Origin of the sequence: Gottfriedia sp. NPDC058432, from assembly GCF_042721555.1 — a bacterium.
Classification (GTDB): Bacteria; Bacillota; Bacilli; order Bacillales; family Bacillaceae_G; genus Gottfriedia.
In genome coordinates this window covers 57,672-173,014 of record NZ_JBHXLC010000009.1, presented here as the reverse complement: position 1 = coordinate 173,014, position 115,343 = coordinate 57,672, and the positions used below count along the sequence as shown (strand labels likewise).

At 32.3% G+C, this 115,343-nt stretch carries 111 protein-coding genes, 1 pseudogene and 1 other annotated feature (1 of these 113 only partly in view); of the genes and pseudogenes, 19 read left to right on the top strand and 93 right to left on the bottom strand.

All coding sequences use genetic code 11. The features are described 5' to 3' along the window. The 3 genes from ilvB to ilvE form a co-directional block, all read right to left on the bottom strand. A protein-coding gene (gene ilvB, locus ACFWM3_RS11620) for an acetolactate synthase large subunit (protein WP_056477353.1) crosses the window boundary here: on the bottom strand, positions 1 to 1,638 show its 5' portion. 66 nt of this gene lie to the left of the window's left edge; the window shows 1,638 of its 1,704 coding nt (coding positions 1–1,638); it begins with the start codon at positions 1,636 to 1,638; its stop codon lies off the left edge, out of view. Positions 1,639 to 1,721: 83 nt separating this feature from the next. Next, positions 1,722 to 1,958: a binding site (T-box leader), on the bottom strand. Continuing rightward, entirely contained in the window at positions 1,957 to 3,624 is a 1,668-nt protein-coding gene (gene ilvD / locus ACFWM3_RS11615) for a dihydroxy-acid dehydratase (RefSeq protein ID WP_056477128.1), read from the bottom strand. (Overlaps the previous feature by 2 nt.) A gap of 6 nt (positions 3,625 to 3,630) precedes the next feature. Further along, complete coding sequence (gene ilvE / locus ACFWM3_RS11610) at positions 3,631 to 4,521, bottom strand: branched-chain-amino-acid transaminase (protein ID WP_056477125.1); 891 nt, start codon at positions 4,519 to 4,521, stop codon at positions 3,631 to 3,633. 262 nt (positions 4,522 to 4,783) lie between these two features. Between ilvE and ACFWM3_RS11605 the strand changes: the two genes are divergently transcribed. Next, the gene (locus ACFWM3_RS11605; protein WP_056477121.1) at positions 4,784 to 4,972 is read left to right on the top strand and encodes a hypothetical protein; all 189 of its coding nucleotides are present in this window, start codon (positions 4,784 to 4,786) and stop codon (positions 4,970 to 4,972) included. A 399-nt stretch (positions 4,973 to 5,371) separates the two neighbouring features. Here ACFWM3_RS11605 and ACFWM3_RS11600 read toward each other — a convergent pair whose 3' ends face one another. Together ACFWM3_RS11600 and ACFWM3_RS11595 are read right to left on the bottom strand one after the other, a co-directional pair. Further along, on the bottom strand, positions 5,372 to 6,898 hold the full coding sequence (locus ACFWM3_RS11600) for an ABC transporter permease/substrate-binding protein (protein ID WP_390311435.1): 1,527 nt from the start codon (positions 6,896 to 6,898) through the stop codon (positions 5,372 to 5,374). A 1-nt stretch (position 6,899) separates the two neighbouring features. Further along, a complete protein-coding gene (locus ACFWM3_RS11595) occupies positions 6,900 to 7,652 on the bottom strand; it encodes an ABC transporter ATP-binding protein (protein ID WP_390311434.1) in 753 nt (250 codons plus the stop codon). Positions 7,653 to 7,863: 211 nt separating this feature from the next. Here ACFWM3_RS11595 and brnQ point away from each other — a divergent pair, with 211 nt between their 5' ends. Continuing rightward, positions 7,864 to 9,198, top strand: coding sequence for a branched-chain amino acid transport system II carrier protein (brnQ, locus tag ACFWM3_RS11590; protein WP_390311433.1), 1,335 nt, complete (start codon positions 7,864 to 7,866; stop codon positions 9,196 to 9,198). Between the two features lie 67 nt (positions 9,199 to 9,265). Here the strand turns inward: brnQ and ACFWM3_RS11585 are convergent, their stop codons facing one another. Beyond that, positions 9,266 to 10,438: a lactate 2-monooxygenase gene (locus ACFWM3_RS11585; protein WP_390311432.1), complete on the bottom strand. Its 1,173-nt coding sequence runs from the start codon at positions 10,436 to 10,438 to the stop codon at positions 9,266 to 9,268. A gap of 364 nt (positions 10,439 to 10,802) precedes the next feature. Between ACFWM3_RS11585 and ACFWM3_RS11580 the strand changes: the two genes are divergently transcribed. Beyond that, the gene (locus ACFWM3_RS11580) at positions 10,803 to 11,279 is read left to right on the top strand and encodes a nucleoside deaminase (protein ID WP_390311431.1); all 477 of its coding nucleotides are present in this window, start codon (positions 10,803 to 10,805) and stop codon (positions 11,277 to 11,279) included. Positions 11,280 to 11,335: 56 nt separating this feature from the next. Here the strand turns inward: ACFWM3_RS11580 and ACFWM3_RS11575 are convergent, their stop codons facing one another. From ACFWM3_RS11575 to ACFWM3_RS11560, 4 genes are all read right to left on the bottom strand, one after another. Next, complete coding sequence (locus ACFWM3_RS11575) at positions 11,336 to 11,794, bottom strand: YkvA family protein (RefSeq protein ID WP_335415174.1); 459 nt, start codon at positions 11,792 to 11,794, stop codon at positions 11,336 to 11,338. 137 nt (positions 11,795 to 11,931) lie between these two features. Next, positions 11,932 to 13,554: an ABC-F family ATP-binding cassette domain-containing protein gene (locus ACFWM3_RS11570; protein ID WP_056477099.1), complete on the bottom strand. Its 1,623-nt coding sequence runs from the start codon at positions 13,552 to 13,554 to the stop codon at positions 11,932 to 11,934. Between the two features lie 124 nt (positions 13,555 to 13,678). After that, entirely contained in the window at positions 13,679 to 14,317 is a 639-nt protein-coding gene (locus ACFWM3_RS11565) for an SdpI family protein (RefSeq protein WP_390311430.1), read from the bottom strand. After that, positions 14,314 to 14,592: an autorepressor SdpR family transcription factor gene (locus ACFWM3_RS11560; RefSeq protein WP_056477093.1), complete on the bottom strand. Its 279-nt coding sequence runs from the start codon at positions 14,590 to 14,592 to the stop codon at positions 14,314 to 14,316. Before ACFWM3_RS11560 ends, ACFWM3_RS11565 begins: the two co-directional genes overlap by 4 nt. A gap of 173 nt (positions 14,593 to 14,765) precedes the next feature. Here ACFWM3_RS11560 and ACFWM3_RS11555 point away from each other — a divergent pair, with 173 nt between their 5' ends. After that, positions 14,766 to 15,950 carry an alanyl-tRNA editing protein gene (locus ACFWM3_RS11555; protein WP_390311429.1) on the top strand — a complete coding sequence of 395 codons (1,185 nt, stop codon included), beginning with the start codon at positions 14,766 to 14,768 and terminating at the stop codon, positions 15,948 to 15,950. A 96-nt stretch (positions 15,951 to 16,046) separates the two neighbouring features. On the opposite strand, the gene ACFWM3_RS11550 is transcribed toward ACFWM3_RS11555, so the two are convergent. The 3 genes from ACFWM3_RS11550 to ACFWM3_RS11540 form a co-directional block, all read right to left on the bottom strand. Beyond that, a complete protein-coding gene (locus ACFWM3_RS11550; RefSeq protein WP_390311428.1) occupies positions 16,047 to 16,541 on the bottom strand; it encodes a GNAT family N-acetyltransferase in 495 nt (164 codons plus the stop codon). A 166-nt stretch (positions 16,542 to 16,707) separates the two neighbouring features. After that, the gene (locus ACFWM3_RS11545) at positions 16,708 to 16,980 is read right to left on the bottom strand and encodes a GNAT family N-acetyltransferase (protein ID WP_390311427.1); all 273 of its coding nucleotides are present in this window, start codon (positions 16,978 to 16,980) and stop codon (positions 16,708 to 16,710) included. 1 nt (position 16,981) lies between these two features. Further along, on the bottom strand, positions 16,982 to 17,227 hold the full coding sequence (locus tag ACFWM3_RS11540) for a (4Fe-4S)-binding protein (RefSeq protein WP_390311426.1): 246 nt from the start codon (positions 17,225 to 17,227) through the stop codon (positions 16,982 to 16,984). A 127-nt stretch (positions 17,228 to 17,354) separates the two neighbouring features. Between ACFWM3_RS11540 and ACFWM3_RS11535 the strand changes: the two genes are divergently transcribed. Next, positions 17,355 to 17,531 (top strand): DUF3977 family protein, encoded by a 177-nt coding sequence (locus tag ACFWM3_RS11535; RefSeq protein ID WP_390311456.1) that lies wholly within the window; start codon positions 17,355 to 17,357, stop codon positions 17,529 to 17,531. 872 nt (positions 17,532 to 18,403) lie between these two features. Continuing rightward, positions 18,404 to 19,588, top strand: a complete 1,185-nt coding sequence (locus tag ACFWM3_RS11530) for a COG4705 family protein (RefSeq protein WP_390311424.1) — start codon at positions 18,404 to 18,406, stop codon at positions 19,586 to 19,588. Positions 19,589 to 19,745: 157 nt separating this feature from the next. Here the strand turns inward: ACFWM3_RS11530 and ACFWM3_RS11525 are convergent, their stop codons facing one another. After that, positions 19,746 to 20,060, bottom strand: a complete 315-nt coding sequence (locus tag ACFWM3_RS11525; RefSeq protein WP_390311423.1) for a hypothetical protein — start codon at positions 20,058 to 20,060, stop codon at positions 19,746 to 19,748. Positions 20,061 to 20,490: 430 nt separating this feature from the next. Between ACFWM3_RS11525 and ACFWM3_RS11520 the strand changes: the two genes are divergently transcribed. Further along, complete coding sequence (locus ACFWM3_RS11520) at positions 20,491 to 21,144, top strand: TetR/AcrR family transcriptional regulator (RefSeq protein WP_390311422.1); 654 nt, start codon at positions 20,491 to 20,493, stop codon at positions 21,142 to 21,144. A gap of 97 nt (positions 21,145 to 21,241) precedes the next feature. Here ACFWM3_RS11520 and ACFWM3_RS11515 read toward each other — a convergent pair whose 3' ends face one another. The 8 genes from ACFWM3_RS11515 to ACFWM3_RS11480 form a co-directional block, all read right to left on the bottom strand. After that, on the bottom strand, positions 21,242 to 21,988 hold the full coding sequence (locus ACFWM3_RS11515) for an SDR family NAD(P)-dependent oxidoreductase (protein WP_390311455.1): 747 nt from the start codon (positions 21,986 to 21,988) through the stop codon (positions 21,242 to 21,244). A 319-nt stretch (positions 21,989 to 22,307) separates the two neighbouring features. Then, positions 22,308 to 23,147 carry an SPFH domain-containing protein gene (locus ACFWM3_RS11510; RefSeq protein ID WP_390311421.1) on the bottom strand — a complete coding sequence of 280 codons (840 nt, stop codon included), beginning with the start codon at positions 23,145 to 23,147 and terminating at the stop codon, positions 22,308 to 22,310. A 650-nt stretch (positions 23,148 to 23,797) separates the two neighbouring features. Beyond that, positions 23,798 to 24,091 (bottom strand): antibiotic biosynthesis monooxygenase family protein, encoded by a 294-nt coding sequence (locus ACFWM3_RS11505; protein ID WP_390311420.1) that lies wholly within the window; start codon positions 24,089 to 24,091, stop codon positions 23,798 to 23,800. Between the two features lie 141 nt (positions 24,092 to 24,232). Next, on the bottom strand, positions 24,233 to 24,466 hold the full coding sequence (locus ACFWM3_RS11500; RefSeq protein ID WP_390311454.1) for a GNAT family N-acetyltransferase: 234 nt from the start codon (positions 24,464 to 24,466) through the stop codon (positions 24,233 to 24,235). Positions 24,467 to 24,478: 12 nt separating this feature from the next. After that, positions 24,479 to 24,655, bottom strand: coding sequence for a hypothetical protein (locus ACFWM3_RS11495; RefSeq protein WP_390311419.1), 177 nt, complete (start codon positions 24,653 to 24,655; stop codon positions 24,479 to 24,481). Between the two features lie 563 nt (positions 24,656 to 25,218). Continuing rightward, positions 25,219 to 27,177 (bottom strand): fructose-1,6-bisphosphatase, encoded by a 1,959-nt coding sequence (locus tag ACFWM3_RS11490; RefSeq protein WP_390311418.1) that lies wholly within the window; start codon positions 27,175 to 27,177, stop codon positions 25,219 to 25,221. A 209-nt stretch (positions 27,178 to 27,386) separates the two neighbouring features. Beyond that, on the bottom strand, positions 27,387 to 27,665 hold the full coding sequence (locus ACFWM3_RS11485; RefSeq protein ID WP_390311417.1) for a hypothetical protein: 279 nt from the start codon (positions 27,663 to 27,665) through the stop codon (positions 27,387 to 27,389). A 120-nt stretch (positions 27,666 to 27,785) separates the two neighbouring features. Continuing rightward, on the bottom strand, positions 27,786 to 28,172 hold the full coding sequence (locus tag ACFWM3_RS11480; RefSeq protein ID WP_056477049.1) for a hypothetical protein: 387 nt from the start codon (positions 28,170 to 28,172) through the stop codon (positions 27,786 to 27,788). 276 nt (positions 28,173 to 28,448) lie between these two features. On the opposite strand from ACFWM3_RS11480, the gene ACFWM3_RS11475 reads away from it, so the two are divergent. Both ACFWM3_RS11475 and ACFWM3_RS11470 read left to right on the top strand, forming a co-directional pair. Continuing rightward, positions 28,449 to 29,672: an MFS transporter gene (locus ACFWM3_RS11475; protein ID WP_390311416.1), complete on the top strand. Its 1,224-nt coding sequence runs from the start codon at positions 28,449 to 28,451 to the stop codon at positions 29,670 to 29,672. Positions 29,673 to 29,806: 134 nt separating this feature from the next. Further along, positions 29,807 to 30,301 (top strand): hypothetical protein, encoded by a 495-nt coding sequence (locus ACFWM3_RS11470; protein WP_390311415.1) that lies wholly within the window; start codon positions 29,807 to 29,809, stop codon positions 30,299 to 30,301. 457 nt (positions 30,302 to 30,758) lie between these two features. Here the strand turns inward: ACFWM3_RS11470 and ACFWM3_RS11465 are convergent, their stop codons facing one another. The 16 genes from ACFWM3_RS11465 to ACFWM3_RS11390 all read right to left on the bottom strand — a co-directional run bounded on the left by ACFWM3_RS11465 (position 30,759) and on the right by ACFWM3_RS11390 (position 48,090). Then, on the bottom strand, positions 30,759 to 31,058 hold the full coding sequence (locus ACFWM3_RS11465) for an SMI1/KNR4 family protein (RefSeq protein ID WP_390311414.1): 300 nt from the start codon (positions 31,056 to 31,058) through the stop codon (positions 30,759 to 30,761). A 230-nt stretch (positions 31,059 to 31,288) separates the two neighbouring features. Continuing rightward, positions 31,289 to 31,549, bottom strand: a complete 261-nt coding sequence (locus ACFWM3_RS11460) for a DUF1294 domain-containing protein (protein ID WP_390311413.1) — start codon at positions 31,547 to 31,549, stop codon at positions 31,289 to 31,291. 22 nt (positions 31,550 to 31,571) lie between these two features. Next, on the bottom strand, positions 31,572 to 32,048 hold the full coding sequence (gene ybaK, locus ACFWM3_RS11455; RefSeq protein WP_390311412.1) for a Cys-tRNA(Pro) deacylase: 477 nt from the start codon (positions 32,046 to 32,048) through the stop codon (positions 31,572 to 31,574). Positions 32,049 to 32,084: 36 nt separating this feature from the next. After that, a complete protein-coding gene (rarD, locus tag ACFWM3_RS11450; protein ID WP_390311411.1) occupies positions 32,085 to 33,020 on the bottom strand; it encodes an EamA family transporter RarD in 936 nt (311 codons plus the stop codon). A 25-nt stretch (positions 33,021 to 33,045) separates the two neighbouring features. Further along, positions 33,046 to 34,485 (bottom strand): MDR family MFS transporter, encoded by a 1,440-nt coding sequence (locus ACFWM3_RS11445; protein ID WP_390311410.1) that lies wholly within the window; start codon positions 34,483 to 34,485, stop codon positions 33,046 to 33,048. 116 nt (positions 34,486 to 34,601) lie between these two features. Continuing rightward, positions 34,602 to 35,120: a peptide-methionine (S)-S-oxide reductase MsrA gene (gene msrA / locus ACFWM3_RS11440; RefSeq protein WP_390311453.1), complete on the bottom strand. Its 519-nt coding sequence runs from the start codon at positions 35,118 to 35,120 to the stop codon at positions 34,602 to 34,604. 243 nt (positions 35,121 to 35,363) lie between these two features. Continuing rightward, the gene (locus ACFWM3_RS11435) at positions 35,364 to 37,076 is read right to left on the bottom strand and encodes an FTR1 family iron permease (RefSeq protein ID WP_390311409.1); all 1,713 of its coding nucleotides are present in this window, start codon (positions 37,074 to 37,076) and stop codon (positions 35,364 to 35,366) included. Positions 37,077 to 37,085: 9 nt separating this feature from the next. Next, positions 37,086 to 38,336 carry an iron uptake transporter deferrochelatase/peroxidase subunit gene (gene efeB / locus ACFWM3_RS11430; RefSeq protein ID WP_390311407.1) on the bottom strand — a complete coding sequence of 417 codons (1,251 nt, stop codon included), beginning with the start codon at positions 38,334 to 38,336 and terminating at the stop codon, positions 37,086 to 37,088. Position 38,337: 1 nt separating this feature from the next. After that, the gene (gene efeO, locus ACFWM3_RS11425) at positions 38,338 to 39,186 is read right to left on the bottom strand and encodes an iron uptake system protein EfeO (protein ID WP_056477020.1); all 849 of its coding nucleotides are present in this window, start codon (positions 39,184 to 39,186) and stop codon (positions 38,338 to 38,340) included. Positions 39,187 to 39,475: 289 nt separating this feature from the next. Next, positions 39,476 to 40,783: a D-arabinono-1,4-lactone oxidase gene (locus tag ACFWM3_RS11420; protein ID WP_390311406.1), complete on the bottom strand. Its 1,308-nt coding sequence runs from the start codon at positions 40,781 to 40,783 to the stop codon at positions 39,476 to 39,478. Beyond that, on the bottom strand, positions 40,771 to 41,946 hold the full coding sequence (locus ACFWM3_RS11415; protein ID WP_390311405.1) for an amino acid deaminase/aldolase: 1,176 nt from the start codon (positions 41,944 to 41,946) through the stop codon (positions 40,771 to 40,773). The genes ACFWM3_RS11420 and ACFWM3_RS11415 overlap by 13 nt, the downstream gene beginning before the upstream one ends. Positions 41,947 to 42,042: 96 nt before the next feature. After that, the gene (locus ACFWM3_RS11410) at positions 42,043 to 44,316 is read right to left on the bottom strand and encodes an AAA domain-containing protein (protein WP_390311404.1); all 2,274 of its coding nucleotides are present in this window, start codon (positions 44,314 to 44,316) and stop codon (positions 42,043 to 42,045) included. Between the two features lie 383 nt (positions 44,317 to 44,699). Continuing rightward, positions 44,700 to 45,092: a hypothetical protein gene (locus ACFWM3_RS11405; RefSeq protein ID WP_390311403.1), complete on the bottom strand. Its 393-nt coding sequence runs from the start codon at positions 45,090 to 45,092 to the stop codon at positions 44,700 to 44,702. 156 nt (positions 45,093 to 45,248) lie between these two features. After that, a complete protein-coding gene (locus ACFWM3_RS11400; RefSeq protein ID WP_390311402.1) occupies positions 45,249 to 45,989 on the bottom strand; it encodes an esterase family protein in 741 nt (246 codons plus the stop codon). 17 nt (positions 45,990 to 46,006) lie between these two features. After that, positions 46,007 to 47,194, bottom strand: a complete 1,188-nt coding sequence (locus ACFWM3_RS11395) for an ATP-grasp domain-containing protein (RefSeq protein WP_390311401.1) — start codon at positions 47,192 to 47,194, stop codon at positions 46,007 to 46,009. Positions 47,195 to 47,259: 65 nt separating this feature from the next. Beyond that, complete coding sequence (locus tag ACFWM3_RS11390) at positions 47,260 to 48,090, bottom strand: alpha/beta hydrolase (RefSeq protein ID WP_390311400.1); 831 nt, start codon at positions 48,088 to 48,090, stop codon at positions 47,260 to 47,262. Positions 48,091 to 48,549: 459 nt separating this feature from the next. On the opposite strand from ACFWM3_RS11390, the gene ACFWM3_RS11385 reads away from it, so the two are divergent. Beyond that, positions 48,550 to 49,062: a GNAT family N-acetyltransferase gene (locus ACFWM3_RS11385; protein ID WP_390311399.1), complete on the top strand. Its 513-nt coding sequence runs from the start codon at positions 48,550 to 48,552 to the stop codon at positions 49,060 to 49,062. 76 nt (positions 49,063 to 49,138) lie between these two features. Here ACFWM3_RS11385 and ACFWM3_RS11380 read toward each other — a convergent pair whose 3' ends face one another. From ACFWM3_RS11380 to ACFWM3_RS11370, 3 genes are all read right to left on the bottom strand, one after another. Then, on the bottom strand, positions 49,139 to 49,606 hold the full coding sequence (locus tag ACFWM3_RS11380) for a hypothetical protein (protein WP_390311398.1): 468 nt from the start codon (positions 49,604 to 49,606) through the stop codon (positions 49,139 to 49,141). Positions 49,607 to 49,668: 62 nt separating this feature from the next. Continuing rightward, complete coding sequence (locus ACFWM3_RS11375) at positions 49,669 to 50,184, bottom strand: hypothetical protein (RefSeq protein ID WP_390311397.1); 516 nt, start codon at positions 50,182 to 50,184, stop codon at positions 49,669 to 49,671. Continuing rightward, positions 50,159 to 50,725 (bottom strand): RNA polymerase sigma factor, encoded by a 567-nt coding sequence (locus ACFWM3_RS11370; RefSeq protein WP_056476986.1) that lies wholly within the window; start codon positions 50,723 to 50,725, stop codon positions 50,159 to 50,161. Before ACFWM3_RS11370 ends, ACFWM3_RS11375 begins: the two co-directional genes overlap by 26 nt. 219 nt (positions 50,726 to 50,944) lie before the next feature. Between ACFWM3_RS11370 and ACFWM3_RS11365 the strand changes: the two genes are divergently transcribed. Next, on the top strand, positions 50,945 to 51,919 hold the full coding sequence (locus tag ACFWM3_RS11365; protein WP_390311396.1) for an NAD(P)H-quinone oxidoreductase: 975 nt from the start codon (positions 50,945 to 50,947) through the stop codon (positions 51,917 to 51,919). Between the two features lie 26 nt (positions 51,920 to 51,945). Then, on the top strand, positions 51,946 to 52,650 hold the full coding sequence (locus ACFWM3_RS11360; RefSeq protein WP_390311395.1) for a DUF554 domain-containing protein: 705 nt from the start codon (positions 51,946 to 51,948) through the stop codon (positions 52,648 to 52,650). A gap of 42 nt (positions 52,651 to 52,692) precedes the next feature. Here ACFWM3_RS11360 and ACFWM3_RS11355 read toward each other — a convergent pair whose 3' ends face one another. From ACFWM3_RS11355 to rsgA, 16 genes are all read right to left on the bottom strand, one after another. After that, positions 52,693 to 53,391 (bottom strand): YoaK family protein, encoded by a 699-nt coding sequence (locus ACFWM3_RS11355; protein ID WP_056476976.1) that lies wholly within the window; start codon positions 53,389 to 53,391, stop codon positions 52,693 to 52,695. Between the two features lie 352 nt (positions 53,392 to 53,743). Continuing rightward, positions 53,744 to 54,055, bottom strand: a complete 312-nt coding sequence (locus ACFWM3_RS11350) for a hypothetical protein (RefSeq protein WP_056476975.1) — start codon at positions 54,053 to 54,055, stop codon at positions 53,744 to 53,746. Positions 54,056 to 54,388: 333 nt separating this feature from the next. Next, the gene (locus tag ACFWM3_RS11345) at positions 54,389 to 55,408 is read right to left on the bottom strand and encodes an ABC transporter permease subunit (RefSeq protein WP_390311394.1); all 1,020 of its coding nucleotides are present in this window, start codon (positions 55,406 to 55,408) and stop codon (positions 54,389 to 54,391) included. Next, on the bottom strand, positions 55,405 to 56,283 hold the full coding sequence (locus ACFWM3_RS11340; RefSeq protein WP_390311393.1) for an ABC transporter permease subunit: 879 nt from the start codon (positions 56,281 to 56,283) through the stop codon (positions 55,405 to 55,407). Before ACFWM3_RS11340 ends, ACFWM3_RS11345 begins: the two co-directional genes overlap by 4 nt. Positions 56,284 to 56,308: 25 nt before the next feature. Further along, a complete protein-coding gene (locus ACFWM3_RS11335; protein ID WP_390311392.1) occupies positions 56,309 to 56,638 on the bottom strand; it encodes a hypothetical protein in 330 nt (109 codons plus the stop codon). Between the two features lie 390 nt (positions 56,639 to 57,028). Beyond that, positions 57,029 to 58,201 carry a spore germination protein GerXC gene (gene gerXC / locus ACFWM3_RS11330; protein ID WP_390311391.1) on the bottom strand — a complete coding sequence of 391 codons (1,173 nt, stop codon included), beginning with the start codon at positions 58,199 to 58,201 and terminating at the stop codon, positions 57,029 to 57,031. Further along, the gene (gene gerXA, locus ACFWM3_RS11325; RefSeq protein WP_390311390.1) at positions 58,198 to 59,697 is read right to left on the bottom strand and encodes a spore germination protein GerXA; all 1,500 of its coding nucleotides are present in this window, start codon (positions 59,695 to 59,697) and stop codon (positions 58,198 to 58,200) included. The genes gerXC and gerXA overlap by 4 nt, the downstream gene beginning before the upstream one ends. Next, a complete protein-coding gene (gene gerXB, locus ACFWM3_RS11320) occupies positions 59,687 to 60,784 on the bottom strand; it encodes a spore germination protein GerXB (RefSeq protein ID WP_390311389.1) in 1,098 nt (365 codons plus the stop codon). Before gerXB ends, gerXA begins: the two co-directional genes overlap by 11 nt. A 252-nt stretch (positions 60,785 to 61,036) precedes the next feature. After that, on the bottom strand, positions 61,037 to 61,540 hold the full coding sequence (locus ACFWM3_RS11315; RefSeq protein WP_056476961.1) for a GNAT family N-acetyltransferase: 504 nt from the start codon (positions 61,538 to 61,540) through the stop codon (positions 61,037 to 61,039). 307 nt (positions 61,541 to 61,847) lie between these two features. Then, positions 61,848 to 63,272, bottom strand: coding sequence for an aldehyde dehydrogenase family protein (locus ACFWM3_RS11310; RefSeq protein WP_390311388.1), 1,425 nt, complete (start codon positions 63,270 to 63,272; stop codon positions 61,848 to 61,850). 1 nt (position 63,273) lies between these two features. Continuing rightward, positions 63,274 to 64,638, bottom strand: a complete 1,365-nt coding sequence (gene gabT / locus ACFWM3_RS11305) for a 4-aminobutyrate--2-oxoglutarate transaminase (RefSeq protein ID WP_390311387.1) — start codon at positions 64,636 to 64,638, stop codon at positions 63,274 to 63,276. A gap of 170 nt (positions 64,639 to 64,808) precedes the next feature. Then, complete coding sequence (locus ACFWM3_RS11300) at positions 64,809 to 68,006, bottom strand: DEAD/DEAH box helicase (RefSeq protein ID WP_390311386.1); 3,198 nt, start codon at positions 68,004 to 68,006, stop codon at positions 64,809 to 64,811. A 136-nt stretch (positions 68,007 to 68,142) separates the two neighbouring features. Next, on the bottom strand, positions 68,143 to 68,781 hold the full coding sequence (locus ACFWM3_RS11295; protein WP_390311385.1) for a response regulator transcription factor: 639 nt from the start codon (positions 68,779 to 68,781) through the stop codon (positions 68,143 to 68,145). 11 nt (positions 68,782 to 68,792) lie between these two features. Continuing rightward, the gene (locus ACFWM3_RS11290) at positions 68,793 to 69,809 is read right to left on the bottom strand and encodes a sensor histidine kinase (protein ID WP_056476945.1); all 1,017 of its coding nucleotides are present in this window, start codon (positions 69,807 to 69,809) and stop codon (positions 68,793 to 68,795) included. Then, positions 69,806 to 70,543, bottom strand: a complete 738-nt coding sequence (gene liaF / locus ACFWM3_RS11285) for a cell wall-active antibiotics response protein LiaF (RefSeq protein ID WP_056476944.1) — start codon at positions 70,541 to 70,543, stop codon at positions 69,806 to 69,808. The genes ACFWM3_RS11290 and liaF overlap by 4 nt, the downstream gene beginning before the upstream one ends. 1,004 nt (positions 70,544 to 71,547) lie before the next feature. Then, positions 71,548 to 72,594, bottom strand: coding sequence for a ribosome small subunit-dependent GTPase A (gene rsgA, locus ACFWM3_RS11280; RefSeq protein WP_056476941.1), 1,047 nt, complete (start codon positions 72,592 to 72,594; stop codon positions 71,548 to 71,550). A gap of 685 nt (positions 72,595 to 73,279) precedes the next feature. Here rsgA and ACFWM3_RS11275 point away from each other — a divergent pair. Beyond that, positions 73,280 to 74,674 carry a peptide MFS transporter gene (locus tag ACFWM3_RS11275; RefSeq protein WP_390311384.1) on the top strand — a complete coding sequence of 465 codons (1,395 nt, stop codon included), beginning with the start codon at positions 73,280 to 73,282 and terminating at the stop codon, positions 74,672 to 74,674. 51 nt (positions 74,675 to 74,725) lie between these two features. Here the strand turns inward: ACFWM3_RS11275 and ACFWM3_RS11270 are convergent, their stop codons facing one another. From ACFWM3_RS11270 to ACFWM3_RS11170, 21 genes are all read right to left on the bottom strand, one after another. After that, on the bottom strand, positions 74,726 to 75,175 hold the full coding sequence (locus ACFWM3_RS11270; RefSeq protein WP_056476939.1) for a dCTP deaminase domain-containing protein: 450 nt from the start codon (positions 75,173 to 75,175) through the stop codon (positions 74,726 to 74,728). Between the two features lie 123 nt (positions 75,176 to 75,298). Continuing rightward, complete coding sequence (locus tag ACFWM3_RS11265) at positions 75,299 to 76,123, bottom strand: GNAT family N-acetyltransferase (protein ID WP_390311383.1); 825 nt, start codon at positions 76,121 to 76,123, stop codon at positions 75,299 to 75,301. Between the two features lie 98 nt (positions 76,124 to 76,221). Further along, the gene (locus tag ACFWM3_RS11260; protein ID WP_390311382.1) at positions 76,222 to 77,286 is read right to left on the bottom strand and encodes an undecaprenyldiphospho-muramoylpentapeptide beta-N-acetylglucosaminyltransferase; all 1,065 of its coding nucleotides are present in this window, start codon (positions 77,284 to 77,286) and stop codon (positions 76,222 to 76,224) included. Between the two features lie 365 nt (positions 77,287 to 77,651). Further along, on the bottom strand, positions 77,652 to 78,602 hold the full coding sequence (locus ACFWM3_RS11255) for a hypothetical protein (protein WP_390311381.1): 951 nt from the start codon (positions 78,600 to 78,602) through the stop codon (positions 77,652 to 77,654). 141 nt (positions 78,603 to 78,743) lie between these two features. Then, positions 78,744 to 79,148, bottom strand: coding sequence for a MaoC/PaaZ C-terminal domain-containing protein (locus tag ACFWM3_RS11250; RefSeq protein ID WP_056476930.1), 405 nt, complete (start codon positions 79,146 to 79,148; stop codon positions 78,744 to 78,746). Continuing rightward, on the bottom strand, positions 79,145 to 79,594 hold the full coding sequence (locus ACFWM3_RS11245; protein WP_390311380.1) for a MaoC family dehydratase N-terminal domain-containing protein: 450 nt from the start codon (positions 79,592 to 79,594) through the stop codon (positions 79,145 to 79,147). The genes ACFWM3_RS11250 and ACFWM3_RS11245 overlap by 4 nt, the downstream gene beginning before the upstream one ends. A gap of 20 nt (positions 79,595 to 79,614) precedes the next feature. Beyond that, positions 79,615 to 80,373: a 3-oxoacyl-ACP reductase FabG gene (fabG, locus tag ACFWM3_RS11240; RefSeq protein ID WP_390311379.1), complete on the bottom strand. Its 759-nt coding sequence runs from the start codon at positions 80,371 to 80,373 to the stop codon at positions 79,615 to 79,617. 19 nt (positions 80,374 to 80,392) lie between these two features. Then, complete coding sequence (locus ACFWM3_RS11235) at positions 80,393 to 81,571, bottom strand: acyl-CoA dehydrogenase family protein (protein WP_390311378.1); 1,179 nt, start codon at positions 81,569 to 81,571, stop codon at positions 80,393 to 80,395. Between the two features lie 51 nt (positions 81,572 to 81,622). Continuing rightward, a complete protein-coding gene (locus ACFWM3_RS11230; RefSeq protein ID WP_390311377.1) occupies positions 81,623 to 82,603 on the bottom strand; it encodes a quinone oxidoreductase family protein in 981 nt (326 codons plus the stop codon). Positions 82,604 to 82,624: 21 nt separating this feature from the next. Beyond that, positions 82,625 to 83,404, bottom strand: coding sequence for an enoyl-CoA hydratase/isomerase family protein (locus tag ACFWM3_RS11225; protein WP_390311376.1), 780 nt, complete (start codon positions 83,402 to 83,404; stop codon positions 82,625 to 82,627). A gap of 24 nt (positions 83,405 to 83,428) precedes the next feature. Then, complete coding sequence (locus tag ACFWM3_RS11220; RefSeq protein WP_056476915.1) at positions 83,429 to 84,496, bottom strand: phosphotransferase family protein; 1,068 nt, start codon at positions 84,494 to 84,496, stop codon at positions 83,429 to 83,431. Between the two features lie 31 nt (positions 84,497 to 84,527). Beyond that, positions 84,528 to 84,929, bottom strand: a complete 402-nt coding sequence (locus ACFWM3_RS11215) for an acyl-CoA thioesterase (RefSeq protein ID WP_056476912.1) — start codon at positions 84,927 to 84,929, stop codon at positions 84,528 to 84,530. Positions 84,930 to 85,003: 74 nt separating this feature from the next. Further along, positions 85,004 to 85,573, bottom strand: a complete 570-nt coding sequence (locus ACFWM3_RS11210; RefSeq protein WP_056476909.1) for a TetR/AcrR family transcriptional regulator — start codon at positions 85,571 to 85,573, stop codon at positions 85,004 to 85,006. Positions 85,574 to 85,778: 205 nt separating this feature from the next. Next, positions 85,779 to 87,401 carry a long-chain-fatty-acid--CoA ligase gene (locus tag ACFWM3_RS11205; RefSeq protein WP_390311375.1) on the bottom strand — a complete coding sequence of 541 codons (1,623 nt, stop codon included), beginning with the start codon at positions 87,399 to 87,401 and terminating at the stop codon, positions 85,779 to 85,781. A 60-nt stretch (positions 87,402 to 87,461) separates the two neighbouring features. Further along, positions 87,462 to 88,214, bottom strand: coding sequence for an SDR family NAD(P)-dependent oxidoreductase (locus ACFWM3_RS11200; protein ID WP_390311374.1), 753 nt, complete (start codon positions 88,212 to 88,214; stop codon positions 87,462 to 87,464). A 34-nt stretch (positions 88,215 to 88,248) separates the two neighbouring features. After that, the gene (locus tag ACFWM3_RS11195; RefSeq protein ID WP_390311373.1) at positions 88,249 to 89,487 is read right to left on the bottom strand and encodes an acyl-CoA dehydrogenase family protein; all 1,239 of its coding nucleotides are present in this window, start codon (positions 89,485 to 89,487) and stop codon (positions 88,249 to 88,251) included. A 65-nt stretch (positions 89,488 to 89,552) separates the two neighbouring features. Further along, entirely contained in the window at positions 89,553 to 90,302 is a 750-nt protein-coding gene (locus ACFWM3_RS11190; protein ID WP_390311372.1) for a 2-phosphosulfolactate phosphatase, read from the bottom strand. A gap of 36 nt (positions 90,303 to 90,338) precedes the next feature. Then, complete coding sequence (locus ACFWM3_RS11185; RefSeq protein WP_056476900.1) at positions 90,339 to 91,112, bottom strand: SDR family oxidoreductase; 774 nt, start codon at positions 91,110 to 91,112, stop codon at positions 90,339 to 90,341. 578 nt (positions 91,113 to 91,690) lie between these two features. Continuing rightward, positions 91,691 to 92,956: a S1C family serine protease gene (locus tag ACFWM3_RS11180; protein ID WP_390311371.1), complete on the bottom strand. Its 1,266-nt coding sequence runs from the start codon at positions 92,954 to 92,956 to the stop codon at positions 91,691 to 91,693. 263 nt (positions 92,957 to 93,219) lie between these two features. Then, positions 93,220 to 93,543, bottom strand: coding sequence for a helix-turn-helix domain-containing protein (locus tag ACFWM3_RS11175; RefSeq protein ID WP_056476894.1), 324 nt, complete (start codon positions 93,541 to 93,543; stop codon positions 93,220 to 93,222). Positions 93,544 to 93,721: 178 nt separating this feature from the next. Beyond that, positions 93,722 to 94,207, bottom strand: a complete 486-nt coding sequence (locus ACFWM3_RS11170) for an Lrp/AsnC family transcriptional regulator (protein ID WP_056476891.1) — start codon at positions 94,205 to 94,207, stop codon at positions 93,722 to 93,724. Between the two features lie 229 nt (positions 94,208 to 94,436). On the opposite strand from ACFWM3_RS11170, the gene ACFWM3_RS11165 reads away from it, so the two are divergent. After that, positions 94,437 to 95,360, top strand: coding sequence for a DMT family transporter (locus tag ACFWM3_RS11165; RefSeq protein WP_390311370.1), 924 nt, complete (start codon positions 94,437 to 94,439; stop codon positions 95,358 to 95,360). Positions 95,361 to 95,568: 208 nt separating this feature from the next. Here ACFWM3_RS11165 and ACFWM3_RS11160 read toward each other — a convergent pair whose 3' ends face one another. The 5 genes from ACFWM3_RS11160 to ACFWM3_RS11140 form a co-directional block, all read right to left on the bottom strand. Beyond that, positions 95,569 to 96,345: an AraC family transcriptional regulator gene (locus tag ACFWM3_RS11160; RefSeq protein ID WP_056476884.1), complete on the bottom strand. Its 777-nt coding sequence runs from the start codon at positions 96,343 to 96,345 to the stop codon at positions 95,569 to 95,571. A gap of 25 nt (positions 96,346 to 96,370) precedes the next feature. Beyond that, entirely contained in the window at positions 96,371 to 96,946 is a 576-nt protein-coding gene (locus ACFWM3_RS11155; protein WP_390311369.1) for a LysE family translocator, read from the bottom strand. A gap of 385 nt (positions 96,947 to 97,331) precedes the next feature. Continuing rightward, positions 97,332 to 98,720, bottom strand: a complete 1,389-nt coding sequence (locus tag ACFWM3_RS11150) for an amino acid permease (RefSeq protein ID WP_056476878.1) — start codon at positions 98,718 to 98,720, stop codon at positions 97,332 to 97,334. A 137-nt stretch (positions 98,721 to 98,857) separates the two neighbouring features. Continuing rightward, positions 98,858 to 100,186, bottom strand: coding sequence for a 4-aminobutyrate--2-oxoglutarate transaminase (gene gabT, locus ACFWM3_RS11145; protein WP_390311368.1), 1,329 nt, complete (start codon positions 100,184 to 100,186; stop codon positions 98,858 to 98,860). Between the two features lie 220 nt (positions 100,187 to 100,406). Next, positions 100,407 to 101,828: an aldehyde dehydrogenase family protein gene (locus tag ACFWM3_RS11140; protein ID WP_390311367.1), complete on the bottom strand. Its 1,422-nt coding sequence runs from the start codon at positions 101,826 to 101,828 to the stop codon at positions 100,407 to 100,409. Between the two features lie 466 nt (positions 101,829 to 102,294). Here ACFWM3_RS11140 and ACFWM3_RS11135 point away from each other — a divergent pair, with 466 nt between their 5' ends. Then, positions 102,295 to 103,308 carry a LacI family DNA-binding transcriptional regulator gene (locus tag ACFWM3_RS11135; protein ID WP_172795451.1) on the top strand — a complete coding sequence of 338 codons (1,014 nt, stop codon included), beginning with the start codon at positions 102,295 to 102,297 and terminating at the stop codon, positions 103,306 to 103,308. Positions 103,309 to 103,449: 141 nt separating this feature from the next. Here the strand turns inward: ACFWM3_RS11135 and ACFWM3_RS11130 are convergent. Further along, positions 103,450 to 103,776 (bottom strand): annotated as a pseudogene (locus tag ACFWM3_RS11130) (globin domain-containing protein); the annotation flags it as partial. A 175-nt stretch (positions 103,777 to 103,951) separates the two neighbouring features. On the opposite strand from ACFWM3_RS11130, the gene ACFWM3_RS11125 reads away from it, so the two are divergent. After that, positions 103,952 to 104,515, top strand: coding sequence for a beta-class carbonic anhydrase (locus ACFWM3_RS11125; protein ID WP_390311366.1), 564 nt, complete (start codon positions 103,952 to 103,954; stop codon positions 104,513 to 104,515). 241 nt (positions 104,516 to 104,756) lie between these two features. Here ACFWM3_RS11125 and ACFWM3_RS11120 read toward each other — a convergent pair whose 3' ends face one another. Next, positions 104,757 to 105,041, bottom strand: a complete 285-nt coding sequence (locus ACFWM3_RS11120) for a hypothetical protein (protein ID WP_390311365.1) — start codon at positions 105,039 to 105,041, stop codon at positions 104,757 to 104,759. 234 nt (positions 105,042 to 105,275) lie between these two features. Here ACFWM3_RS11120 and ACFWM3_RS11115 point away from each other — a divergent pair, with 234 nt between their 5' ends. Further along, on the top strand, positions 105,276 to 106,604 hold the full coding sequence (locus tag ACFWM3_RS11115; protein ID WP_390311364.1) for a glycosyl hydrolase family 18 protein: 1,329 nt from the start codon (positions 105,276 to 105,278) through the stop codon (positions 106,602 to 106,604). Positions 106,605 to 106,797: 193 nt separating this feature from the next. On the opposite strand, the gene ACFWM3_RS11110 is transcribed toward ACFWM3_RS11115, so the two are convergent. The 4 genes from ACFWM3_RS11110 to ACFWM3_RS11095 form a co-directional block, all read right to left on the bottom strand. Then, positions 106,798 to 106,962 carry a hypothetical protein gene (locus ACFWM3_RS11110; RefSeq protein ID WP_390311363.1) on the bottom strand — a complete coding sequence of 55 codons (165 nt, stop codon included), beginning with the start codon at positions 106,960 to 106,962 and terminating at the stop codon, positions 106,798 to 106,800. A 365-nt stretch (positions 106,963 to 107,327) separates the two neighbouring features. Next, the gene (locus ACFWM3_RS11105; protein ID WP_390311362.1) at positions 107,328 to 107,906 is read right to left on the bottom strand and encodes a dihydrofolate reductase family protein; all 579 of its coding nucleotides are present in this window, start codon (positions 107,904 to 107,906) and stop codon (positions 107,328 to 107,330) included. Positions 107,907 to 108,220: 314 nt separating this feature from the next. Continuing rightward, positions 108,221 to 108,874: a pyridoxine/pyridoxamine 5'-phosphate oxidase gene (locus ACFWM3_RS11100; RefSeq protein WP_390311361.1), complete on the bottom strand. Its 654-nt coding sequence runs from the start codon at positions 108,872 to 108,874 to the stop codon at positions 108,221 to 108,223. A 273-nt stretch (positions 108,875 to 109,147) separates the two neighbouring features. Further along, positions 109,148 to 109,594, bottom strand: a complete 447-nt coding sequence (locus tag ACFWM3_RS11095; protein ID WP_390311360.1) for a hypothetical protein — start codon at positions 109,592 to 109,594, stop codon at positions 109,148 to 109,150. Between the two features lie 1,020 nt (positions 109,595 to 110,614). Between ACFWM3_RS11095 and ACFWM3_RS11090 the strand changes: the two genes are divergently transcribed. Continuing rightward, a complete protein-coding gene (locus ACFWM3_RS11090; protein ID WP_082459653.1) occupies positions 110,615 to 110,779 on the top strand; it encodes a DUF3934 domain-containing protein in 165 nt (54 codons plus the stop codon). A 177-nt stretch (positions 110,780 to 110,956) separates the two neighbouring features. Here ACFWM3_RS11090 and ACFWM3_RS11085 read toward each other — a convergent pair whose 3' ends face one another. The 3 genes from ACFWM3_RS11085 to ACFWM3_RS11075 all read right to left on the bottom strand — a co-directional run bounded on the left by ACFWM3_RS11085 (position 110,957) and on the right by ACFWM3_RS11075 (position 111,901). Continuing rightward, complete coding sequence (locus ACFWM3_RS11085; RefSeq protein WP_056476843.1) at positions 110,957 to 111,157, bottom strand: cold-shock protein; 201 nt, start codon at positions 111,155 to 111,157, stop codon at positions 110,957 to 110,959. A 170-nt stretch (positions 111,158 to 111,327) separates the two neighbouring features. Continuing rightward, entirely contained in the window at positions 111,328 to 111,504 is a 177-nt protein-coding gene (locus ACFWM3_RS11080; RefSeq protein WP_156339757.1) for a hypothetical protein, read from the bottom strand. A gap of 256 nt (positions 111,505 to 111,760) precedes the next feature. Next, positions 111,761 to 111,901, bottom strand: coding sequence for a DUF3953 domain-containing protein (locus ACFWM3_RS11075; RefSeq protein WP_390311452.1), 141 nt, complete (start codon positions 111,899 to 111,901; stop codon positions 111,761 to 111,763). Positions 111,902 to 113,015: 1,114 nt separating this feature from the next. Between ACFWM3_RS11075 and ACFWM3_RS11070 the strand changes: the two genes are divergently transcribed. Beyond that, entirely contained in the window at positions 113,016 to 114,530 is a 1,515-nt protein-coding gene (locus tag ACFWM3_RS11070) for an MDR family MFS transporter (protein ID WP_390311359.1), read from the top strand. 274 nt (positions 114,531 to 114,804) lie between these two features. Here the strand turns inward: ACFWM3_RS11070 and ACFWM3_RS11065 are convergent, their stop codons facing one another. Further along, positions 114,805 to 115,059 (bottom strand): SemiSWEET transporter, encoded by a 255-nt coding sequence (locus ACFWM3_RS11065; RefSeq protein ID WP_335407519.1) that lies wholly within the window; start codon positions 115,057 to 115,059, stop codon positions 114,805 to 114,807. Positions 115,060 to 115,343: the final 284 nt, after the last annotated feature.

Below are 115,343 nucleotides of genomic sequence, written 5' to 3'. Positions count from 1 at the left end.
TTGATGAACTCGACAATCAATTAAAACTGGCCCATCAAACTCAATTGCTTCTCTTAATTGACTTTCAACTAAATTTGGATCTGAAATTGTTATCCCTTTAATCCCATAAGCTTCAGCAAGTTTCGTAAAACTAGGTTGGCAGTCTAATAGAGAACTAGAGAAGCGTTCATTATAAAATGCTGATTGCCACTGTCTTACCATTCCTAGGGCTGCGTTATTTAAAATTAAAATTTTTACTTGCAAATTATGTTCCTTGATCATGCTCAATTCTTGCAATGTCATTTGGAATCCGGCATCCCCAACGACGGCTACAACTAATTCATCAGGCTTAGCAAATTGTGCTCCTATTGCAGCTGGTAATCCAAATCCCATCGTCCCGAGTCCACCTGAAGTAATCCATTTATGGGGTTCTTCAAAAGGATAATACTGAGCTGCCCACATTTGATGTTGACCAACATCCGTCGAAATCGTCGCTTTCCCATTTGTAATCGAATGGAGTAAAGTTAAGACAGTTTGTGGTTTAATGACTTCTCTACTCGCTTCGTACTGTAGTGGAAAGGCTTCTTTACGACTTTTAAGTAGCTCTAACCATTCACTGTGATTTTGTTTATCTACTTTTTGTTTTAATAGAACTTTCAGAACTTCCTTAGCACATCCAACGATTGGAATATTTGTAGGAATAACTTTGTTAATTTCGGCAGGATCTATATCGATATGTGCTACAATCGCATTTTTAGCAAAGTGTGCTAAATTACCCGTTAACCTATCATCAAATCGTGCTCCGATGTTAATTAGTAAATCACTTTCATACATTGCCATATTTGCTGTATAAGTTCCGTGCATCCCCCCCATTCCAAGGAATAATTCCTCATTTGCTGGAAATCCACCTAGCCCTAAAAGCGTATTGACAACTGGGATATTGAACTTTTTTATAAATTCAGTAAACTCATCAGCTGCTTTTGCATGTAATATACCTGCTCCAGCTAATACGACTGGTTTTTTAGCTTTTTCAATTGCTCCTATTAACTTTGTTATTTGAATATAATTTGGTTCATATGTCGGTTGATAGCCTGGTAATTTAACCTCTATCTCGTCTTTTTTCACTCCTTTTTCAACCATCATATTTTTTGGTAGATCGATAACGACTGGACCTGGACGGCCTGTTGAAGCAATATGGAATGCTTCTTTTACGATTTGTGGAACATCTTCAACATTACGCACTTGATAGTTATGTTTTGTAACTGGCATTGTAATTCCAATAACATCTGCTTCTTGAAAGGCATCCGTTCCGATTACATTTGTAGCAACCTGACCAGTAAAAACAACTAGTGGTAATGAATCCATCATCGCATCTGCTAAACCAGTTACTACGTTTGTTGCCCCTGGACCACTTGTTGCGATAACAACCCCTGGACGACCAGTTACTCGTGCATAACCTTCTGCAGCGTGGATGGCCCCTTGTTCATGTCTTGCTAGAATGTGAGGAATATCAGCATCATAAAGTGCATCATATAATGGTAATACTGCCCCTCCAGGGTAACCAAAAATCATTTCAACATTTTCATTTTTCAAAGCATCAATTAGTAAATTTGCACCTGACAATTCTTTTGACAGAGTTCTCATCGAATGATGACTCATTTCTACTTTCCCCTCCATTTTCGGATAAAATTTACCCATTTATTCGCAATAAAAAAGCCATAACTCCACACTTCAGCAGATGCTGAAGGGGCGAAAGACTTTTCGCGGTACCACCCTTCTTCTTAGGTTAATAACCTAACTTTGGGATTTTGGCTAACCAAAATCTGGTTATAACGTGACCAACGTTCAAGCTTACCTTACAAAATAATTCAGCTTGACACTCAAGAGTGAGTTTCATTAATCAAGGTCATCGGTTCACACCAGCCACCGACTCTCTGAAGATCCTTTTCATAACTACTTTTCTCTTTCAATGCTTTTTCATATTTTTAAAATTCCGCCTGTATTAGCAGAAGTAACTAACTTTGCATATCTTGCTAAATAACCCGTTTTAACTTTTGGTTCATGTAATTTATAAGATGTTTTACGAGATTCCAACGTTTCGTTTGAAATTGATAAAGTAATACTTCTTGATAAAAGATCGATGATGATTTCATCGCCATCTTCAATATATGCAATTGGTCCACCTTCAGCCGCTTCTGGAGAAATATGTCCAATTGCAATTCCTCTAGTAGCACCTGAAAAACGGCCATCTGTAATTAACGCAACTTTTGTTCCTAAACCTCTTCCAACAATTGATGAAGTTGGTGCAAGCATTTCTGGCATTCCAGGTCCACCTTTTGGACCCTCATATCGAATGACAACTACATGACCCTCTTTGACGAGACCTTTGTCAATCGCTTCAACCGCTTCATCGTGTGAGTCAAAACAAATTGCTTCACCAATAAATGTTTGAATTGAAGGGTCAACGCCACCTACTTTAATAACTCCTCCATCTGGGGCTAGATTCCCATGTAAGATCGATAATCCGCCAGTTTGTGAATAAGGATTTTCTTTTTTACGAATCACTTCACTATTGGAGATTGTGGCTTCTTGCACATTCTCGAATAAAGTTTTTCCAGTAATTGTAATGCGGTCACTATTAATTGCCCCGGGAATGGTAGTCAGTTCTTTAATAATGGCTGGAACACCACCTGCTAAATGAACATCATGCATTGAATAGTGAGAAGCGGGACTAATTTTTGATAAATAAGGTACTCTTCTAGCTACGTCATTTATATCCTTTAAGTCGTAATCCACTCCTGCTTCATTTGCGATGGCCATTAAGTGTAAAACAGTATTTGTTGATCCACCCATTGCCATATCCAGTGCAAATGCATCATCAATTGCCTCTTTTGTAATAATATCTCTTGGTTTTATATCATTTTCAATGCAATCCATTAGATGGAAAGCTGCATCACGGATTAATTGATGTCTGTCTTTACTAGTTGCAAGTATTGTCCCGTTATATGGTAGTGCTACACCAAGCATTTCCATAATGCAATTCATTGAATTTGCTGTGAACATTCCAGAACATGATCCACATGTTGGACATGCTGACTTTTCAATATCGAGTAATTCTTCTACACTCATTTTTCCTGATTTAAAAGCACCTACACCTTCAAATACTGAAGCAAGAGATAGAGCCTTTCCATCTTTAGATAGTCCACCTGCCATTGGTCCACCTGATACAAACACTGCCGGTACATTTGTACGAACAGCTGCCATTAGCATTCCAGGTGTGATTTTATCGCAGTTTGGCATATAAAATACTCCATCAAACCAATGTGCATTAATTACAGTTTCGGCTGCATCGGCAATGATTTCCCTACTTGGTAAAGAATACCTCATTCCGATATGTCCCATTGCGATTCCATCATCGACACCAATCGTATTAAACTCAAATGGTACTCCACCAGCATCTCGAATCGCTTGTTTTACAACATCAGCCATTTCCCTTAAATGAATATGACCTGGAACAATATCAATATATGAATTACAAATCGCTATAAATGGTTTATTAAAATCTTCCTCTTTAACACCTGCCGCTAATAATAAGCTACGATGCGGCGCACGGTCGATACCTTTTTTTATCATGTCACTTCGCACAATTTATCACCCTTGTTTTACGTAAATTTTTTCTCCATCTTCTACTACTAATTGACGAAATGCGTTTAATAATCTTTGTGTATTTGGTCCTGGTTTTCCATCACCAATCACTCGTCCATCTACCTTAGATACGCCAATTACTTCAGCTGCTGTTCCTGTTAAGAAAACCTCATCGGCGATATAAACATCATGCCTTGTGAACAATTTTTCCTCAACTTCGTAACCTAATGTGTCACCTAATTCCATAATTGCATTTCGAGTAATTCCTTCTAATGCACCTGCTGAACTCGGTGGAGTAATTAACTTATTCCCTTTTACTAAGAAGACATTATCTCCTGAACCTTCAGCTACAAAGCCTTGATCATTTAGCATGAGTGCTTCTTGAACACCAGCTAGCTTCGCTTCAATTTTTACTAATATGTTATTTAAATAATTTAAAGATTTAATTTGTGGATTTAATACATCACTTCGATTTCTTCTCGTTGCTACAGTTACAATTTCCATACCATTTTCGTATAGTTCTTGTGGAAAAAGTGCTAGTTGTTCAGCAATGACAACTACATTTGCTCTTGGACAAGAAGTTGGATCTAATCCAAGATTTCCTTCACCTCTTGAGACGACGAGTCGAATATAACCACTATGTAAATTATTTCGATTTACTGTATCAACTACAATTTGTGTTAACTCTTCTAATGAATAAGGAATTGTTAATAAAATTGATTTTGCTGATTCATATAATCGAATGAGATGTTCTTTTAAGCGAAATACATTGCCATCATATACGCGAATCCCTTCGAATACTCCATCTCCATATAGATATCCATGATCATATACAGAAACTTTTGCATCTTGTTTTTGAACGAATTCACCATTTAAAAAAATCTGTTGCTCTGTCACGGTTAATCCTCCTCAAGAGTTAAAATATTTGTACTTACTTTATTCCAATCTACTAAATAAATCAACAAGTTTTTAGAAAATTTAAAATTCACAATTTATTCAAATGTCGTACAAATATTGGTAAATCAACAATGAAAACCTTTACATTTTTTTAAAATATTTTTTCGACAAAATTCTACCCTTGAAAAATGTTTTTAAAAGGATTATCATATGGTTACTTTAAACAGAATTTTCTGTAAATTAAAATCGGAGGCGAGTAAAAATGGCTACTTTACAAATTAATGGGACTGTTAACGAAATCAATGAAGTGTTGAAAGTAATGAGTAATCATTTTGACATTCAGATTAAAGACGAAAAATCCGATCAGGAGTATTCAGTAGATTTCTCTTATGAAGAATGGGAAAATGATTCTTTCGTAAGTGAGATGTTAACTGGAGCCTATAATGATTAAAAACTAAAATTCTTATCGTATGATAATAAAGACGAGGGTAGCCTATTTTTTAGGCAACCCTCTTTTTTATTTGTTAGTCTGGACTGCAAATAAATCATTGGATACTGCAAATAAACGGCGGACTGCAAATAAAATTAGCGAATCTGCAATTAAATCTAGTAAAAGTGCAATTAAGCCACAATATTACCCATACCAGTTAAGGTATTTCACCACAAAAACTGTTCAAAGGTTAATACTCTCAAAAAGAAAACTAGTGAATTACCACTAATTCTGACTAAATCGAATAAAAAGTCACTATGAATCTGTTAATTATTAACTGTGAATGCATAGAACTTTACGATGTTTGCAATAAAAAAGGACTGCTTAGATCAGTTTCCCTGACCAAACAGTCCAATTCGTTTATTTTAGCAATCCCTCATCCTTCAAAAACTCACTAGCAACACTTTCGGCAGATTTTCCACCAACATTTACTTTATAATTCATTTCTCGCATTTCATCATCCGTTATTTTATTTTCTAATTTGTTTAAAATATTTTTAACTTCAGGATACTTTTTAAGTGTCTCTTTTCTTAGAAGTGGTGCACATTGATATGGTGGGAATAAATGTTTATCATCGACTAACACTTTCATGTTATAACTTTTGAGCTCGCTATCAGTTGAATATGCATCAATTATTGAGAGATCCCCCGATTGAATTGCGTCATACCTCAATTTTGGCTCCATCGTTTTTAAATCTTGAAATTTCAAACCATATAATTTTTGCAATCCTAAATATCCGTCATCACGATCAGTAAATTCTAAAGTGAAACCTGCTTTTAACTGGTTTGCTACTTTAGTTGCATCTGAAATCGTTTCGATTCCAAATTGTTTTGAAATGTGATCTGGAACAGCTAATGCATAAGTGTCATTAAATTTCATAGGTTCCAAATAGCTCAAATTATATTTTTTTGCTAAACCGTCAGCAGCTTGTTTATATACAGCTTTTGCATCATTACTAACAGCCTTTTCTTTCAAAAAAGTAGAAACGACTGTACCTGTATATTCTGGATAAATATCAATATCACCTTTTTTTAATGCATTAAACACAAATGTCGTTTTACCAAAATTAGGCTTAACTTCAACATTTAGATTTGTTTCATCCTCAATCAATAATTTATACATATTCATTATTATTTCTGGTTCAGCACCTAGTTTTCCAGCAATGACAAGATCTGTTTTATTCCAAGATTTAATTGTTAAGGGAGAAAATAATAATGCTAATAAAATAAAACTAGCCGTTATGATCCTTAATGAAAAACTCTTAAAACTCTTCTTCTCTATTAATCTTAAAATTAAATCAAATATAACTGCTAAAAGCGCTGATGGTATTGCCCCTATTATGATTAAATTCATATCGTTTCGGTCAATGCCTAATAAAATTAAACTACCTAATCCACCAGCTCCTATTAAAGCAGCGATTGTTGCAGTTCCAACAATTATGACCATCGCAGTTCGGATTCCCGCCATCATAACTGGTAATGCTAATGGTAATTCAACCTTAAAAAGCCTTTGTCTACCGTTCATTCCTAAACCGGTTGCTGCCTCTAATAGGATCGGATCAATCTCCTTAATTCCGGTATATGTATTTCGCAAGATCGGCAATAATGCATATACACTTAACGCAATTACCGCTGGAATCTTTCCAATACCGACTAATGGTATTAAAATCCCTAACAGCGCCAATGAAGGTATGGTTTGAATAACTGCTGTTGTTCCAATTACAAACTCAGGGAGTACTTTCTTCTTCGTTAAGTAAATTCCAATCGGGACAGCTAGAATTATTGCAATAATAAGTGCAAATACTGAAATTTGAATATGCTCTAACAAAGCAGTTAATAATTGTTCTTTTCTATTTGCAAGAGTCGTCGTAAATGAAGTTAGAATCATCTTATATTCTCTCCTTTACAACAGCCTTACCTCGATAATGATCTATAAATTGTTCAACAAAAGGATTAACAGGATTATTTAAAATTTCGTCTTTCGTACCTACTTGAACTAGTTCACCATTGTGCATAATCCCGATCCGGTCTCCTAAATAAAATGCCTCGTCTAAATCATGAGTGACGAAAAGGATCGTTTTATTAATTTTTGTTTTTAATTGCTTAAGATCCTTTTGTAATTGTAATCTTGTAATCGGATCTAATGCACTGAATGGTTCGTCCATTAGTAATAAGTCCGGATCCCCTGCTAAAGCTCTCGCTACACCTACCCGCTGTTGTTGACCCCCAGATAACTCTGAAATCGGTCTTTTACTAAATTCCAAAGGATTTAATTTTACTAATTCTAATAATTCTTTAGTGCGCTCTTTTATTTGTGCTTTGTTCCATTTTTTTAATTCTGGTACGATTGAAATATTTTCTTCAACATTCAAATGGGGAAATAATGCAATTTGTTGAAGTACATATCCAAACTCCCTCCTCAGCTTATGTTCATCATACTCTTTAATGTTTTTATCATGATAAAAAATTTCACCATCAGTCGGTTTAATTAATCTATTTATTAATTTAATTGTTGTTGTTTTTCCACAGCCACTTGGGCCAATTAAAACAAAACATTCACCTGTTTGAATTGAAAAAGATAAATCCTGAACTGCACTTTTTCCATTTGAAAACTTAAAAGATATATCTTGAAATTGGATCATTCTAGTCCTCCCTTAAAAAAGCCTATAAGTATATATAGTTAGAGGACAAGTTTTCTTATGCTTTAAGTAATTAAAATTAGGACAAAAGAAAATTTTTTTCATCATTTGTGAAAATCGTAAGAATATTAATAGATTTTGTAGTAAATAGAGCTAATTTTTGGTAGAATGAGAAAATCATTTTTAAATTACAACGATGATTGAGGGGAATTATTTGAATACTTTAACAAAAAAAGAAATTATGTTTATTGGATTTATGTTATTTTCTATGTTATTTGGAGCTGGTAATTTAATTTTTCCAGCATACATTGGACAAGCAGCTGGAGAGAATGTATGGCAAGCAATAATTGGATTTATTATTTCAGATGCAGGTATTGCGATTTTAGCATTTATAGCAATAGCTAAATCCGGTAATTTTGATACGCTTGTAAAGAGAGTACATCCTATTTTTGCGCTTCTCTTCCCGATGGCAATCTACTTGTCGATCGGACCTGGGCTTGCAATTCCACGAGCTAGTAGTCTGGCATATGAAATGGGAGTTAAACCATTTTTGCCTGCAGGTTTAGCTGTTTCTCCAATAGGACTATTAGTTTATACGATTGTGTTTTTTAGTATCGTTTATTGGTTTGCTAAATCACCTTCAAAATTAGTTGACAGATTCGGTAAAATTTTAACTCCAGCTTTACTAATCTTAATTTTAATTGTTTTTATGAAAGCAATGTTTACAGACTTATCTAGTTTTAAGGATGCATCCTTAACTTATAAATCTAATCCTGTCTCACAAGGAATTTTAGATGGCTATCAAACAATGGATGGGATTTGTGCATTAATCTACGGGATTGTTTTCATCAATATTTTTCAAAGATTAAATGTTACAAATCAAAAATTACAAATTAAATATTTAATGATTTTCGGTTTAATTTGTGCATTATTATTATCGTTAACTTATTTTATAATTGGCTACTTAGGTGCTTCAGCAACGATTACTGGACAAATTGACAATGGAGCAATCGTCTTAACGACTGTAATGAATCAATTATTTGGTAATGGTGGAACGATTGTTTTAGGACTTATTTTTACACTTGCATGTTTAAGTGTTTGTATTGGTTTGATCACATCATGTTCTCAGTATTTTAATAGTATTTTCCCTAAACTATCTTATAAAAAATGGGCAATCTTATTATGTTTTATAAGTGGATTCGTAGCAAATTTAGGACTTACTCAAATATTAAAAGTTTCCGTTCCAATATTAGGTCTTTTATATCCAATGGCAATTTCACTCATTGTTCTAGCACTTTTACACGATCAATTACCATTTAAAGGTAGACCTGTTTATTTATTAACAATTTTGTTTGTTGGAATTTATAGCCTAATTGAGATTATCAATTCATCATTTTTAAATAATGGACTTAATGAATTATTATCGATTGTTCCAATGCAAAGTAAAGGATTCGGTTGGGTAATACCCGCTTTACTTGGTTTTGTAATTGGGTGTATGATGGAGAAGTTTTTCGTTAAAGAATATACCGAAGTAAAAAACGCAGCATAATTTAATTTTCAAAAATTAAGAGCGGCTCATTAGTCTAAGCACTTACTGAGGTCGCTCTTTTTAATTTTTAAAAATGTTTACTAAAGTTTTCTTTTACTAACAAAGATGGCTTTAATTCACTAATACTTTTTTGTCCGGATAAAGCCATCGTTAAATCAAAATCAGCTAAAATATTTTTCATTACTTGAATTACTCCATTTTTACCACCAAGAGTTAGTCCATACATATACGGTCGACCAATTAATACTGCATCAGCACCGATTGCTAATGCTTTATATAGATCCGATCCCCTTCTAATGCCACTATCCATTAAAATTGGTAATTCACCTTTTAATTCACTACAAATGCTCTCTAATGCATCTAAAGTACTAATTGTTCCATCAACTTGTCTACCACCATGATTTGAAACGATGATGCCATCCATTCCATATTCAAGTGCAAGCATCGCATCGTCCTTATGTAAAATGCCCTTTAATAAAATTGGTAATTTAGTTTGATTTCGCAAAAATGCTAAATCTTCCCACGTTAATGCAGGATTGCCAAAAAGTCTTGTCCATAATAGAATTGCTGACTGTGGATCTTCTTTTGGTGAATTATTTAATCTTGAGCAAAACACTGGATCCTCTAAATAGTTCCCGATACCTTGTCCTTGTAAGAATGGCAAATATGCATTTTCAATATCTTTTTCTCTCCAGCCCATTATCGAAGTATCAAGTGTAATAACAATTGCTTCATAGCCATTTGCTTCAGCACGTTTAATCATACTTGCTGCTATTTCCATATCACTACTACAATATAATTGATACCATTTAGGAGAATTTCCTAGAACACTTGAAACCTTTTCCAATGAGTAAGTTGATGCAGTACTAGTAATGTATGGAATATTCAATTCTGCTGCTGCTTTAGCAGTTTCAAGTTCCCCTTCTGGATGTGCAATCGACTGGACACCGATTGGTGCAAATAAAACTGGCGAATTATATGTTTTGCCAAATAATTTTATACTAATATCACGCTCAGCCACATTACGTAACATTCGCGGTACAATTTTCCATTTGTCAAAGGCTAATCGATTTTCATTCATCGAGCGCTCACTACCTGCGCCACCTGCTATATAATAAAAAGGTCCCTCTTCTAATTGATCATGTGCTAACTTTTCTAAATCCTCAAATCTAACAGGAATCTCACTTTTTTTCCCACTTCTATACACTTGCAATTGAATAGAATTCCCGAAATTCTTCATTCGAAACACATCCTTAAAAAAGTTGTAACCGTTTACATATTCTAATTCGGTTCAAATAACTCCTTTAAATTTCTGAATAAATCATTCGACATTTTTAATATTTATAAGTTTTCCTATCTCGTTAATCACTTAATTTTATATTAAAAATATTTAATTGTATAATATTACACTATTATTTTTGTTCTTAAATACTGTAAGAGAGTGTACAAATAAGTAAGATACCCTTTTTAATATTAATGGTTGATTGAAAGAATAGTAAATCGATTTGGTTAACCAATTTGATTGAATGTTTATTTATATTAATTTAAGAAACTAAATAAATGTAAATACCTTTCGCCCTTATTACTATAAAGGTGGTGTTAGTTTGAATCACTCTGATTGGATTAAATTAAGTGTAAGACTTGCTTACGAAAACTTATTAAATAAGAATGGTGGACCATTTGGGGCAGTTATTGTCCAAGATGGAAAAGTTATTGGTGCCGGAGTAAATGGTGTCACAACATTAAATGATCCAACTGCACATGCAGAGGTTCAAGCAATTCGAAACGCATGTCAAAATTTAGGTACATATATACTAAAGGATGCTGTCTTATACACTAGTTGTGAACCATGCCCGATGTGTCTAAGTGCAGCCTATTGGTCTAGAATTTCAAAAATATATTATTTTTTCACAAAAGATGATGCTGCAAAAATTGGTTTTGATGATGCACATATTTATGATGAACTTTCATTGCCATATGAAGATCGAACGATACCAAGTGAACAAATTATGATTAAAGTCAAAGATATTGAAAACCCTTTCATTGTTTGGTCAAAAGAAGAAAGTCATATACATTATTAATCAGTATAAAAAAGGTTGCTCATTAATAACTAATGGGCAACCTTTTTTAATAAATATTAATCTTTTAGCTCATGATCTTGTACTGACTCTTCAATTTCCACTATATTTGATGGGTCATCTTTTTCGTTATTATTTTCTTTCCAAATTTTATACTTTTCGATATCTTTGTTAAGTTGTTTAAATGTATACGCTAAAATCGTTGCATCATCTAAAAAGCCTAAGCCTACGATAAAATCTGGTATGGCATCGATTGGACTGACAAAATAAATTAATGCCCCAATTACAGTCAAAATTGATTTTGTGGAAATATCTCTATAACTGCCATTAATGTATGATTTAAATAGATCTATAAATAAATTTACTTTTTCCCAAGCTTCACCTAACGCACCTTTTTTATTCGGTGCGAGCTTAGCTGCTTTTTTCAATAAATTCGTTGATTTTTCTTTATTTCCTAAATAGGAAGAAGCTTTCTTTAAATACTTTTTAAAAAACTTATTTTCATTTAACTCAGACATTTTTTCTCCTCCCTTTTTTATAGTTTAACAAATATGAAAAAAAGATGAAAGTACAAAAAACCACTAATCAATTGATTAGTGGTTTCACCTTTTTCACAAATATTCACTTTCAATACGAAAGGCCTGTGTATATGGAATTACTTCTTATATAACTCTTCTACTTGCTTTTGTAAATCCTTGTTCTCTAAGAACTCATCATAAGTACACTCTTTATCAACTAAACCGTTTGGTGTCACTTCAATGACACGGTTTGCAATTGTTTGAATGAACTGATGGTCATGAGATGTAAATAATGCAGTACCTTTGAATGCAATTAAACCATTATTTAATGCTGTAATTGACTCTAAGTCTAAGTGGTTAGTAGGATCATCTAATACTAATACGTTTGCTCCACTTAACATCATTTTTGAAAGCATACAACGAACTTTTTCTCCCCCAGATAGAACAGAAGCTTTTTTCATTACTTCCTCTCCTGAGAATAGCATACGTCCTAAGAAACCACGTAGGAAGCTTTCAGACTCATCTTGTGGAGAGAACTGACGTAACCATTCGATTAAGTTCATATCACTTTTTTCAAAGAACTCTGAGTTATCTTTAGGGAAAAATGCTTGAGAAGTTGTTACACCCCATTTAAATGAACCTGTATCTGGCTCCATTTCACCCATTAAAATTTTAAATAAAGTTGAAATCGCAACGTCATTTTTACCAACAAACGCAATTTTATCGCCTTTGTTTACAGTAAAACGTACGTTATCTAGTACTTTTTCACCATCGATTGTTTTTGAAATTCCATCTACAGTTAATAAATCATTTCCAACTTCTCTCTCTGGCGTAAATCCAACGAATGGATAACGACGAGAAGATGGTCTAATATCATCAAGTGTAATTTTATCTAAAAGTTTTTTACGTGAAGTAGCTTGTTTTGCTTTTGAAGCATTTGAGCTAAATCTAGCAATAAATCCTTGTAGTTCTTTAATTTTCTCTTCTTTTTTCTTATTAGCATCAGACATTAATCTTTGAGCTAATTGACTTGATTCATACCAGAAATCATAGTTACCAACATAAAGTTGAATTTTACCAAAATCTAAATCAGCCATATGCGTACATACTTGATTTAAGAAGTGACGGTCATGTGATACAACGATAACTGTGTTTTCAAAGTTAATTAAGAAGTTTTCTAACCATTGAACAGCCTTAAGATCTAAGTTATTCGTTGGCTCATCTAGTAAAAGAATATCTGGTTGACCAAATAATGCTTGAGCAAGTAAAACTTTTACTTTCTCGCCTGCTTGTAATTCAGCCATTTTTTTATAATGTAAGTCTTCTGTAATGCCAAGACCTTTTAATAAAATCGCAGCTTCTGATTCTGCTTCCCAACCATTTAACTCTGCAAACTCACCTTCAAGTTCTGCAGCTTTCATGCCATCTTCTTCAGTGAAATCTTCTTTCATGTAGATTGCATCTTTTTCTTTCATTACTTCGAAAAGACGAGTATGACCCATAATTACAGTTTGAAGAACTTCAAACTCTTCATACTCAAACTGGTTTTGTTTTAATACTGCAAGACGCTCACCTGGTGTTACAATTACATCACCTGTAGAAGGCTCGATATCACCAGATAAAATTTTAATAAAAGTAGATTTACCCGCACCATTCGCACCAATTAAACCGTAACAGTTACCTGGTGTAAACTTTATATTAACATCATCAAATAATTTTCTGTCCGCAAAACGCAAACTAACATTAGAAACTGTAATCATTTTAATTATATTCCTCCAACTCTTTTGCTCTACTCTTTACAATACCATATTTTAAAAGGAAATTAAATTTTTTCTAAAATAAATTCAAAAACAATCTCCAAATTTTGTAAAAAAACAGCTTAATTTAGTTTTTCATTTCCTTTTTAAAGGCAATATATGAGTATATAGTTGGGAATCCAACTAATAATATAATCAATGGAATGACAATTATTCCCTTATCACTCATTGGTATAAAATAAAGCAATAAAAAACATAAACCAATGATCATAAATATTCTACCGCTAACACGATGTGTTTTTTTCCAAACATTTTCATTACTTAATGTCCAAGGTGTACGGACCCCGATAAAATAATTTGAACGAACATGAGGCATATAATTTCCAAGAAACATAAACAAAAGGCCAATAAAAAGAAAACTCATTGAGCCGATATGAACGTCATAACCTAATCCATAAAATAAAACACTCATATTAATTAAAAAGAAAATAAATAAAATCCCTGTTGCCATAAAGTATAAGCTTCTCTGGAATAACTTATAATTCTCTTTTCTTGGATCAATCTTCGGAGTAACAATTGGCAATATATAAACGAAAAGCATGATCGCATGTAGCTCGATAAACGTTTGCATTTTTGAATCGTAATTATTAACTTGTCCTGAAAAATCCCAATGAACAGGTAATTGACTTGGTAAATCATGAAAGTTAATAATCCAAAATACTAATGAACAAATAAATAGTAAAATTGCAATAATATGCTTTTTCAATCTAAGTCTCCTCTCAGGTTATTTTCTTTAAAACTATATGCCCAACTGATAATTTCTTGAAAAACCGTCATATTTAAAGAATAAATAATAAATTGCCCCTTCTTTTCATCTTGAATTAACTTGGCTGACTTTAATATTTTAAGATGTTGAGAAATACTAGGTTTTGACATATCGAATTGTTCTGAAATTTCCCCAGCAGTTAAATCTTTCTCTTTTAATAAATCTAAAATTTTCCTTCTAGTTGGATCCGATAATGCTTTAAATAGTTCATTCACCTTTCACACCCCTAAGATTTAGTATTTAGTTAATTAACTAAATACTAAAATCTATTTGTGTAATAGTCAATTATGCTAAGATTAGATATATATTATTTTAAGTTTTTATTTCGTTTCTATATAATTTAAATTAAACATCAAATTTAGGAAATTAAAAGATTAGAGGTAATATCATGGCAAATAAACTATATTTTGAACACCCCTCATTAAAAAAATGGTTTACTAAAATTACTGAAATTAAAGAAGTTGATTCATTATTTCATATCAAACTTGAAGATTCTGCTTTTTATCCTGAAGGTGGCGGGCAGCCATCTGATTTCGGTACAATTAATGGAATCGAAATCGTTGATTTAATAGAGGATGATGAAGAAGTAATCCATGTCTTAAATGCAAAACCGGAATCATTGGAAGCAACATGTGAAATAAATTGGGACCGTAGAATTGATCATATGCAACATCATAGCGGCCAACATTTACTTTCAGCAACCATTATTGAACTATTTGATATTCCTACTGTAAGTTTTCATTTAGGAAAAGAGACAGTTACGATTGACCTAGATACCCCTTCTCTTTCAGCTGAACAATTAAATCAAATTGAAAGAGCAGTATATGAAAAGATTCTTGCTAATATTGAAATTAAAACCTACTTCGTAAATAAAGAAGAATTAAATGCACTTCAACTTCGCAAATTACCAAAAGTTGAAGACAATATAAGAATTGTTGAGATTTTACATACTGATTTATCTGCTTGTTGTGGTACTCATGTAAAACAAACGGGTGAAATTGGATTTATCAAATTAATTAAAACTGAAAAAGTAAGACAAACTACTAGACTTCATTTTAAATGTGGCTATAGAGCACTTGAGGAAATTCAAAAAACTAGTAAAACATTATCAACTATTAATCAATTATTTAATACACATACTGATCAAGTTAAAAATAAAGTCGAATTGACAATTAATGAATTAAAAGAAGCGCAAAAAGAAATCGAGAAAATGAAAGAAACGATCTTTAACTCAATTTCTAATGAGTTATTATTAAATGCACCAAATGATATCATTATTAAAACATTTGAAGAAGAATCAGTTAAAGACTTACAGTTACTCGCAAAATCAATACAGACTAAAAAACCTTCTTTACTTGTATTTTCAAGTGTAAAAGAGCAAAAATTATTGCTAATTAATCAACTTAAAAATGATGTACATTGTGGGGAACTAATTAAAAATTTACTAAAACAGGTTGAAGGAAAAGGTGGCGGCGGTGCAGGGCAAGCACAAGCGACATTTGAAACTTCAAGCCGATTAAACGAAGCTGAAAATACTTTAAAACATATTTTGCTTCCTCAGGTAAATGTATAAACATTATATTTAGATGAAAAAAGAACAACGACGGACTTCTCAGGTCCACAGTTGTTCTTTTCTTGTTTTGTGCTAAATAATTAAAATCATTTAAATCTATTCTACCGAATACTTATAGAATTTTTTATCGACCTTCATTACTGGAAAATTCTCAGGTAAATCATTACCCTCTACACTTGTAAATCCATTTTTTTCATAAAATCGATGAGCGGCTAAAAATTGAGGGGTTGTTCCAAGATAAATTGCTTTTATTGACATTTCTTTCGCCCATTCAATAGCATTATTTAATAAGAGACTAGCAGTATTATATTTTGCACCTCTGTAATCCTTATCTACAAACATCTTTCTTAACGCAACCTGCTCATTCCCTATGTCTAAAAGACTGATTGTACCAATTACTTTATCGCCAGAAAGAGCCACCCAAAAGTTCCCGTTTCCATTCTGATAAAATTCTTCTATCGTAAACAAATCAGGCTGATCATCCTTGGTAATCTTTATACTGTATTCTTGTTGCTGAATAGCAAGAATTAAATCAACTACTTGAGCTTGATATTCATTTGAGTATTCTTTCACAATAGGGCTGCTGTTCATAAATTTACACCGCCTTTAATATATTTAGATCTTACTGTTTTTCAATTTAACTACTAATCTTTGAGATACGATTACCTCTTTATTCAATATTGAGATATTTTAACATGATGGATAGAAAAAAATGTAAAAAAGGACGATTGTTGACATCATTTAACAATGTGTATATTTACGCAAGCATATCTTGATATTCCTTTTTGCGTTCAAATTCAGCCTTAGCAAATGGACATAGTGGCACAATCTTTTTGTCTTGTTCTCTCATCTCTTCTACAACAGAAGCAACAAGTTTACTGGCAATATTTTGTCCTCGCAAGGATTCTTCGACAAAAGTATGATCAATGATCACTTTTGATGTTCCAGCTTGTACAAATGTAATTTCAGCGACAATTTTCCCTTCCTCATTCTCAATGAAGTGTTTTTTTTCTGCCTTTTCAATATTCATATTATTTATCATCCCTTTTATAAATATATTGTAGTGCACCACTTGGACATAAATCGATCGTTTTCATAGCTGAATCTGCTTCTCCATTATCAGCAAGAATCCATGGCTTTCTTTTTGTATCAAACACTTTCGGCAAAGTCCTTACACAATTACCTGAATGTGTACAGATCTCTTTGCTGAAATAAACTTCAATCTCTTCTCCTGAATATTTCCGATATCCTTTACTTAGTAGGTCTTCTTTATTCATTTCATAATCCCTTCTCATTTTGTATATTTTCTCCTATTTTTAAGCAAACCAATTTTAAACAAGCACACTCATTTATTATTTGACCTCTAACCTAAAAAAAACACCTCCAAAATGTCGATAATTATTTATACGACTTTGGGGGTGTTTTTTCCTTTGTCAAAGGCTTTTATTTAACCGGAACCAATACTATATAAGAATTTGCCTAGCTAAAACAGTTATTATAATTGACTCTAAAGAAGGCTTTAAACAAATAAAAAAGAAACGTAATCATTTTAAATTTATTTTTGGGTTGAGTAGTTGTTAATTCCTTATAGAACTAACGAATGAGTTACTTGCATAACACCAAACCCACTGTTTTAATTTCTAAGTTTTTTTAGCTTGGGAATATAAACTTTTACTCCACTTTTGACACTGATTTATTAATAGCTATAACGTGGAGTATAAATCTAATGATTAATTGACCTAGAAAATATAATATAAAATAGAAAATTGAAGAAATATTTCTTTCAATTAACTTATATGGACCATTTTCTGGTATAAAAATTTTCACTAAAATAATAGATAATAAAAGTACGAGTACATTTACTATGAGAACGTGATTCATTTTTAATCGAACTAATAATAACCCCATAATAAATGTTGCAAAAATTCACTTCATTTCCAATCACACTTGTCAAAGGTGGTAGTGCAACAACTGTTAATAAGATTATTTGTGAAATTAACAACGACAATCCATTGCTAGTTGGATTGATAAAATTTACATTAAAAAACAAGAATACTAGAAAAACCGCTGGAACAAATCGGCAAGCGCGTTCAAATGCTTGAAAAAGCCCATTTTATTTCAACTAAACTACCATTTACTTGATAAAAAAAGCTACCGGGGCAACTTTAAGGTTGTTCAACTAGCGCATTATGTTAGTTGAATAAGGGTTTAAATATTTGTGATTGATAATAGTTCATCATTGCCCTTCTATTTTCCTCCTATTTAAAAGTCACATCTAATTCAACTATCGCATGCGTTTGTTGCAAATATGTTGTTAAATCACGAAAAAATAAAATAGCACAAAAAAATTTAAGAAGTTTGAAAAAAATTATTCAATTTACTATTTGTTCATTTTTTTCATAACTATTGGTAACTATAAAAATAGATTTAAATCAAATGAAAGGAATTTATTTATGGAAACAACCCAAAATAAAATGAAAGCTTTACTTAACAAGGTACCAGAAGTTACAATCTATTTCTGGATTATCAAAGTTTTATGTACAACCGTTGGTGAAACATTTGCTGATTTCCTGAATTTTAACCTTGGTCTTGGATTAGGACTTACTACGATCATTATGGGTTTAGCATTTTTTATCTCATTATTTTTTCAATTCAGAGCAAAAAAATATGTTCCTAGTTATTATTGGATAACTGTTGTGTTAATAAGTGTATTCGGTACTTTGGTAACAGATAATTTGACTGACGCAATGGGAGTACCTCTTGAGACAAGTACAATTGTTTTCTCAATACTACTAGGATTAACTTTCCTTTTTTGGTATCTTAGTGAAAAAACACTTTCTATACACTCAATTTTCACAAGAAAAAGAGAAGTTTTCTATTGGTTTTCCATTCTTTTCACATTTGCTCTAGGAACTGCAGTAGGAGATTTGTATTCAGAACAACTTGGACTTGGGTATTTTAAGACCGGAGTAACAGTAATTGGTATCATACTTTGTGTATTTTTAGCATGGAAGTTTTTAAAGCTTGATGGAATGTTAGCTTTTTGGATAGTGTATATTCTTACTCGACCACTCGGCGCTTCATTAGGGGATTACTTATCTCAGCCAAAAGTAAATGGCGGGTTAGGCTTAGGTACAACAGTTACAAGTGTAATTTTTCTAACCGCAATTTTAGCTATCATCATTTTCCTAGCTGTCACAAAAATTGATATTTCCGCAAGAAGTGAAACAAAAGAAATAAATAATAGTAAGAAAAATGTTATGGCACAAACAATTTTAGTATTGTTTATTTTCTTAGCAGTAGGTATTGGCGGTTATGTAAAATTATCATCACAAACTGCTTCTACTCAAACTACATTATCTGGTCAATTAACGGATTTTGTAAATATTGAAAATCAAATTCTAACAGATGTGAACTCAAAGAACTTTACTTCAGCTTATAAAAATGCTGATAATTTGGAACATCAATGGGATTCATCAGAGGCTAAACTTAGAAAAATAGATGGAACAACATGGACAAAAATTGACGGAACAATTGACGTTGTATTAGCAACAGTTCGTTCATCAAAACCTGATGTAAGTAAATGCAAAACGGCAATAAATAATTCACTTAGTGTAATAAACGCTGCTAATAAATAAAAGACTTTAGTTTAGGAATTGCAAACTGCAGTTCCTTTTTAAATTGTCGATAATGTCCATTTTGTAAAGTTAGAAATGCATTTTCCCCAGAAAACTCTAAACAAATATTAATCTTAATGTTCTTAAATTCTAAACAAATTTATTATCGATAAAGAGGTTAATAATTCACCTGAAAAATAGAGAATAAGTAATAAGTTGGATATAGGCATATATTTATGTAAGTATTGCAATGCGTTAGTTCAATAAGAATTGTATTCAAAAATAGCCCAGGGAAGCCAAAAAACTGGTTCTGTTCAATGTTTTCGTCATTTGCAATGTCACAACATCTCTCTGCTTCAGCAAGTGATTTAATAAAACCATTTTCATTCAATGAAAAATCAAACTGATTTTTAAACTCTTTTTCTAATCCGTTACACAAATAAGAATGGAACGTATTAGTTTCATAGCCTAAGACCACATAGCCTTTTTTCAAATTAGTATCATCAACAATAAATTCTTTCCTGAATAAAAAAGTAAAGTTGACGCAATTTTGTTCCAGTTTATCATCCTAAAATTAAGAAAGCAGCATTTTATGATTGATATTAAAAAGTGATTGTATATCAAATCTTATAAGTATAGTAAGATATTGAAGAATACAATTTATGAGGTGAATTAAGCGGGCCATTACAATATTGGTAATATGTTATTCCAATTATCCCCTTTCTGATTCTAATCGATCGTACTGTTCTTTCTTTATTATTAAACAAAAAAATAGATATAATCTTATTGAACAAGAGTCGATTTTATAATAAATAAGATTAGAACTTTTAAGATTTAACAGCTATAAAAATCTGTTTTTTATAGCATTTTATTTAGTTGATTATAAAAACAAATATTATTTCATTGCAAAGGAATAGAAATTTATGACAAAACAAAAAATTGATCCACGTGTTATTAGAACTAGAAGGTTATTAAAGCAGGCCTTTATTGACCTCATGGAAGTACGAGCTTTTGATGAAATTACTGTACAGGATATTTCTGATAAAGCAACTGTGAAACGTGCTACATTTTATCTTCACTATAAAGATAAGAATGAACTTATGATTCAATATATTGATGAAACTTTAAAAGATTTACGTGAAAAAGTAAATGTCCAAATATCATTTTTAGATAACTTCGATTATTTAGACCAACAACCTCATCCAAGTTTTGTTCAATTATTTCACCAGATTGCGGAAAATTTCGCATTTTATAGAGCTTTACTTGTTACTAACCGTATTCCTTATTTAACTTCGGGACTTTTAGAAATTATTCATGAGTTTGTTTCCGAGGGGATTAACCAAATAGAACCTAGTGATCAAAACCTTTTTGCTAAAAGAGATTTAATTATCAAATATGTGGAATCTGCCTTTTTAGAAGTTATTATTTGGTGGATTGAAAATAACATGCATTATTCTGAACATGAAATGGCATTTCAATTAATGACTTTGTCTATTAAAGGGCCTTATAAAAATAATCCTCTGAAATACAGAAGTTTATCTGCTGAAAATGATGCAAATAAAAAGCCGATCAACTAATGATCGACTTTTTATTTGGATTGAAATTTATAAACAAGTCATGTTTTCTATAAATTCTTTCTAGCACAGCCGTCATTCTATCCGTAATCGCAATAAATTATAGGGCTGTCCAACCACCATCAATAACAAGTTCAGCTCCGGTCATAAAGCGTGATTCATCAGATGCAAGGAATAGTACTCCATACGCAACATCTTCAGGTTTTCCGAAATAAGGAAGTTGAGTAAACGTTTGATAATATGGTAAAGCCTCTTTAAACGATTCAGCTGTCATTGGTGTCTCAATAATACCAGGGTGAACGGAATTCACTCTAATTTTATCTTTTCCATATTCTACAGCAGCTGATTTTGATAAAGAACGTAATGCACCTTTTGCAGCAGTATATGGGCTTGATCCAGCCATACCTACTATCCCACCAATAGATGAAATATTAATCAAAGAACCACCACCGACTTTTTGCATCTCTGGAATGACATGTTTCATTCCAAGAACACAGCCATTTAAATTAATATCCATTACTTTATTCCATTCATCCATTTCCATTTGAGCCATCGTTTTTGGACTAGCTACACCAGCATTATTCACTAATACGTCTATTTTACCGTAATGATTTATTGCTTCTTGGATTACAATTTTCCATTCTTTCTCAGATGTAACATTATGCTTTAAACCGATTGCATCTCCACCATCTGCTTTAATTTCATTAATTAACTCATTTAACGCATCTTGTTTAATATCTGTTGCGATTACTTTTGCTCCTTCTTTAGCAAAAAGTTTTGCTTCTGATGCCCCCATTCCAAGAGCTGCACCAGTGATAATTGCTACTTTACCTGCTAAACGTCCCATCATAATCATCCTCTCAAAAAGATTAAATATCTATCTCATTTATTAAAAAAATAGTGTTTACAAAAACATTTAAGTTTACCTAGGATATTCATATTATACATTAAACACTAGAAAATGTGAAGTTATGTACATCGTGTCAATTAATTAAACAAGCGGATTATTTTCTACAGTAACTGCTCCTGTTTTTATAGGAGAAAAAATAAGAAGAAATGCCATTATTAAGATAATGAAATTAGTCCAATAAAAAAAACTACCTAGGTAGTCCTTCTTTTTTATATGTATATTTGAACTTAAAATAGAAACCACAATTTTTTAATTTCTATTTTTTCATTGTACTTAATATAGGTTGTGCACCTTTTTCAGAAATAATTGTTACAAGTAGACTAGTAACCATATCGGCTTTTTGACTATCTGTTGCAGTTAATAATCCTTTTTCTTCAAGCATTTTCAAGGCATCTTCCACCATACCAACAGCGCCTTCTACTATTTCTCTTTTAGCTTGAACAACAGCTTTCGCTTGTTGTCTTTGTAGCATACTACTTGCTATCTCAGGAGCATAAGCAAGATGACTTAATCGAGCTTCTTGAACTTTTACTCCGCTTTTTTGAAGTCTTTCTTGTAACTCATTTTGTAATTCTACTGCAATCTCTTCTGCATTCCCTCTTAAAGAATATTCTTCTTTATTTGTCGTGTCATAAGCATATTTCGTTGCAATATGACGAATTGCTGTCTCACTTTGAATCATTACAAATTTTTGATAATCTGCAACATCAAACAATGCTTTTTCAACATCAACTACACTATATACTACAACCGCTGCAATCTCGATTGGATTCCCATCGATGTCATTTACTTTCAATACATCGCTATTGAAGTTAACAGCCTTTAGATTAACTTTTGATTTACTTGTAAATGGAATAGTACAATAGAATCCATCCTCGTAGATTGTCCCTAAATATTTCCCCATAAATACCATAGCAACTGCTACTTTAGGTTGGTTAATTACAAATCCAGATGAAATCAAACAAACGAATAAAAATGAAGCAATCATGAAAAATGCATTACCACTAGTTAAAGAAATTATCCCTCCAAACAATAATAATCCTATTATTAATACCAACACGATGTAGCCGTTAATTCGAAATGCTTCTTTTTTCATATTTTTCTCCTCTTATAAATTTAAAAGATACTATTCTAATAAGGAATGAAATTAATCGTTTTAATTCTTGGATTCCTCTTTAGATCAATAATTTAAAAGAAATTCTAAATTTGAAAGTAAATCCAAGAATTATAAATCCAATTCCTAATGAAAACCATAGTGATTTTACTAACCAAGCAGGCAAAAATTTTAAAAAACCTCCAAGAAAAAATGTAATTATAAACCCGATACAGCCTAAAAACTCATTTGCGTATACAGTTATATCTGTAGCATTCCATAAGTTTTCTTTATTTTTTTCATTTGTGATCATTCCTTGTATGAATAGAAGACCACCTGTAATTATCAGTCCTAATCGAAGTATCCAGTTGATCCCCCTAATAATCCTCCTGATAGTTTATCTAGTCTCATGTTTAATAATAGGCTAATTATACAGCTAAGATTGACTTCTGTAACTTGGAGTATTTTTGCATATTTAATAGAATTTTAGAAAATCCATCTTCAACTAAACTGACATTTACTTTAATTTTAAAAAACACCGAAGCAGTCAATTCCTTTTCAACTATCGCATGCCTTAGCCAACCATGAATCCTCAAATTCACCACAGTGAATCGAAGTTTAGATCGTACATCCAAGTAGCTGAATAAGATTTACTAAAGTTTAACCCAATTATAATGTTCAACAGTCGGAAATGGATCATAAAAATGATGTAATTGCTTTTTCCATTCTTGATACTCGTTAGATTGTCTAAAACCAACTGTATGGTCTTCTAATGTTTCCCATTGAACTAGTAGTAAATATTTCCCCTTTACTTCTATACAACGTTGTAATTCGTGAGATATGTAGCCTTTCATTGAAGAAATTATTTGTGATGCACCACGAAATGCTTCTTCATAGTCCTCTTCCATACCTTGCTTAACTTGTAGCATAACGGCTTCCAATATCATATTTAATCCTCTTTTCATAAGTTCATCAATATTATTTTAAGAGTCCTTTTATTAATATTTACTTCAAGAAAGTGAAAAAGGAGCTGATCATAAAGCACCTCAGTGTTATTCAACTATTGCATGTTTTAGTTACATATGAACTCAAGATAATAATTTAGCCATGTAGTATTCATCAAAACTATTACTGTTTATTATTAGTGAGTTCCTTTTTGTTCCTTCAATTTCATATCCCATTTTTTTATATAAACCTACACCTGCTTCGTTTTGTTTTACAACAGTTAGTTCTAATCTTGAAATACTATGTTTAATTGCCCATTCTTCTATGTTTTGAAATAATTTAGTACCAATACCTTTACCTTTGTATTCCTCTAAGATTCAAATGGCAAGTTAGACTAAATGTTTTTTTCTTATCGCACTACTCCCAATCGCAAACGCATATCCGACTAATATTCCAGAAGAATTTTCTGCAATAAATATGGTTGAATTCGGTGATTTTTCAATAACTTCTAACTGTTTACGTTGTTTTTCGGCAGTAATATTTCTTTCTCCAGCTCCATACAGCATGAAATCAGCCTGTTTTTCAACTTCTTTAATGAGTTTTACAAAATTTTCTGCATCGTCTAGTTTGATTTCTCAATGTTCATTTATTTCCCGCCTTATGTTATGGATTCATAATGATAATTCTATAAAGGTAATCATATTCCCTTTCTTATGTAACTAAACAACCATTTTCTTCAAAAAAAAACCGAGCTGCAAGCAACTCGTGTTCTTCAACTAAAACATGTGTTTAGGATATTTTATTTTAGATCAAAACGTTATTATTTTTGGAGCATTTGAAAATAGCATTTTTCAACGAAGTAGAATCTCGTCTATCATCGATTCAAGATCATACTTAACACCATTCACAAGTTCCCTCATGGAGTTTAACAGTTAAGAGTGTCAACTTTATTTTTTAAAGTTTAAATATAATGTGTATTTTCTACTTGTACTAAAAACAAGACCATCAATAAAATGATCTTCTTACTAAATGTTTAACATTGAGATTAAAATGACTACCACATTCAGTATTTTTAGCTGCTTAACATGATTTAATAAAGTTCATGGTGCTTTTATGCTTATAAAAGTCTTTAATCGTTAGATTGTAATGAGTGATCTAAACTCCTATAGCGATTTTCCAACAGACTTTTTAAAACGGATATTTCCTGTAATAATCGCTCTCCCTCATTAGTTTCTAGAACCTTTTTTCTCTCGAGTTCTTTTCCCACCAACCTTTTGACGGATAAAACATCTGATCCTTTAAGTAGAACATCTTTTTTTGAATTAAATTTTTCATGTGCAACAAGTTGTATACCACAGGAATTATATAATAGAGTGTATCCAGCAATACCAGTTGTTGATTGATAAGCCTTGGAAAATCCTCCATCAATGACTATCAACTTTCCGTTTGCTTTAATTGGATTTTCTCCTTTTATTTCTTTAACAGGTGTATGGCCGTTTATTATATGACCAACTTTTGGATTAAGATCCATTTCTGCTAGAATTTTACTGCAGATTTCCTCTTTTTCTCGTAAATGGTAATAGGGATTCTTAATCTCTTTATGGGTTTGTTTATCTTTTATAAAATACCTTTCAAAGGTCGTCATTGCTCTTTTTCCAAATAATGATGAATATTCTCCTGTCCATAAATACCAGACCATATCTGTTGCGAGATCATCCATCTCTTCAGGATGTGCAAAAGCATGTCGTAAATAATGTTCAAAAATATCAAGTAAATCACGACCTGCATAGGTATGATTTTCAATTAACATTTTTTCCATATTTCCATTTTCATCGATTGGGATGCATCCATGTATTAATAAGTTCCCATTATACTTCAAATAAAGACTGCCTTTCTTCATGAGAAAATTCATATGTCTGGCCAACTTTTCTGAATGCTGGACAAAAAACAATAGTCTGTCCAAAACTTGCTCTTCTTCCTTTAATAATTCACTAGGATTATCTGGATTTATAGTTGCAAAGCAAGTATTTTCTAATGGATAAGTTTCCCCATTAATTGTTATTTCATTTTGGTCATAATTAATTTTCTCAAGTAAAGTCCTTTCTGACATATTAAAATACGGGCGTCGCTTTATGATTGGCATTTCAAGCTTAAATTGAATAATTGCAATCGCTTGATGGATTTTAGTGATTTGCAAAATTTCATGATCAGACTTTTTTTTATCCGAATTGCTCTTTGGTCTAAACGCTAGATTGTCCACATAGTACTTTTCTGCAAGATTTAAAAGTGGTATAAGATTTATTCCATACACATCTTCTATTATATTTAAATTGTCGTATCGAGCACAGATTCGAATAATATTAGCTAGACAAACCTTTGATCCAGCAAAGGCACCGATCCATAAGACATCATGATTTCCCCATTGAATATCAACAGAATGATAATTAATTAAAGTGTCCATAATTTTATCAGGTTCAGGTCCGCGATCATAAATATCACCCACGACATGAAGATGGTCAACTACTAACCGCTGAGTAGAATAGGCCAGACCTGTAATGAGCTTATCTGCCTGACCAAGAGAAATAATTTGCTGGACTATTTTTGAATAATATTGTTTCTTATCGATCGATTCATCTATTTTGTAAAGTAGCTCTTCTATTATATAAACAAACTCTTGAGGCAATGCTTTATGTAATTTTGAGCGTGTATATTTAGTTGAGGAATAAGAAATTAGCTTGATCATACGGTCAATGGTTTCTGTGTACCACTGTTGTAACTCTTGTTTATTTACACACTTATTTCTAATTAACTTTAATTTTTCTTCAGGATAATAAACTAACGTTGCAAATTCATTTATTTCCATATCAGATAGTTCATCTTGAAATAGGTCCCTTATTTTCTCTTTCACTCTACCCGAACCATTTCTTAACACATGTTGAAAAGCTTGATATTCACCGTGTAAGTCACTAACAAAATGCTCTGTTCCCTTTGGCAGATTGAGAGTGGCTTCAAGATTAATAATCTCAGTTACAACTTTTTCTTCACTATCATATTTATGAGCCAGTAAATCTAAGTATTTTATGTTCAACTTTTTGGTATCTCCTTTGTAATTTCTTCCTTTATTTTTCTCTTGAAGGATACTCTTAATACCTATATGATAAAAGAAAGGAACCCATAATTTGGATGCCTGTATGTTAGCAGGAATTATGTTTCTTTTTGTTGGATTAAATAAGTTATATGATATAAGATTACCAACTTAATCTTCAACTATCGCATCTCATTAGTTGCATAAGTTCTTTAATCACTAATGTAAAACCAAATTAAGTCTTTGCGAAGTTCTTCAAGAATTTTCTTTTCTCCAAGTGAGTTTGGATATACATCAGAATCTTCATACACATTATTTTCTGCTTCAGTTAAACTACTTGCAGTTTCAATGATATATGATTTTAGTTCATCACAATAGTTTACTTTATAATAAGATCCTTTTAAAAAATAGTTTAAGACATTGTTCACTTTTATTTTTTCAAATCCTAATTCAATCATTAAAGTATCGATTTTCTCTTTATTATTCTTCATTTTTTTCTCCTCAAAAAATAATCTCCAAATGGTGGGAAAAATACAATACGTTAGTTAAATCAGCCTTTAGAAATGTCCAAAATGAACTTGCGAAACTATTATTTATAAAATAATGGAAATTTAACAATAATCGCCATTTTCATCTATTCCAATTGGAAAGTAAGGCATACCATTCATTAATTCAACTAATTCATAAGGGTCTCCATCATTTGAAAGCCAGTCAATAGTAAAGACCTTAGGGTTAATATATTCATCAGAACCATTATTTTTGTAATTAACATTTAAGTCATTGCATTTTAACCAATATTTCCTAAACACTGCAATAACTCTTCCTGAACAACATATAGGGTCAAAATTCCCAATAATATAATTCTCAATTTCTACCTCTGATTTTCCTTCAATTAACATTTTTTCTCTAATAAAATCCAATTTATCTTCTTCAAATGAGACAGCTTTATCTAGTTCTTTTACATATTCATCAAATAAGTTTTTATAAGTATTATTCATTTTTATCCCCTATGTAATAATTAACTTTATGAAAATTTTAATTTATTAATTCAAATTCAACAATACCCTTCTTATTTCACTAATCTATTTCTATTTAATCCTTTTCTTGAGTCACTAACCTACCATTTAACTGATTAAGCACTTCGACACCCCAATTAATCGATACCTATAAACTACTTTTTCTATTTTTATTTCGATTTTACATAGTCTTTTTTAACTATTGATGAGATAATAGATTTTGTCGAATTATATTAGGTTAAATGGGGAGAAATTTTTATGTGGAAAAACCGAAACGTTTGGATCGTGTTGTTCGGTGAATTTGGAGCCGGTATAGGTCTTTGGTTCGGAATTATCGGAAATTTAGAATTTATGCAAAAACATATACCTTCTGATTTCTTTAAATCGTTAATTCTTTTTTTCGGTTTATTAGCAGGAGTTATTGTTGGTCCGTTGGCTGGACGATTAATTGATCAATATTCAAAGAAAAGGATTTTATTAATTAGTGGTTTAGGTCGTACGTTAAGTGTGATTCTTATGTTTTTCGCAATTCAATACGGAAGTATTATTTTCATGGTCTTATTTTTAGTTATGCTACAAATTTCTGCTGCATTTTACTTCCCAGCGCTTCAAGCTGTCATACCAATGATTGTGAAAAACGAACAGTTATTAACTTTAAACGGTATTCATATGAATATTTCTACAATATCAAGAATTGCCGGAACTTCAATTGGTGGTATTTTAGTTGTATCAACTAGTCTCACAAATGTATACGGAATGAGTATGTTAGCATATGCATTTTTATTTTTAATGACGTTCTTTTTACGAATTGAAGAACCATCGATCAAACCAATGAATGTAGAAAAAACAAATAAATCTAAAACTGACAAAGGATTTGCTGAAATATTTGCACTTATTAGAAAAAGTCCAACAATCTTAAATTTATTTATCTTGAACTTAGTCCCGGTACTATTCCTTGGTGGATTTAATTTAATGGTAATTGAAATAAGTGATATTCAACATGATCCTTCAATCAAAGGCCTTATTTATACAAGTGAAGGTATCTCATTCATGATTGGAGCATTTGTCATTAAACGATTAACAAAAAAGTATACGAATAAACAATTACTATACTTTTCAACTTTTTTAGTAGCTTTTGCTCAGCTATCACTTTTCTTTGCAGATCACCATTGGTTGACACTTATCTCATTTGCAATTTTCGGATTTTCAGTTGGTTGCTTCTTTCCTGTTTGTTCAACTGTTTTCCAAACTTCAATTGACAAATCTTATCATGGTCGACTTTTCTCATTTAGAAGTATGTATGACCGTGTAACATTTCAAATCGTACTATTAAGTACAGGATTATTTTTAGATACAATTGGTTTACAATATATGGTTTTAATATTTGGAACGGTTTCGCTCTTAATTCTTGGTAGATTATTGTATAAAGATAAAAAATCTAAAGTAGAGTTAGTGAACGAAAATCAAAACTTATCAATGTAATTAAAGAGGCTGTCTCAGAAGTCAGGTTAGCTGACACTGGGGCACCTCTTTTTTTATTAAAACTCCTATTATAATGGTAAAAAAAGGAAATTAATCATTAATGTCGTATATGTACATAGGGGAGATGATATCAAATGAAATATATACAAAAAGTTTCTGTAATTATATTAATTACAATTTTATTATGTGCGTGCCAATCAAAGTCTGATGATAAAATTTTAGAAATTCCAAATTCAAGTGAATATGTTATTTTAATGGTTCAAGGTGTTAATAAAGGAGTATCCTCTGAGAAAACATCAATGACTATAAAGGATAATAAAAAAATTGAAGCGTTTATCGAAAAAGTAAACAAAATGGAAGTAGTTCAGCCTTCAAAAGAAGAATTAATGAAGAAAAACAAAGAATTAAATAACAAGGGGAATTACTTCTTTGTATTGTCGGATAAGGAATCAATGGACAATAAAGTATATATAATGAATTTTTTTAATGATGGAAGGATAATTTTTCAAAAGCCAAATGGAAAGAAAGTAACTTCTAATGGCCAAGGGCAAGAAATGATGTATTGGTCAAAGGAAAAACATCCAGAATTACTTACTTATTTAAAAAATCAATTAAATATAAAGTTTTGATTTTCATAAAAGGTCGAAAACTTAAGTTTTAAGCCATATCAATGATATGGCTTTTTTGTTCCATTTTAACTAAAACTAAAGCAAACTTATACTTAATAGCAGTAATTAGGGGTATCTCAACACCGCTTTTCGTTTGTAGGTGATATATTCGATCTTTTTTTAAAAGAATGAATAGATTTTTATTAGATTTAGTAAGAATTCAAACTTTTTTACTAGTTTCATATTCATATCAACTATTTTAAAAATATAAGGACATAATACCCTAACTGGTAAAGGTAATTATTTTTTTTATTTGCGATTTTCGAATTTTTATTTGCAGTTCACTGTTTTTTTGCAGCTTTTCATCATTTATTTGCACAGATAGATTACTTATTTGCAAATTACACTTAACTACCCATAAAATACAGGGGTCCCATCCATATTTCAGCTTTGGAACACCCTTAGTTTTTATTAAAACTCAATATCCATATGCAGCTAAAAATTCATTCAAACTTGAATACAGTGTTACGACTTCCCATTTTCGTTCAAATTCATAAGTAGTGCATACTTCCCCTGATTCCTCGTTGATAAAAATAACATCATCCGTTTCGTCATCGAAGCCAATTATTAACCAATTTTCTGGCCATTGTATTTTTTTACTTAAGTCCTTTTTAGCCTCATTTAAATCTTCTTCTTTTATAAAATAGATTGTCATATTTTCATTTGAGACTTCATCTATATCTATTCCTTTAATTCTTGAAAACCATTCGTTTTGCATTTGTTATTCCCCATTTCCAATAAGAAAGCCTGCATCAACCAAGTGATCACAGGCTAACTTTTTTACTTTTGTGCTTTTTTTGATTCAGATAAATTTGATTTATCTTCGTAGTTTGGTTGTTTTTGACCGCCGTTATTTTTTCTTCCACCATTTCCACGTCCCATTTCTTTCGCCTCCTTAAATTGTCATAAAAATATTTTATACAATTAAGGTAAGACTATCCCACTAAATTATAGGAAGAAAAAATAGACTACAAATTGGATAAATAGGATGATCCAATAACCAAAAACAAATTTTGGATGCTTTGTTTTATGTCTAAAATAATACATTCCTAAAATTGAACCAATCGAACCTCCGATAATTGCAAATAAAAATAATATGCGTTCAGGAATTCTCCATGCTTTTCTTTTTGCACGAGACTTATCAATTCCCATAATTGCGAATGAAATAATGTTTACGATTACTAGATAAAACATAAAATACCCTACCATTTAGATCCCTCATAAGACTCGTTTATTTTGAAATTTTTGCTATTTTGCTACGAGTTGTTTGTATTAAATCTTTTGCATTCAATTGAAGTTGTATACCTATTTTTCCACCGCTAACAATAATCTCTTCTATATCATTAACAGATTCTTCAATGAAAGTAGGGTATTGCTTTTTCATTCCAATCGGTGAACAGCCACCTCGAACATACCCAGTACTTGCTAAAAGGTCTTTCACTGGTAATAATTCTACTTTCTTTTCTCCAGCAGCTTTTGCGGCTAATTTTAAATCTAATTCTTTTTCAACTGGTATGACAAATACATAAATCGCCTTGGATTGACTGATTGATACAAGTGTTTTATAAACTAATTCGGGATCTTTATTTATTTTATTTGCTACAGAAACCCCATCAATTTTCCCATCATTCGACTCATAATTTAAGGTTGTGTAGCTAACTTTTTTTGAATCTAACATTCTCATTGCATTCGTTTTACTAACAGCCATTTTTACTCCTTTCAATGCTACAAAAATAATATATTTTTAGGCAGATATTGATTGCTTCTTATTTCGATTTTTAAGTTTTTGTTCAATTGATTTCATAAACGGTGTAGTTGAGATCGCAAATACGACACATGCTAACCAAATAAATGAAAATGAGATAAAGTCTTTCTTTGAAAAACTTTCATCGTATAATAAAATCCCTATTAATAAACTAATTGTTGGTGAAATAAATTGTAAAAAACCAACATAAGTATACGGTATTAATTGTGCTGCTTTACCGAAAAATAATAAAGGAATGATTGTTACTAATCCAGCACCTACTATTAATAATTGCTCAATTGGTGCACTTTGTACAAGTCCTGCTTGGCCTTTATAAGCTAGGAAACCAAAATAAAGTAAGGCTACTGGAAAAATTAATAATGTCTCTATTGTAAGGCTTAAAAAAGAATCGATATTTAAAATCTTTTTCAATAATCCGTAAAAGGCAAATGTTAAAGATAATAATATTGCTACGATTGGTAATGTACCTGACATGATTGTTAAATATCCTACACCTATTGTTGCTAAACAAACTGAAACGATTTGCCAAATTGACAATGACTCTTTTAATACGATCACACCAAGTATAATACTAACTAATGGATTAATATAATAGCCTAAACTTGCATCAAGAATATGATTTGAATTGACTGCCCAAATATAGATTAGCCAATTGGTACTAATTAATAGTGAAATAGCAATCATTGAGACCAATACTTTTTTATTACTTACAATCTGCTTCCAAGTTATTTTAAATTGCTTTAATTTTTTTGTAAGAAGAATGAAAAGTATTAACGTTACAAAAGACCAAATAATACGATGTGTTAATATTTCAAAAGGAGAAATATCTTGAATTAGTTTCCAATAAATTGGTAAGACACCCCATACCACATACGCGAGAACACCGTACAAAATCCCTTTAAGTGTGTTGTTCATTCTCTCCCAGCTTTCTTTTTCTATATTAGTGTGCTATTTCAACGTTTTTTTCTTCAGATTGTTCAGACGGTAAAAATAAGACGAAAATAAACGTAATAATACTAAATACCGCCATAAATAAAGTGATGATTTCAAAACCAGCCGTTACAGCTTTTACTGTCGAAAGATGATTGATTTGATTTTGAGCATTTAGAACTAATTTATGACCATTCAAAACTTCGGATGCCTTAATCGTAAAAATCGTTCCTAACACAGCAACTGTAATTGTTTGCGAAAAAGTATTTAAAAAGGAATTTGCGGCAATTGCAATACCACGTTGGTTCATTCCTACAGCTGATGAAATAAGGATCATATAAATTGGAAAAGATAACCCAAAGCCAAGTCCTAAAAATGCATTAAATGGATAAATTAATAGTTTCGAATCATGGAAAAAATTCATCCCTAATGCACCTATAATACATAAGAAAGCACCTATTAGGATAATGTTTTTTGCCTTCATTTTCTTAATGAAACGACCAGATAGAAACGAACCTAATGTCCAAGCAAATGAAAGAGGAATTAACATTAAACCTGACTGTGTCGCACTTAAACCAAACACACTTTGATTATAAACAGGTAAATATACCTCAATCGATATTAGAAGTGCATGTGCGATAAACATTGCTGCATATGTTACGACTAAATGACGGATTTTGAATAAAGATAGTGGTAATAATGGTTCCTTTGCTCTTGTTTCAATATAAAGAAATAACCCAAATAAAATGATTGCAAATGCAAAAAGGAATAATAAATTTGGAGAAGTCCAGTTATGTTGCTCTCCTCCTACTACTAAAGCATATAAAGCAGATAAAGTACTTAATATAAAAAGAATGGACCCTAAATAATCAATTGAAATTGTTTTTTTACGGTCAATTTTTTGATGATAATATTTCCAAAATAGAATAATAGAAATGATTCCAAATGGAAAATTAATAAAAAAGATATAACGCCACGAAATAAAGTCTACAAAAAACCCTCCAACTAATGGACCAATTACACTTGAAACTGCCCATACCGCACTAATATACCCTTGCACTTTAGCTCTTTCTTGGTAAGGATACAGATCACTTATTACCGTCATTGTTAAGGGTAATGCAGCTCCAGCACCTAGCCCTTGAATTGTACGAAATAATATTAATTGACCCATATTTTGTGAAAAACCACATAAAACTGAACCTAAAATAAATAAAATGATGCCAAACATTAATAAGTTTTTACGACCAAATAAATCTGATAACTTTCCATAAATCGGTGTCGTTACAGTCATTGCCAACATATATGCTGCAAAAATCCAACTCATCAACTTAACACCAGATAATTCCGTAGTGATCGTAGGTGTGGCAGTAGTTATAATCGTCCCTTCAATCGCAGACAATGTAACAGCTACCAACAAACCGATTGTCACTAACTTCCGATTTGTTTCCATAGTATACCTCCATTCGAGAGCAGATTTAAGGATTGAATTTTATTAGAATAGATAAATATTCCTATGCTTCCTTAAAAATAATAGAAGCTCTAATGGAGCTTCTATTATTTCCTTGCCTACTTTTTCCAATTTGATTCAATAAATTCGTCTCTTCCAGACATCGCTCTGTCTTCTTTATAGTGTTTTGGATTTTTTTTATGATAGTCCTGGTGATATTCTTCAGCCTCATAAAAAGTAGTTGCTTGTAATATTTCGGTTACAATCGGTTTCTTAAAAATATTACTTCCAATTAATTTTTCTTTTGATTCCATTGCTTCCTTAAGCTGTGAATCATTATGAACAAAGATTGCGGCACGGTATTGTGAACCTCTATCTTGGAATTGACCATCTGGATCTGTTGGATCAATTTGCGGCCAAAATAATTCTAATAGTTTTTTGTATGAAAATAATTCATCATCAAACGTAATTTGAACCACTTCATAATGACCAGTAGTCCCCTTTTTAACCTCTTCATACGTAGGGTTTTCTAGTTCTCCACCCATATAACCTGAAACAATACCATGTATACCAGGTAAATCCTCAAACGGTGTTACCATACACCAAAAACAACCACCTGCAAAAGTAGCTTTTTGAATCATTTTAAATCCTCCTTACATTACCTAGTTTACATAATATCATTATGTGAAACCTTCATATTTCTTTAATCTTATCTTATCTCTTTTAAAAGAATTTTTAAATATTTTAGCTCATAATTTACCAATTTTTTATTATATCTATTCTGTAAATCTGATTGGATAATAAATACGCAGAAAAGACGAGAAAAAACAGACATTAATTGTCTATATTAATGACAATCATGTCTGTTTTCTTAACGTAAATTAAGCAGCAATTGATTTATTATTGTTTTTGATTCTTGTTCCAACAAACAACCAAATGACAAATAGTAATAAAATTAGTTGTGGAATGATACTTTCTAGGGAAGGATAAATCCCTAATTTAGGTATTGTTGGAAAAATAGTACTCATATGGTCAGGCAAGTAGCCAATTCCTTGTAATGCATGAATACTTTGACCAATGAATTTAAACGTTAAGTAATAAATACATAAACTTGCAATTGTAAAAAACGGTTTTAACGGAATGAATTTACTTCCTTTTAAGATAAAGATTCCAATAATAACAAGTAAAATGATTCCACCTGCAAAACCAGTAATCAATTCTTTCACTGTAATTGAAGAACTCATACCTATATAAAATACGACAGTTTCGGCACCTTCTCTAAATACAGCAAAAAATGAAAGTAAGCTTAATGAAAGTATTCCTCCGCCCGCAATAGCAGCTTTTGCTTTTTCTTTCAACTTACTACCATATTCTTGTTGACGAGATTGTTTATGCAACCATAACCCAACTGTCAACATGAAAAGAACAGCAATAAGACCAGAGATTCCTTCAATTAATTGATTGCTAATTCCAGCTGAGATTTTTGATAATAAGAACTGGAATAATAAACCGGCTACTAAACTAGCTAGAATACCAAAACCACCACCTACAAAGATCCACTTACGTGCTGATTCTTGATTACCTTTTGAAACTAATGCTAGTAAAGCAGAAATAATAATTAAAGCCTCTAAACCTTCACGAAATACAATTGTCCCTGCATCAAACATCGTATAAGATGTTTTCTTTGTAGCTAAGTTTAAATTGTTTTGAATTTCTTTTAATGTTTTCATAGTTGTAGCAGATTTAGGCTTTTCTGTTAACCTGGTTAGTGCAATGGATGTATCATTTTCAATTTTCTTATATAATTCCATTGAATTTGATTGAACCATTACTTCAACATAAGGCCAATCTTGTATAAATTCATTAAATGTAGTTTGCGCTTTTCCTGTATCATTTGATTCTACATAATTGATTGTTTGATTTAGTAGTTTAATTGCTTTCTCAATACTTACTTCTTTTGTTGAGTCACTACTTGGATTATTCAAAACATCAATTAATTTAGTAAAAGAATCATTTACTTTAGCAATTGAAGGATTTTCAGTAAACAAAGTTGACCTTGAAGTAATCATATTTGCTTCGATTGAACCATAAAATCCACTGTTTGCTTTTCTTACATCATTTTCTACTTTTGACCATTCTATTTCAAAAAGCTTATATTCAGATTGTGCTTTTGCCCAATTCGATTCATTTGATAAAGTTTTAACATTATTTAAATGAGATACTAGTTTAGTAAGATTAATTTGAGAAAGATCTTTTTTATCATTTGTATTTTCTATCCACTTTTCGGTTTCAAAAGCAACCCCGCGAATATCATCTTTTACTGTTGCAAGATCATTTTGGTCAATATCTTTAATCGCTTGGTCAACAAGCTTATTTAATTTTGACGTTTTTTTCTCATTTTTAATTAAATCTTTAATCGCTAATAAATCTGATTTTATTTTATCTTTTTCACCATTTTTAACTTCTGTTAACGAGTTACCAATATGTGAAAGTACTTGTTCTTGAATATCAGTTTCAGCAAATGTTTTATGAAACGGACTAATTATTAAACTAAAAAATAGTAAACTAGCTATTATAAGTATATTTTTTTTCATGACATTCACCTAGAGTAATCCTTCACCAATATATCTTCCATTCTTAACACCTGGGAAGCATGCAAAAACAGCACTACCATTATGCTGAATGTATTCATTCAATAAATCCATTTTTGCTAATTTATCTTGCATTGGTATAAATTGTTTTTCTAAGTCTCTTTGGAAACTAACAAATAGTAAGCCTGCATCTAATTTTCCCGTTTGGATATCTAGTCCGTCAGTATAAGAATATGATCTTCTTAAAATTTTTATTTTTCCATTTCCTCTTGCTAAAGCAACATGTGAATCTGCAGGAATTAATAATTTACCATTATCATCTGTTTTCTTTAAATCTATTTTAGAAAATTCATCTCTTTCACCAATTGGTGCACCAGTTGCTCTATGACGTCCAAATGTTTGTTCTTGATCTATTAAAGAACTACGATCCCATTCCTCAACACGTATACGAATACGTCTTGCAACTAAATAAGAACCACCAGTTAACCAAGCTGGACCATCGCCGTTTTGTACCCAAACATGAGAATTCATTTCATTTTCATCTTTTGTATTTGGATTTCCAGTACCGTCTTTGAAACCCATTAAGTTTCTAGGTGTACTACCAGAAGGATCCGCTCCAGATGAACGTTGGAAGCCGTGCTGCATCCATTTTAAGCTAACAGTTCCACGTCCAATACGAATCAAGTTTCTTATACCATGAAATGCAACTTGTTGATCGTTTGCACAAACTTGAACTACGATGTCTCCACCGTTCCATTCTTCTCTTAAGTTATCACCAGGGAAATGCGGTAAATCTTTTAACCCCGATGGTTTACTTGCTTGAATCGATAATCGTTCAAAAAATGTAGATCCAACTCCAAATGTAAATGTAAGTTTCATCGGTTGGAGACCTGTTGCCTCACCAGTATCAACCGGTGGAGATGAAGGAAATTCAGAATCTCCTAATTCTTTTCCTTCACTCATTAATGCTGATGCTTCCGTCCATTTTTTAAACAGTGTTTTGACATCTGCTTTTGAAGTAGTTTCTAGTTGAAATGACGCCAAATACATAAAATCTTGAGCAGGAGTAATAATTCCTTGTTGGTACTTTCCATAAAATGGCAGAATCTCCTTTGCATCCGCTTTTGCTGGTGAAAAGAAATTAGTTACCTTTTCAGTTGCTACTTCAATTCCAGTCGCACCGATCAGTAAGCCAGCTCCGCCAACTCCAAGAAGTTTTAGTGCATCTCTTCTAGAAACTTTATTCGTTTCTAATTTTTTCATATTATTTAACCCCTAATGTTGCCCCAACTTGAGAAATCGGTTCTGCTAATGCATCTACTTGTTGAGCCAATTTTTTTACTTCATCTTCTTTTAACTGTTTGTAATCAACGTATTGATCACCTTTTTTATAAGTATTTAAAGTTGTCATTAAATCATTGAATCTAGTTTCAATTGTTGAAGCTAAATCAGCATCTTTTGCTTTTAATTTATCAGATAATAATTGAACGATTTTATCTGACCCTTCCACGTTAGCTGCAAAATCAGCTAAATCTGTATGAGAATAACGTTCTTCTTCACCAGTAACCTTCGAAGATGATACTTCATTTAGTAATTCTACAGGACCAGTTACAAATAATACAGGATCAATTTCAGCTGTTTCTACTTTTGCTCTTAAGTAGTTAGCATCCTTCATAAGTTGTTCTGTATATTTTTCAAGACCTTTTGTTGTATTTTGAACCCAAAGAACTTGCTCAATTTTGTGGAAACCAGTCCACTCATTAGCAGGTACATCACCTTCACGTGCATCGATTTTTGGATCTAAATCACCGAATGATTCTGCTACTGGTTCAATTCTTTCGTAATATGAACGACTAATTGGATATAAACGTTTTGCTTCTGCCATGTTTCCTTCATTAATTGCATTAACAAACTTTTGTGTATTTGCTACGAACTCTTCAGTTTGAGAAACAACAAAATCTCTATAATTATTAATCTCTTTATCTAAATTTACTGTTTGTTCTACTTTTGAATCTTTTTTTACATTACTAGCTTCTTCACTTTTTTGTGCACAACCTGCCATCATTAAGCTTGTAGCAAGAGAAATTGCGATCATTGTAGTTTGCTTCTTCATGAAAATACCCCCGAAAAATCTAAATTAATATATGTAATTGATATTGATAACTTTTCTCATTACTTATCATAATACAATTGATAAATATTTTCAATTAGATTTTCATAAAAAATGACTGAAGCCTGTTCAGTCATTTAAAGCTATTTAGTAATGTACCTATTATTTAGACCAAGTTTTTAATTAATTTCACTTAATGTTCGTATTTTTTATTATTAACTCTTTTATAATAAAGATATAAATGACTAAAACTATTAATCCATTATAAAGCAAGACATATAATCAACAACTATTATTCAATCTTAAATAATTTCTCTAAATAAGCATTCACAAAAATATTATTCTTATCTAATTGACTTCGAATCGTAAGAAAGTTAGATAATGATGGATAAGAATGATTTAGTTTTTCTATATTCATTGAATGCATTTTTCCCCAATGTGGTCTACCATTATAGCTTTGAAGAATTTCTTCTATCCTATTAAAATATTCTTGATGAGGCATTCCTTTATACATATGGATTGCGATATATGCTGAATCTCGCATCGAAGCAGGACTTATTAAAAAGTTGTCAGATTTTACGAATCGACATTCGATTGGGAAATGGACGTTAAATCGTTTATTTTTAATCTCTTCTTGTATTTCTAAAGTCGCATCATTCATATATTGTGCTGGAATACTATATTCCATTTCGTTAAATTTCACATTTCGAGTTGTTGAAAATAATTCATGACTCGGTCCGACCATTCTCGAATTTGGAACACTACTACCACTTATTTTACTAATTTGAGAACTACTTTTTGGAAAGTTTCTACTAAACTCACTTAATAACCAGAATGCTTTATTTTCAATCGTTGCTACTTTCCATTTCTCAAATTTAAATGAATGTTTCTTTGTTCTAGTTTCATTCATTACCTTTACTTGAACATTCTCAGAATAGGGAAATAAGTAAAACTCAAAATGTTCATTTTCTTTTTTCAAATTTAATAGATTACTATAAACTTCATCAATCATTACTTTTTTACTTTCATAACGATACGTATTTGCAGGTTTAATTCTAATTTTAAATTTAACAACGATGCCTAGCAAACCTAACGATACGCCAAGTGCCCTATAAATATCTGTATTTTTTGTCTTTGAACAATCTAGTAGATCACCTGATGGTAATACTACTGTCATCTCTTCGATTTGTGTAGATAAAATTCCATGTTCAATACCTGTGCCATGTGTACCCGTTAAAAATGCTCCTGCAATTGATTGAACATTTATATCACCTAAATTCTCTTGTGAATAACCTGATTCGTATAATTCATTTCCTAATTGCTCAAGCTTAGTTCCAGCCCAAACTTCGGCAATTTGTTCCTCTTTATTAATTGAAATAACTCCATTTAAATTATTTAGTGAAATTAAATAGTCGTTTGTTGAAATTAGTGGCGTAAAAGAGTGACTTGAACCTACTACTCTTATTTTCTTATTTTCCGAGCTAGCTCTTTTAACGAGGCTAACTACTTCTTCAATCGATGATGGGTAAAATACTTGATTCGGAATAAATTTTACACTTCCAGACCAGTTTTTCCATAACATACTTTTCATAGGAAGCACCCCCTATCTCCTCTGTATGTTGTGAACTGGTCGATGATCTTATTTTTACTGACTACATATAAATGAGAAAAACGCTCAGCAATTTCTCCAGACTTGCTTGGTCTAAATAAAATAGCTTCTCCTATTTTTAAATCTTCATGACCTGAATAAAAAACTGGGGTTTGAACTTCACCAGCACCTTCTAGTGGCAATAAAGTACAATGTTCTGGGGAATATGGAGTTGGTAATTTTTCTTTTCCTACAGCACCTGAAGCAATAAAACCTCCACTTGTGCATGTAAAAATCTTATCCGCTGGTTTTCGAATGATTGGTAAAGCAAAGCCAATTGACGGTTGATATTGAAAACTTCTGTATTCATCAAATAATGTTGGAGCGTAAAATCCTGATCCTACTGTTACTTCCGTTACCACTTTTTCCTTTGATGTCGAGTGAAGACTTCCAGTACCTCCACCATTTACAAATTCAAGGTGGTAGCCATCTTTTTCAATGTATTTAACAATTTCTCTTCTTTTTTTCGCAATTTCACCTAATGATTTCTTCTTTAAAAACTGGATCATTTTATTTTTCAAAAACCTATTTTTTGCCTCATCTCCAACCCCTGCAATTTGTGCCTCATATCCCATAATTCCTTCCAAGCGCACATTCAAGGATTGCAATATATGTGTTAGTAACGGTACTAAATCCCTAGCTTCTTTAATTGGTGACCTTCTTACTCCAAAATGAAATCCTAAATATGAAGTACTCATGTCTACGTCGATACAAAGTGGAATAACAATCTCATTTTTTACTGCGATCTTTTCAATCAAACTGATCTGTTCAATCTGATCCACCATACAAATGATTTTTTTACCCTTTTTTATTTGTAATGCAATTTTATTTAATCCTAAGAGATCAACTGTAGGATAACCAATTAATAAATTATCAAAACCATTTTCAGCAAGAAAATCTGCTTCATGAGGGTTATAACACATTAGCCCCTCATAACAATCATTGCTCTCTAAAATATATTTTAAAACTTGTACACTACGAATTGATTTTGTAGCAATTCGTATTTTCTTACCGTTTGATTTAGTGGCAATATCATCCACATTTTGAACAAAAGCATCCCAATCTAAAAAAGCACATGGCATAGACAACTTAGAAAAAACCGATCGATCGACCATTTATTCACCTATCCCGTAGCATTTTATTTTTATTTTATGCGGAAAATTAATTAATAAGAATAAAAAAAATTACATAGAATACTTTCTATGTAACTTTTAAAAATCGATAAATCCTTTTACTATTTGACAAGTTAAAGGACAATTCAATCTTGCCGAGTTATTTGATTGGTTTAAACTTACATTTGACAAAGGAATTCCAAACCATAAAATTTCGTTATCTATCATAATAAAAGGTTGAACTTGCTCTTTTTTAATAAAACTTCTATTTTTTTGATTTTCATAGTGAAGTTCACTAATAAAGAGAATGGGTACCTCAACATCATTTATAATTTTTCGAATTTCCAAAGACATTTCAGATAAATTTGGCATCGAGACGATTATTTTTTTATTAGCATTTTTTAGATCATTTACTAATTCATTCTTCAGATCAATTGAATCATTTAAAAACAGTCTTAACCTCTTTGATATACTCTTTGAAAAAACTTTATCAAACTCCTCTTTACTCACCTTGTATTCCTTATCCATTTGATAATGTATTAACTTATTGATCGTCTTTTTTGAATTTGTTTTACTTTTTATAAATGGAATATCAGCAATATGAATAAATTTACCTCGAGCTCTAGTCAAAGCAACATTAATTAATCTTTCACTGTTTTGATCTGTTAGTAGCAAACCAGGTGAATATTGTGGTTTCGTATCTACTGAATCAAAAATAATTACGTCGCACTCTGCTCCTTGAAATCGGTGAACTGTTGCGATTTGTATTGGTAATTCTCGATATTTTGTTTTGCCGATAATCTCTTTATGAAGTGCCGTAAGTAACTTTGCCTGTGCTCTATATGGCGTAACAATTCCAATGGACATGATCCCATCTACTATACTTGAAAGAACACATTGAATTGCAATAATCGCAGACCCTAAATTATATCTAGAATTCGTATTTGAATCTTTTAAAGCATAGGTTTTTAGAAATTGTGAATTTATTAAACTATTCGCTTTCATTGGAAATGGTCTATGTTTAGCGATTTCCTGTCTTTTTTTGACAGATGGATGATCAAACACTAACGAATGATAGATTTCGTTATTCGTAAATCCAGATATGGCCGGATGCATTCTCCTTTGCTGATTCAATAAAACTAAATTAATTAATGGTTCACCTTTTTCTATTTTTTGGACTATACCAGTATGATGAAATAAATCTTCCTGTAGCCACTTTTTCACATATTCATTATGAAAACATGATGCAATTGGCGGTAATTGTTTAAAATCTCCGCAAACAACAATTCGTTTCCCTAATGTAGAAGCAAAGGCGATTTGCGGTGTATATGCCATACTAATTTCATCCACAATAACTAAATCGAACTGGCGTAAATAGATTAAAGGATCAATTGAACATTTGGATAATGTAGTTCCAATCACTTTTGCTTGATCAATCAATTCTTTTTCTTTTTCACGAATTTCACCTCGAATTTTATTTAACTTATTTTGAATTTTACTTATATCATCTAATTCTCTTTTTGAAGCTGCACCTCTTCTAGCTTTCCTTAGCATTGAATGCTTTCGTTCATCTAAATTTTCCAATTCATATTGATTAATAGTTCCATTTACCTCAACAAGCTTTGAGGAAAGGATATCTTCATGTTGTAATAACACTTCATCTTTTGTATAACCATAGCGGACAATCTCTCCACTTTTCCATTTATCTTTTTGTTCTAATTCATGAATTACATTTTTCATTAAAACATCTACTGCAGCATTAGAATGAGCAATTACTAAAACTGACTTATTTTTTTCGTAATGTTTTAAAATAATATTTGTTAAATTATAAGATTTCCCAGTACCAGGCGGTCCCCATATATATGTTGTTGCATTATAAAACGAACGATAAATCAACTCCTGCTTTGTCGAACTTTCTTTCTTCATTTTACTTAAATGTTTAGCAGTAGAATCAGCATTCATTAGTTTCATAATTCTTTTTTGTTTACTACGATAATCTTTTATTTCCTCAAGTCTTTCAATTAATTGATCTAGTAGCTCCCATGGTTCATTAAATAGTTCAGCATATGGAATCATCGAAGTAATTCTTTCATTAATTTTAATTTCAACTTGAGAGCCTTTAAACGATAATAATTCACCTTGATACTCTTGATTTTCTATTTTTATTCGAACCGGCGTTCCTTCTGGCACAAAAATTTCTGCATAAATCGTAAACAAGATCACCGTACTTTGTCCGATTTGGTACAATGGAGTACCCTTAGAAAGTGTAAAACTTCTCCCACCGTGAAATTTTAAATAATTTCGTTCTGCTTCAATTGCAGACTGCCATTCTGTAATTAACTTATTTACGTCATTTAGTGTATTTACAATCATTTATTTCACCTTATTAATTTTGAAATTGATATTTAAAGATTTCTCTATAGTCGTTTACTTTTCGTTATTGAGTTACCTTAAATTTTAAACATCATTTTAACAAACAAAACGTTCCTTATTGACCACTATAGAAAGTTAATCTTTAATAGTAATTTACTAATCATACACTAGTTCATTCAGTTTATTAAATTATTACAACCGATCTAATCAGTTAAAATTTTGTTGATTTTTTTATTGTATTTAAGTGTAATTATTCATATTTGTACCTATTAAATGTTTTTTTCTCCACAAAAATGACTCCCACCAGATGAAAAAGGAGAATGACTTCAATATGAAATCATCCCCCTCGAATAGTATGAAAATTCTTTTAATAAAATAACTCTTCAATGGCTAGCTAAACGTTTTTCAAAATCCGCCTTAAACAGCAGAATAGCATCGATATTTACTGCAAAATCATGGTCACTGATATTAAAATTAGTTATAAATTCGTCAGACCTCTCACGAACCATAATTGTCGGACGGATGTTGTCTCCAATTGCCTCCTGAGTTACACCACTTCCATAAATATACCAGTTAGTTTCAGTAGCCTTATTTGCTGCATTTTTAGATAAGTCATTTTTTATTATTTCGCATAAATTATCCATAAAATCTTCATTAAGATTCATGTTTTTTCCAAATTTTCCTTCAACAGTTAAATCAGCATCTCCATACCAAATATTCCTACTTGTTCTCTTTCCGTCATTTGAAGTATAAGTTTCATCAAACAAAATTTTCATTTTCATTACCACCTCGTTATGATGTTCAACTCTAACATGCTTTAGTGTAAGTAGCCCTAAAAAAGTATTTTGTGTTTATTGCCACATGTATTGTTACTTTTAAGATAAAATTTAAAATACCATATCATTCTACTGTATTGATATTTTTATGATTTTTTATTTAAATAATTCTTCTAAATAATACGGCATTTGGCGTCGCCACCAAACCCAGTCATGCGAAACATCTTCGCCCCACTCATCAAACCATGCTTTAATTTGTTTTTCTTCAAAGGCTTCTTTTAATGTAAAATATGAAGGCAGCCCGTCTTGTTCCCAATCACCTAGCCCGGTACAAATTATAATATCTGCTGAACGGTATCGATCAATGAACCATCCGTCATTTTGATTCCATATGTAATCACTTGGTGAATTTTCGTATACAAGAGGATCATTTCCATAATCCCCAAAAAAGAAACGCACATCGTACACGCCGCTAAGTGCAACTGTTGTTTGGAAGACATCTGGATGTCTCAAGAAAAAGTTCAACGCATGATATGCTCCCATACTACAACCCGTTGTCATCATTGGATCAAACCAACCAGTTTTATGTTTAATAAATGGAATAGCTTCTGAAATTACATAACGATCATATGCCTCATGCGCTAATGCACGGTCATGTAACGATTTTGAGTCGTGTAGCCAACTTTCGCTATCTATGGTAGACAGTGTAAAAAACTGAACTTTTCCGGATTCAATAAAGTCATGACACACATCAATCATTCCAAAATTATTGTATTCAAAATGCGTCCCCCCAGATGAAGGAAAAACTAGGATTGGCATGCCACTGTGTCCATATCTGTTCAACTGCATTTCGCGTCCTAATTCTCCGCTCCAATGGCTTAAATGTTCTATATTCATAGAAAAATCTCCTATCCTTATACGTTTACAACGCTGCAATTTTTTCGTTCATGTACAAAACTAATGATTTCATCTACTTCTTCCTGTGAATCTGCATTAATGGCATAAAATTGATTTCCTTGGAGTTCCGCAAACGCATCTGGAATACGCTTTTCAAACTTCACACGATCGCCAAATCGATCATAAATTGCATTCGTATCGTGGTTATACTCATACGCATCACGCTGTGTTATACCGACACAATACTGGTTTTTGGCATCGGACTCCTTAATTTCTCCACCTTTTACAATAGAAGCATACTGATCAAATAAATCAAAGGAGTACGCGAAATTGTACATATCGATCGTAAAGCCACCAGCTAGGCGGTTATTATATTCAAGTGCAACATAATCCCCATCTTCTAATTTAAAAAACTCAATATGGAAAAAGCGTTCCTTCATTCCAAAAGCTTTTACAATTGATTTACCATAGTATTCAAGCTTTGGATCAATTTCTTTTTGAATAATATAAGCTAAATCCAACTGACCTTTAACAAGTTCCAGAGTAGGCACATTATACGTAAAGCTTGTTTTGAAAACAATATTCCCTTTTTGATCAACTAAACCATCAAATGTACAAAGCACGCCTCCTTCGACATATGGTTCAATGAAGTACACTTGTGTTTCATCCCATACTTCTTCAAAATGTCGTACAGCCTCTTCTGAACATAATTTAAAGGTTGCAGCTGAACCAACACCATTATCCGGTTTAGCAATAACTGGCAGTCCTAATTCATCAATGGCTTTAGTTAACTCTTTTTTAGTTTTAACGACTTTTCCATCTACTACAGGCACACCTGCTTTTTTAAACAGCTTTTTCATTTCAGATTTGTATTTAACTTTTTTCAAGTCACTCGGTTTATTTCCATATACATTAAATTGTTCACGCAACTGCGCATCAAGTTCTAACCAGTATTCGTTATTAGATTCAATACGCTCAATCGGACCATGTTTATAAAATAAAAATGCAACAGCACGCTTCACTTCATCTAGATCTTCTAAATTATTCACACGATAATATTCTGTTAATGAGTTTTGTAATTTTGAACCTAATTGGTCATATGGCTCTTCGCCAATACCTAATACATTAATACCAGCGGCTTTTAAACGATGAGCAAATGCCTGAAAATTCTCTGGATAATATGGAGAGATCAAAATATAATTCATAAAATTGCTCCTTTATAAAAAGTAATAGTTATCTAATTTAAGTCAAATATCATTAAACAGTTCATTTAAGACCACTTCTCACTTAAGAAACGTAAACATTCTGGTAGGTGCTTTGCCCAAGCTTTTTCATCATGTACTTCATCCGCATAAATATTTAAATGAATGCTATCAATTGGAACAGAGCCTTTTATCAGTTGTTTATAATACTTAAGCGAGCAATCGATATATGCTTGCTTCATATTTCCATACATAAATTGCCGATCGGTATCATCGCCTTCCTGGGTACCAACTTGAATATACACTCGTTGTTCAGGATCCAACTCTTCGCCAGCAATATAACTATCAAATGCATTACTTGTAATCCAATTAGCTAAAGAAAAAATACCTAAACCACCAATTTGATTTTTATATTCAACACCCATAAAAGCCGAAATATTTCCTCCAAGTGAACTACCTATCACCGCTGTATGATATTTATCTGGTATAGTTCGATATTGCTTATCGATAAACGGCTTCACGACTGCCATGACAAACTCAGCAAACTCCACCCCTTTCCCACCTAGTTCATAATCTTCAGGAAGTGGGCTTTCAGTAATTTTCCAAGGCGTATATTCATTAATTCGGTCTTGTCCACCGTTATCGATCCCAACAACAATCATCTTCGGTAAATCGGGGTTTAATTTAATAGCCGGAATCACTTTCCATGAATACCCGCTATAAGATTCACTACTATAGAAAATATTTTGACCATCATGCATATAGACAACTGGATAATTTTTATCCTCATCTTTATCATAATTTTTCGGCAATAAAACACGCACGCGACGTTTTTCATTTTTATAAGACATATGTAATTGATGTGTTTCTAGTTTTAAATAAAAATAGGATTGATTCATTTTAACTTCCTCGCTCCTTTGAACTTACCTTTTATAAATCACACTTAGAAGAGAGCTCTTCAATAACTTTTTATACTTCTCTGTTCTAATTTCTTTATTTAATCCTAAGTCAATTAGACTTACATTCTAACTATCTGACAAACTAATTTGTTCTTCCCTCTAGTTACCAGATTGGTCTGAAAAATCAATTTGTAATTAATTCAACGAAAATAGAGTAGATTCCTTCTTGAACAATCATGTCAAATAATGAAATAGAGAATAATCGATTAATGATTATCCATTATTTCACAATATGGAAGGATCGATTACTATAGGGAACAATGTTTATAAAGTTCGCTATGAACAATTAAATTGGGATTTAAAATTATGATCAAATTGATATAAATTTAAATTTTACGATTTGTCTAAAAAGTTCTAAAATATAAAGTGATAACAAATTAAATTTGGGGGAAAGAAAAAATGATCAGAGAAGCTTCTCAAAAGGATTTAATGGACATTTTGGAGATTTATAACGATGCCATTCTTAATACAACTGCTGTTTATACATATCAAACACAAACGCTTGAAAGCAGACAAATTTGGTTTGAACAAAAGATGGATGAAGGGTTTCCTATTCTAGTCTTCGAATTTGATCAAAAAGTCGTCGGATTTGCTACATTCGGTCCTTTTAGAGCTTGGCCGGCCTATAAATATTCGATTGAGCATTCAGTTTATGTAAATAGTGAATACAGAAAGAAGGGTATTGCCACTTCATTAATGAAAGAATTAATCTCTATTGCAAAAGAAAGAGAGTATATGACGTTAATTGCTGGAATTGATGCAGGCAATGAAAAAAGTATTACCATGCATAAAAACTTCGGATTTGTCTATTCAGGCACTATTAAAAAGGCAGGTTATAAATTTAATAGATGGCTTGACTTGTCATTTTATCAATTAGAACTTGATGGACCAAAGAATCCTACAGAAGAATAAATTAGTAATCTATTAAGGGTATGTTTTGGTCAATATTTTTCAAAACATACCCTTTCTTATTTTAACGAAAAACCTTCTATTTTACCTCTAAAGCAAAAGCATAAAAAGCATCACCATGTGATAAATGCTTATCTTTTTTATCCATCCAATATACTGCATATGAGTAATAATATACCCCTTTATTCATAGGTGCTGAAAATTGATTCTTCACAACTACTATTTCACTTTCCTTATTATTATTAAATTGAGTTAAGTGGATTTCACTTGGTTTAGGATTAAAATTCATTATAATTTTAACGTTTTCGCCAGGTTTTACTTCAATCGGCTTTTTCCCCTCTAATAGTAGGACAGGTCCAGCCGTATCAACGCATTCCCCCTGTCCTTTCGATTGCCAACAATAAGTACCTAACCTAGTATCATATGTCTGATTCTCTACTTGAACCATTGTTTTTGGAGGCTTATTACCTTTCATACCATTATTTGCTGAACATCCAGTGAGAATAAGAATGAAAAAAAGTACAGTTACACTTAGCCATTTAGACATTTTGGACACTCCCTATTTTCAAATTGGAATTTTAATTTCTTTATTTATGACACCAATTTCAATCATTTTTCAGTTTTTAAAAACTTTAAGATTGTACCGTCCTCTTGTTTTACAATAATGACTTTTTGGTCCTCATTCGTTACATAAATTTTATCTCCAACCTTTAATATATTAGACGAAAAATTCACTTTCGGAATCATATGATCTTTAACAACTTCTTGGACTACACCAATTTGGTCTTTAAGTTCAAATTCCGTATTATGTATAATCCCTTCAAACCGATATTGAGCCCCGTTTACAACTAATAGTCCAATACTGGCATCTGCAGAAATACTTTTAGATTCACTTGTAATACCTATGTCTTCTTTTAGTGCGTGTTGAATAGGTGAATTTAAATAAATGGTAAATACCAGAATCAAAAGAATCCCAACTGAAACAACCGGTTTTCGAATTCGATTATGCCCCAAATTGAAATTGGCTTTATTCCATATTTGATCATATGTGACGGAAGGATTATGTTGATTTAATTTCTTCTGAAGAGTGTGTTTAATCTCAGAAATAGGATTGTTTTCCACCATTTAGTTCTCCCCCTTTCAGTTTTTGTTCTACTTTAAACAGTTCGTTTTTCGATAAACGATATCTTAATTTTGTCAGCGCGTAATTAAGCCTTGATTTACATGTACCGATTGGAATATTTAAAGATTCCGCCACTTCATCTAATTTGAGTTCTAAATAATAATGAAGAACAATTACTTCTTTACTCTTTTGCGGTAATAAGTTGATCTCATTCCATAGTTGATCTTCCATTTCATTTTTTAAAATCGATTGTTCAACGTCATTTTCAGTTAGAACATCATGATTAATTCCGAATAGTTTCTTAATTTTTTGTTTGCGTATCATATTGCGGGTGATATTTACTGTCATTCGATAAATCCAAGGTTCTATTGGCTTTGTTTGATCAAACAGATGGAATTTTTTTATGATACGAATGAACGTCTCTTGCGTAATATCATCTGCCATTACTTTTGATTTGGTTAAAAAGTAAGCAGTACGATACACCAGTGACGAGTGATTATTAAACAATTCTTCTAAACAATCTTTGTTAATGCTTTCAGGCACTAGTTCTCCTCCTTTCACCACTTACCCTATATACACTTGAAATCAGTTTATAGTTCGGAGTTTTTTTAAATTTTTTTCCTTAAAATTACTTGAAAAAGAATGTGTTTGGAAATGTGTTAAGAAAAAATACAAATTTCATCAATCCGAGTTTTTAAAATATTCTTTCGATTAGTTATATAGTATGATAAGAATTAACTTAATTAAAGGTAGGTTTTTAGAATGAAGGCAGTTCAAATTGATGAATCAAAGCATTTATTTATTGACGATTATCAAATGCCTGTTTTAGGTGAGAATGAACTTCTTGTTAGAGTTCATGCTACGGCTATTAATCGAGCTGACTTACTTCAAAAACATGGTAAGTACCCCGTCCCTAAAGGCGCATCTCCAATTTTAGGTTTAGAGATGGCCGGGATTGTTGAACAAGTTGGGGCTAATGTTACAAATTGGAAAATGGGAGATCGTGTTTGTAGCTTACTGCCTGGCGGAGGTTATGCACAGTATGTTTCCATTCCTTCTGATTTGGCAATTTATATTCCAGATCATTTTTCGTTCGAAGAGGCTGCGGCTATTCCTGAAGTGTTTTTGACAGCTTACTTAAATTTATTTGAATTAGGTAGATTAAAAGAAAATGAAACTGTTTTAATTCATGCCGGAGCTAGTGGCGTTGGGACCGCTGCAATTCAGCTTGCAAGAGAATTTGGTACGAGTTCAATCGTTACTGCTGGAAATGAAATGAAGCTTGCAGCTTGTACTGATTTAGGTGCAAATCATGTGATTAACTATAAAGATGAAGATTTTAAAACTGTAGTCGAAGAAGTTACTAATCATGTAGGTGTTGACGTCATTTTAGATTTTATTGGTGCATCCTATTTCCATCAAAACTTACAATCATTAAATAATAATGGTAGGCTCATTTTGATCGGTACAATGGGTGGAGTTAAAGTGGACGACCTGAACTTATTACCACTTTTGACAAAGAGAATTTCAATTATAGGGAGTACTTTGCGATCACAAACACTTGAGCAAAAAATCTACTTAACGAATCAATTCAAAAAATATGTATTACCGCTTTTTATGAATAAGAAAATAAAACCAATTATCGATTCAATATATAGTTGGCATGAAGTGAATAAAGCTCATTCTCGAATGGAGAACAATTTAAATATCGGAAAAATAGTCTTAAAAATAGATTAATTATATGCAAGTTAAAGGGGATAATCATGGTACTACTCGGTTCAATTGTTAATGCAGCAGCTATTATTTTTGGCTCTTTACTAGGTTTGTTTATTAAAAGAATTCCAGAACGAATGAAAAACCTAGTAACTCAGTCAATTTCTCTCGTAATTATTGTCATAGGATTTACTTTAGCTATGAAAACAAATCAAATCCTGATCGTCGTTTTCAGCTTATCATTAGGTGCAGTTGTAGGAGAATGGTTAGATATCGAAGCTAAATTAGATAAACTAGGTCTATTTATCGAAAGTAAATTTCATTCTAAAAACGAAGGTTCTATTTCCAAAGGATTTGTTACTTCGACTTTATTATTCTGTGTTGGTGCGATGGCCATTCTTGGAGCTCTAGATAGCGGTCTTCGTCATAATCATGAAATTTTATATACTAAATCAATGATGGACGGTTTTTTATCCATTATATTAACTTCAACTCTTGGAATTGGCGTATTATTCTCTGCTGTCCCAGTCTTAATCTATCAAGGATTCATTGCCATTTTTGCATCATTTGTACCGAATCTAGTTACACAACATTTATTAGATTCAATCATTGCTGAAATCTCAGGTACAGGGGGAATTTTATTAATTGCTCTTGGTTTGAATTCATTAGGTTTAGTAAAAATAAAAATCGGAAATATGTTACCTTCTATTATATTTGCACTTATTTTTGTTTGTTTGATTCAATTTTTTAAATAAACTAAAATGAGCCCCAAAAGAGGGCTCATTTTTTAATCTAAATTAATGTAGTTTCCTTCTAAAATAACCTTTGTCTTTATGGTATAGGATCAATGCGATTAATAATACACCTGCAGCAATCCAAACAGCTTGGTTCCCAATATACTTTGTAGAAAGACTTCCAAACAATGCCCCAAATGAAAAGGAAAGAATAATAACTAAAAACTCTTTAAATTTTGTTTTTGCTTCTTTGTCACGATTTACAAAAGCTGTATATGCTGCCTGTGAAGCAATTCTAATATTACCTGTTGTCATAGTTGAATTGTATGTCCATTTATCTAAATGAGTGAACGTTGAAATTTGTAATGATGAGACAAAGGAAATGCAAACTGTTACAACCAAATTAGGTACACTACTAGGTAATACACCTACAATTATTAATACGATACATTCTAATATAAGAATCGATCGTCTGTAGCTATATAAAAGTTCCTTTAAACGTGGATGTTTAACGGATTCAGCAACTAATACACCTAGAATAAAGGCTATAATAGGTAGAATATAATCCACAGAGTTTTTCCAATTTCCAAATGATAGATTTATTGCCAATAGAACAAGATTTCCCGTTTGCGCATTGGCAAATACACCATCTCTACTTATAAACGTATACCCATCTAAAAATCCACCTACTAAAGCTAACAATAATCCAAGATAGACTGAATTTGATGATAATGATGGAATTATTTTTTGTTTAGATTTCAAACTAGTTCTCCTACTACTATTACTGGGCTTATCGTAATCATCATAACACAGTTAGTATGTATATAAATGTGAACAATATCCAACAATTACAATCCAAACTAATCTGTTATCTACTTTGGTTCTTTTTGGGTTATTTGTTTGTTTTTTTAAATAAAAGCTCTGTTAATTTTGATTTTTGAACTAAAAAAAGTTGTCTAATTAGACAACCTTTAGGAACTCTTACCCAATTTTTTAAGCAGTGTTTAGTTGAATAAGAACCCAAACCCACATGCTCTTAATATTGTCAAAACCTTAGTTTTGACTTGCCTACCAGCTAGGGATCTCCTCAAAATTGAAAACCCCTTTAGTTTGTCTAATATCCGTTTATAATTGAATCCACAGTTTCTAAAATTGAAGTAATAGCTGTTTTTTTTTGTTTATTCACTACTAATAAAACATCGTATTTATTATTTAATTCATTAAGTTGTTCACTTAATGGTGTAACAAAATCTTGTGAGATTGTTTCGTTACGGTATTGTATAAACGCTTTCTCGGCTACTGAATATCTTGTCCGAACTTTATCTATTTCTTTTGTTAAATCGAATAATTCTTTATCTAGTCTTTTGATTTCCGCGTTTAATTCTTTCTTCCATCTAAGTAATGCATGTACATTCGTATTACTCAATGAGTATTCCTCCCTAATATCGAATACTACATCGTACTCCATAGAATACTTGTTTGTTCCTGATCATATCAAACAACCAGTTGAAGATATGAAGTTCGTGTTCCTTAGGTCGAAATTTTGCTTTAAAGGTGTAGCGACATTGTGGGATTAGACTCAACAACTTCGAATGTAAAAGAAGTATTTGTCAGTACCAGTCTTTTGCGAACACTATTCAACAAACCAACAAATTCGCCAATCAAAGTTAGTAATCTTCAGAGAACAATTACTAATTTTCAGCATAAAGGAATAATTCACAAATTGAAAAGGAACTTCGGTCGAAGTTCCTTTTATTTTTTACTGAAACTCTTTAATGTCCTTATTAATTACCACGGCTTCAGCAAAAGTAAAGTTCGATTTCTTTAGCTGTTTAATTTCTTTTTTGTGTGTTTTGCCAACTATTGGGACCACAACCTTTTCTTCAGTACCCTCCAACATCCTTTTCATCACATTACAAGCCAACAATGTCAGAATAAATGCGATGCTCGGTCCAAAGACAATCCATTGATCGAGCATTAACTCTTGGTAGGAAACACCAATTAACGCAGACCATTCGTTTGTGGCAGGAAAAATAACTGTCCTAACAGAGTCGATCTGAATTATATGCCTACCACCTACAAATACTCGGACTATTCCCAAATGAACAAGTAATAGCAATACACTTATCATTTGCTGAACAATCATGAGTAATGCTCTAGTACGTAGAAATGGCATTACATGTTTTCGAATAATTCGAAATTTGGTCGCACCTATGGCTCTAGACGCTGTAATGAAATCTTCCCTGTTAAAGTGAATGACTTCATTTCCTACTACATGGACGAGTGATGGCAATGCAACAATTGTCAACCAAATGACGATTGAAGCAATATAGGAAAAACCTTTTGTCGAATTACCAAATAAATTTACATCAAAGAACAACAAGACCAGTAGAATAGCTGGTATAAATCGGAATGCACGTTCAAATGTTGTGAAAAATTGTCGCATTTTTTGCAAATAGATACCATAAATAATTCCAAAACAAACACTTAAACCAACACGTAGTAAACTTACACTCAACCCAATTAATATTGTATATTTAGCACCGTCTACTACTGACCAAAATAGATTATGACCAAAACGATCGACACCAAATGGAAAATCAAAACTAGGAGGAAATGGTCGAGCCTTTGTAATATTCCCATTTCCATCATACAAAAGGACTGGTGGATCTTTTATGTGATCTTTCAATACAAGTGTATAAAGAAAGCTGAAAATAACCAAACCGACTAGAAAAAGTAATGAAAAAAGGAATGGTAGCCTTTTCCAACTCTTATTCATTGAGATTGCTCCTTTCCAGTTACTTTTATTGCGACAAGATTAAAAACCGCTTCAATAAAGAAGAATGGCAGAAATAAAACGATTAAGCAGACGAAAAATACATCAGGCGTATTTGATACAGTATATAGTAATTTAAAGTAACCATGGATATTAAATAATAATTCAACAACTAATAAATTTGAAATGAGTATCCAAAATAAAAAGTGTGAATTGGAAAATAGCGTTACAACTACATTTCGTAGAATATGCCTCAAGAGAATCCACCCATTGGATAACCCTTTTGCTTTTGCAAATTCGACATATGTCTTTTTACTTTCTTCCTCAATAGCTAAAAACGTCATTTGAAATAACATAATTCCAGGTAAAACGGACACGACAAGTATCGGTAATACATAAATGTTCTCAAAACCAGCAACGGGATCGACTATTAGGATATTCGTTTTTTTATACAACCAAATGATGAATAATTGAACTGCGAAAATAAACATTACATCTGGAATACTTTGTAAGAGAAATAAGCATTCTTTGACGACTTTTCGCATCTGTGGTGATAACAGATAAGTTCCATACGAAAACAAGATTCCTAGCGTAAATATACAGATAAAAGAAGTTGATAGAATGATAAACGAATAGACATACGGTTGTTTTAGATAGCCCCATAATGGTGCTTCTGTTGAGGATATACCCACTTGTATCGTCATTTCGTTTAAATGAAGAAAGTTATGACCAAAGATTTTAATTTGTTCTAGAACCGAATGGAATAGTTCATCTTTTGACGTATGTAAGCTAGCTGAAAATGCTACAATGATTCCAATCAAAATGATTGTAAATAGTAATTGGTAGAATTTTTTCCTTAGATAAAAGCGTATGCTCATTTGAACTTAATCTCACTCCTTTATTTCAAAATTCTTTCCAGTAATAAGCTAGTGTAAAGAGTAAAGAAACGATTGTAAAAGTAAAAGACACCAGTAATGAAAATGATTTTTGAGATACTGTAAAAGGACTTGCATTCTCACCCGTTACTTTAATACCCGTCTGTGTTTGAGTACTTAAATTAAGACTATTGGATGCATATCCGCCGCTACTCGTGAAAAATCGGATAATGATCGTTACTACCAATCCAACAAAAAACGCATAGTCAATCATTTTACCATGCATAAAATCTGAAACAATCCATGTAAGTCCAAACAGAAATCCTAGTGTAATGATTGCAAAAATAAGCTTTTTCAATTTCATCATCCTTTCAAGTTTAAAATCTAATTAACATAATTTTAAACCAAAATGGTAATTATTGTAAGAAAAATTAGAATAGATAGAGTTGTTAAATAATTAAAGGGTAAAGGATACTTCGTAAAGTGTTTGTGATTGGAAATTTATAAGCCACAAAAATGCTCGGCTTCTTATGCAACTAGTCGAGTAGTAATGCCCATGGAGGAGAAGCTGCTACCAAAGTATCACCCTTAACTGCCATTTAGCTCAACAAAAAAATCGACTTTTATGTCGATCTTCCTGTTCATCTAAAGCTGCGTTAGTCAACCATGAATCTATGATTCATGTTAGTTTAAATTTATTATTCGATTTTCAAAATGGATAAATGTAACATCAAATTAATTAGCCCAATTATTCTTCTCGTGAGTATGGCTTCTGTAAATTGGTGGACTTCCATTGGCCGCTTGTCAAAATTTGCACCTTTACCTCAACATCTAAGGATGACGACGAAAGCGGGATAACTCCGTTTTTTTCAAATTTTTTCCAGTCTTTTAAATTATTTCGATAAAGTGTTTGTGAAAGCTGATAAACATCAATTCCTTTATTAATCCCATTTTTGTATGTTTCTTCAACTTCCTTTTTAAATGTATTTTCAGCTATTTGTTTTACGGTTTTCATAGGCAAATATTTTACTACCTGAAAAATATCTCCTTCTACGCGAATCTGCATTCGAAAATGCGGTTCGTGATTTTTTATGTAGGCTACTGTTTTGATTTTTGGTTTTTTCAATACGATTTCTGTAACGGGCTCCCCATCTTTTTTTAATAGGATCGGTGCTCTGGTGAAGGTCTTGCCCGTCCATTTTAAACCTGATAAGTCTTTCTCAGACAAATACCCTTTGTAGTGCTTTGAAGCTACAAAAGCCGATCCGCTATATTTTAATAAAGGAAAATCATTTTTGTCTGATTTCCATTTTTTTGTGATCGATAAGAATGGTATTTGTGTGGTCATCGCAGGCTCATAAAAATAAGCACGAAATTTGTAAAATATCAAGGGACTAAAAAGAGAATAGTTTTTTGTCATTTCATTTGGGATATCCCTCACCGTATAAAGGGGTGAAAGATTTAAGATGGTTCCAGTTGCCAAAACATCCTCAATTGGTTCCTTTGTTCCAAATACCCACATTGTATTCCTAAACTGAAAGAAACGAGCAAAGAATTCATCAATTTGTCGAATATCTCCATGTTTTAATATATTCTCAGAGAATACGACTGTATTAATGTGTTCCCAAGAGACCCTTTGTTGAGTCGATTTATAAAAATCGAACGCTGAATGGTCTAAAATCTCCCCTGTTCCTTTTCCAATAAAAATTGGCTGTGGTGTCCGCATAGTGGTTTCTTGTTTTGCAAAAGTAGAAAAATTGATAAATTGAGGATAGAGCACGTATTGATTATTTTTAAAGTCAACTCCTAAGGCATTTATGTACCATACATGCTCAACTTCTCTTGTGTCCCAACAGCCTGTTAACAGAAAAATAGATGGAAATAATATAAGAAGTTTTTTTTGAAAAAATTTTTTCCTCATCCTTTTTCCTCATCCTTTTGTTTCGTGCTATCGTTCGTATGAATCTCTTTCGGTCTCCTGATCATATTTCTAAAACGAATTCGGATTGTTGCAGGGATTAAACTAGTTGGTACAAATGGAGAGTAGGGAGCCATAAATGGAACCCCGAAAGAGCGTAAATTCACAAGATGAATACAAATAATAAAAACAGAAAATATAAGCCCTGTTATTCCAAGTAAGCTTGATAGTAGATAGACAAAATATCGGAGAATACTTAATGTTCCCGAAAGCGACTGGTTAATCAAAGTAAATGTCGAAACCACAGAAATAGCCATCATTACGACAATACCAGGAGAAGCCAATCCTGCGCTGATGGCAGCTTGCCCAATAATTAACCCACCTACTACGGATAACGTCTGACCAACAGTAGTAGGGATTCTAAGACCTGCCTCTCTCAGTAACTCAAATAAAAAAATCATTAAAAATCCCTCTAATGTAGTAGGGAATGGAACTCCCTCTCTTGACAAAGCTAGTGTTGCCAACAATGTGTAGGGTATTTGATCCGGATGATAAGCGACTAAAGCAATCCAAAATCCTGGTAGAAAAACAGCTATAATTAAGCTGAAGATCCTTAGTACTCTTCCTAAGCTTGCAAAAGGGGCTGACGAATGCTGGTCCTCTGCATTATTAACGAAAAACACAAGAGTAACTGGTCCAATAGATGCAGTTGGAGAGCCTTCCACTAATAAAACAAAACGTCCATAAAGTAGGCAATTTACAGCATAATCAGGTCGTCCCGTATATTCTAATAACGGGAAGAGACTGAAAGGCCGGTCTGTAATAAGTTCTTCAATTTGATCAGATGAAACAATCCCATCGACTTTAATATTATTTAATTTGGATCGTACTTGTTCTAAAACATCCTGTGAAATAACATCTTTCAAAAAAAGAACTGCAACCCTGGTTTTACTTCTAGTTCCAATAACAAATTCTTCATAAGTAAGGGAGCTTGTTTTCAATCTTTTTCGTATTAATCCAATATTGGTTTGAATTTCTTCTACAAAACCGTCCCTTCCACCTCTTAGTGTCACTTCCGTACTAGGTGATTCTACAGATCTTGCTGGTATCATCGCTAGTTTCATGGAAAAAACCAGCCTAGACGCAGTGAGGAAAAAGAGAACTTCTCCTTCATAAATTTTTTGGGCGAGGTCTTCCTGTGAAAAGTCTGATTTAACGAAAGTGATAGGGAAATCAAGTTTTGACTCCAAATCCTTTCCATCACCGGAAAATCCATTTTCCAACACTTCATGAAGATGAGGCATTATTGTTTTTCTCAATTCTTTTATGTCAATGAGATTTTGACAATATATAGATAAAATAGAAAAATAACGTTTGCCACTATCGATTTGATGTTTTTGGAAGAGGACATCTTGCTCTCCTTCAAACCAGCCCCTTAAAATTTCTTCATTCCACTTGACCTTCATGTTATCTTGATCAGGTTGATTATTACGCTTCATTGGTGTTACCTCCTCCATTCTCTTTATTCACAAACATGGAGAGGATGGCTAAAAGTATAAGAATCAAGAGTATGAATACAAAAGTACCCGGTAAAAATTGTCGGGATAAAAACAAATAAAAAGACGTGTCATTAATGGACAAAATGGAAATCAGAGTCACCCACCCAAGGAAAAAAAGTTTCACTCCACTATTTACCTTCTTATTCTTAACCTGAAGAATATCTGAGGCTAAAAATGTTAGAAGAGACAAGCGGATGAAAGCTCCAACGAACCATTGATAAACTGATAAAAAGTCGACATGTTCAATATAACGACCAATTGATACCAGCCTCCATTCTTCAAAGGCTGGGTATCGTTGTTTAGCAGCCACGAATGGACCAAACTCTGTAATGGCCCCGATCGTTGGTCCAAGAGTAAGGATTACAAAAGTGATTCCAATCCAAATCAAAGTAGTAACCTTTATTTTTTCATTTAAGTGATGATGAAAAAATAGGATAAAAGCAACCTCTATAAATCCTGATATTGGATAGATCATGCCTTTTATAACAGGAGTAGTACCGTGTTCGATAAATGGTTTTAAAAATGTGTAGTCTTTATGCGGAAAATTCGCAGTCATGACAAAAAAACCTAAAAAAATAACTATTGGGAGAAGGATTCCCGCCGTTAACCCTATGGATTGAATTCCGTGCTTTGCATTATAAAAACAGATAATAGAAAAAGTAGCGCCTAATAATACTCTAGGTGTCATCGGTAAATAAAACGATAAAAAGGTTAACGTTTCCTTTAAAAGGACGACACCCGAGGAAAATAAGTATAGGAGGATCATAGCTATTAATGGATAAGAAATAAATCTCCCGAAATTCCCCTTAAGCCATTGAAACAACTGTTCTCCATTCATACGTTTTTGGATAAAGTAGAGAATCGGTATCAAGAATAGTAAAGAACCGCTTGAGAGCAAAATGGTAATCCAAGAATCACGACCCGAAACGTCCAAAACCATAGGAATGATAATGACATGATTAATAAGTCCAGTACTACCAATTAAGATAAATGACATTTGAAGTAAGTTGATAGTTTGGTTTTTCATGTGCATTCCTCCAGAAAGCAAATTCGTTACCAAGATAGTATATCCTTTTGGAATATTATTATTATTTTTGAAGTCACCAGCCTACTTAATTACCTATATCAAAACCTACGTATATAGTATGTGGTTCTTTAATTTATCATTAATACACCTTAGAAACTATCCTGCAATTTAACTTAATTAGAAAATCAACAATTAAGTTTAAATAGAACAAAAAAAGATGATCAAATCACCCATTTGATCATCTCTTTCTTCTTATTTAATAATCTTAGCCATATGATCCTCATCGTAAAATTCACCATTAACAAATAATGCTCTTTTTTCTGTCCCAAAGCTTTCAAATCCTACAGATTCATAAAGTCTTTTTGCAGATTCATTTGATGAAATGACTGCCAATTCAATTTGTAAAATTTCTTCAATCTCCATAGCATTCTGAATCGCTTCACTTAAAACTTTTTTCCCTACACCCTTACCACGATAATCAGGTGTAACATACATTCCCCAAATTGTTCCCTTATGTTTCATTTTATCAGATCTTTTTTGGTAGAAGCCAGCAACCCCAACAAGTACATCTTTGTCGAATGCACCAATAATAAAATTATCGAAAGTCTTAGGAAAATTATTTGTGTGCTGTTCAATTGATTTTTCCTTATATTCAGTTAAGCTTTCTCCGAATGCTTCTGGTGATAATGTTAACCCTTCACTTCTCAAACGAATAAACTCAGGTAAATCTTCAATTGTTAATTTTCGAATTTCCATACTTAATCTCCCTTCGAAGCTCATAGAAGTACTTAATTTTTAATAACACTTTTACAATTCACTTAAACCAGTATCATCTTACTTCGTCTCATACAAATATAACATATAATTCTGAAGTTTTAGAATAAAAAAAGGACTGATCAAATTAATACATGATCAGCCCTTTCATTTTGAATACAAATTCCAAACTCCATTGATCAGACTGATTGCAAGCTTTCGTCTTTCGAGGAGCGAAGTTAACCTAGACAGTAATGAGCACCGCGTAAGCAGGCGAAGCAACGAAGAAAGCGAGCATTTGTCATCAGTATTAAAGTTTAATAGAGATTAGTTTCATTTCAGTCAGCTCTTGTATTGCATACTTTATGCCTTCTCTTCCATAACCGCTTTCTTTTACTCCACCGTAAGGCATTAAATCAACTCTAAATGTAGGGACATCGTTTACTAGCACGCCACCTACATGTAGTTTTTTAGTAGCATATAATGCTCTTTGTAAGTTATTTGTATATACACCAGCTTGTAATCCAAATCGACTATTGTTTACTTCAGTTATTGCTTCATCAAAATGTTCATATGAATTGATGACTACAACAGGACCAAAGATTTCCTTACATGATACATCACTGCTATTCTTTACGTTTGTTAAAATAGTTGGTTTATAAAGACGGTCTTCTATTATATCCCCACCAGTTACTAGATCAGCTCCATCTTTAATTGATTGCTTAACCCATTCATCTATTCTAGCAACATCTTTTTTAGAAATAAGGGCACTTATATCTGTTTGAAGGTCTAATGGCGAACCTAAGTTTAATAATTCGGAAGCATTTTTCATCTTCAATAAGAATTCATTATAAAGTGTATGGTGTACAAAAATTCTTTGTAATGAAATACATACTTGGCCGTTATAAATAAAGGCTCCCCATACACAACGATTGATTAATTCATCAGTTAGCTTGACATCTTCATCGATGATCAACGCTGAGTTTGAACCTAGTTCTAATGTTACTTTTTTTAATCCTGCTTTGTTTTTTAATGAAATGCCTACTTCAGGACTGCCAGTAAATGTAATTGCATTCACATCAGGATGTTTTACTAGAGCATCGCCGATTTCGGAGCCTTTTCCAGTAATTAAGTTAAACGCACCCTTAGGTAAATCCGTTTTATCAATCATTTCAGCTAATGCAATCGCAGAGAGTGGGGTTTGACTAGCTGGTTTTAAAACAATTGTATTTCCTGCAGCAATTGCTGGACCTACTTTATGTGCAACTAAATTAAACGGGAAATTAAACGGAGTAATTGCACCAATTACCCCAACTGGCTCTCTGACTGTATAAGTGACTCGACCTTCACCTCCTGCTACTGCATCAAGAGGGATTGTTTCCCCGTATATTCTTTTTGCTTCTTCAGCGGCTATTTTATAAGTTGCAATCGTTCGATCAATTTCACCTAGAGCAGCCTTTAGAGGTTTGGATGCCTCTAATGCTAAAATCTCAGCAAGTTTTGACCGATTTTCTTTAAACTGTTCAACTAATTGCTCTAAAATGACACTTCTCTCATATGAGCTGAGCTTTTCCATTTGAGATTTCGCGTTATTAGCCGCTCTGATCGCTTCTTCCAAATTCTCTATCGTTGCGATTGGTATTTCAGCTAAAACTTCACCAGAATGAGGGGCAACAAGATTTTCATGTTTTTTCCCTTCAACCCATCTTCCATCTATATAAAATTGTTTTTGCATTCTATTTCACCTCAGATACAAGTTGACTAGCAACTTGATGTATTGATTGTTTTATAATATCTAGACCTTCAACTAATTCCTCGTCAGAAATAATTAAAGGCGTTAAGAAACGAAGAACATTACTATGAACACCTGCGCTAAGAATAATGACTCCATTTTCACAACATTTTTTTGTTAATGCTGCAACAAATTCTTTTGCTGGTTGATCAGTAGTAGGATCTACAAATTCAATACCTACCATCGCTCCTAGTCCTCTAATGTCATAAATAATTGGAAAATCATTTTTCAATTGTTCAAAAAATGATTTAATTTTTTCGCCAATCTCTCTAGCTCGAATCCATAATTTTTCACTTTCAATTTTTTCAATCACCTCGAGTGCTGCTACACAACCTAATGGACTGCCACCATAAGTTCCACCTAGTTCACCAGGTAATGCAGCATCCATTATTTCAGTACGACCTGTGACTGCACTAATTGGTACACCCGCTGCGATTGATTTTGACATTGTGATTAAATCTGGTTCAATTTCAAAAATCGTTGATGCAAATAATTCACCCGTTCGCCCAAATCCTGTCTGAATTTCATCTGCTATAAACAAAATTCCATGTGACTTACAAATATTATATACTTCTTTTACAAATTTTTTTGGAGGAACAATAAATCCTCCTTCCCCTTGTACGGGCTCCATAATTACTGCAGCAACTTCTTCTGGTGACACATCTGTTAAAAGAAAATCCTTAAATTGAGAAATACAAAAATTAATATATTCTTCTTCAGATAACTCTTTTGGTTTATTTGATAAATAAGGGAATTTAGCTTTATATGTAGCAGGAGCAAATGGTCCCATTTTATATTTATATGGCTTTACTTTACTTGTTAAAGACATCCCTAATAAAGTCCGCCCATGAAATCCTCGAGTAAACGAAATAATTCCTGAACGACCTGTGTACTTCCTCGCAATTTTAACAGCATTTTCAACTGCTTCAGCACCGCTATTTAATAGAATGGTTTTTTTAGAAAAATCCCCAGGCGTTATTTCAGTTAATTTTTTAGCTAAATCAATATAAGACTTATACATTCCTACATGAAAGCAAGAGTGGATTAATCGCTCTGATTGATTTTTAATCGCTTGTACAACATTCTTTGGAGTATGTCCTACATTTAAAGTACCAATTGCTCCAGCAAAATCTAAAAATTTATTTCCATCAACATCCTCAACGATCGTACCGTTTGCTTTTTCTACAAAAACAGGTGTATTATTTCCAACACCATTTGGAACAAACTCGCTACGTAAATCGATAAGTTCTTTACCTTTTGGTCCTGGAACTCCTGCTGAGACATTAACAAATTTTCGATTATTGCTCATGCTAACTCTCCCTCTCATATAAATAATTTCATTTTCAATCTATGAATTTATTAAATTATTAGCTTCATTATTAATATACTCGCTTTCAAACATTTAAGAATGAAATAAAATGAGGCCAAGAGCTTTTTCGAGGGAAAGGGAAAAGCCACTCAAGCGAGCGGCAATTTATTTTAAAACATTAATAGTTCACGAATATCTTCTTCTGTTAAATTAAATGAAGCTTTTCCATTCGTTTCAATAATTTCTCCTATTAATTGCTTTTTCTTCTCTTGTAATTCATTCATTTTATCTTCAATCGTTCCTTTAGCAACTAGCTTGATCACTTGAACATCATTCAATTGACCGAAACGGTATGCTCGATCTGTTGCCTGGTTTTCAACCGCAGGATTCCACCAATTATCATAAAGAATAACTGTATCAGCTCCAGTTAAATTGAGCCCCACTCCTCCTGCCTTTAATGAAATTAAGAAGAAGTTATGTTCACCAGCATTAAATCGATTGCAGATTGATAGACGTTCTTCTGACGGAGTTTGTCCATCTAGATAAAAAAATTGCTCTCCCATTATTGATAGTTCCCTACCAATTAAACCTAACATTTTCGTAAATTGAGAGAATATCAATACTCTTCTACCGGCTATTTTTGATGCCTCAATTATTTGAAATAGCTGTTCAAACTTAGCTGAACTACCTTCATAACCATCGATAAACAAGGCAGGATGGCAACAAATTTGTCTTAAACGCGTTAAACCGGCTAATATTTTTATATGATTTTTGCCTAATGTAAATTTATCCACGGCTAAATGCTTTAGTGTATCGTGTCGTAGTTTTGCTAAGTATGCTGCATATAATTTTTTTTGGTCTGGTAACAATTCAACAGACTCCTTCGATTCGATTTTCTCTGGAAGTTCCTTAAGTACATCCTCTTTTAATCTTCTTAATAAGAAAGGTCGAACTCTTTTAGAGATTGTTTTCTTAGTCAAATTGCTAAATTCCTTTAACCCTCCAAATAATTCAGGAAAAACAACATGATAAATTGCCCAAAGTTCTTCGAGTGAATTTTCAATTGGAGTACCTGTTAATGCAAACCTTTGATCAGCATTTAGCTTTTTTACGACTTTAGCTGTTTGAGTAAAAGGATTTTTAATATTCTGAGCCTCATCAAAAAATACTGTATGAAACTTTTGCTTTTCGTACCACTTTATATCATTTCTTAACAACGAATAAGAGGTAATTAATACATCAATATTAACTAGTTCTTTTTGTATTTTCAGCCTCTCATTTTTATTTCCATCAATGACAAGGGCTTGAATTTCTGGTACAAATTTGAATACTTCACTCAACCAGTTATACGTTAATGCGGTAGGACAAACGATTAGGATTGGTGCATTTAATGAACGGATTTCGTTTAAAACGGATTGAATATAAGTAAGACTTTGAATTGTTTTACCTAATCCCATATCATCCGCTAAAATTCCTCCAAATCCAAATTTAGCTAAATTCTTCATCCATTTGTATCCAAAAATTTGGTAATCTCTTAAAAGATTTTTCAATGTATTGGGTACTTCTTCTACTACTTCATTTGGATTGATTAAACTCTCATAAAAATGATGCAAACGATCTTCAATTTTAAATAAGCTAGTTTCTTCCGCAGAATCTAATAAATATAGTCCATTCTTTATCGGTAAGTTTAATACACTTTCATAATCAAATTCTTGCTCAGGTACTGCATTTAAAAATCGCCTGATTTCTTGTAATTCTCTCGTTTCAAGCGAGTATAATGTACCATCATGTAATCGATAATATTTCCGTTTCTCTTTTAGTGCTAATAATACTTCTTTGATTTGTTTCTCAGGAATATTTAGTTCAAATTTAAATTCCAACCAATTCGTTCGTTCTCTTTTTAAATTGACGCGTATTTGAGGTTTCTTATTTTCTTTAAAAATTCTATTTCGAACTGCGGTCGTAGCATAAATTTCAGTAAGCTTTTCAAGTTTAGGTAATCTATTTCTTAAAAACTCGTATTCAAGTTCTTCATTTTGTAAGAAATAGCCACCTTCTGTTTTCGAAAAAGAACTATCTTCCATTAATTGTAATATTTCTAATTCATTTTCTTCATCTCTAACTAACGTTTTACTAAGTTGGATTTCTCTTTTATCTAGCGGATTAATCACTATGCGATCATAATGAAATTCAAGCCCTGCAAGTAATTTATTTTTTATACGATCTAAATATAGCTTTGCTCTTAACGGGGTATTTGAATATTGGTTTGATAATGATGTAGGTATTTGCACCTTACCAAGCTTTATAAGTCCTGGAATTACTTTCTCAACATAAAGATGAATTTGGTCTGTTGGTATATTTATTTTTTCATGTGCTGTGTTTTTAAATATTTGCTTTAATTCAACAAGTCGATTAAATTCCTCTACTTTAAGATTATAGATTCTTCCACGATATAAGACTGTTGAATAGGCCTCCATTATCGTTAATTTCTCAATTCCTGCTGATGTTAAAAAGTATTGATCATCTACTTGCTCAATTTCAAATTCCAATGGTAATTTATCTTCGGTAAATGAAATTCCATTAAATGATATTCCGTTTTCAATTATCGTAACGTTTTCTGTAACTGTTAATAAATTAATGAATTGGCTCCAAATTGTCGGAGAAATGAAAATGTATTCATTTTTCATAGTTAGAGGATCATTAAACATTTTTTCATCAACTAACAACTTTATTAAAAGTTCCCAAATACGATTAACTTCATTTTGAACACAATGTAAATTAGAGTCAAAAATAAGATCAGCCGAAATTTCACTTGGTTTCCCCTCTTTAACATCCCTTAAAAAATTGCGTAGATTTTCTACTTTCTTTTTTCCAAATGCCATAGCTATTCCAAGGATTTTATAGGCTTCACTCATTTCAACGACTTCGCAAATAAACTCAAAATCAATTACTTTTCTATTGTCAAAATGTCTTAATTGTTCGCTTTTACGAAACGTTTGATCATGAAAAAGTTCTAAAATACCATTTGACCTATTTAAATCGGTGTTTTCTATAAAAACATCTATTTCTGTATGATTTTCCTCTTTTTTCTGACGTTCAAAAATCGAAATTAAAACGGCAGCTATATGTTGACAATCCGTTTTAATTGAAGCCAGTTTTGGACAAGTGCACTTACAATAAAAATCATCATTTTCTTCTTTTATGACATTAACGGTAAAATCTTCATTTCCTATAACTGTAGCTGTACAAACATCATTTTTATATTTTTCGATTTTTACTTTATTTGCGCGATAAAAAGAGTCACCCCTTTTGAAGGAGACTGTACCGCAGCGTTCTTTTATGATTTTATGATTTAATTTTATCTTCAATTAACTGCTCCTTCTATAATAAATAAAACGAATATAACTATCTTACCATTAATTATTTATTTATCTAAAATATTGCTTCAAATCTTATAAAAATAGAAAAAAAGAAGCCATTTTTGACTTCTTTTTGCAAATGAATTTATTTTTGTTCTACAATTCCATGTCTAAAAGCATAAATTACGGCCTGAGTTCGATCAACGACTTCTAATTTCGTTAAAATATTACTTACATGCGTTTTAACCGTTTTTAATGAAACAAACAAATTATCGGCGATTTCTTGATTTGATTTACCTTCAGTCATTAAATGAAGTACTTCTTGCTCTCTAGCGGTTAAATCATCATGTAATTCACGTTGAGTAGATTTTCTCATTCTATTCATCATTTTCCCAGTAACAACTGGTTCTAAAACTGAGCCACCTTTATGAGTTGTTCGTATTGCATTAGCAATATCACTAGCTCTAGATGTTTTTAACATATAACTAATTGCACCTGCATCAATTGCTGGATATACATTTTCATCATCAATAAAGCTTGTAACAATAATGATTTTTGCTTCTGGCCATTTTGAAATAATTTGTTTTGTCGCTTCAATTCCATCCATAACTTCCATAATTAAGTCCATTAATACAATATCAGGACGTTTTTCTAATACAAGTTCTACGCCTTCTTTTCCATTACTTGCTTGACCAACCACTTCAATATCAGATTGAGTACTTAAATATGTAGAAACACCCATTCTTACCATCTCATGATCATCAACTAACACGACTTTGATCAAATTTCCCACCTCTATTCAATTACTGGAACTTTTACCTCAATCTGGGTTCCTCTATTTGGTATACTTACTATTTTTGCCGTTCCTCCAATTTCAGAAGAACGTTCACTTATTGATTGCAATCCATACGAACCCGTTTTTCGGTTCTCGACTTCAAATCCGATTCCATCATCAATCATTCGAACTAATACAAAATCTTCAATTTTTCTAATTCGTATTTCAAAAGTTTTTGCATTTGCATGCCTTAAAGTATTCGATAATGCTTCTTGAATAATCCTAAATAAATGATCCTCTACACCTTTTGACAATGAAATATCATCGATTTTCCATTTTAAATGAAGTGCTTGACGATTTGTTAATTCAGTTAGAAGTTTTTCTACACCTTCTTTTAAGCTTTTACCTTCTAACTGAACTGGTCTTAAATGTAATAAAAGTGCACGCATTTCTGATTGAGCATTAATCGCCATTTTTTCAATATATTGTAATTGTTCTTTAAACGTAGTTTCACCAAGTTCATTAATCGCAGAAATCATCATCGAAATCGCAAATAATTGTTGGCTAACTGAGTCATGTAATTCCCTTGCTAGTCTATGACGCTCTTTTGTTACGACATCTTCAATTGTCTGAGATTCAATTAATTTCTTTTCATCTACTAATTTTTGAACAGTCTTCCTTGAATCTTCAATTTGTTTAGATATTTTTTGAAGTTTTAACTCGATTTCGTTATCAATTGACCGAATTGAATGTTCTGATTCTTTATGATAAATTCCATTTTCTGCCTTTACTATACCTTCCAATAAAGCTTTTTCATTATGACGAATCGTGCTCAAAACTGCTGTACTATAAACAATTGATATAATTATGATTGCTACAAATAATATTAATAGTAAAGAAAAATTGCCAATTTTATACAGAAACAATTTATCAAGGAAAGTATGATCTATGAAATAATACACAACTCCACAAATTAAAATACTTGATGTAAATGCAGCAAGACATATTGATAAAAAGATACCCTTATCGATCTTCATTTGTTTGTCACCTCAATATTTCCGATTGCTAAAGAAGTGACAATTTTTAACTTTCTTGAAGCTTCTTTATAATCATTCGAAGTGAACTTACAATTCTTGTTAAACCCATTCAATTTATTTTTAAGGATATTAACTTTGCCAAATAAAGTAGAATGCTGGATCGAAACTTCTAAATCATACGGCACATATAAAGTAATATTACCGATGATTCCATTTAATACCAACACTGTCTCTCCTTCAGGAATAAATGACTCTGATAGATCGATTATGACATCTCCTATTCCAAAATAATAATCTACATCGTCTAATTCAAATGAATCATTCTTTAAATGGATATTTGTAAAAAAACGATTTGAAATGAGAGATTTTGTTTCAAAGACACCTGTATTTGTTGTTTTAACCATGTTTGGTACAATGACTCTTTCATTAAATTTCGAATTAACAAATATTAAATATCCCACATAGATCACGATAAATGATAATACTCCTAGGATCGATTTCAATTGGAATACATTACTGATGAATAAAATAATTCCCCCAAAAAACGCGATATTCGCAGATGTAGATGGGTAAACTTTTCTTTTTTTCGCCCCATACTGAAATAAATAAATACCTACTCCAGCTGCGATTATTGCAAAAGGATTTAAAAATAGATCAAATAATAATCCTATGCCTGCAATTATGAATAATAATCCGGTTAATTCATTGCTAGACAATCGTCTAAATCGCTTCATATAGCTCTCCTCTATTCACTAAACTAGCTTGTTAATAGCAATTGAAAGCTTTTGTTATTAACTATCCTACTATGTAGTTTATCTATTTCTTGTTTGTTTTGATACAAACTTAAGTATTGTCTTATCTCGGTCTTAGGACTGAGATTTTTTAAAGTAATTACCCTTGGACTTCTATTGGGTAAGTTAATTTCGTTTTTATGACTTTTTACTTATTCTTGAGCCCCGTATGAGTTTGTATTTATCGTTTTTTTGCCTGCTTACTTCCTCATGAACCACTTATGAGTTAGAATTTTTCGTCTTCTGACCTTTTTACTTACTCATGAACCCTTTATGTGGTACTAAATCGTGGTTTTTTGTCTTTTTACTTACTCATGAACCCTTTATGAGGTACTAAATCGTCGCTTTTTGCCTTTTTACTTCCTCATAAGCCGCTTATGAGGTACTAAATCATCGCTTTTTACCTTTTTACTTCCTCATGAACCCTTTATGAGGTACTAAATCGTCGTTTTTGCCTTTTTACTTCCTCATGAACCCCTTATGAGGTACTAAATCGTGGTTTTATTTCTTTTTACTTCCTCATGACACCTTTATGAGGTACTAAATCGTGGTTTTATTTCTTTTTACTTCCTCATGAACCCTTTATGAGGTGCTAAATAATGGCTTTTTGTCTTTTTACTTACTCATGAACCCTTTATGAGGTACTAAATCATGGCTTTTTGTCTTTTTACTTCCTCATGAACCCTTTATGAGGTACTAAATCGTCGCTTTTTGCCTTTTTACTTCCTCATGAACCCCTTATGAGGTACTAAATCATGGCTTTTTGTCTTTTTATTTCCTCATGAACCCTTTATGAGGTACTAAATCGTCGCTTTTTGTCTTTTTATTTCCTCATGAACCCCTAAGTGTTACGAATTTCAGTCTTCTAGCCATGTTACATATCTTAAAAAAAACATATGAACTACTAAATTTCAAAAGAAAAAGAAGAGTATAAATACTCTTCTCTCTTATTTATAAGACTTAGTATTCATCATTTTACTAATTTTTTTCCACTTATCTCTTTCTTGTCTAGCTAATGATGCGTCTTGTTTACGTTCTGCATACGCTAGTTCTCTCATTAATTTACGATAGCTTGTGAGTCTTTGTTGATCTAGTTCGCCGTTTTCGATTGCTCGGTTGACTGCACATCCTGGTTCGTTTTCATGTGTACAGTCTGAGAATTTACATGATTTAGCTAATTCTTCGACATCTGTAAATGTCGAGCTTATATGCTCTTCTCCACCCCAAAGCTGTAATTCTCGCATACCAGGTGTATCGATGACCATTCCGCCAGATGGTAGGAAAAATAGTTCGCGGTGTGTAGTTGTATGTTTACCGCGATCGTCACCTTCACGTACGTCCTGTGTTATTTGAATTAATTCACCGATTAACGCGTTTAATAATGTAGATTTACCAACACCTGAAGAACCAAGTAAGGAAACAGTCTTCCCGGATGTTATGAGCTGTTTCAACTCTTCAATACCTTCTCCATTTGTACTGTTTACAGAATAAATCGGTACACCAAATGCAATCTCTTCAACTGCTTCAATTTTGGTTGGTAGGTCAGTGCATAAATCTTTTTTTGTTAAAATAATAATTGGACTAGCTCCACTATCATAAGCAACAAGTAAATAACGTTCTAATCTTCTTATATTAAAATCGTTATTTAATGCCATTACTAAAAACACGTAATCTATATTAGCAGCTACTATTTGTTCTTCTATTTTTTCTCCTGCAGATTGCCTTGAGAATTGACTAATTCTTGGCAATACCTTTTGAATAATTGCTTTGTTTTCACCTTTTAACGGTTCAATTACAACCCAATCACCAACAGATGGATAATCACTTTTCACTTTTGCTTGGAATTGAAATTTACCAGAAACTTCACCAGTTAGTTCATTTTCTCCATCATGCAATTTATAAATTTGTCTTTGTTCAGATATAACTCTCGCAACTATAGTATTTTGATCCTTTTCTCCGAACGCTTCGTTCCAACCTAATTGTTTTAAATTCATTTTGTCCTCCAATGTATAAGGACAATAATGAAGATTTACTCCATTTTTTGTCCTCTAATATTTACCTTCTTCTGAACTAAATTAATTAACTTTCCCATATTCATCACTCCGTTTCATATATAGTACTTTTAGTATATCCAAATTTTAGAAAATCGTCCATACGAATTAATTGAATATTAAAAAAGGACAAAACATTCTATTATTATTTCGACAAATTTTGACAATTCCCACTTTTTTGTTTAATTAAACTTTTATAATATTAAAGTAAAAAATAATAAAAACCCTTGAAATATTTAAAAAATTTATTATTATTTAGATATAGGTCTTTTTGTTCAGGCTGTACTAATACAGGTCAATCGACAAAGTCTAAAAATACTAGTTTAATAAGAAAAATCAGTATTGCAAGATTTGTCTGACAATATAAAAAACTTTACAGAGATACGCTATTATGTGTTATACTAAAATAGTAAATTGGTCCCAAGTTATTTTTGCGGATCTAGATAAAAATTTAGTAGCATTGTTCTGATGAAAATAGTTAGAAATTTTTTTTAACTTAAATTGTCGAAATTTGTTGAATTCAGAAATTATTTTTTACAATAAATTGACAGAATAGTATATGAATTGACGACAATAAATATTCATACAGAAAAATACACAGAATAGCACTTATGAGGGAGGAATTTGCATGAGCGTAGCAGCAAAACAAAACGTTTCATCAAACGAGCAAAATCAAAAAACGAAACACCCACCTGGCCTTTACTTACTTTTTGCAACTGAGGCTTGGGAACGCTTTAGTTATTATGGAATGCGTGCACTTTTAGTTCTTTACTTAACAACTTCAGTAGTTCAAGGTGGACTTGGATTTAAGGATGCTTGGGCACTACAACTTTATGGATTATTTACTGGACTAGTATATTTCACTCCAATCATTGGTGGTTGGATTACAGATAATTTCCTTGCAAAGCGTGCTGCTATAACTCTTGGTGGTATTATTATGGCAGCTGGTAATATCGCATTATTCGGTATTCATTCTTCAACAGGTTTATATCTTGGTTTAATTTTAATGATTATCGGTAATGGTTTCTTCAAGCCAAACATTTCAACTATTGTTGGTGAACTTTATGAAGGAGATGACCCACGTCGTGATGGTGCATTCACAATCTTCTACATGGGTATCAACTTAGGTGCATTCTTTGCTCCACTTGTTACTGGTTATTTAGCACAAACTTTATTTATGTCTAAAAATGCTGCTGGCGATGATTTATTTGGTTACCGTTATGGTTTCTTAGCATCTGCGATCGGTATGATTATTGGTCAAATTATTTTCAACGTATTAGCTCAAAAATATTTAGGTGATTTAGGTACTAAACCTAACGCTAAGGTTGTACAAGAGGGTAACAGCAAATCTGTTAAGGATGTTCCTCTTACTAAAAAGGAAAAACAACGTACTACAGTTATCTTTATCTTAGCTGCATTCGTAGTATTTTTCTGGGCTGGATTTGAACAAGCTGGTTCATCATTAACGCTTTATACTGAACGTTTCTTAGATCTTAAAGTTGGAAGCTTCAATGTACCATCTGCATGGTTCCAATCTGTTAACCCATTATTCATTATGCTTTTCGCTCCAGTTCTTTCTATGATCTGGATTAAAATGGCAAGAAATGGTAAAAACATTAGTGTTCCTGCGAAAATGGCAATGGGTCTTATCCTATTAGGTATTGGTTTCGCATTTACGATTATGGCGGTTATGAAAACAGGTTCTGATCCAAAGCATATTACTGTAAAAGCAAACATGTTATTCATGATTATGACATATTTCTTCCATACAATTGCTGAATTAGTACTTTCACCAGTTGGTTTATCTGCAGTATCTCGTTATGCACCTGCTAAACTTGCTTCATTATTAATGGGTGTATGGTTATCATCAAGTTTCATTGCAAACTTAGTTGGTGGTCAATTAGCTGCATTTACAACAACTCTTGGAATGTTACAAGTATTCTTAGTAGTAGGTGGAGCAGCAATCGTAGCAGGCTTAATCTTACTTGCTTTATCACCAAAACTTGCAAGAATGTTAGACTAATTACAAAATTAAAAGAACTCGAGCATATCGAGTTCTTTTTTTATTTCTATATTATTTGCCTGTACTTCCAAATCCACTTACTCGTTCTTCCCCTGCAAAATCTTCATCAGCTAATAAAAACTTTTGGAAAACAGCTTGTCCAATTCTCTCACCTTTTTGAATGATAACAGGCTCCTTTGATACATTTATTAATTGCATCATAATATGGCCATCGTTTGAAGGATTGCTGTAGTAGTCTGAATCAATAACCCCTACCCCATTTCCTTTCATTAAACCTTTCTTTAACGGTGTAGACGAGCGTACAAATAATGCTAAAAATTCGTCTTTTTGCATATACGCTTTTAATCCTGTACCAACAAGTTTAATCTCGTTTGGATTAATAATCGTCTCTTCAATACTTTCGATATCATAACCAGCTGCATGAGTAGTTGCTCTTTTAGGAAGATTCACTCCACAGTTTTCAAATCCTTTTGCTACTTCAAATCCTCTTATTTTTTCCAAATCTTTCACCCTTTACCATTTAATCCTTTTCTAGTGTAACATAGAAATTTTCATAATGATAAAATTATTATAGTAAGTTAAAAAAGAGGCTGTCTGAACAAACAGACGACCTCTTACTATAAATTATTGGCTAATTTTATAATAATCTTGAGTGTTGTATTGTCTAAATCCACAATCTAAATATAATTTCTTCGCGTTACTATTTTCTAGAGCAACTTCTAGATGAATTTCGTTCCCAATCTCATTTTCTTTTTGAATGGTTTGGAGTAATGCATTTTTCCCATATCCCTTACCTTGGTATTCTGGAAGTATCGCAAAACCATAAATCCAACTTTCATTATTTTCACGTAGCAAACTCATTTTACCAATTTTTTCATCATTTACTTCTATAATAAATAAATCACGATCTGGTTCATCTATGATGCGTTGATTGTATTTCTCGGCATCAGTTTTTTCAAATCCAAAACATACAACATCTAAATTTGAAATAAAAGAGAAATCTAATTGCTCTGCTTTCGTGAAATTAACGATTGGTGTAAATTCTTTTACTTCTTGGTTTTTCCAAGCCATTTGATATTCTGAAAAAGAATAAGAACAATTTTTTTGATTTCTAATAAATTCCTTCGCTGATGTTGAAGCTTCAGGAGCATTTAATAAAATCGTAGTAACTGGAGATATTGCATTTAGCGCTTCATTTAACATGCTAGAAAAAATACCTTTTTGGCGAAAACCTGGATGAACCATACCACAGATTTCAACTTTTTCTCCAAAATAGTAAGTTGCTAAAAATCCTACTAGTTGATTTTCTTCATAGTAAAAGAAATCTTCTTTAACATCATTTCTTCGATTTCTTAACATTTCCCAGTTTAACTTTAAAGTTATTTCATCAAATTTCTCGCATGTTTCTTGTAATATGTTGATTTCGTTTAATTGTTTTTCTGTAATCAATTTTTCCACCTTCTTCTTACACTATTTCTTTTAGTCACTTTAGAGTTATTCAACAAAAAAGCATCTCTTCCTTTATTTAGAAGAATGCTTTAATAGAATCAATTTCTATTTATTTCCTCAAGAAGTACATTTAGTGCATTACTTTGATTCGATGATTTCATATTTGTAATGAAAATGTCTTTTTTAGTTTGAAGTTCTTCAATTGATTCTTGTAGTGATTTGTTCGTTAATTCCTCTTCTTCCATCATTAATGCAAAGCCTTTTTCTTTAAAAGAATTTGCATTTAATATTTGGTCTCCCCTACTTTGATTTTTCGTAAGTGGGATAATTAACATCGGTTTATGTAACGCTAAAAATTCAAATATTGCATTTGACCCACCTCTTGTGATAATCATTTGAGATGCGGCCAATACATCAGCTAGCTCGTCATGAACATATTCAAATTGCTTATATCCTTCAATATTTTTTAAACTTTCATCAACATTTCCTTTACCACATAAGTGGACAATCTGATACTTTTTCGTTAGATCCGGTAATGATTCTCTAACCGTTTCATTGATTTTCTTTGCGCCTAAGCTACCACCCATAATTGTTAATATTGGTATATAGCTTTTAAAATGAAGATAGTCTAAGCCCTTTTGTCTTGAACCATTTAATAGTTCCTTTCTAATTGGAGAACCAATAACAGTTGTTTTATTTTTTGGAAAATAATTTTTTGCTTCTTCAAAAGACGTGAAAATTTTTGTAGCAAATCGCTGAGAAATTTTATTTGCAAGTCCTGGTGTCATATCACTTTCATGTATAAATATTGGAATTTTCAATGTGCTAGCAGCAATAATTACTGGTACAGAAACAAAGCCACCCTTTGAAAAAACTAAACTCGGCTTAATTTTTCTTAATGCTTTTCTAGCGTCAAGACAGCCTTTTATTACCCGAAACATATCAATAATATTTTCAAAATCTATATATCGTCTTAATTTTCCGCTTGAGATCCCATAATAAGGTATATCAATTTTATTTATTAGTTCCTTTTCAATTCCTTTTTTAGATCCAATATAATGGATATCCCAATCATTTTTATTCAACTCATTTATAATGGCGATATTTGGTGTTACATGCCCCGCAGAACCACCACCGGTAAATACAATCTTTTTCTTAGACATATTATCTCCAATCTATTTTCTTATTCAAATCAAAAATTTTCATAAAGCCCATACTGGGACTGGAATATCTTTATCGCCCCCACATATTAACTCTCTATTTATTCTCAATTTTATATCTTTATGAACCTTCATAGCTAAAAAATGCATAATTAGGCAAAGTATACTCTTGATAAATTCACCAAATCAGAGTGTATTTCCTCTATAAAGCAAAAATGCATTACTTCACTTTTTAGAAGTAATGCATTTGTTCAGTTGCAAATATATTTGTAACTAACTCTATGTTGTTGAATCTCACTACTGATTTGGCTAATAGATCAAATGGATAACCACTTCGCTCCAAAATCATTTAATCAGATCAAGCGATTTTATCTTTTATCATTAGGATCTACTTCAAACCATTCTGACATCGATAAGTTCGTAGTAGAATCCTCCCAATCATCAATTGATAAATCTGAAAAATCGGTTTCTAATAATTGTTCGGATGTCTTCTTTTGACTAGAGTCATTATCTTGATTGTGAGCATGATTGTGAGCATGATTGTGAGCATGATTGTGATTTTGGTGTTCTTCTTCATTATGATTTGTATTAGAAGACGATAATTCTGAATAATTTTTTTGATTAAAACTCGTTAATCCAGATGTTATCCCGCTCAATTCAATTTCGTCCATCGTACTTGCAGAGTACTGGTTAATATCTTCTATATTTTGATTATTATACTTTCTCCTATTTGCAACTCTTGAGTTATGTTGCTTTTCCTCGAAATGTTCATGTTCTTGATGTTCATGATGCTCTTGAACCTCTTGTTTATGTTGTTCATGCTCATGCTGTTGATTATGTTCTTGATGTTCTTGATGTCCTTGATGCTCTTTATGCTCTTTATGACCTTCATGATTAGGTTCAAATATACTTGCTGAAAATTCCTCCACATTATGTATAAGATTTTCAGCCCAATTAGGATGATCAGGATGGTGTTCGTGACCTCTGTGATGCTTGTGATGTTCGTTCTGCTCATGCTGATTGTGATGATCTTGATGTTTGTGATGATCTTGATGATCATTTTGTTCGTAATGTCCTTCGTTATGATCTATATTGTGGTGTGAACTTGATTCATTTTCACTGTTAATCATTGATAGAGTACTTTTTAAATCTTTTTCTATATTAACAATTTGATGGTCAAAATTATGTAATTGCTTTTTAATTTCTTCCATATGAGACTCTATTTCATCTATTCTTTTGTTAACCTTATGCAAATTTTTTTGGTGTTCATTTTTTTTCAAATCAAATTGCTCTAATAATTTATCAAATGAAAGATCCATTTTTCTCACCTATTTCGTTTTTTAATATTATGTGTAAATCCACTGTATCCAAATCCTATTTATTGTAAAATTAACATTAATGAAATCGAAATTGTAAAATACAAAAGGGACTCCTTTTAGAAGTCCCAATTTGATGCAGTATCATTCATATAATTTAAATAAAATTTTACCAGTAATAACAGTTACATCGTTCTGGTTCTTTGCGTTTACTTTAAAATATAGGTTGTTTTCATCAACTTTTTCAAGTGTTGAATTTAATGTGATTACATCATTTAAAAATACCATATTCTTAAATCTTATGGAGTAATTTTCAATAAAGCCAACTTCTAAATAATCTGAAAAAAGCTTCGCTAAATTTCCCATTGTCCACATGCCATGTGCAATAATTCCAGGTAAACCAGCTTTCTTTGCTTCTTCATCAATTGTATGAATAGGATTAAAATCACCCGAAGCTCCTGCGTATTTTATTAAATCAATTCGAGATACTGGTTCTAGTACGACTGGTTTTAATGAGTCGCCAATTTGTAAATCTAATACTGTCGTCATACCGAAAGCACCTTCCTAACCTCTTCAGTTATGATAACAACTGATTTAGTAGTAAATATCATATTGCCTGCTTGATCTTCTCCGTTATCTGACAGTACTAGAAAACCCATAAACCCATGCCCACCACGTTTTTCATAATAATCATTAATCTCTGTATAACAATTAATGGTTTCACCAACTAAAAGTGGTCTTTTATATTCAAATGTTTGCTCACCATGAATTAGACCGACATTAGGTAGGTTAAAATTGTCTATTTTCCCATAGTCAAATACTCTTGGAAAAGTCGTCGGAGCAATATTTTGTCTATACCTTGATTGTTTTCCGTATTCTTCGTCAACATAGATTGGATGTAAATCCCCAATTGCTTCAGCAAATTTTTTCACTGCACCACGTTCTACTGTATTTTTTACTGATTTAGAGCGTTTACCGATAAACGATTTAAACATTTATATTCACCTCAATTTTTTTAAGCTTTAGGTCCACCTGAAACATATAAAACTTGCCCATTTACATAAGAAGACTTTTCATCGGCAAAGAAAGCAACTGCATTTGCAATATCCTCTGGTTTACCTGTTCTTCCGGCTGGAATTTGGCTCAAACTTGCCTCAACTAGTTGTTCAAAAGTAATACCGATTCGATTTGCCGTTTCTTTCGTCATTTCAGTTTCGATAAATCCTGGTGCCACAGCGTTAGATGTGATTCCATATTTCCCAAGTTCAATTGCAAGTGTTTTCGTTAGGCCTTGTAAACCAGCCTTTGCAGTTGCATAGTTTGATTGTCCACGGTTACCAAGTGCAGATGTTGAAGAAATATTAATGATTCTTCCATATTTTTGTTTAACCATATAGACTTGTGCAGCACGTACAACATTAAATGAACCTTTCAAGTGTACATCCATAACAGTATCCCAATCTGAGTCTGTCATTTTAAATAATAAATTATCGCGAATAACACCTGCATTATTGACTACAATATCTATTGAACCGAATGTATCATGAACTTCTTTCATAGCAGTTTCAACTTCATTGGAATTTGTAACGTTTGCAAGTTTAGTGAATAGTTCATACTGCTTAAATTCTGAAGCAGTTTGTGATAGTGCTTCTTCATTTACATCAATAATGGCTACTTTTGCACCTTCTTTTGCAAATAATTCTACGATACCTTTACCAATTCCTCTACTACCACCTGTAATAAAGGCTACTCTACCTTCGAATCTTCCTCCCATTTTCCTCACTCCTTATCTTTTAAACGTATTGTCCTAATTTGACATGTCCTTTTAGTAAATTACGTGAAATGATTAATCGTTGAATTTCATCAGTACCGTCGTATATTCTCCATAATCTTGCTTCACGGTACCATCTTTCAATTGGAAGTTCTTTTGTATAACCGATTCCACCATGAATTTGAAGTACGCGATCAACAACTCGATTTCCCATATTCGAACCATAAAGTTTTGCCATTGAAGCTAAATGCCTATTGTCTTCTCCTTGATCGAGTGTATATGCTGCATTTAATACAAGCCATTTAGCAGCTTCTATTTCAACAGCAGAATCTGCTATTTGCCATTGGATAGCTTGTCGTTCGGCAATTGGTTTTCCGAAAGTTTCTCTTTCTTTTGAATAGTCAATAGCCATTTGTAATAAACGTTCAGCCGCACCAACAGCTGTAGCCCCTACAATCCATCTTGCAAATCCGATCCATTCAAGTCCTAAATTATATCCACCATTTAATTCACCTAAAATATTTTCTTCAGGCACACGGACATTATCAAATACTAAACCAGCTGGTCCCCATTCGCCCATTGTATGAATAAATTCAGATCTCCAACCCATGTCCCGGTCGACTATAAAACAAGTTACACCATCTCTTCCACCAGTTTTTTGATGTCTTTCTTTATCCGTAATTGCAATGACCATTACAAAATCTGCTTCGTTTCCACCTGTAATAAATGTTTTCTCACCGTTTAATACCCATTCATTCCCATCCTTAATAGCGGTCATTTTAATGTTTTGAGTATCAGATCCCGCATTAGGCTCCGTCATCGCAAAGCATGATTTTTTATCGCCATTTATTGTAGGAATAAGGTAGTTCTTTTTTTGTTCCTCGTTACAATAAAATAAAATATTATCCGCATAACCACCAAATTTAAAAGGAACGAATGTTTTTGAAATTTCCATATAAATAATTGCTAACATCATTTGGCCTAAATCAGCACCACCATATTCAGTAGGTGTATTAATTCCCCAGAAACCAGCTTTTTTCGCTTTTAATTGAAGTTCCTTTTCAACTGCCGGATCTAAGCTTGGTCTACCTTCACGCTCATTTCTAAGTACTTCATTTTCTAAAGGGATTAATTCTTTTTCAACAAATTTTCGAATTGTTTTTTGAATCATTTTTTGTTCGTCAGTCAGGCGTAAATGCATTTAAATTTCCCCCGTTTCGATCTGATCAAAGTTTTTCATATCAAAATTTCATTATTTTCTCGGCTCTAAAATCACTTTTCCTACTGTTTTTCTAGATTGCAATATCGTATGGACATTGGCTGCTTCACTTAATGGAAATACTTCTCCAATCGTGATCTTTAATTTTCCTTCAGCTAAATATGTAAATAACTCTTCTAAGCTTAGTTTTATTAATGCCTTTTTTCTCAAAAGAGGTGGTAAGAAAAACCCGATGACTGATTGATTTTTTGCCATTAAAGAGGACGGGTAAAACTTACTTTGCTGGCCACTTGCTACACCATAAATAACTAATCTTCCGAAATAAGCTAAGCAGTCTAATGTTTTATAAAAAACATCCCCACCTGCCATCTCTAAGGCAACATCTACACCTTTTCCGTTTGTAGCTTCAAGTACTTTTTGTTCCCAACCTTCTTCGGTATAATTGATTAATACATCAGCGCCCATCTCTTTTGCTAGCTGTAATTTTTCGGCTGTACTTGCTGTTGCGATTACTTTGCCAGCTCCAAAAAGCTTCGCTAATTGCACTGCTAAAGTACCTAGACCACCAGCTGCCGCATGAACTAAAACGGTTTCTCCCGGTTCTAGCATCCCCATTGTTTTTAAGATATGGTAGGCACTTAATCCTTGGACGGGTAATGCAGCGGCTATTTTAAAATCCATTTCGTTCGGTAAAGGAATTACCGAACGCTCATCAGTCAAGGCAAAATCTGAGTATCCACCACATTCCAACATTGAAACAACTCGATCACCAATTTTAACTGAACTAACCTCATCTCCAATTTCCACTACGACTCCAGCAACTTCAGCACCAGGTACATATGGCAAAGTGGTCTTAACTACATATTGATTTTCTCTTCGCGCTGTATCAGCATAATTGACACCTGCTGCATGCACTTCAATTAATACTTCTTTTCCCTTTGGTACTGGTCTTGCAAGTTCGACTTTTTCTAATACCTCAGGGCCACCAAATTGTTTAAATTGAATTGATTGCATTGTAAACTTCCTCTCAGTTTTTTATTTTCCAGTAAAAATCGCTTTTCTTTTTTCTTTAAATGCAGCAACACCTTCTTGATGATCTTCAGTTGCTACCATTAATGGCTGGGTAATTCTTTCAAGTTCTAGCATTTCATCTAATGTTGATGTAAAAGATTGATTAATTAATTTTTTCATCATACCATTTGCTTTTTCAGGTCCAGCGGCTATTTTATTTGCAAATATTACTGTTTCTTCAGCTAAATTTTCAGGTGGTACGATTGTGTTAATCATACCTAGCTGATACAATCTTTCAGCAGGAACTGGCTCTGCAGTAAAGAAAAACTGTTTTGCTAAATACGGACCGATTAACCTTGGTAGGAAATAAGAACCGCCTCCATCTGAAATTAATCCTACTTGAGAAAAGCTTAAAGCAAATTTACTATCGTCTGTTGCGATGATTAAATCACATGCTAAAGCCAAGTTAAAACCAGCACCAGCTGCAAAACCATGAACTGAAGCAATAACAGGTTTTTCGATTTCACGAATCGTTTTAATAACTGTATTTAAGATTCCTATATGCTCATATACTGCATTTGGAGTAACGTTTCCCATCGTTTTAACATCTCCACCTGCTGAAAATGAACGACCTGCACCTTTTAGTACAATTGCTTTAATTTCCGGATTCAAATTTGCTTGATTAAGCGCTTCAGTCATACTATTCAACATTTCATAACTAAAAGAATTTAGACTTTCTGGCCTATTTAACGTTAAAGTTAATATCCGCGCTTTAACTTCTACTAATAAATGTTGATTACTCATTTATTACACTCCCTTTATATGAATCTATTTAACTGCTAGATCATTGGCAATCCTAATCAAATTTTCTGCGAATTGGTCAAACTTTGCAAAACGCTGGTCACTTGTTTGCCCTGCTTTAAATCGATAGAAGATTTGTTGAACAATTACTGCTAATTTAAAATAAGCAAAAGCCATGTAGTAATGTATGTTTGATAAATCTCTACCACTTTTCTTTGCATATGCTTCAATAAATTCATCTCTTGTAATAAATCCTTCTTGAATCGTAACAGGTGGTTTACCTAATCCAAATTTTAATAAATCTGGATCATCATTTTGAATCCAATAGCATAAAGCTACACCTAAATCAGCTAAGGGATCACCAATTGTTGCCATTTCCCAATCAAATAGTCCAATCATTTCCTTTAAATCGTGACTAAACATTGAATTATTCAATTTAAAATCATAATGAATAATTGATGAGTGATGATTTTTTGGTACATTATTGATTAACCAGCTCATTAGTCGATCAACCTCGGCAATTTCACTAGTCTTTGCTCTGTTATAACGTCCAATCCAGCCGTTAACTTGTCTTTCCATAAAATTCTCAGGTTTCGTTATTTCTAGGAGTTTTGTTTTTGTATAGTCTATGGAGTGTAACTCTACCAGCTTATTTACCATTACAGTAGATAATCTTTTACGATCTTCAATCGTTACGTTTAAATGTGGAGGAAATGATGAGTCAAATACTTCACCATTTTTTCTTTCCATTATGAAAAATGGACTACCTACGATTACTTCGTTTTCTGAATATAAAATCGGCTTAGGTGCAGCCGAAAAGTGGGGATGTATTTCTGATAAAATCCGAAATTCTCTTTTCATATCATGTGCCTTTGGAGCAACTGGGCCAAGTGGTGGCCGTCTTAACACAACCTCCCATTCTCGAATTTTTAGTAAATAAGTTAAGTTTGAATGACCCGCTGAGAACTGACGAATTGTTAATTCTCCATCTGGAAGACCATCAATATTTTTTTCTAAAAATTTATGTAGAACATGAGGATTTAACTCTTCACCTTTACGAACTTGAATCGTTTCTAATTCAACCTTTTCAGCCATATTACCCCTCCTTCGCTTTAGAAAATCCAGTTTATTTCACAACTAAATGCCTATCTAACTTCTCTCTAAAAACTTCTGGAAGTACTTCACTACGTTGCTCTTTAAAGTTAAAAAATACGATGATCGCATTACCTGTAGCAATCATTTGATTTGTCTCTTCACAACAAATTTCATGTTCGAGATGAAAGCTTTTATTTCCTATTTTTGAAATATAAGTTGATACTGACAATTTTTGATTAAAGTGACCTTGATTTACAAAATCGCATTTTGTAGACGCTAGAATAAACTTCCAATCATCTAGATTCATTGAATAGCCAAGAGATTGGAAGAATTTAATTCGCGCTTCTTCTAAATAAATAAAGTAACTAGTATTGTTAATATGACCTAATGCATCCGTTTCACAAAATCTAGGGGTTACGGTGAATTTTTCCATAAAACAACCTACCTTTATCAATTATTTTTTATTTACCAATACTAACTAGTCGGTATGTAAAGTAGAAGGAGAAACTACTCCCCTACTTTAATCCCTTTTAAGATCATTTCTTGGAATGACTTCGCGATTTCAAATGCATTTTTTTGTCCTTCTGCGTTATACCATTCATAACTCCAGTTCATAACACCTAAAATACCGAATGAAACGATTGGTACATCTAAATCTGATCTTAAATCACCATTTTTAATTCCTTCATTCAGAAGTTTCTCAATATTAAATCGATATAAATCCCTTTTAGCCTTAATTTCTGTTAAACTTTCAGGATTTAAATGTCTCATTTCACGATAAAACACTTTTGCGCTTGGGCCTTGTTTTTTAATGTCCATTAAGCTTAAATAAATGACTTCAAATAGCTTATCTGAAAAGCTTTTCTTTGCATCATTAATAACTTCTTCTTGTTCATTTAATACTTCATCAATAAATTGAAGGTGAATTTCCATAAGAAGCTGTTCTTTGCTTGTATAATAATAGTAAAAAGTTCCTTTTGTAACTCCGATCGATTCGACGATATCTTGAATGGATGTACTCGTAAATCCTTTTTTATCAAATAGCTGTATAGAGTGTTCCTTTATTTTTTGTTTCATTAGATGTCCTCGCAATCTTAAAAATTCAATAGAATTATATCATAGTACAAGGAAGGTTTTATCATAATCTAAATAATTAAATAAAAGGACATCACATCTTACTATATTTATAGATGTTCCTTGTGAAAGATACTTATTATTTTTACTTATGCATAGTATTAATGAAATGCAGTATCAAAAGTAATACCATAAATACATTCTTTCCTTAAACTTGCCTGATCGAGCTTTCTTCTTCTCTAATAGCTCTTCTTAATATTTTGCCAACATTCGTTTTTGGTAGTTCATTTCGGAATTCGATCACTCTTGGAACTTTATATGTCGCTAAATGATTTTTGCAGTATTCCTTCATTTCCTCTAAGGTAAGATGTTTATCTTCTTTAAGTACAATCACTGCTTTAACTGTCTCACCTCTATAAGAGTCGGGTACACCTATTACTACAGCTTCTTTTACGAAAGGATGCTCATAAATTACTTCTTCGATTTCACGTGGATACACATTAAAGCCACTTGCTATAATCATATCTTTTTTTCGATCTAAAATTGAGACGTATCCATCTTCATCGACGCTCGCAATATCACCAGTATATAACCATCCATCTCTAATTGTATTTGCAGTTTCTTCTGGCAAATTCCAATAGCCTTTCATCACTTGAGGACCTTTAATAATTAATTCACCAATTTCACCAACTGGAACTTCGTCTAATCCGCTAGCTATATCAACGATTTTTGAATCAGTTGATGGATATGGGATTCCCACAGTACCAGGCTTTCTTGTTGCAAATGCAGGATTACTATGAGTCGTTGGCGATGCTTCAGATAATCCATAGCCTTCTAAAATAGTAGCACCTGTCTTTTTTTCGAATTGCTTCATTAGTTCTACTGGCATCGGTGCACTTCCACTATTACAAAGCTTTATCGCATCTATCCCGTATTTTTCAGACTCAGGATGATTAATTAATGCAATATACATAGTTGGAACACCTGGAAATAGCGTAGGTTGTTCATTTTTTATCGTATTTAAAACTTCTTCAATTTCAAACCGTGGAAGGATAATCATTTCATTTGCCATAAAAACACTTAAATTAATGCATACTGTCATTCCATAAACATGGAAAAACGGTATGATGGATAAAACCCGCTCACGACCCGGATCAAATGCGCCATTAAAAAATTCGCTTTGCTGCATTATATTTGCGTAGAGATTTCGGTGGGTTAGCATGACTCCTTTTGAACGTCCAGTTGTTCCACCCGTATATTGAAGAATTGCAACATCTTCATGAGAATCGATTGTAACTGGTTTCAGTTCTTGATTTCCGCTTTGCAAAAATGTTCCAAATGGAACGCCTTCGCCATAATACTCTTCTGTACCAGTTAAATTTACTACGATAATTTTCCGTAAGTTCGTTTCTTCAATTAACGGTTTGACGGTTGGGTACAAACTATTTAATACAACAATCGTTTCAGTTCCTGAGTCATTTAATAATTCCTTTAGTTCTCTTTCGACCGACATTGGATTTATTTGGGTTACGATACCACCTACAGTAAGAATTCCATAATATGAAATAACATATTGTGGACAATTTGGAAGCATGATTGCTACACGGTCACCTTTTTGAATGCCATTTTTTTGTAAAGCAGAAGCAAATCTATTAACAGCCGACTGTACTTCTTTATAAGTATTTTTTTTACCATAAAATGATAAACAAGAATGATTAGGATAGTGATCGACAGTTTCATTAAACATTTCTGGAATTGATTTTGTTGGAATTGATAGTTCTTTTGCAATATATTCAGGATAGTAAGCTAACCAAACTTTATTTGTTGACATACATAACTCTCCATTTCTGATTATGAATATTGTTTTAAACAACTTTTCAAATCTAATAGATTAGAATATTAATCCTCCACCATCAACTGATAACGTTGCTCCAGTCACGAACGATGCTTCATCGGATGCTAAAAATAGTGCAGCAGATGCGACTTCATCAGGAGTCCCTATTCTACCAAGTGCATTTGCACGGGATAAAATCGGCCACTTTCTTTCATCATTTTTCCATTCCTTAATAATATTTGTATCGATTATTCCAGGAGCAATTGCATTTACTCGAATATTATATTTTCCGTACTCCAATGCTGCATTTTGTGTTAATAAGACTACTCCACCCTTAGAAGCATTGTAAGCACTTACATATTTCCTACCTTTTAAGCCTAGTAAACTAGCTGTATTTATAATCACACCACTGCCAGATTTTTTCAGCTCAGGAATTGCATATTTTATGCCTAAAAATACACTTTTTAGATTAATATCAATTACCTGATCCCATTCCTCCTCTGCTAAGTCTACACTTCTTACTTCGGAGTTCCCTATTCCAGCATTGTTAAACAAAATATCAATTCTACCAAAATGTTCAACAGCCCGCATCATCAAATTTTGAATGCTCTTACTTTCGGCAACATTCGTTTTAACGAAAATAGCTTCTGGATATTGTTCTTTTATGATACCTAGCGTTTCTTCACCAGTAACTTCATTAATGTCTGCTATAACAATATTTGCTCCCTCTTTTGCGAAGCGGATAGCTGTAGCACGCCCGATACCACTACCTCCGCCTGTAATAACTGCGACTTTATCTTTTAGTCTCATTTCGACCCTCTCTCAATCTGTCATTTAATTTGAATTAATTCTTTATTGTTGAGAAGTTATTTTCTGCAGCATGTTTTTTTAATTCTAATCTTGCTAATTGCGCTCGATGTACTTCATCTGGACCATCAGCTAATCTTAACGTTCTGGCATTTGCCCATTGAGCAGCTAATGTATAATCATCAGATACACCTGCAGCTCCAAAGGCTTGAATAGCGCGGTCAATTACTCGCAGGGCCATTGAAGGCGCGACAACTTTTATCATTGCAATTTCTGCTTTCGCTTCTTTATTACCAACTGTGTCCATCATATATGCAGCCTTTAATGTTAGTAATCTAGCTTGCTCAATTTCTATTCTTGAATTAGCAATCCATTCTTGAATAACGCCTTGATTTGCAATCGGTTTACCAAATGCTGCTCGATTTTGAACACGCTTACACATTTCTTCGAGTGCCCGTTCTGCAGCACCAATTAATCTCATACAATGGTGGATCCGACCTGGACCAAGTCTACCTTGTGCAATCGCAAATCCTTTCCCTTCTCCCCATAAAATATTGCTTGCAGGAACTTTTACATTTGTAAACGTAATTTCTGCGTGTCCATGCGGTGCATGATCATAACCGAATACTGGTAATACCCTTTCGATTTTTACGCCAAGTGTATTTAATGGGACTAGAATCATCGATTGCTGTTCATACTTAGGTGCATCCGGATTCGTTTTCCCCATAAATATTGCAATTTTGCATCTAGGATCCCCCGCTCCTGAAGACCACCATTTCCGACCATTGATGATATAATAATCACCATCTTTTTTGATACTCGCTTCAATATTTGTTGCATCAGAAGAAGCAACCTCAGGCTCGGTCATTGAAAAGCATGAGCGAATTTCACCATTTAAAAGTGGTACCAACCATTTTCCCTTTTGCTCTTTCGTTCCATACCTTTCTAAAACTTCCATATTCCCAGTATCTGGTGCACTACAATTAAACACTTCTGGTCCAATCATAGATCGTCCCATAATTTCGCATAATGGGGCGTATTCTAAATTCGTTAACCCTGCTCCAAGGTCACTTTCAGGTAAAAATAAATTCCATAATCCTGCTTGTTTTGCTTTTTGTTTTAATTCTTCCATAATCGGAGGTACATCACTCCACCTAGTTTCTTGTGCATTTAACTGTTGCTCATATATTCGCTCGTTAGGATAAACATAAGTTTCCATAAAATTTTTTAATTTTAATTGAAGCTCTTTACTTTTTTGCGAATATAAAAAATCCATTCAATCATCCCTTTCACATATCGTTTTTGACTAACAAGAAGTTACAGTGATTAATAGATCAGTATTTAAATAGTTTCCTTTGAAAAATTGACATTTACTACGCTTATACCATCTGCAAATACCGGAACAACATTAAAAATACTTTTACTACAAACAAATTTTAATTCCTCTTCAAATCCATAGCGAATTAACATTTTACCAACATTTGATTCCGCTAAAATCTCATCACATTTTTCTTTCAACCCTAAGTAAAAATAATGAGCAGATTTAGCTGCATCGGATAAATCTAAATGACATGATTCATTTACTAAGCAATCAATAAAATAACCTGCTCCATAAAAGTCTTCCATATTAAATTGTCCTGACGACCCCGAACATACTAAAATAACAGACTCATCTTTATAGGATTGTATTAAATGATTTGCAACTGCATTTGCATTCAAAATGGATGCAGCGTATACCCTCTTTGCATTTTGAGAATTTTTTAATGCCACAGTTCCATTCGTTGTTGATAACACGATTGACTGTTCAGCAACAACTTTCTTTAAAGTTAATGGATTAGGAGATAGAAAACCTTCTATTGTATTCCCTTCGTATTCTCCTATTAATAGATATTCTTTGTTCAAATTTTTATTTGTGAAACGAACTGCCTCTTGTCCATTCTTAACAGGTATAACCTCTTTAGCACCAAAGGCTAATGCCGCTGTAATTGTTGAAGTAGCAAGTAACACATCAAAAACGACTACTATCTTTTCATCGTTTATTTTTTGAAAATCAATGTCTTCTTTTTTCATCAAAAGATGAAGTTTGCCCATTAACAAAACTCCTTTTTGATTATGATGTTTCAAACATTACACAATTGATGCTCCACCATCAACAACTAGAACAGATCCAGTCACATAATTCGAAGCTGGCGTTGCTAAAAATAAAGCTGCACCTTTTAATTCGTCTTCATTTCCAAATTTCTTAAGTGGTATAGATTCTATTATTTCATCTGTTCCGTGGGAAATAACATCTTTAGACATTTTTGTTGGGAAAAAACCAGGAGCTAATGCATTTACATGAATGCCACTAGGACCCCATTTAGCAGCTAAATCTTTTGTAAAACTGATCACTGCACCTTTACTTGCACTATAACCAACCGCATTCATTACTTTCGGATTCGTTCCCACTAAGCCAGCAATAGAAGCAATATTGATAATTTTTCCAGATTTTTGTTCTAACATGATTTTCCCAACTGCTTGGGACATTAAAAAAGTACCGGTTACATTAACATTCATTACTTTATTCCATGCCTCTAATGGCATGTCTTCAGCAGGTGCTCCCCAAGACGCACCACTATTGTTTACTAATATATCAATTCGCCCAAATTTCTCTTTCGTTTCTTCAACTACTCTTTGCACATCTTCTTTGTTTGTTACATCACACTTCAATGCGAAAGATTCTACACCTAAACTTTTCAATTCTTCACTAATTTCCTGGCATGCTTCTACATTTCGAGAACAAAGTACAACATTTGCACCTGCTTCAGCGAATCCTTTTGCAATTTGTTCACCAAGACCTCGTCCTCCACCAGTTACAATAGCTACTTTCCCAGTTAAATCAAATAACTCTTTTACGTGCATTTCAAATCCTCCTAAAATTAGTATTTATTTTATAAAGCCCCAATTTTTGCTCAATACTTTCGCTTCATTCTAAAACAAACTTTTAGATACTAACCAGTCGGTATGTTTGTTAATTAGATAATACAAGATAAATTCTGAATATTCAATATTAAATGTTGTTATTTTTTTTTATGTTACTTTTTATCCATATTCACATTTACTAGATTATTTGCTTACTATTTTAGTTTGAGTTAGGATATACCTTTTTCAAATAACCCATTTAAATAGGTTCCAACAGTAAAAAAATCTTTTAAAACGTTTAAACCAATAGATTTTTGATCATCCTTCATTTATACGGCTCCTTTTGTTTGTAGCTCTACAATTGGTTTGGGTAGGATTTATCCATCTCATTCGTTCCAATTGCAACCTACGTTCAGCAAAATGGAGCCGTTTCGTTTTTTACCAAGATAAATATAGTTTTATGCAATCATCCCTCAAGCATTTGCTCAATAAATAGATTCAAATACATTTTTCATAATTTATGATGTCTACACTGCTGATTAGGTGTAGATTTTTCAAGATCTATGTGAGTTTCTAGTTTAGTCGGATTCATAATCGGTTGATGGTGGATTCGATGTGGTATTTGATTTACTTTTGCTGTTAAACGTGAAAGTGTATAGAAGAAGAATGAGGATCAGTATACTTGCGACAGTATCTTGAATGTAAAAACTGGTTTTGTAATCTGCCCAAAGTGTTTTGCTTGAGCTCATTTTTTGTTTCGATTCATGAATATAGTGTTTTACTTCTGGGTGGTTCGGATAGATTTTTTGGACTGCTTCAAATTTTGTCAGTGCATTTTTGTAATAGCCGGCCCAGTAGAAAGTTAACCCTTCTTTGAACAATTTATCAGTTTTGCTTTCAGTGACATGAACGTCCGCTTTCTTGACAACCTTTTTCAATGTGTTCACAGGTACCGCAAAATGAAATCCTTGCACTTCTTGGTCATTCACCGTATCTCCTCGGAAAGTGAGTAAGCCAATCAATTGTCCTTTGTTATTAATGATGGGTCCTCCACTATTTCCATGGGTAGATGCTGCATTGATTTGAAGGACTTGGCTACCAGCTAATGTAGTTTTTGAGATAGCTGAGATTTGCCCTTTATTCATCGTGGGGATCACATAACTATGCATCGATAGCAATTCAGAATCTGCCGCAGCTGGGTAGCCAATCACCCAAATATTGTCTTGATCTTGAATGGAGTCACTGTTTCCAAGTGGAATTGTAGGATAGTGGGAGCCGTCTATTTTTAAGAGGGCCACATCTTTGCCATGATCGGTAGGTTGTTGATAGCTTTTGACGACTGCGCTAATAGGATCATCTACTGTCGGCAAGTATACGTCGACGCCTTTTTGGAAGATTTCGTAACTAGTATACTGTTTCAAGTATGCATCTGTGAATTTGTGCGTCCAATTATTTTCCGTAGCAACATCATCCACAAGAATTGAAAATGCTTGAGAAAGAATATCATGATCGGACAATTGATGAGAATAAATGAGAACATGAGCGTTTGTTACAATATAGCCGTCCGAATTAATGATAGCGCCAGATCCAAAACCGTCAAGTTCGGTTTTATAATCCCATTTCTTCAGCACACTCGTCACGCGTTCATCATCTAAATTAATCGTCCATTTTACAATCGCATAATCAACAATTCGAACAACTGCGGGCTTTGTGGTTTCAGCTAATTGTTGAGGTTTGAGTAAGTCAGGGGTTGAAGGTTTAGTCGAAGTGAGCACAAACGTTGTAGCGATAAGGATTGCTAACAAGATACAAAACGGAATGGTTATGAATGCTTTTTTTTTCATTCCACACATCCTCTCATTTGTTTTGCTTACGATCATCTCCCAATTGAGAGTACATACACAAAAGCAAAAAAATGACATACACCCTTACTGATATTTGCACTATAAAATCAATCATTTCTTTAGCCATTTAACTTTAATGCAATAGAAAAAGCCGCAATTATGCAGCTTATACTCTACTACTATTGTATGGTAATTCAATAAAAATTAGATTATTTATTGAAAATTTCTTCTCCAATCTACAATTAAAATATTATCATTACTAATTAAGGGATCGTAGTTAATTCTACATTTACTAACCATTTATCGATTGCTGATTTAGGATAGTAAAACTCAGATCCAATTTTTAAATGAGGAAGTTCACTCGAATAACTACCTTCACCATCATCTAACTCTGTTAATTTTTGAATTTCTTCCTTACTTAATCCTAAATAATCAACTAACTCTGACTGTGTTAATAGTTGATGTTGATGCTGTACAGAAAGACTCGTTGAAACTTTTGTTCCCATTCCATTAGAAATCATCCAACTTCCAATCACGATACATATCCCTAAAAGAAATATTGATATAGCTATAATATAATTTTTCATATGTTCACCTCTGTTCATTTAATTCAATATCAGCACACTTTCCCTTTATTAAAAAACTAAACTTTTATCCAGTAATCAAAATTAGAGATTGAGAGTAAAACACATACTTTTACATTTGAAAGTTAATTTCATATTTATACCAAAGGGCTAAGATTTATGTTGTAAAACTTTATAAATCTTATTCTTCTTTTTCACATAACGGCAAAACGGTAGAATATTTGATTTCTCTTAAAGCTAAACTTGTTTGAATTCTTGTAATTCCGAGTTGATTTAACTTACGAATAAAGTTCTCCAATTCTTTTCGTTCTCTGTTGGCAACTTTTAATAAATAGTCATACTCCCCTGTTAATAAGTGGCACTCTAAAACTTCAGGCATAGATTGTAACGCTTTCTCTAACACTTCTAATTTATCGGCTTGATGGATATTTGTATTGATAAAAATAAAACAAAGCAAGTCAAATCCCAGCTTTTCTTGATTTAAGATCGCAACTTGTCGATCGATATATCCCTCATTTTCTAATCGTTTAACTCTCGCATGTGTAGCTGGTGGTGACAAATTCACATGTCGCGCTAGTTCCGTATTGCTAATTTGGCTTTCCTTTTGTAACTTATCTAAAATTTTAAGATCTACTTCATCTAATACTTTATTTCCTTGGTGTTCCACTTCTATCTACTCCCTTTCATTTATTCGGAAAATGGTTTCGATCCAACACTTAAAACGAATTATTTTTCCCGAAATAACGCTTTTGATTAAGATTATTTCGTATTTATATCATTATACAAAATAATCTACGGTGAAATAAACAATTATGTTAAACTATTAAAAAAATAGTAAGAAATCACTGTGTAAGGTCTTTTTTAAACATTAAAACAGTGAATTTGGGGGTTTAGATATGCCAATCTTATATATACTGTTGTTATTATTAACAAGTTTGTTATGGGGAGGAAATTTTGTCGTTGGAAAATCCCTTGTTGGTCACGCTTCTCCAATGACCTTGACGACGCTAAGATGGGGAATTGCAATTATCGTATTATTACCAATCGTATGGTGGAAAGAAAAGAAGATTTTACCTCCACGTAAAGCTATTCTACCATTAATCATGATGGGAGTTACAGGTGTTGTTCTTTTTAATCTCTTTCAATTTATGGCATTAGAAAAGACATCTGCAACAAATGTCGGTTTAATTTCGACCCTAAATACAATTTCCATTGCTTTATTTTCATCTTTATTTTTAAAAGAAAGAATAAACTTTTTACAAATATTTTCAATGTTTATTTCGTTCTTAGGGGTTATCCTTGTTCTTTCTAAGGGAGATCTTAATCTATTATTCTCAATGAAGTTTAATTTAGGAGATTTATGGATGGTCATAGCCGTCTGCATATGGGGAATCTATTCGGTTTGTAGTAGATGGGCAACAAGGCTTATATCACCTATGTTGTCTACACTATACTCAGGGATATTTGGACTAGTTGTAATCATCCCTTTTAATCTCTCAGATTTTACGCTTGTAAAAATGAATGGCTCATTTATTTTCTCAATTTTATATACTGGTATTATTTCGACTGTCTTATGTATGCTCTTTTGGAATATTGGTGTCCAAAAAATTGGAGCAACTTCAGCAGGTATTTTCCTAAACTTCAATCCGATTTTCACAGCCATTTTAGCGTTTTTCTTATTAAATGAAAAAATGACATGGGTTCAAGGACTTGGGAGCATTATCGTAATACTAGGTAGTTTCTTGTTCACTTACTTTAAAACAAATGGAATGTCTAAAAACAATCGGATTGTAAAGAAATCTATGAAATCTCCAGCTTAAAGTCTTCATGTTGAGAAGAATTTTCTTCTGCCGTATATTCGTTAGCTGAATAATAATTATTAAAATAGCCTGTATCAACGATTACTTGGTAATCTTAGATACAGGCATTTTATATTAATCTTGTTTTCTTAAATAGATCTAGACTTTCACTCTTTAATGATCATTTCACTTTCTGGATTTATCTATTTTCGTAGAACAAATACTCCCCTTAATCTAAATAAGACATATACTCATATGCTGTAGTTCCATATACACTTTTAAAATGTTTATTTAAATGGGTTAAATCTACAAAGCCACATTCCGATACCGCTGAATATATATCTCTATTTTTTTCGATCAACTGCTTTGCGCGTTCAATCTTACAGTTAAGAAAGTATTGATATGGTGATATGCCCGTATGAGTCTTAAAGTATCTAATAAACTTGAATTTGGATAAATTAAGTTCATTACATATCTCATCAAGCTTAAGAACTTTTTCCAAATTGGAATGAATCAAATTCTTCGCTTTTTTCATTAGCGCGTTATCTTTCTTATAATCTCTTGAAAGATTAGTTCTAATAAGACGATCTGCTAGAGATACTAGTAATTCACTACAAAATGCCTCATCTTTTTCACTTAATATAGCATTAGAAAGACTTACTATTTTTTGTTCAAGTTGATGATCATACACAATAGGGTTCGAAAAACGTACTAAGTCCTTGTTCTCATTTACTTCTAACAGCAATTGTGGATCTAAATATAGCATGACATAATCAATACCAGACTCATCATATGCCATTCCGTCATGTGCTTGTTCTGGATTAAAAAGCATGACACCATTTTGATGTGATAACTGTAAACTTCCATCCAGATTATATTGTTGTATACCACGTAATGTAACACCTATGGCATACTCTTTGTGAGAGTGTTTTTTATACTTAAAATCAGTCATACTTGCTGAGAGCGCCGTAATACCTGATGATTTTTTGTAGATAAATTTCTCCATTAAACTCACCTCTTTAACAGCTTACTTATATCCAGATCATGACTGCTGCGTAAACTAAGCAAAATGCCATCACGATATTAACAGTTTTTTTGTGTTTCTGTAAAAAAACTTTGAAGATTGAACCGAAAAGAACCCATGTAATAAATGCTAAGAATCCAATGATTGTGATCACGATAACACTAATTGTAACAGTAGACATTTTGACTTGATAAGGCAATATATAGCTAGGAATAACTGTCATTGTAAACAGTACCACCTTTGGATTTAAAAACTGCATCAGAAATCCTGACATAAAGGTACCTGATTGTTTCTCGGATGATTTTGATGAATCCATTTTGTAAATCTGATAGGCAAGATAGATCATATAAAAGCTTCCTATAACCTGCATAAGATTTAAAATTTTTGGGATAATCCCTATCAGTATTGTGTTTAACATAGCAGAAATTAAAAGTAATAAACCAAAAGCAAGCGTTGCACCATATGTATATTCCAATGCCTTTTTTGTCCCAGTATTATGCACTGTCGATAATATTACGATATTAGTAGGTCCTGGTGTAAAAGTAACAATAAAACAATATAAAATAAAAGATGTAAAATTCATGAGGTAACTCCTTTCACGTTATTCTCATTTCATCTTACAGCTTAAATTTAAATGCTATATAGTATATTATTGCAAGTTTATTCTATAATTTCACGACACAAAAAAAGGTTGTCTAATTAGAAACCTTTATAAACCCTTATTGAACTTATGTATGTGTTGTTGTATCAGAAACTTATTTTAAGTCTAAGGAGTCATGACTATTAATTAATAATTAGGTCTAATAGAAAAAAAGCCAGAAAAACCATCTCATAGGTTTTTCTAGCTTCTAACTTAATAAGGTAGTACTAAAAGCATTTTTTCTCCGACAACGCTTTCATCTCATATTCTCTATTTGTTTCATTTTTGCATCGATAAACATCATTATGAAAGTGGAACGTTGCCTATTTCAACTCGCTGTTGTTTCATGTTTTGATTCGACTTTCTCTTTCTTTCCAATTTTAAAAATAAAGAACGATGAAATTACTAAAACTGTAATTAATGATGTTAAAAAGAACTGTGAGCGAAGACCATCCATAAAGTACATCGAGAAATAAATTACGACCATTGCTATAATCGTAATGTAGGTTAAAAATGGAAAACCCCACATTTTTAAACGTAACACTTTTCCGTTTTTCTCAGCTTGTTTGCGCTTTATTACATGTGATACTGCAATAACAATATAAACTAGAAGGGCAATTGACCCTGATGCATTTAAAAGAAATGAAAAAAGTTTATCTGGTGAAATAAAATTAAATACTGCAGCCAAGAATGCAAAAGCTGAACTTGCCCAAACTCCCCAATATGGTGACCCACCTTTGTTTACTTTTGTAAAAATTTTCGGAGCATTCCCTTGCTTCGCTAACGAATATAGCATACGAGAATTCGTATAAAGTGCTGAATTCAGACAAGAAAGTACTGACAGAAGTACAACTACTTTCATGATTGTTGCAGCCCCAGGAATTCCTAGATTTGTAAGTAAAGTTACATATGGGCTACTTAACGATTTTGCGTCATTCCAAGGCATTAATAATACTAAAATAGCAACTGATCCGATGTAGAACAATGCTACACGCCAAACAACTGAATTAATAGCCGTTACAACAGATTTTTGAGGGTCTTTAGATTCACCTGCAGCAATTGCAGCAATTTCAGATCCAAAGAAAGCAAACATTACAGTCATAAATCCACCTAATATCGCACTTATACCTTTCGGGAAAAATCCGCCATGCTGTGTCAAATTTGATAATCCCGGAGATTGAATGTTAGGGAAGAATTTAAATAAAATCGCAAGCCCTACTAACATAAACGCTGAGATCGCCACTACCTTTGTAATGGCAAACCAATATTCAAACTCTCCAAATGTTTTCACTGATAAAATATTAGAAAGTGTAAGTACAAAGGTAAGGATTAAAGCCCAGCCCCATAATGGAATACTTGGAAACCATGAATTCATAATATTTGCACCTGCAATCGCCTCGATTGCGATTGTAATAAGCCAGAAAAACCAATACAACCAGCCAATCGTGTATCCTGCCCAAGGGCCAATCGACTCTTTTGCATACGTTGAAAACGATCCACTATCTGGATTTTCAGCTGCCATTTCTCCTAACATTCTCATAAGAAGAGCAACTAATATTCCAGCTATTAAATAGGCAACAATTGCTGATGGACCTGCACTATGAATTACATTTCCACTACCTACAAATAAACCTGCCCCAATGATACCACCAATTGAAATCATCTGAATATGACGGTTCTTTAAATTTTGTTGTAAACCTTTGTTATGTTTCTCCATACTCACATATTCACCCTATTCTTTTTAACGTTAATATAAAACCCTTTATAAAAACCTTGCATTAAAAGACTCGAGCATTTCCAATTCAACTCCACATTCGGAGGTTACATTAAAAAAATTTAGACATATGAAAATGATTAAACGAACTGTTTAGTTGAAATTTGACAATCAGATAGTACGTTTTCTAAAATTGCAAGCCCTTCGCTAAGTTCCTCATCTGTAATCACTAGTGGACTTAAAAATCGAATGATATTTCCATCTAGACCTGCAGTAAGTAATAATAGTCCAGCTTCATTAGCTGCTTTTGCAATTTTTGTTGTAAGATCTTTATTAGGTGTTTTTGATGTTTGATCCGTCACAATTTCTACTGCACACATTGCTCCTAGACGACGGAATTCTCCAAAACAGTTGTACTTTTCTTGCCATTCTTTCACTTGGCTCTCAAGCACTTCTCCAATCCATTGTGCTCTTTCACATAATTGTTCTTCTTCAATGACTTCTAATACTGCTAATGCAGCTTCACAAGCAAGTGGATTTCCACAATAAGTTCCACCTAATTCACCTGGATCTGCCGTATCCATTATTTCCGCCTTTCCTATAACAGCACTTAGTGGCATACCACCTGCGATCGATTTAGAAGCAGTCATAAGATCAGCTGCAATTTCGAAATGCTCCATCGCAAACAATTTTCCTGTTCTTGCGAATCCAGTTTGAATTTCATCTGCAACCATCAAAATACCATGTTTTGTACAAAATTCACGAACATGTTTTACAAATGATTTTGGCGGTATAACAAATCCACCTTCTCCTTGAATCGGCTCCATGACAATACATGCAACAGTCTCTGGTGCTACTGTTGCTACAAAAAATTGATCAAACTGTGCAATAACATCTGCTTCGTATTGCTCATCAGTCATCCCCTCTGGCTTACGATACATATATGGATATGGTGCTTGATATACTTCAGGTGCAAAAGGACCAAAACCAAGTTTGTATGGTTTCACTTTACTTGTCATTGTCATCGTCATTAATGTACGACCGTGGAATCCACGAGTAAATGTCACAACTCCTTGGCGCTTTGTATATTTTCTTGCGATTTTTACAGCATTCTCAACAGCTTCAGCACCGCTGTTTAGTAAAATTGCTTTTTTCGCAAAATCTCCTGGCGTTACTTCACACAATTTTTCACAAATTTCAATGTATGACGGGTACATAATGACATTGAATCCAGGATGAATGACCTTTTCTGCTTGCTTTTGTATAGCTGCTACTACTTTTGGATGTGAGTGCCCGACGTTGATTGTTCCGATCGCTGCACCAAAGTCAATAAACTTCTTACCTTCTATATCGTATAGTGTCGCTCCTTTACCCTCTACAGCAATTGCTCGGTTTCCATTACTAACGCCTTTTACTACGTATTTATCTCGTTTTTCTTGCCATTCTTTTGTTGATAGTTGCTTACCCATAATTTCATTCCTCCATTTTTATAATGATTCGTTGTTCGACTTTTCAATAACTGCATCTTTTAATTAGGGAGTAACCATAGCTATTATTTATAACTGCAAATTTCCTCACTTCAATTACCAGTATGAGAAACTATAAATATAAAAACGTATACCATCTATAAAGCCAATAAAGCTAGAAGGTAAACTTGAAAATAAATTATTTTTAGGCGATATATGCAATTTATCCTTTATGCCAAATAACTAGTTTCATTTCAGTCATCTCTTCAATTGCATATTTCAATCCTTCACGTCCTGTTCCACTTTCTTTTACGCCACCATATGGCATTTGATCAACACGGAACGTAGGGACATCATTAATAACAACTCCACCAACATGCAGCTCGTCCGCTGCTTTCAGTGCATTCGAAACACTATTTGTGTAAATTCCTGCTTGCAACCCATAACAGGAATCATTCACAGCATCGATTGCTTCGTCAACTGAAGATACTTTACAAATTGAAACAATAGGAGCAAAAACTTCGTTACACGATACTTTCATGTTACGCGTTACACCTAAAATAACTGTTGGTTCGAGAATGTTACCTTGCGTTTTACCACCTGAAGCAATTGTCGCACCATGAGATTTTGCTTCTTCGATCCAGCTTAAAGCACGATCTAAATCATTAGGTGAAATTAGAGATGAAACATACGTTTCAGGATTTAGAGGGTCACCTAGTTTAAGTTTGCTAGCCGCATCTGCAAACTGCGAAACAAACACATCGTAGATTTTTTCGTGTATGTAAATACGTTGTAAAGAGATACATACTTGTCCTTGGTTTGAAAATGCACCCATTAAACAACGATCAATGACCTTTTTTACGTCGATGTCTTCGTCAATGATTAATGCAGCATTTGAACCAAGTTCAAGAGTTGTTTTCTTAAGCCCTGCCTTCGCTCGAAGTGAAATTCCAACAGAGGTACTTCCTGTAAAAGTCACCATACTAACTAGATCACTTTCTACAATAGTGTCACCTACCACTCCGCCTGGACCTGTTACAACATTTAATGCCCCGTCCGGTAGCCCTGCTTTTTTGAACAAGTCAGCTATAAAAAATGCAGAAAGTGGTGTTTGTGAAGCTGGCTTCAATACAACGGTATTGCCTGAAGCAATAGCAGGACCAACTTTATGTGCAACTAGATTCATAGGAAAATTAAACGGAGTAATTGCTCCAATAACTCCAATTGGGTTTCGAACGGTGTAGCCTATTTTTCCAACTCCACCAACTGCCGCATCAAATGGGATCGTCTCTCCATGGATTCGTTTTGCTTCTTCTGATGCAAATTTATAAGTTTCAATGGTTCTTATTACTTCTGCTTTGGCGAATATAAGGGGTTTAGCTGACTCGAGAGCAATCACTTTCGCAGCTTCTTCAAAATTTTCTTCAAGAAGCTGTGAAACTTTCTCTAAAATCGTTGCTCGTTGATGAGCAGGCATTTTAGCCATTACTTCTTTAACATCATAAGCAGCTTGAATCGCTATTTGCGTTTGCTCTTTATTAGCTATTGAAATGTCTGCAATCTTTTCTCGTGAATAGGGAGAAAGCAATTCTGAAAAATGTTCTGTTTCTACATGTAGTCCGTTTATCCAAAGATTCTGTTTCATGGTTTCCCCTCCATAATTTATGAATACGTATTAATGATAAACGTCAGTAGGAATAAGTGTCAAATAATTTTTATTTTTTAGCATTTTTAAAATATTCATTTTTTTCCTAAAACCGTACCCGTTTTCTCAGTTTAGTGAGATTCTACTTCAAAATTACGTTAATTTCGGTTAGAACACTCTCGATTAAGCACATTTTTTTAAACAATCTCGGCGTTCCAATCTACATGATCAATAGTCATTCATTCTAGTTTTATGAATACGTATCCAAAATTTTCAATTATTTCCGTAAAAGTCTTAATCAAATTCTTTTTTATTTGTTATAATTAAGAATAATCTCATAAAATTTCTAAAGATTATGTTGTTTATGGAAATTAAAGTAGTTTTGGAGTCTGCCTTATTCATTGCATTTTTAAAATTAATTCACTATTATTTTAAATTAATATACTATGAGCTTGGAGTGATTTATTTGGTTTCTTCACACGATGTTGCGAGGTTAGCTGGTGTCTCTCAATCTACTGTTTCTCGCGTACTAAATGGATCTAAAAATATTAAACAAACTACAGTATCGAAAGTAGAGAGAGCCATAAAAGAATTAAATTATCGTCCGAATATGATTGCTAGAAATCTCGTGAAGAGAAAAACCAACATGATTGCATTAATCACAGGACATATTCAAGATCCATTTTATGAAGAATCTACGCGTGGAATTGTAACCATCGCAGCAAAAAAAGGATATAATGTTCTCGTATATTTTCATAAATCAGATAACGATAACATGCTTTACAACCAAGTTTTAAGTGCACCTGTTGATGGAATCATAATGTCCTCTATTTTAATGGATGATCCTATTTTTCCTTTATTAGAAAGTATGGAAGGCAAACCGTATGTGACTTTCAATCGTAAGCATTCGTTTGGGAAAAACTATTTTGAGATTGATAACATAAAAGCTGGTGAACTAATTACAAATCATATGATAGAGCTAGGTCATAAAAATCTAGCCTTTATAGGTGGACCGCTACAAGCTTCTACTTTTTACGGTCGATTAGAAGGGTATAAAACAGAGGCTAATAGACAAAAAATAGAAATTCACGAAGATTGGATAAAATCAACCGATACAAGTGTAGAATCCATCGTCAAAGCATGTAAAGAGTTATTTTCAGGTATTGAATTTCCAACAGCCATTGTCGCTGCAACGGATGCTATTGCATTAATATGCTTGGATTTCCTACTTAATAAAGGCTTTAAAATACCAGAAGATATCAGTATTGGTGCAATTGACAATATAGAGTTTTCTGCACATGCATCTATACAATTAACTACAGTGGGAACTCATTTAAGTCAATCTCTAGGAAATCTAGCTATGGAACATCTAATTAATATGATTGAAAATAAGGAGAAACAAATTGATCCTACAACAACTACAATCACACCCAATTTGATTGTTCGACGTTCAACTAGCCAACCAAGAATAAATAAGTAAAAAGAGACGTGAATAACTCACGTCTCCGATTTTCCAATCCATTTTCCAAATATCATTATGTTCACGCCCTAATAAACTCATCCAATTTTCTCCCTTTTAGCACCTCCATTTTTTTAGTATTCTACTTTTTTATGAGTACTTTACATCTTTAATTGCAGCTAATAAATTTTCTCCAACAATAGGATACTGTTCAGGTTTAATTCCTAAGCTTCTATGTTTATGTGCAATTAGATTTACTTCTTTTAATATTTCGCCTAAATTTTCAATATGTAGCGCCGCCGCATAAACTGCATTTGCTAAAGCAGTTTGTTGTCTTCCTCTTTTTTGATTTGCTTCGTTAAATACATTAAGGAGTTCAGGGTGTTTCTGAAATAACAATTCATAAAAACGAGTTGTAATTGCTTCACCATGAATCTCTAATACTGGCACTGTTGACTTAATAATTTTTATCTTTTCTGGACTTAATATATAAAAAATATCCCTCCTTAAAATGGAAATACTTTGTTATAATTTCCTTTTAAATGAAAGAAAATTCGCAAATAGATTTGTAAATTACAATTAGTTTAACTACTAGAATACTTGTAAGTAGATTGAATAACTTTGAAAAATATGAAATAATTTATTTACTATCAGGAGGAATAAAATGACATTAATTTCAGAAATTCTAGAATACAATCAACAATTCGTTGAAAATAAAGAATATGAAAAATACATAACGACTAAATTTCCAAAAAAAAAAATGGTGATTCTTACATGTATGGATACACGACTTGTTGAATTATTACCACAAGCGATGAACTTTAAAAATGGTGATATCAAAATTATAAAAAATGCTGGAGCAATCGTTTCGCACCCATTTGGCAGTGTGATGCGAAGCATACTAGTTGCAATTATTGAGCTTGGCGCAAAAGAGGTAGCTATCGTTGGACATCATGGTTGCGGCATGAAAGGGCTAGAATCTGATTCTTTTATAGAAAAATGTGAACAAGCTGGGTTAGATAAAGAAATCATAAATACGTTAACAAACGCAGGTATTGATATTAAAAGTTGGTTAACAGGATTTCAAACAGTTGAAGAAAGCGTTGAACAAAGTGTTAAGATGGTCAAAAATCACCCAATGTTTCCGAAAAACATCAGTGTTCATGGACTTGTAATAGATCCAGAAACAGGAAAATTGGATATAGTTGTAGACGGATATGCGAGCTAGTTTAGTGGGAAATTTCATCCTTAAAGCAGTTTCACGATAAGAAAAAGGATTTCCCATTTTGTTATATCCCTGTCAAGTAGACAATAAATAAAAGGTACGCAAATTAAACAACCTTATCCCAATATTCAGTAGGGACTAAGGTTGTTTTAATTTCTTTTCGATTTCAGAAAAAACACTCCGTTTTTACATGGTTAAAAACTCTCTATACAAGCATTATCCAAACTATTCCCTTTTCTGGACTTTACCTTTTATTTTTGTCTTCAGTTAATACTTGTCCTAAATCTTTTGAAAAAGTTGCATGATCTTGATCAACTAAGCTAGTTGCCTCAGTCTCTGTTAGCTGTTGACCTTTTAAACTTGATTCAAGTTGAGCGACTTTTGCTGGCTTATTATTAAATTCTACAATTACACTCGTTTGGTTAGTAGATTCTAAATCGATATCAGGATTAACTCGAAGCCCTGTCTCATTACTCGTTGAAAGTTGATGAAGTGCTGCTCTCTCGGCTGGTGATAAATTTGCTAGCATTTCATCTACTTTCGAATAACTAGCTGCCTTTATTGAGTTTGTTACATGAGTTTGGGAACCAAGAAAAAACTTGATGATAACGCTAATACGGAAAAACTTTTTACAATCCTACTCCTAATTCTTTTTTTTCATAATCATTTGCTTACTCATATAAGTAAAATTTTCTTATTAAGTAAAGGATACTTAATGAGTAGTTAAAATTAAAAATACTACCTATCTAAGGAGGTATTGTGTTTGGCTAAGCGTTTATTAATATTCATATTTACTTTATTATTTTTTTTATTTTCTCCAGTTTTAAGTGCTAATGCTTTGATTGTATATGAAGTAAAACCGGGAGATACTTTGAAAAATATATCGAAACAATATAAGTTGAATGAAAAAAGCTTTGCAAATTTAAATGGATTAGATCGGAATGATAATCTTGTGATTGGACAATCTATGATAATTCCTGGGTCTACTTACTATGTGAGACAAGGAGAAACTTTATGGGATATTGCATTTCGACATTCAATTGACATTAATTATTTGAAAAGTAAAAATAATATTACTAGCGATATAGTAATTCCAGGCCAAAAATTAATTATTCCTTCATCTCCTAAAATCACTATTTGGACTGGTTCTTATTTAATTCCTAAAAATAAAAAAACTAATACATGGATGATTGATTATTATAAAAAGTCACTTACAAGTATTTTTATATTTGAATTTCACCCTACTTCTCAAGGGAATATAATTAAAGTAAAAGAAAATCAGTCTAATCGGATAGCTTGGAAAAATCACATTTTTCCGTACGCTACATTAACTAATATTAGTAAAAATGGTTTCGATCCAAAGCTAGTGCATTCATTACTTAGTAAAACATCAATGCGAAAAAAGTTGGTAAATAACATCTATACTCTTTTAGACAAAAATGATTATAAAGGAATAATGATAGATTTTGAATCACTAAACCCTGAAGATAGGAATAGCCTTAATTTATTTATAAAAGCATTATCTGAGAAACTTCATCGTTCAAAAATGGAAGTTTTAATGGCGATGCCTCCAAAGGAAGCAGATCATATTCCTCAATTTTATGATGCTTATGATTATTATACCCTTGGTAAATATGTTGATAAGATGTTTTTAATGACATATAACTGGCATTGGCCGAACAGTCCCTCAGGCCCGATAGCTCCATTAAATGAAGTGAGAAAAACGTTAAATTATGCTGTATCCGTTGTACCAAAATCAAAATTATTATTAGGAATTCCTCAGTATGCCTACGATTGGCCTATTACTGGTGAGAAACGAAAAGGAAGCGCATATTCCACTCAAAATGCTATTAAAATGTATAAGAAATATGAAAGTGAAGTCTATTTCGATCGAGAAACTTTATCACCTGCATTTCGTTACACTGACAAAGATGGAATTATCCATGACGTTTGGTTTGAAGATCCTCGAAGTTTACTAGCAAAATTTCACCTTGTAAAAGAATATGCTTTAGGCGGATTGGGGTGTTGGCATCTAGGTATTACAATGCCTCAGACTGAACAATTATTACTTAATGAATTTAAAATTAATTAAAAAATTAACAGCCAATTTTTAAATGATTGGCTGTTTTTTATGCTGTGTAATGATTTTTACTTTTTTCTTCTAAAATTGTTCTTAATTCCCAAGTAGTTGCTTCTGAAAATTGTTTCTCAATTAACTGGATAGATTTTGGTGCAATTCCCATCCCCTGGTATTCTGGCAAAATGAATATTGGACTGATCCAAAACTAAGTTTCCTCTTTCCAATAGATACAAAATGCCCCTACAAGAACATCATCATGCAAAATTTTATAAAATCCACCAAAAGAATAATTATTTCTCTTAATTACATTATCAAACGGTTCGTTTGCTGGATTTGTTACGGCATCTTTATATTTATCTAACAGTGGCATAAAGGCATTCACTTACATATCAAAAATTACTTGTGCATCTGCGTCTATTACTTTGTCTAATTTTTACTAGTTCACACCAACTAAATTTTTAAGTTCCGATTATTAAATTCTATATTTTATATTGTTTTTCCTTGTTCGGCTATCCTGCCATTTAGTTCAACAAAAAACTCGACTATAAAGTCGAGCATGTTGTACAGCTAATGCAATGTGTTAGTTGTATTAGAAGAGTAGTCTTTACTTTTCTAATTTAACTCATCAATTCTTTGAATACTTAGTTAGTGTAAACACACTAAAAAAGAACCTATGTATGTATCCTTCATGTATTAGAACCAACCAATTTTTTATTTGGACGGCTAATTTTTTAGTTACGATTTTATAATATTATACGTAAGGCCAATTGCACCGGAATTAAATGTTTTGTTTTCAACAAGTGAGAGGTTGCGTTTATTTTCTGAGCCCTTAAATAAAGGTAGACCACTTCCTATAATAACTGGTGAAATTGTAATTTTAATTACATCAATTAAATCAAGTTCCATAAGACTATGTCCAAACCTTGGGCTACCTAAAATAATAATATCTTTTCCCGGCTGTTTTTTAATGTTCTTTATTTCTTCCTCAATATTTTCTTTTATTAATCTTGAATTATTCCATTCAGCTTTTTCAAGAGTTGTAGAAAAAACAACCTTTGATGTCTCTTCTATCCATTTAGCATGTTCAATTTCATATTCTGATGCTTCAGGGTTAGAAGGTACAGAAGTCCAATAATTTTCCATCATTTGGTATGTACCTCTTCCCCATAATACTGTATCTACAGTACTTAAAATTTCTCTAGCATGTTTTTCTAATTCTTCATTGTAAGATACCCACCCGATATCCATTGCACCGTTTGGCCCTTCTACAAAACCATCTAAAGAAGAATGTAAAAATAAAATGACATTTCTCATAAAATCCTCCTATTTACTAAGTTATGTTTTTTCTTATGTTTATATAAACGAGAAACTACTAACTGTTTTTATGGTTTAGAAGATATTTTTCTTATTCCTTCCCTTTTCTTATATTCTTCACTTGAAAAAAAATCCCTTTAAAATCTGGTTTTCAACGTCAAATTTTTGATAATTTTCCCATTTCTAAATTGATCAATACTGTCAGTTAGTACATTATTTTATCTGCCATTTTTGTTGAATAAAAATGAGCCTATCTCGGCTCTAAAATAGAACGATTAGCTGGTTAAGTTGAACAACGACGATCTAAAATTAAACTATGGCCATAATAGTTTTTTTAACCATCTATCACCCTCGAAGCTATATCTTAATCGTATATGCTTACGATCTTCGTCAGCCTGCCAGAACTCCACTTCTTTAGCAACTAATCGATACAAAGTCCACGAAGGAAACACTAAATTTGGATTATGTTGTAAAATTTCAATTTGTTTGTTTAGTGCCTCATCTAACTCAGAATGTTCTTTTAAGATTGAACTTTGTTTGCCAATCAAAGCTATTGCACGGGCTACAGTTCCTCTAGCTAAAAAATCTTTAGCACTTAATTCATTTTCCATTTTAATTGCAGTCCCACGTATTCTGACTTGTCTACCAATTAGTGCCCAATAAAAAGTCATAGCAACATTGGGATTAAAATCTATCTGTTTACCTTTTTCACTTTCTGAACTTGATGCAAAATACCATCCATATTGATCCACATCTTTAATAATTAGAACCCTAGCATCGGGAAATCCATTATGATCAATTGTTGAAAGAGTCATTGAATGTGGTTCGTGTACGCCATAATCAATTGCTTCTTGGAACCATTCTAAAAAAAGTTCATTTGGAAATACTGACGTATTGTTAAAATTAAACGCAGGAAAGGGTCCATTAAGTGTTTTACTTTTTCTTATAACTTTCCTAATGTCGTCCATATAAATCCTCCATCTATTTAATCAAACATTTATAATTAAGACATTCTCCAAATTTTGACTAACAACCCGCTAAATTTTAAAAAGGGAGCGGATTAACAGCTACTAATTCTATTTAACTAACACAATGCGTTAATTCAAATTTCCCCCTTCTTATAAATACTTGTAATATGTAACTATTGCATTATTTAGTTGAACAAGGGATATTTACAAACTGAACTATCGATAAATACCAAAAGAGATAAATGTATCTTTAACCTTAACTAAATTAAGGAACTATTTACCTGTTAATATTAACTTTCGAGTTTTACCATCATATATTTTATAACTAATACCATACTTATGGTCTTTTGTAGTTGTCACCTTACAAAAATAAGGAATTGACTTCCCATAAGCATCTAGTGCTGGAATACCTCTGAAGGAAAACATCTCATCTGTATCGAGAATATCAAAGTCAGCTTCAGAAGAACGACCTGATGAATCTATTTCGATAACACATTTTCCACTGACGACATCATATTTTTTGAATAAAATATATTTTAGGCTAGGGAGAGTTGCTATTAAAAATAAAACACCAATTAAAAGGAATCCAATACCTCCAATTAATATTTTATAGTCTTTAAAGCCATCCATTGCAATAAAGAGAAATACTGCTGCTATTAAAAATCCAACTCCGAGAATGAGCAATACATAATAAATGAGCATTTTTTCACTTCCTATCACTAATATTGCCTTCCTCAGACAACGCTTCTAAATATAGATAGTAGCTTTTTATTTTGTTCAATCATTTAATTGTTTCATTACTTATCCAACTAACCCGCCATTCAGCTAAATAAAAAAAATCGACTAAATAGCCGATCATGTTGTTCAACTAATGCAATGTGTTAGTTGCATACTTGGTATCACTTTTTAAATAAATTCGATTCGTGCTGTATCAGTATCAATAACAAAATATGATTTAGGCAACTTCTCAATCGAATAATAAAATCAATAGTATTACTAATACCATCCCAATAGGTAGCGAAATTAACAATCGCTTCCACTTTTCATAATTAAGAATAAATACTAATATGGATACTATTTCTAATAACCATAAAGAGACTCTTTCACTTATATTTAATGAATCTGGTAAATACATTGCAGTTATTAATAAAAGGATAGTCCAAAATATTGAATATTTAATAATACTTAAAACCAATTTAAAGTGCACGATAATCCATTCCTTATTTACTATTTTATATGAATAATATCATATATCTTTCTATTAATTTTAAAGTACAATACTCGGAAATACTATATAAAAATTGCAATTAAGCAGTTAGTGTTCAAAAAACTAAAGTTTTGTTAGATCAATAAGGTATATAACAAAATATAATTCTCTGTGTTTTCAGTATTTCCTCAAGATGATTCACTTTTATTAGTCCATTTAACTTTACCATATCTTGGAATATTTATGTTTATTTTTTGGGAATTTCTTATCCCACAAAAACATGCTACTTAAAAACTATCAACCTAAAAAATTATTAGATTTATAGAGACCTTATTCCCCTCTATCATAGATTGACTATGCAGATCATTTTATGAAACAGACGTATACTTTAGTTCAATTGCAATAAAGTAATATATAAATCTGCTCATTTTTTGAATATATTTATTGCTCAATTCTTGTTTAACTCATAAGTTAATTGGAAATTACTAAAAAACTGTATGATATTTAGTGTATAATAAGTATGAGGTGTTTAAATGAGTAAAGCTAAAGCTAAGGGCGGTACAGGTCGAGGTACAGATAAAAAGGGTTGGAATAGATGGCAAGCTAGCGCAAAAAAAGCAAAGAACGCGAAGCCATATGTTAGCAAAGGTACTAAAAAGGGCAGTTCCAAAACAACTAATAATAATTCAAATGTCTAATTGTATTAAATGATTAATTTTATCTTCATTTTATATAGGCTATAAAATTTAATTCATAATCGCGTTAGATTTTCCCCTTATTCTTTTTCGAATAGGGGTTTTTAATTTATAAGACAAATTTATAAGACATAAAAAGAGTCAGATCCTACTATATAGAATCCGACTCTTTTTGGTCAATTAAGCCTTTTTAACATTAGTTGCTTGTGGTCCGCGTTGACCTTGTTCTACTTCAAATGTAACAGCTTGACCTTCGTCTAAAGATTTAAATCCATCAGTTTGAATTGCTGAAAAATGTACGAATACATCATCACCATTTTCACGCTCAATAAATCCAAATCCTTTTTCTGCATTAAACCATTTTACTTTACCATTTTCCATTTTTGTTACCTCCCAGTGTGGCTTACACACATTGTAATATAATAATTTTAACAATTTAATTTAGATTAATCAAATTTCCATCAAAAATAGGCAATTAACAATGAAATATGGCTAATCATAAGTCCGTTATTATGTAACTAACTCTTTGCTTTATTTTATAATAGGTGTCACTATTTTTTCTCTAAATTACTTATTCTTTGCTCTAATTCTTCAATTTTTTTATAAGAAATATACAAATTCTTTGTTGCAAATAACCTTACTTTTTTTACAATCTTAAACACTACATACACTACTACAATTAAAATGATCAATTGAAATAACGTAATGATTAAACTAAAATTATCCATTTTGCACTCTCCTTTTCAAACTCGCATTTAATCATTAATACAATTTACTAAAATGATATGCGTCGTGCATCTCTAGACTCTTTAGTTCAAAGTGTTTATACATCCATTTTCTATTCCCTCCAATTTAATCCCTATAAAATAAAGCCCCTTTGGTCATTCTTATAATTCCATTTAAGTTTAAAAATTCCTTTAATGATTAAACGATCCTGCCATTTACTGCAATAAAAAAAACTGCAATTAAGCAGTTTAGGATTCGCTAGTTATATAAAAATTCTTGCATTGATACAATGAAACCAAGCAAGGATACTATGAAATAAATATAACCCAACTTTTTTTGTTTTTGTTTAAATTCTGGTATACATGCCATTAAAAACAATGCTGCTAAGAAAAAGTGCATATAAGGGAGTAATCCTAACTTATGTGTTATTAAGCCAAAAATAGATAATATTAAGACAATCAATATAAATATCATTCTTAAAATTTTTAGCATTCGAATTATTCCCTTCGTACGATTTACATACTTTAGTTTAAGTACTGTAATTCTCAATTTTTAATATATCTCACAGGTTATTTTGCTTTATTCGATTAAATAACCGACGTATTAAATTTATTACTTCAGCAGCTACAAAACCAATCAATATCATCTTTAAGAAAAATATGTTATCTGAAGTAAATGTCAATTGTCTAGTTCTCAAATAGTGAACTAAATAACCCAATACAGCACCGCATATAAGCCAAATCCATATGTGTTTAAATCTTTCCAAAATAATGTTTTCATTTAGCTGAATATTATCTCCTTGCTAACTATCTAACTTGTCATTTGAATTTGATATCCATTTTCAGCAAACATGTCATTTAATTTTTAATTAACACCAAAGATTGACACTCTAATAAACTAACAAAATTTAATACTATTATATTATACAATAAAGTCATAATTATTATTTTGGGGGAATTCCCACTTTTTCCATAAAAAAACAATTTTCCTTTTACCCTTAAATGCATTTCATCAGAAAAAATCGATTTTTAGCCAAAGTACTGTTCAACTAAATCAATACGGTAGTTACATAAGAAGTTATTTTATTTTTTCTTCAGTAAAGGTAAATCGGAAAAAGTAAAAACAAGTGAAAAAGGTATAGTCGATGATAAAATCCTATCCAAATATACTGTTCAAACCTACTATTGCAATTTCAAATCCTATTTAACCGTTCAAGAATACTTATTACTATACTTCATACAACCACAAATATAAGAGTTACTACCTAAAGGATTTTTAAACGAAGTAAAGAATAAATTAGATAGTAGATAAATAAAATTGACTTTTTTACTTGAAATTTCGATTTCAGCTTTAAATTTAGGTATACATAATAAAAAATGAATAATAACGATCACATTAATCAAATAAATAATCAATATGCTTGTTACAGATACTCATACTTAAAGCTTCACACATTTTTTAAGTATTCAATGAATTAATTGAATAATTTTGAAAGGTCATAGGGAGGTAAAGGATGAAAGAAAATAACAAGACTCTTATTTTAATAGGACTAATGATTGGAGTCATTTTCTCAGAGCTTGATGAGACAGTCGTTTCAACAGCTATGCCTACAATTATTAGAGATTTAGGAGGTCTAGCGCTTTACGGCTGGGTTGGTGGAGTTTATATGCTTTCGATGACATCTTTTATGGCAATACTCGGCAAACTTGCGGATTTATATGGACGAAAAAAAATATATTTATTTAGTATGGGATTATTCATAGCTGGATCAATAATTAGTGGAACAGCCCAATCAATGGAAGTCCTTTTAATTGGACGTGGGATCCAAGGGATTGGTGCCGGCGGATTAATGCCACTCGCGATGGTCATTTTCGGAGACAGCTTCCCAGTTGAACAGCGTGCTAAGCTACAAGGTATTTTCGGAGCTGTCATGTTTATACCTCAACTACTTGGACCGCTCATTGGAGGATATTTTGTACAACATATTTCATGGCACTGGATCTTTTTAGTAAATATTCCAGTTGGAGTTTTAGCTGCAATTTTATTAGCTTTAGGATTAAACGAAACGAAAGTAGACAAAAAAATAAATATCGACTGGTTTGGCGGAATCTTACTAGTCACCACTTTAATCAGTTATCTTCTCACTCCTGTACTTCATCAAACAGAAGGATATGCATGGAGTGAACCTAAAATGATTGGTTTACTAATTTTAGGAACCATTTTACTTGGCCTATTTATTTTTGTCGAGTCAAAAGCAAAAGAACCAATTATCCCATTGCATTTATTTAAAAATAGAAACTTTGTTGTCATTTCGGCTCTTGTATTTGTATTTGTTCTTGCGATAATGGGTTCACTTTCATCTTTCCCATTCTTCTCGCAAAATGTACTCGGTTTAACACCTACTGAATCTGGCTATTTAAATGTACCAATTATGGTTGGTGCAATGGGGGCAAGTGTAGTTGCTGGTCGAGTAATGAATAAATTCTCCTATCGAAATATTTACGGTGTTTCATTTATTATTCCTATGATCGGTTTCTATTTACTTACAGGTATCACGGCTCACACTTCAATTATTACATTCGTTTTTTATTTCATTATTCTTGGACTTGGATTCGGTGCACTATTTAACAATGCATTAATTGTTCAAGAATCAGTTGAAAAAGAAAATGTAGGGATTGCTCAATCTGCCGTTATGTTATTTCAATCCATTGGTATGACGATTGGCTTTAGTTTATTTGGTTCATTATTAGCCTCTAAAATTACATCAGGGATGAAATCACTAGCTGGAAGTCTTACTGTGGATCAATTACTACAATTAAAAAATGTAGAAAATGGTATGATTCCAACAAATCTTGATTCTAATTTACTAGAAAAAGTAAAAACAGTCTTCACTCATGCATTCCAGGATTTATATTGGGTATCTTTCGTGCTTTCCATTTTAACATTTTTAATTTGTTGGGGACTGAAAAAGGAAATTTTAATAAAGAAAGATGAATCAAGTAAAGTAAAAGAAGTAAATTCTATTTAATTTAGTACACAATTCCATTTTGTAATACTGCTTCAGTTGACGGAAAAAGCATTTAAAAAATAGTGATTTTTAAACAATTGAGTTATCATTTTAAAGAATATTCTGAGGCATTGCTCATGCAATGCCTTTTGTTGTTGTTAATTTGCTAATAGTGGACGGACAAATCATCATTGATCCTCCATTGGACTTGAGATTTGTCACCTCAAACAACTTTTAGCCGCTAATCATATTTTCTAAGTTCGGAACTTTCACCCTTTAGTTCAAATATACCTTTTTATGAACGTAGACTTTTTAACTTATAAAATAAAATAATTGCTGCAAACACAAACGTTACTGAATTAGCCGAAATAACTGCAAAATCATGAATAAATATTCCGTAAATTAACCAAAGAAAAACACCTGCACTAAATAAAATATACATAATTAGTGAAATGCCTGACGTGTCTTTTGTTTTTATTGTTTTAATTGCTTGTGGTAAAAAGGAAGCTGTCGTTAATACAGCAGCAATCAATCCGATGATTTTAATCATTAATAATTTCCTTCCTTATATTAGACTGTTTCTTCAAAAAAAGATCCATGCTTGTGATGACTCGGATATATGATGAATTTAAATCTAATGCTATTTAATATTCCCAAGTTTTTATTAAATTCCTTTTTTACTAAACTTCTAAAATAACAAAATAAATAGGGCTGTTTATACAGCCCTTGTGATCTTTTACTAACAAATGCATTAGTTGTATAAGTGAATAGATTAAAATCTTTATTTTCCCTATATCTTATTACATCTTTGTATCCCAGCACCCACAAAACCGG

What these genes read in the sequence shown, in the direction of transcription:
- ACFWM3_RS11605 (WP_056477121.1), top strand. Translation starts at nt 4,784, where the DNA reads ATGGCTACTTTACAAATTAATGGGACTGTTAACGAAATCAATGAAGTG.
- ACFWM3_RS11600 (WP_390311435.1), bottom strand. Translation starts at nt 6,898, where the DNA reads ATGATTCTAACTTCATTTACGACGACTCTTGCAAATAGAAAAGAACAA.
- ACFWM3_RS11595 (WP_390311434.1), bottom strand. Translation starts at nt 7,652, where the DNA reads ATGATCCAATTTCAAGATATATCTTTTAAGTTTTCAAATGGAAAAAGT.
- ACFWM3_RS11585 (WP_390311432.1), bottom strand. Translation starts at nt 10,438, where the DNA reads ATGAAGAATTTCGGGAATTCTATTCAATTGCAAGTGTATAGAAGTGGG.
- ACFWM3_RS11575 (WP_335415174.1), bottom strand. Translation starts at nt 11,794, where the DNA reads ATGTCTGAGTTAAATGAAAATAAGTTTTTTAAAAAGTATTTAAAGAAA.
- ACFWM3_RS11570 (WP_056477099.1), bottom strand. Translation starts at nt 13,554, where the DNA reads ATGATTACAGTTTCTAATGTTAGTTTGCGTTTTGCGGACAGAAAATTA.
- ACFWM3_RS11555 (WP_390311429.1), top strand. Translation starts at nt 14,766, where the DNA reads ATGGCAAATAAACTATATTTTGAACACCCCTCATTAAAAAAATGGTTT.
- ACFWM3_RS11550 (WP_390311428.1), bottom strand. Translation starts at nt 16,541, where the DNA reads ATGAACAGCAGCCCTATTGTGAAAGAATACTCAAATGAATATCAAGCT.
- ACFWM3_RS11545 (WP_390311427.1), bottom strand. Translation starts at nt 16,980, where the DNA reads ATGAATATTGAAAAGGCAGAAAAAAAACACTTCATTGAGAATGAGGAA.
- ACFWM3_RS11540 (WP_390311426.1), bottom strand. Translation starts at nt 17,227, where the DNA reads ATGAATAAAGAAGACCTACTAAGTAAAGGATATCGGAAATATTCAGGA.
- ACFWM3_RS11530 (WP_390311424.1), top strand. Translation starts at nt 18,404, where the DNA reads ATGGAAACAACCCAAAATAAAATGAAAGCTTTACTTAACAAGGTACCA.
- ACFWM3_RS11520 (WP_390311422.1), top strand. Translation starts at nt 20,491, where the DNA reads ATGACAAAACAAAAAATTGATCCACGTGTTATTAGAACTAGAAGGTTA.
- ACFWM3_RS11515 (WP_390311455.1), bottom strand. Translation starts at nt 21,988, where the DNA reads ATGGGACGTTTAGCAGGTAAAGTAGCAATTATCACTGGTGCAGCTCTT.
- ACFWM3_RS11510 (WP_390311421.1), bottom strand. Translation starts at nt 23,147, where the DNA reads ATGAAAAAAGAAGCATTTCGAATTAACGGCTACATCGTGTTGGTATTA.
- ACFWM3_RS11505 (WP_390311420.1), bottom strand. Translation starts at nt 24,091, where the DNA reads ATGATATTGGAAGCCGTTATGCTACAAGTTAAGCAAGGTATGGAAGAG.
- ACFWM3_RS11495 (WP_390311419.1), bottom strand. Translation starts at nt 24,655, where the DNA reads ATGCTGTATGGAGCTGGAGAAAGAAATATTACTGCCGAAAAACAACGT.
- ACFWM3_RS11485 (WP_390311417.1), bottom strand. Translation starts at nt 27,665, where the DNA reads ATGAAGAATAATAAAGAGAAAATCGATACTTTAATGATTGAATTAGGA.
- ACFWM3_RS11480 (WP_056477049.1), bottom strand. Translation starts at nt 28,172, where the DNA reads ATGAATAATACTTATAAAAACTTATTTGATGAATATGTAAAAGAACTA.
- ACFWM3_RS11475 (WP_390311416.1), top strand. Translation starts at nt 28,449, where the DNA reads ATGTGGAAAAACCGAAACGTTTGGATCGTGTTGTTCGGTGAATTTGGA.
- ACFWM3_RS11470 (WP_390311415.1), top strand. Translation starts at nt 29,807, where the DNA reads ATGAAATATATACAAAAAGTTTCTGTAATTATATTAATTACAATTTTA.
- ACFWM3_RS11465 (WP_390311414.1), bottom strand. Translation starts at nt 31,058, where the DNA reads ATGCAAAACGAATGGTTTTCAAGAATTAAAGGAATAGATATAGATGAA.
- ACFWM3_RS11460 (WP_390311413.1), bottom strand. Translation starts at nt 31,549, where the DNA reads ATGGTAGGGTATTTTATGTTTTATCTAGTAATCGTAAACATTATTTCA.
- ybaK (WP_390311412.1), bottom strand. Translation starts at nt 32,048, where the DNA reads ATGGCTGTTAGTAAAACGAATGCAATGAGAATGTTAGATTCAAAAAAA.
- rarD (WP_390311411.1), bottom strand. Translation starts at nt 33,020, where the DNA reads ATGAACAACACACTTAAAGGGATTTTGTACGGTGTTCTCGCGTATGTG.
- ACFWM3_RS11445 (WP_390311410.1), bottom strand. Translation starts at nt 34,485, where the DNA reads ATGGAAACAAATCGGAAGTTAGTGACAATCGGTTTGTTGGTAGCTGTT.
- ACFWM3_RS11435 (WP_390311409.1), bottom strand. Translation starts at nt 37,076, where the DNA reads ATGAAAAAAAATATACTTATAATAGCTAGTTTACTATTTTTTAGTTTA.
- efeB (WP_390311407.1), bottom strand. Translation starts at nt 38,336, where the DNA reads ATGAAAAAATTAGAAACGAATAAAGTTTCTAGAAGAGATGCACTAAAA.
- efeO (WP_056477020.1), bottom strand. Translation starts at nt 39,186, where the DNA reads ATGAAGAAGCAAACTACAATGATCGCAATTTCTCTTGCTACAAGCTTA.
- ACFWM3_RS11415 (WP_390311405.1), bottom strand. Translation starts at nt 41,946, where the DNA reads ATGGTCGATCGATCGGTTTTTTCTAAGTTGTCTATGCCATGTGCTTTT.
- ACFWM3_RS11410 (WP_390311404.1), bottom strand. Translation starts at nt 44,316, where the DNA reads ATGATTGTAAATACACTAAATGACGTAAATAAGTTAATTACAGAATGG.
- ACFWM3_RS11405 (WP_390311403.1), bottom strand. Translation starts at nt 45,092, where the DNA reads ATGAAAATTTTGTTTGATGAAACTTATACTTCAAATGACGGAAAGAGA.
- ACFWM3_RS11400 (WP_390311402.1), bottom strand. Translation starts at nt 45,989, where the DNA reads ATGAATATAGAACATTTAAGCCATTGGAGCGGAGAATTAGGACGCGAA.
- ACFWM3_RS11395 (WP_390311401.1), bottom strand. Translation starts at nt 47,194, where the DNA reads ATGAATTATATTTTGATCTCTCCATATTATCCAGAGAATTTTCAGGCA.
- ACFWM3_RS11390 (WP_390311400.1), bottom strand. Translation starts at nt 48,090, where the DNA reads ATGAATCAATCCTATTTTTATTTAAAACTAGAAACACATCAATTACAT.
- ACFWM3_RS11385 (WP_390311399.1), top strand. Translation starts at nt 48,550, where the DNA reads ATGATCAGAGAAGCTTCTCAAAAGGATTTAATGGACATTTTGGAGATT.
- ACFWM3_RS11380 (WP_390311398.1), bottom strand. Translation starts at nt 49,606, where the DNA reads ATGTCTAAATGGCTAAGTGTAACTGTACTTTTTTTCATTCTTATTCTC.
- ACFWM3_RS11375 (WP_390311397.1), bottom strand. Translation starts at nt 50,184, where the DNA reads ATGGTGGAAAACAATCCTATTTCTGAGATTAAACACACTCTTCAGAAG.
- ACFWM3_RS11365 (WP_390311396.1), top strand. Translation starts at nt 50,945, where the DNA reads ATGAAGGCAGTTCAAATTGATGAATCAAAGCATTTATTTATTGACGAT.
- ACFWM3_RS11360 (WP_390311395.1), top strand. Translation starts at nt 51,946, where the DNA reads ATGGTACTACTCGGTTCAATTGTTAATGCAGCAGCTATTATTTTTGGC.
- ACFWM3_RS11345 (WP_390311394.1), bottom strand. Translation starts at nt 55,408, where the DNA reads ATGAATAAGAGTTGGAAAAGGCTACCATTCCTTTTTTCATTACTTTTT.
- ACFWM3_RS11340 (WP_390311393.1), bottom strand. Translation starts at nt 56,283, where the DNA reads ATGAGCATACGCTTTTATCTAAGGAAAAAATTCTACCAATTACTATTT.
- gerXC (WP_390311391.1), bottom strand. Translation starts at nt 58,201, where the DNA reads ATGAGGAAAAAATTTTTTCAAAAAAAACTTCTTATATTATTTCCATCT.
- gerXA (WP_390311390.1), bottom strand. Translation starts at nt 59,697, where the DNA reads ATGAAGCGTAATAATCAACCTGATCAAGATAACATGAAGGTCAAGTGG.
- gerXB (WP_390311389.1), bottom strand. Translation starts at nt 60,784, where the DNA reads ATGAAAAACCAAACTATCAACTTACTTCAAATGTCATTTATCTTAATT.
- ACFWM3_RS11315 (WP_056476961.1), bottom strand. Translation starts at nt 61,540, where the DNA reads ATGGAAATTCGAAAATTAACAATTGAAGATTTACCTGAGTTTATTCGT.
- ACFWM3_RS11310 (WP_390311388.1), bottom strand. Translation starts at nt 63,272, where the DNA reads ATGCAAAAACAATTTTATATAGATGGAAGATGGGTTGAAGGGAAAAAA.
- gabT (WP_390311387.1), bottom strand. Translation starts at nt 64,638, where the DNA reads ATGAGCAATAATCGAAAATTTGTTAATGTCTCAGCAGGAGTTCCAGGA.
- ACFWM3_RS11290 (WP_056476945.1), bottom strand. Translation starts at nt 69,809, where the DNA reads ATGAAGATCGATAAGGGTATCTTTTTATCAATATGTCTTGCTGCATTT.
- liaF (WP_056476944.1), bottom strand. Translation starts at nt 70,543, where the DNA reads ATGAAGCGATTTAGACGATTGTCTAGCAATGAATTAACCGGATTATTA.
- rsgA (WP_056476941.1), bottom strand. Translation starts at nt 72,594, where the DNA reads ATGAATTTAAAACAATTAGGTTGGAACGAAGCGTTCGGAGAAAAGGAT.
- ACFWM3_RS11275 (WP_390311384.1), top strand. Translation starts at nt 73,280, where the DNA reads ATGAGCGTAGCAGCAAAACAAAACGTTTCATCAAACGAGCAAAATCAA.
- ACFWM3_RS11260 (WP_390311382.1), bottom strand. Translation starts at nt 77,286, where the DNA reads ATGTCTAAGAAAAAGATTGTATTTACCGGTGGTGGTTCTGCGGGGCAT.
- ACFWM3_RS11255 (WP_390311381.1), bottom strand. Translation starts at nt 78,602, where the DNA reads ATGGATCTTTCATTTGATAAATTATTAGAGCAATTTGATTTGAAAAAA.
- ACFWM3_RS11250 (WP_056476930.1), bottom strand. Translation starts at nt 79,148, where the DNA reads ATGACGACAGTATTAGATTTACAAATTGGCGACTCATTAAAACCAGTC.
- ACFWM3_RS11245 (WP_390311380.1), bottom strand. Translation starts at nt 79,594, where the DNA reads ATGTTTAAATCGTTTATCGGTAAACGCTCTAAATCAGTAAAAAATACA.
- fabG (WP_390311379.1), bottom strand. Translation starts at nt 80,373, where the DNA reads ATGGGAGGAAGATTCGAAGGTAGAGTAGCCTTTATTACAGGTGGTAGT.
- ACFWM3_RS11235 (WP_390311378.1), bottom strand. Translation starts at nt 81,571, where the DNA reads ATGCATTTACGCCTGACTGACGAACAAAAAATGATTCAAAAAACAATT.
- ACFWM3_RS11230 (WP_390311377.1), bottom strand. Translation starts at nt 82,603, where the DNA reads ATGCAATCAATTCAATTTAAACAATTTGGTGGCCCTGAGGTATTAGAA.
- ACFWM3_RS11225 (WP_390311376.1), bottom strand. Translation starts at nt 83,404, where the DNA reads ATGAGTAATCAACATTTATTAGTAGAAGTTAAAGCGCGGATATTAACT.
- ACFWM3_RS11220 (WP_056476915.1), bottom strand. Translation starts at nt 84,496, where the DNA reads ATGGCTGAAAAGGTTGAATTAGAAACGATTCAAGTTCGTAAAGGTGAA.
- ACFWM3_RS11215 (WP_056476912.1), bottom strand. Translation starts at nt 84,929, where the DNA reads ATGGAAAAATTCACCGTAACCCCTAGATTTTGTGAAACGGATGCATTA.
- ACFWM3_RS11210 (WP_056476909.1), bottom strand. Translation starts at nt 85,573, where the DNA reads ATGAAACAAAAAATAAAGGAACACTCTATACAGCTATTTGATAAAAAA.
- ACFWM3_RS11205 (WP_390311375.1), bottom strand. Translation starts at nt 87,401, where the DNA reads ATGTCAACAAATAAAGTTTGGTTAGCTTACTATCCTGAATATATTGCA.
- ACFWM3_RS11200 (WP_390311374.1), bottom strand. Translation starts at nt 88,214, where the DNA reads ATGAGACTAAAAGATAAAGTCGCAGTTATTACAGGCGGAGGTAGTGGT.
- ACFWM3_RS11195 (WP_390311373.1), bottom strand. Translation starts at nt 89,487, where the DNA reads ATGGATTTTTTATATTCGCAAAAAAGTAAAGAGCTTCAATTAAAATTA.
- ACFWM3_RS11190 (WP_390311372.1), bottom strand. Translation starts at nt 90,302, where the DNA reads ATGGGCAAACTTCATCTTTTGATGAAAAAAGAAGACATTGATTTTCAA.
- ACFWM3_RS11185 (WP_056476900.1), bottom strand. Translation starts at nt 91,112, where the DNA reads ATGCACGTAAAAGAGTTATTTGATTTAACTGGGAAAGTAGCTATTGTA.
- ACFWM3_RS11180 (WP_390311371.1), bottom strand. Translation starts at nt 92,956, where the DNA reads ATGAAAAAAAAAGCATTCATAACCATTCCGTTTTGTATCTTGTTAGCA.
- ACFWM3_RS11175 (WP_056476894.1), bottom strand. Translation starts at nt 93,543, where the DNA reads ATGAAAAATTATATTATAGCTATATCAATATTTCTTTTAGGGATATGT.
- ACFWM3_RS11165 (WP_390311370.1), top strand. Translation starts at nt 94,437, where the DNA reads ATGCCAATCTTATATATACTGTTGTTATTATTAACAAGTTTGTTATGG.
- ACFWM3_RS11160 (WP_056476884.1), bottom strand. Translation starts at nt 96,345, where the DNA reads ATGGAGAAATTTATCTACAAAAAATCATCAGGTATTACGGCGCTCTCA.
- ACFWM3_RS11155 (WP_390311369.1), bottom strand. Translation starts at nt 96,946, where the DNA reads ATGAATTTTACATCTTTTATTTTATATTGTTTTATTGTTACTTTTACA.
- ACFWM3_RS11150 (WP_056476878.1), bottom strand. Translation starts at nt 98,720, where the DNA reads ATGGAGAAACATAACAAAGGTTTACAACAAAATTTAAAGAACCGTCAT.
- gabT (WP_390311368.1), bottom strand. Translation starts at nt 100,186, where the DNA reads ATGGGTAAGCAACTATCAACAAAAGAATGGCAAGAAAAACGAGATAAA.
- ACFWM3_RS11140 (WP_390311367.1), bottom strand. Translation starts at nt 101,828, where the DNA reads ATGAAACAGAATCTTTGGATAAACGGACTACATGTAGAAACAGAACAT.
- ACFWM3_RS11125 (WP_390311366.1), top strand. Translation starts at nt 103,952, where the DNA reads ATGACATTAATTTCAGAAATTCTAGAATACAATCAACAATTCGTTGAA.
- ACFWM3_RS11120 (WP_390311365.1), bottom strand. Translation starts at nt 105,041, where the DNA reads ATGCTAGCAAATTTATCACCAGCCGAGAGAGCAGCACTTCATCAACTT.
- ACFWM3_RS11110 (WP_390311363.1), bottom strand. Translation starts at nt 106,962, where the DNA reads ATGCCACTGTTAGATAAATATAAAGATGCCGTAACAAATCCAGCAAAC.
- ACFWM3_RS11105 (WP_390311362.1), bottom strand. Translation starts at nt 107,906, where the DNA reads ATGAGAAATGTCATTTTATTTTTACATTCTTCTTTAGATGGTTTTGTA.
- ACFWM3_RS11100 (WP_390311361.1), bottom strand. Translation starts at nt 108,874, where the DNA reads ATGGACGACATTAGGAAAGTTATAAGAAAAAGTAAAACACTTAATGGA.
- ACFWM3_RS11090 (WP_082459653.1), top strand. Translation starts at nt 110,615, where the DNA reads ATGAGTAAAGCTAAAGCTAAGGGCGGTACAGGTCGAGGTACAGATAAA.
- ACFWM3_RS11085 (WP_056476843.1), bottom strand. Translation starts at nt 111,157, where the DNA reads ATGGAAAATGGTAAAGTAAAATGGTTTAATGCAGAAAAAGGATTTGGA.
- ACFWM3_RS11080 (WP_156339757.1), bottom strand. Translation starts at nt 111,504, where the DNA reads ATGGATAATTTTAGTTTAATCATTACGTTATTTCAATTGATCATTTTA.
- ACFWM3_RS11075 (WP_390311452.1), bottom strand. Translation starts at nt 111,901, where the DNA reads ATGCACTTTTTCTTAGCAGCATTGTTTTTAATGGCATGTATACCAGAA.
- ACFWM3_RS11070 (WP_390311359.1), top strand. Translation starts at nt 113,016, where the DNA reads ATGAAAGAAAATAACAAGACTCTTATTTTAATAGGACTAATGATTGGA.
- ACFWM3_RS11065 (WP_335407519.1), bottom strand. Translation starts at nt 115,059, where the DNA reads ATGATTAAAATCATCGGATTGATTGCTGCTGTATTAACGACAGCTTCC.